This window comes from Brevibacterium sp. 239c, assembly GCF_900169365.1.
Classification (GTDB): domain Bacteria; phylum Actinomycetota; class Actinomycetes; order Actinomycetales; family Brevibacteriaceae; genus Brevibacterium.
Genome location: NZ_FXZH01000019.1, coordinates 1 through 85,673, shown reverse-complemented (window position 1 = coordinate 85,673; position 85,673 = coordinate 1). Strand labels below are relative to the sequence as shown.

The window sequence follows — 85,673 nt, the reverse complement described above, 5'->3', positions numbered from 1 at the left end:
ATCGAGCCTGGAACAACGGGTGAGCTATCCGGAGGTTCCTATTTGAGGCAACGACACCATGTTCCCGGAGGTTTTCATTTGAGGCAACGATGTTTCGTTCCCGGAGGTATTGCAATGAGGCAACAGGCCCGGAGTGAGACCGAGCAGATTCTTGGAGCGGGGCCGAGCAGGTTCTCAGAAAGGGGACTTCGATAGCGCCCGGTCCTGGTGATGCGGGTACGGACGTGGGCGGGTGCGGTTACGGATCCTGGTGCGACGGTTACGGACGCGGGAAACCCGGCATCGTCCGAGATGAGGTGCTGGACGCAAAACCGCGCAGCGGAGCCTAGCACGAGGAATCCGCAGCCTGAACGATTTCTGTGGCGCGCCTCATGGTAAACTGGAAGTCCGCGAAAGGGGTTTGAAGAGATTATGAGTTTCGAGGTCGGCGACACAGTTGTCTATCCACATCACGGTGCAGCGACAATCCAAGATATCAAAAAACGAACCATTAAAGGTGAGGAGAAACTGTACCTCAAGCTCCAGGTCGCCCATGGCGATCTAGTGATCGAGGTTCCTGCGGAGAACTGCGACCTCGTCGGTGTGCGAGATGTCGTCGGTGAAGAAGGTGTCGAGAAGGTCTTCAACGTCCTCCGCGCCGAATTCGTCGAGGAACCCACGAACTGGTCTCGCCGCTACAAGGCGAATCTTGAGAAGCTGCAGTCCGGTGACGTGATCAAGGTCGCCGAAGTCGTTCGTGACCTGTGGCGTCGCGAGCAGGACCGCGGCCTGTCGACTGGCGAGAAGCGCATGTTGTCCAAGGCTCGACAGATCCTCGTTTCCGAACTCGCATTGGCCGAGAAGAAAGAGGAATCCGAAGCCGAGGCCATCCTCGACGAAGTGCTCGCGTCCTGAGTACCTGCGTCATCGTTCCGGCCGCAGGGTCGGGATCACGCTTGGGCAGTGCAGAACCGAAGGCCCTCGTTCGGCTGAACGGGAAGAGCCTTCTGGCTCGCAGTCTTGAGACGATCATCTCCTCGGGAGTTGCTTCCACAATTGTGGTTGCCGCTCCCGAGGAGTTTTTAATGAGTGCCCGCAGAGAAATCGATTCCATTTCAGAATCGCGGCCCAAAAATGCGAAAAGCAGTGTTTCGGATATTCGAATCACGGCTGTAGCGGGTGGGAATGATCGAATAGAATCTGTGCAACTAGCCTTGAAATATTCAGGTGACGCAGACATTGTGCTGGTCCACGATGCCGCACGTGCTCTGACACCTCCCGATGTCTTCCGTCGTGTGGTCGCGGCTGTCCGTGCCGGTGCCGAGGCGGTCGTTCCCGTCCTGCCCATGGCCGACACCGTCCGTCGCGTGGAGACACGTCGGGCAGACGCAGACGGATGGCAAGTTCGGGTCGATTCCGGAGCCGAATTCGGCCAGAACCTGCCAACCGTTGAGGTTCTCCACGGTGATCTCGACCGCTCGATCCTGCGTCGAGTTCAAACCCCACAGGGTTTCGCCGCAGGCACCTTGCGTCGAGCACACGAGAAGTACGAAGACGATCGGGCTGCTGGAGGTCCTGGGTCGCCGGTGGCCACGGATGACGCGGGACTCGTCGAGCACCTCGGCGTCGATGTGGTCGCCGTTGATGGTGACGAGGAAGCACTGAAGATCACGTACCCGCTCGACCTCGTTCTCGGTGAGCACATTGCAAAGAAGCGCGACGAAGAGACCTGCGACGCTGCGAAGCGCGACGGGACAACGAGCGAAAGAGGGCAGCAACGATGACCATGGTGATTCCGCGCACCGGTATCGGAGTGGACGTACATGCGTACTCCGAGGACCCCACTCGCGAGCTCTGGGTTGCAGGACTGAAATGGCCTGGCGAACGCGGACTCGAGGGCCACTCCGATTCCGACGTAGCCGCCCATGCCTGCTGTGATGCGCTGTTCTCCGCCGCGGGCATCGGCGATCTGGGTCAGCATTTCGGCGTCGACCGGCCCGAGTTCGCCGGTGCCTCCGGGGCCGCTCTCCTCGCAGAGGCGGCACGTCAAGTCCGTGCCGCAGGTTTCGAGATCGGCAATATCTCCGTCCAAGTCCTCGGCAATCGTCCGAAGATCGGCACCAGGCGGAACGATGCCCAACGGGCGCTGTCGGAGGCAGCTGGCGCCGAGGTGTCTGTGTCCGGGACAACGACCGATGGTCTCGGTCTGACCGGACGCGGCGAGGGTGTCGCGGCCATCGCGAATGCTCTTGTCTATTCTGTCGCGCGCGCCGACGCGTCGACGGCAGCGCCGATGCACCGGTGACCTCAGAATGAAGGTCGTGTTCCAAGGCGCCGGAGCGATCGGCATCGCAGCCGCCGCACTGTTCGGCCACCGGCACGAAACGGTCGTTGTCTCACGGTCGGTGAGTTCGACCAGAGACACACTGCCGACTCGAGACACAGTGCCAACCCGAGACTCACTGCCGACCAGAGGCGCCGCATACCCTCGACGGGTGAGGTCCTTCGGGCGCGGGTCCGTGCGACGAGTCAGCGCCATTGACTGGGCCGTGGCGAGTTTGGAATCGTGGGACCTGATGGTGCTCACGACTCGGCCGGGTGACCTCGACGATTCGGTCGCCGCGTCGATCGTCGCTCTCAGCCCGCCTATCATCGCGCTCACCAGCCAGGTCGACGGTGACCGGGACATTGCCGCATCGATGTTCCCCGAGTCTGAGATTCTGATCTTCTCCCCAGCACTCCTGTCAGAACGGACCACGGGCCGAAACGTCCGTTACTGGCATCCGCCCGGAACACCGGTGTTCATGGCCAGCGGCCGACGGGAAACCGTGGCAGCACTGCGCCGCGAGCTCGGTGGCCTCATCGTCGGTGTTCCGGGCGTTATGATCTCGGCTTCGCCGGCAGTGTTCATTCCCTATGTCGCCGAACTGAGTGTTCGTGAGGGAAACTGGGCTGCGCTGGAATCGCACCTGCGTCGACCTACGCAGGCAGCCTCGGAAGCGGTGAATGCCGCCATCGGTATCCGGCTGCCGATGTCGGCACGAGCCGCCCGCCTCGTCCTCGACACTTTGGAACGATGTGTACCCATCGACGTCAGCCAGTACGCGGGCCGACACTTCGGACGCCACGAGGGCCAGACACTGGACATGCTCGAGGGGTGGATCAGACGAGCAGCGAGACGGGCTCCAACCTCGGCGAGGTCAGAGCACCCGGCCCTGCGTGAACCGGGGGCCGTGCGCGATATGGCGGCCCTGCGTGAACTGGCTCAGTCCTTGCGCTTGCGCGTGACCAAGTAGCCGATCCCGTAGAGCGCTGCCGTGAAGATCAGTGTGCCGAGTATCTGGATGCGCACGGATTCCACGGTCAGACCGAGGATGATGATCATGGCGATGCCCGCGAGCGTCACATATGACAGCCAGGGGAAGAGCCACATCTTCAAGGGCAGTTCCTCGCCGGCGGCTTCGGCACGGCGCCGGATGATGATCTGGGACACCAGCGTCACGACCCAGGTGACGATGAGCGTTGAACCGACGACGTTGAGGAGAACTCTGAGCACCTCGGCGGCCCAGAAGTAGTTCAGTCCCACTGCCACGAATCCGAACGCCGAGGTGGCCAGCACCGCTGCCATCGGAACGCCGCGTTTGGTCGCGCGCCCCAGTCCCGCCGGCAGCATCTTCCGATCGGACATGGAGAACGCCATTCTGGAAGCCCCGTAGATGTTGGCGTTCATCGAAGACAGCAGGGCGATGACGATGACTGCAGCCAGCAGCGAGGCGACGACGGGAAGACCTGCGGTGTCGAGGACCGCGACGAAGGGTGACTCGCTCAGCCGTTCGTCCTTCCAATTGAGGACGAGGACGATGATCGCCACAGAACCGATGTAGAGGAACAGGATGCGCCACACGATGGTTTTGATCGCCTGTGTCACGCTTCGGCTCGGGTTGGCGGTCTCGGCCGCAGCAACCGCTACGATTTCGATGCCGCCGAAGGCGAACGCCACGACGAGAAGTCCGGCTGCGACACCGGGCAGGCCGGTGGGCATGAATCCGTCGGTGAAGACCGCCGCCGGTGGGTCTGCAGGAGTCCAACCGAACACGTACGCGGCGCCGAGGACGAGGAACAGAGTCACGAAGGCGACCTTGATGAGGGAGAACCAGAACTCGAACTCTCCGAAGCTGCCCGAAGTGGTGAGGTTGACAGCGGTGAAGACGACCATAATGGCCAAGGCGATCACCCACTGTGGGATCGATGGCACGTAGCTGGCCGCGATCTGTGCTGCGGCCGTGGCCTCTGCGGCAACGACGAGGCAGAGTTGGACCCACCACAGGGCGCCGACGGCGAAGGCTGCCGCTGGGCCCATGGCTCGGCCGGCATAGTGGGAGAATGCGCCCGGATTCGGATCGGCGGCCACGAGCTCTCCGAGGGCGCGCATGACGAAGATGACGATGAGCCCGGCCACCACATAGGAGATGAGGACGGCGGGTCCGGCCGCCTGGACACCGGCTCCCGAGCCCACGAACAGGCCGGCTCCGATTGCCGACCCGAGGCTCATCATGACCAGGTGGCGGGGCTTCATTCCGACCTTGAGGCCAGAACCGCCCCGGGACGCTTTAGGTGTCAGCGCACCCGATGATGAGTCTGCGGGTACAGGGGACTGTGGTGATTGAGATTCAGGCACCAGATGAGTCTAGCGCCCGTGCTCGATCTCTCGACATTGCGGTGCGTTCTGAGTCCACAGCGGTGGAGACGAGGAGGGGCCGTGGTCGCAGATCTGCGACCACGGCCCCTCCTCACTCGAAGAATCTCACTCTCCGCGTTTGATCCAGTCTTCCAGCGATGGAGCTTCGGCCCCGATCGATGTCGGCTCACCGTGTCCGGTCAGGACGACCGTGGCATCGGGGAGCTTGAACAAGACGTTCTGGATCGATTCGATGATCGTCTCGAAGCTCGAATGCGAGCGACCGGTTGCTCCCGGTCCGCCGTGGAAGAGGGTGTCTCCTGAGAAGAGGACAGGTCCGACGGCACGTCCGGCTCCCGCCGAGGCTGGGATCGGCAGTCCGGTTTCGATGAAGAAGCAGGTCGAACCGGGGGAGTGGCCAGGGGTGTGCAGGGCTTTGACCCGCACTCCGGCCACGTTCCAGGTGTCGCCGTCGGAGATCTCCTCATCAGGCCGGTAACCCTCATAGGTCATGTCCCAGAGGACATAGTCCTCGGGATTCAGGTAGACGGGCGGATTGCCCACGCGGTGGGCGAAGTCGCGGACGACTCCGACATGATCATCGTGACCGTGGGTCAGCAGGATCGCCTTGACCTCACGCGAGCCGACTTTCTCCGCGATGGCGTCGACATCGTGCGCGGGGTCGATGACGATGACTTCGGAGTCATCGCCGATGATCCAGACGTTGTTGTCGACATCCCAGGTTCCGCCGTCGAGCGAGAACGTTCCGGACGTGACCAGATGCTCAATAGTTGTCATCAGAGTTCCACCACCGATCGCAGTACTTTGCCTTGGCTCATCTTTTCGAATGCTGATTCGACGTCGCCGAGCCCGATCCTCTCAGACACGAACTTCTCCAAGGGCAGGCGTCCCTGCTGGTAGAGATCGACGAGCATCGGGAAGTCCCGTTCGGGCAGGCAGTCGCCGTACCAGGAGGACTTGAGTCGGCCGCCGCGGCCGAAGACGTCGAGCAGCGGGACGCTCAGCTCCATCTCCGGAGTAGGCACGCCCACGAGCACCACGGTGCCCGCGAGGTCACGGCCGTAGAAGGCCTGACGCCAGGTTTCCGGACGTCCCACAGCATCGATGGCGACATCGACGCCGAAGCCTCCGGTCAGATCCTGGATCGCCTTCACGACTTCGTCTTCACTCTTGCCGCGGGTGTTGACCGTGTGGGTGGCTCCGAGATCCTTGGCCCACTCGAGCTTCGTGTCATCGATGTCGAGCGCAATGATCGTGCCGGCACCTGCCAGTGCAGAACCGGCGATGGCCGAGCAGCCGACGCCGCCGCATCCGATGACGGCCACAGACTTGCCGCGGGTGACTTCGCCGGTGTTGATGGCGGCACCGATACCGGCCATCACGCCGCAGCCCAGCAGGCCCACGACAGCGGGGTCAGCCTCGGGGACCTTCGTGCACTGTCCTGCCGCGACCAGGGTCTTCTCTGCGAAGGAGCCGATGCCCAGTGCAGCCTCGAGTTCGGTGCCGTCGGGCAGCGTCATCTTCTGTGAGGCGTTGTGAGTGTCGAAGCAGTACCAGGGTTCACCGCGTTTGCAGGCCCGGCATTCGCCGCAGATCGCGCGCCAGTTGAGGATGACGAAGTCGCCCACCTCGACGTCGGTGACGCCTTCGCCGATCTCCGAGACCGTGCCGGCCGATTCGTGACCGAGCAGGAACGGGTAGTCGTCGCTGATTCCGCCTTCGCGGTAGTGGAAGTCTGTGTGGCAGACGCCGCACGACTTCACATCGACGATGACCTCGCCTGGGCCCGGGTCGGGGATGACGATGTCGGTGAGCTCGACCGGCGCCCCCTTGCTGCGGGAGATGACACCTTTGACCGTCTGTGGCATTGCGTCTCCTAGTGCTCTTAGGCGTTGTGCTCTGTGCGCTGACAACGCATTGTCAACGGGTGAGTGCGCCCGACGATGAGTTCGTACAGCCCTACCCTAACCAGGCATTGCCCTCACGACCAGCGCGCTCACCGAATGGCAAGACAGTGCGATAGCAGACATTGAGACAGGCAATAGGCCAGGTCAGCCGACAGGCGATAAGACAGGGGATACGCCAGGTCAGACGCCAGATGATACGACGAAGGCGGTCCGACGCCTGTTGCCAGGTGTCGAACCGCCTTCGTCGGAACGGATCTCAGGTGTGGATCAGTGCCTGTCGGCGGTGACTACTCCTCGTCCGGGTGCTTGCGCAGGTGCATGATCGCGGCGCCGAGGCCGCCCCATACGGTGACGATGGCGATGATCATCATGACGATTGCCGAGGTACCCATGGTTCAGACTCCTTTGCTTTCTGTTTCGGTGGTGTTCGCAGCGACAGGGCTGTTGTCGGCGGCCTCTGGGTCGATGCCCGCTGCCTTGCGCTTGTTCTCCTCGAGGACGGAATCGGCGATTGCGCTTTCCGCGTTTTCGAGTGATTTCTTGGGCCATCTGACCAGTGTGAGCACGATGGCCAGCACGGCCAGCAGGCCGATCATTCCCCATCCGAAGATGCCCAGAAGGCCAGCGGGATAGTCCTCGTAGCCCTCGGTGGCGTAGGTGATGATCTGCTGGACGAGCATGTAGACCAGCAGCACCGGAGTGATCAGGCCGACGCATGCCATCCAGAACTTGTTGACCTTGAAGCTGGAGACCGCGTTGAGATGGTCGCGCAGGATCGGCAGCTTGCCCAGGTCGCCCCTGAGCACCCAACCGACGACGAGCAGTGCGACGACAGCAGCACCGACGATGCCGAGGTTGTTCGCCCAGGCGTCCATCGTGTCGAGGACGTAGAGGCCCGTGATCGTCGTCAGGAGCAGGATGGAGACAATGGCCATGGCGCCGCCGACGATGAGGACGGACAGCTTGTTGCCCCAGCCGAACTTCTCGCGCAGAGCCTGGATCGGCACCTGCACGATCGAGATCAGCGAGGTCAGACCGGCGAAGACGAGGCAGGCGAAGAACGCGAAGCCGAAGAGCGCACCACCGGGCATCTGCGAGATCAGAGTCGGGAAGGCGATGAAGGCCAGGCCGATGCCGCTGGAGGCGACATCGCCGACTGCCACGCCCTGCGCTGCAGCCATGAAGCCGAGCGCGGCGAAGACGCCGATGCCGGCCAGGATCTCGAACGCGGAGTTTGAGAAGCCCACGACCAGGCCCGAACCTGTGAGGTTGGTCCTCTTCTTCAGGTACGAGGCGTAGGTGATCATGATGCCGAAGCAGATCGAGAGTGAGAAGAAGATCTGACCATAGGCCGCGATCCACACCGCTGGATCAGTCAAGGACTTGAAATCAGGTGTGAACAGAGCATTCAGGCCCTCGGCAGCGCCCGGCAGGAACAGGGCGCGGACGACGATGATGAGGAAGACGACGACGAGCAGAGGAATGAAGATCTTCGAGAACCGGGCAATGCCGTTCTGGACGCCGAGGTAGAGGATGGCGATGGTGACGATCCAGACCAGGATGACCGGGATGAGCACACCAGGAACGAAGTCAAGTGAGACTCCGGGATCGCCGATGTGCAGGTAGTCGTTCATGAAGAAGCCCTCTGCGTCGTCTCCCCAGGCTTGGCTGAGGGAGAAGAACATGAAGCATCCGGCCCATGCGATGATCGCTGCGTAGTAGACACCGATGACGAAGGCGACGCCGGTCTTGAACCAGCCGATCGGCTCAGCAACTCGGCCGAGGGTGCGGTAGGCCAGCGGTGCAGAAGCCCGCGTCCGGTGGCCGAGTGCGTAGGTGAAGAACAGCAGCGGAATGCCGGCTGTCAGCAATGCGACCAGATATGGGATGAGGAACGCGCCGCCGCCGTTTTCGTAGGCGACGTAGGGGAAGCGCCAGATGTTGCCGAGGCCGACCGCCGACCCGATGGCGGCGAAGATGAACGCGCCGCGGGTGGCGAAGACCTCCCTCTGGGGGGCTTTGGTGGAAGACAATGGAATTCCTTTCTGTACAACCACAGTGTTGTGAGGCTGATGCCGGTGTGGCGGTCTGCTGTGACCGTGACGTCGGCAAGTTAGCGTACCGCTTCCAAGGGTTCTCCTTGTGGTGGAGAAGCGCGGTCTCGTTGACTTGATCCCCAGCATACTGGGAGTTTTCTGTGAAACGTGCCGTAAGTCACGTGAGCTGAGTAACAGTCTTGTATCAAATGTCGGACACCTCATAGTCCTCTCGGCGTCATGAAGCCCGCTCAGTCAGTGACACCACGCCTGTCCCCGGTAGACTTGTGTGCGTGACTATCGCTCTGTACAACACCGCCAGCCGCACCACCGACGAACTGCGCCCCGTCAACGCCGGGCACGTGGGCATCTACGTCTGTGGTGCCACGGTGCAGGGCGAGCCCCACATCGGCCACCTGCGCTCCGCCTCGGTCTTCGACCAGCTTCGCCGTTGGCTGCTCTACCGCGGCTACAGCGTCACCCTGGTCCGCAATGTCACGGACATCGACGACAAGATCCTGTCGAAATCCGCCGAGGTGGGCCGGCCTTGGTTCGCCCACGCCTTCAAATATGAGCGGGCCTTCACCCAGGCCTATGACGCCCTCGATGTGCTGCCTCCCAGCTACGAGCCTCGCGCTACGGGACACATCACCGAGATGATCGAACTCATCGATCGACTCATCGAAGCGGGATACGCCTACCCTGCCCTCGACGACAGCGGCGATGTCTACTTCGCGGCCACCATGTGGGCCGACTACGGCGAACTGACTAACCAGCGCCTCGATGACATGGAACCCGCGAACGATGCGGACATGCGGGGCAAGAAGGACGCCCGGGACTTCGCGCTGTGGAAAGCCCACAAGCCCGGCGAACCCGGCACCGCCTCGTGGCCGGCACCGTGGGGTCGAGGCCGACCGGGCTGGCACATCGAGTGCTCGGCCATGTCGACGAAGTACCTCGGCGAGAATTTCGACATCCACGGTGGCGGACTGGATCTGCGCTTCCCTCATCACGAGAACGAGCTGGCTCAGTCGCGTGCGGCCGGTGACCGGTTCGCCAATATCTGGATGCATTCGGGCCTGCTCAACGTGGGCGGGGACAAGATGTCGAAGTCACTGGGCAACTCCGTCTTCGCCTCCGAGCTCTTCCACCGCTATAGCCCGCTGGCCGTGCGCTACTTCCTCACCGGCGCCAGCTACCGGTCGATCCTCGAGTTCTCACCCGAGGCCATGGACCGGCAGACGGCTTCGCTGGACCGTTTGGCGAACTTCCTCCAGCGGGCCCGGCAGGCGCTCGGCGACGACGCGCCCGCACTGCCCGATGTCAGCGATGCCTACAGCAGTCGCAGCGTCGACGTGCCTGCGGACTTCGCTGCGGCACTCGACGACGACCTCGGCGTGCCCCGTGCACTGTCCGTGGTCTTCGCGAAGGTCACCGAGGGTGCGAAGCTCCTCGACTCCGGCAAGGACCGCGACGAACTCACGCAGATCGTCGCCGAGGTGAAGCTGATGCTCGATATCCTGGGAGTCAATCCCAGCGCCGAGGCATGGGCGCAGTCGGGAGCGGGCGCGAGCGTGGAATCGGCATTGGATTCCCTCGTCGATGCGCTCGCCGCTCAAAGGGCCGAGGCGAAGGCGCAGAAGGACTTCGCCACCGCCGACGCGATCCGCGACAACCTGGCCTCTGCCGGGATCGTCATCGAGGACACGGCCGACGGTTACCGCTACCACGTCAAAGTCAGCTGACCCGCTGCACTCTTCTCCAAAAATTTCTCCCGGTGACGAACCTCGGTTCGTGACCACCAACGATTCTTAAGGATTCACATGGTTTCCAACCCACGTGCCGGCGGCTCGAAGAAGGGCCCGACCAAGGGCTCCGGCGGCAAGAACAAGCGCAGCCTGCAGGGCCGCGGACCCACGCCCAAGGCCGAGGACCGTGTCTATCACAAGGCACATAAGGCATCGGCGAACAAGAAGGCCGCCAACGCTTCGGCGCAGGCCAAGCGACGCAAGAAGGAAAACGGGCCGAACATGGTCGCCGGGCGCAACTCGGTGCTCGAGGTCTTGCGTGAGGACGTTCCGGCATCCGCTTTGTACGTCGCCGGTCGGATCGATTCGGACGATCGCGTCCGAGAAGCCATCACCTTGGCCACCAAGCGCGGCATTTCGATGCTCGAGGCGAGCAAGCCCGACCTCGACCGACTCACCGACGACGCGATCCACCAGGGCATCGCCCTGCAGATCCCTCCCTACGATTACGCCGAGCCTCGTGATCTGCTTCAGGTTGCGGCCGACCAGGGCGAGGCGCCGCTGCTCGTCGCACTCGACGGCATCACAGATCCCAGGAACCTCGGTGCGATTGTGCGCTCCGCCGCTGCCTTCGGCGGTCACGGCGTCATCATCCCCGAGCGTCGTGCCGCGTCGATGACCGCTGCCGCGTGGAAGACCTCCGCCGGTGCCGCAGCCCGCATCAAGGTCGCCCAGGTCGTCAACCTGGCTCGTGCCATCGACGAGCTCAAGAAGCAGAACGTCTTCGTCGTCGGACTCGACATGGACGGAGACGTCGAGCTGCCGGAACTGACCTTCAGCCGCGACCCTGTGTGCATCGTCGTCGGTTCAGAGGGTAAGGGAATCTCGCGCCTCATCGCTGAGAAGTGCGACCAGATCGTCTCGATCCCGATCGCCGCGACCACGGAGTCCCTCAACGCGGGAATCGCTGCGGCCGTCTCCCTCTACGAAGTCGCCCGCACCCGCCGCGGCTGAAGGCGGCCTGCCCGCACTAAACCTCCCCGACGTCACTAATAACACCCGGCGCCGGGGAGGTTTTGTGACGTCGGGGAGGTTTAGCGAGCCGTACCGCCGCTCAGGCGTTGATGCTGGCGCGGTAGTCGCTGTCGCTGAGGGCGCCGACGCGGGAGTGGCGGCGGCTGTAGGTGAGGTAGACGACGAAGCCGACGAGCATCCACAGGCCGAAGACCAGCCAGGTGGTTCCGCCGAGGTTGATCATGAGGAACGCGCATGCCAGGGAGCCGAGGACCGGGATGATCGGTCCGAAGGGCACCTTGAATGAGCGCGGCAGGTCCGGACGTTTGACGCGCAGGTAGATGACGGCGATGTTGACGAGGCAGAAGGCGAAGAGTGTGCCGATGCTTGTGGCATTTGCGAGTTCGCCCAGCGGGATCAGTGCAGCGGTGATCGCGACGAGCACGCCGGTGACCAACGTGCCGACCAGAGGAGTGCCCGTGCGCGGGGAGACGATGCCGAAGACTCGTGGGACCATGCCGTCGCGGGACATGGAGAGCAGGATGCGTGACTGCCCGTAGAGGACGGTGATGACGACCGAGAAGATCGCGAGCACCGCGGCGACGGCGAAGATGAAGACCGCGAGGTTGGACTGTGTGAGCTGGTGGACGATCTGGACCAGGGGAGCGACGGTCGTCTTCAGCCTGAACCACTCCCATTCCCTGGCACCGATTGCGGCGACTGCCACCAGCACGTACATCGTGGTGACGATGACCATCGAGAGGATGATCGCCCGCGGCATGTCCCGCTTCGGGTTCTTCGCCTCCTCACCAGCAGTCGAGGCGGCATCGAAGCCGATGTAGGAGAAGAACACACTCGAGGCCGCTGCTGTGACTCCGGCGGCCCCCATGGGCAGCATCGGTGCGAAGTTCCCGGCCTGGAAGGCCGTGAACGCGACGATGGCGAAGAAGACGAGGATGCCGAGTTTGACGAACACGATGATCGTATTCACGATGGCCGACTCCTTGGCCCCGCGCATGAGCAGGACCGTGGCGAGGAGGACGACGATGAGCGCCGAGAGGTTGACGGCGCCGCCGGGGCTGTCAGCTACACCGGGGCCGGCGGTCAGACTTGGCGGCAGTGACAGACCGAAGATGCGCAGCGTCTCATTGACGTAGTCGGCGGCACCGACGGCCACTGCTGCCACGGAGACCGCGTACTCGAGGACGAGGCACCAGCCGCAGACCCAGGCCACGCCCTCGCCGAGGGTGGCGTAGGAATACGAATAGCTGGATCCGGAGACAGGGACCATGCCCGCCATCTCCGCATAGCTCACGGCCGAGAGCAGGGCGGTGATTCCGGCCAGGATGAAGGCGATCCAGATGCCGGGACCGGCGATGGGCACGGCCTCGCCGAGGATGACGAGGATGCCCGTGCCCAAGGTGGCGCCGACGCTGATCATCGTCAGTTGGAAGACGCCGAATGTTCTGCGCAGACGGCCCGTGGACGCAGCCTGTGTGTCCTCGACCATGCTGCTGATCGACTTGCGACGGACCAGCTGACTGGCCAGCCGAGGTCGGTCGGTCGCAGTCGGGGAGGTGGTGCTGTCTCGAGCGGTCATGCGAATATTCTTGCACGTGCAGCCACGACGGTCGCACTCGCCTGCCCCCTACGACCGCTCGCGCGATCGCCGCAACAACTGCGCTCGGCAGCGGAGCTTTACTCGGCAGCGGAGCTTTACAGCCGTGGTGAGAATCGGCCGTCCTGGGCCATCCAGCCGCCGTCGACGAGCTGTGAGTGACCGGTGACGAAGGTCGAGGCATCTGAGGCGAGGAACAGCACGGGTCCGGCGATTTCATGCAGGTTCCCCCAGCGGCCCAGAGCGGTCTTCTCCGCATACGCGTTCCACCACTCCTCATCGGCCTTGATCTGCTGGGTCAACGGGGTGTCGAAGGGCCCGGGCAGGATCGCGTTGACGCGCACACCCTGTGGCCCCAGCTCGCTGGCCAGCGTCTTCGTCAGCTGCACGACACCGGCTTTAGCCGCGGCGTAGATGCCCTGGCCCGGTTCGATCGCCAGAGCCCGGAACGAAGAGTAGGTGACGATGGAGCCGCGGCCGCGCTCGGCCATTTCGGCGCCGAAGCCGCGCATCAGACGATAGGTGCCTTTGAGGTTGATGTCGATGACCCGGTCGAATTCCTCATCGGTGGTCGACAGCAGTCGCTTGCGCACGTTCGCGCCCGGGGTGATGACGAGAACCTGGGCATCCGGGTGGGCCGCGACGAGGGCATTGACCGACTCGGTGTCGGTGATGTCGACGCGGGCGGTCTCGGCGCCCGGCGAGGAGGTGGCGCGGTGCCCGCCCTTGCCGCCGGCCCGTTCGGCTCCTTGGCGTTGGGAGATGATCCGCACCGTCTCCTCGGCACCTTCGAGGTTGAGGTCGGCGACGACGACATGAGCTCCGGCGTCGGCGAGGCCGATCGCGCTCGCCTGGCCCAGCCCGGACCCGGCTCCGACGACAACGGCAGTGCGGCCGCTGAGGTCGAAGAGGGACGGGATCGACGGATTGTCCTCATTCGACGGCATGGAGTTCTGGCTCGACGGCATTGAGTTCTGCGGGGTTTGCGACATCGGAGGTCCTTCCGGGGTTTCTCGTGGGGAGGGCGGCAACGACGGTGGTCGTCGTCGACCCGATTCTGATGTTCTCAAACATATGCCCGCCGAGGCGGCTCCGGGGTCCACGTTCCACGTGGTGGAATTCCAGCGCGAACCTGCTTAGCCAAAACCCGGCGCGCAGCTGCTGCGCGAAAGCTCTGGCCTCAGAACTTTCGGCTGTCGACGTAGAGGGCTTCGTCGGGGAGGTTCGCGAGGTAGTCGACGATGAAGTAGGCGATGGCCTCCATCGTCGGAATGTCGCGCTGCCTGGCTCGAGACATCACCCGCCGGTGCTCGACGAACTCGTAGAAGATCTGTCCGGGTTCCAGCTTGTGGGTGAGGTTCTCCGGGATGGCGGAGATCAGGGGCTTGTACACCTCGTCGAGCCAGTGGCGGGCAGCCTGGTCCTCATCGAGTTCGACGGGCAGCTCGCCGGAACCGTGTGCTCCGCCTGTGAATCCGGGCGCACTGCGGTGGGAGTCGAGGTCGTTGAGCATCGTCCGCGCCTGGTTCTCATTGGCGCCGATGCCGGTCAGTCGCAGGAGTCTGCGGGAATGGTGGTTGGGTTCGACGACCTTCGGCTCGACCAGCAGGCTGACTCCGTCGAGGTCGGTGGTCACGGTCAGCTCGCCCAGGTCGAAGCCCAGATCGTTGAGCCGGCGGATGCGTTCGTCGATGCGCCACCGTTCATTGACAGAGAACTCCTCGACCCGAGTCAGCTCGGTCCACAGTCCGTTATAGGCCTCGAACAGGCGTTCACCGGCCGCCAACGGGTCGACGGCAGGATCGATGAGACCCGCGGCCTGCAGGTCGAGGAAGTCACCGGCGATGTTCGTGCGCGCGATGCGCAGATCCATCTGCCGCTGACCGTTCGAAAGCTGGTCGTGGAGCTCACCGGTCTCCACGTCGACGACATAGGCCGCATAGGCGTCGGCATCACGCCGGAACAGGGTGTTCGACAGGGACACATCGCCCCAGTAGAAACCGACGAGGTGGAGTCGGGCGAGCAGGACCGCGAGGGCATCGACGAGGCGACCGGCCGTGTCCTCGGCCAGGGACCGGGAGAACAGGGCACGGTAGGGCAGCGAGAAGTCCAGATAGGCCGTGAGCAGTGCTCCAGGCAGTTCCGTCGCCGAGGTGGTGGATCGGTTGGTCACATAGGCGCGGGGTTCGACCGTGGGGACGGCCAGATTCCCCAGCACACCGAGGATGTCGAATTCGCGCAGGGCCCGACGGTCGTCGGTCTCCTTGATCGCGAGGACCTCCTCGTCGATCTCGACGAAGCGCACGACGTGCCGGGAGATTCCGCGGGGCAGTCCGCCGAGGAAGTCCTGGGGCCAGTCAGCGAGGGGTAAGTGCCAGGGGAGCCGCGCTATCGCAGCATGGTCGGCACTGTGGACCGCCTGGACCTGGGGTGCTGAGGTCTCGGGCACCGATCAGGAGTCCACGTCCGCGATCGAGGCGACGAGCGCCTCGGCGACTTCAGGTTTCTCCACCCCGATCAGGCGCCCATGGTCGAGGAAGGCGATGCGGTCGCCGAGGACCTTCGCGTCCTCGAGGTCGGCCGTGGCGTAGAGTGTGGTCAGCCCGAGTTCCTGCTGCAGGTCCTTGACCAGGCGCAAGGTGTCGGCCTGGTGCTCGGGGACGAGATTGACGACCGGTTCGTCCATGATCAGGACCTTCGGCTGACGGACCACGGCCCGGGCCAGGGCGATCGTCTGGCGTTGCAGAGCCGAAAGATCGCCGGGCACGGCATCGAGGATGTCGCGCAGTCCGATCTTCGCGGTCACGGACTCGACGCGCTCACGGATCTCCTCGGCGGGGAGGCCATCGACGCGCAGGGCGAAGCCGAGGTTGTCGCGCACGCTCATATGCGGATAGAGGGCGTAGCTTTCAAGGGCAAGGGTGACATCGCGATCGTTGACCGCGGCATGGGTGACATCGTTGCCGTCGATGAGGATCGTGCCCGACTTGGGGGCCTCGAGACCGTGGAGCATTCGCAGGATGGTCGACTTGCCGGAACCGGACGGGCCGTAGAGGACGACGAACTCGCCGTCGTCGATGAAGAGATTGAACGGATGCACTGAAGCGGACACGGTGTTCTCGTAGGCATGACTGAGGCCATTCAACGACACTGTTGACATGTTTCCTCCTAAAGTCTTCGTGAGCAGCCGGTCGTCTGTGACCTGGCGGGGATGCTCAGTTATGTTCATCCTAAGCCGTTGAATGCGCTCGGTGACAGTCTATTCGACAAAGCGTAGAGTGATTCTCAGCACTGTGCCAGCGCACGCCCGCACGCCTGGGCGGACGCTGTGCGAGAAACTGCGGATCATGCGATTGTTCAACACATCGTCGCACGCTGACCTTGACATCAGCATCGGGAGCGGAGTCGACACCGGCCCAAGCTGCTCGACCCCCGTGCTGCCCGCCCCTGAGCAGGCTGACCCCGATAGACTTCCCGGTATGAAGGTCAAGCTAGACGATGTCGCCGCCCGGGCGGGTGTGTCCCTGGCGACCGTCTCCCGCGTTCTCGGCAGGCGTGGTGCGGTGGCCGATGAGACTCGGAGCAGAGTGCTCGATGCGATGGAATCGCTGGGCTACTCTCGTTCCACCCTCCTACATGAGACGCCGAGGCGGCTGGTCGCTGTCAGCGCGCCTGGAAACCCCGAATACTGGCAGGTCCAAGTCTGCACTCGCGTGGCCGCTGCACTGCAGGAACACGGTCTGCTCATCACCCGACCGTCCGTCGAAACCGAGACCAGCCCGCTTGAGGTCGCCGTCGACGCCGGTGCCGTTGCCCTGGTGACTCCGACCATGACGAGTCTGCACACGGATATTCCGTGCATCCGCGTCGACGAACAGTCGGCGGTGGACTCCGACGATGCCAGCGGAGACATCATCGCCGCCCGCCTCGACCTCGGAGGGGGGATGACGACGGCCTTCGAGCACCTTCAGGCCATCGGTCACCGGCGCATCGGTCTGATCTGCAATGACAGCGGTGAGCTGGCGGTGCAGCTGATCAGACGCTTCCGCGCGGAGCACCCTGCACGCAATTTCGGGGTCAAGCTCGATGACTGGATCTCGCAGGTCCCGAAGTCCTTCTCCGGCGGTTCGCGTGCCGCACTCGACCTCAAAGATGCGACCTGCACCGCGGTGATCGTGCAATCGGCCCTGCAGCTGCACGGAGCTCTGCACGGTCTGCGCAACCGGCACCTGCAAGTCCCGCGTGACATGTCGATCGTGGGCTTCGGAGACTCACCGACGATGAAGTTCACCGGCCCACCGGCCACTGTGCTCGGCATCGACGTCGAGGGACTCTCAAAGGCACTCGTGGCTGCGACTCTGTCGACGCTGAAGATCTCCGGCGAGGAGCTCCAATCGGTTCCGCCGGTGTTCCGTCCCCGGCTCTTGGCCCGTGCCTCGACGACGGCGGCGAGACAATGAGCCCGACAGCTGACTCGAGTTCGGGTCCCGGCACGCCGACTGCCCCTGAACCCGGCGAACACAAACATGTCGGTCTCGGCGCCATCGCAGGTGCGGCTGGGGTATCGAAGGCGACGGCGTCGCGGGCTCTGCGCGACCCCGAATCGGTGTCTCCGGGCTCACTGGCCAAGGTCAGGCGGGCGCTGGCGATCCTCGGCGTGGACTCGGGCAGCCGAAACACACCCTCCAGGCAGATGGTGGCCCTGGTGCGGCCAGCCGTGCCGGCAGGCAACGTCGATCCCTATACGCGTCTGTTCGACCTTCTGACCAGCAAGATCTTTGCTCAGGGGATCGCGGCAGTGCACGTGGAGGCGGCCGCTTACCGGGCCGATGCCCTGGCCGAGTCGCTGCTCGGCTCTGAGGGAGGCGAGCCTCATGTTCAGGGCGCGATCGTCCTCGGCGGGGGAGCGGCCGGCGAGCTCGCCGCAAAGCTGGCCGAACGCAATCTGCCGCAGATCAGGGTCTCCAACGCCCGGCACTCCGACGGGATCGCACGCATCGTCCTCGATGCCACTGACGGCATCGCGACAGCGGTCCAGCACCTCGTGCATCTGGGGCATCGTCGCATCGGGCTGGCCGTGCTCCGCGACTCTGCCGCGGCCGGTCGCATCGCCGGGTTCCGCAAGTCCATGGCCCGGGTCCTTCACATACCCGCCACCCGTGATCAGGCGCCCGTGGTCGAAGCCGCGGGAGGCACCATGGCTGGGGTCGCCGCGGCCGAAGAGCTGCTCCACCTGCAGTGTTCGGCCGTCATCGCCTGTGCGCCGTCGCTGTCGTTCGGCATTCTCGAGGCCGCCGCCCGCGCTCGCCTCGACGTGCCGCGGGATCTCTCCCTGCTCACGGTCGGTGACATGCCCGATGCCGATGTGATCGCCCCGCCCCTGTCTCAGGTCAGCTACGACTGGGAGGCGATCGCCGTGTCCGCGCTGGGCGAGGTGAGGGCGATGATGGCCAATCCCGCCGAGGCGGTGGCCATCGATTATTCGGTGACCCCGGATCTCGTCCTGCGGGCCAGTGCGGTACCGCCGCAGCGACGCTGACGCAGCTGACCCAGCGGAGCCGAGGGTGCACGCGGCCCCAGCGATGCTGACTCAGCCTCCGCGGAGGCGCCTCAGGGGCGGGGCTGGTGTGCGCGGCGTTCGTTCACGATTCGGGTGAGGAGTTCGGCGACCGCGTTGGGGTCCGTGATCCGCCAGGGTGCGCGGGTCGGGGCCGGTCCGACCTTGATGCTCAGGCTCGTGCTCAGATCTTCGAGTTCGGCGAAGGCATCTTCGTCGGTGACATCGTCGCCGAGGTAGAGGACGGCTGTCGGTGATCCGACGGCGATGAGGGCCCGCAGGCCGTCGCCCTTCGTTGCCGTCTTGACCGCGAGTTCGGTGATGTCGTGGCCTTCGATGACCCGGATTCCGGGGTATTCGGTCTGTACAGCGATGACATGAGCATGCAGAGCGGACGCGAACTCCGCGTCGAGGCCGCGCGTATGCACAGTGCGAGAGAAAGGTTTGTATTCGACCCTGACCTCGGTGTCGGTGTCGGGGGCTGAGCCTGAGTCCGATGACAGGTCGAGTTCGAAGGATTCGATGTGGGCGTCTATCGCCGTGAGCATCTGCTGTTCCTCGGCGCTCACCTCGGGCTGCGTCACCGTCACCTCAGGTGATTGTGAGCCCAGGTCCACCTCGGCGCCGTGCGAACCGACCAGCCACACGTTAGGGGGTGGGTCGACCAGACGGCGCAGAGTTGCGACGTCGCGCCCGGAGACCAGGGCCACGCGAGTCGCGGGCAGGAGGCTGAGGGCGATGATCGCCTGTGCTGACTCCGGGAGCATCCGGGACAACTCGGGATTGTCCTGCAGCGGAGCGAGCACGCCGTCGAAGTCGAGGGCGATGAGGACCGACTCCGCCTTAGTGGCCTGTTCGAGGTCGAGGGCAGCTGCGGACGTGTAGCCGGGAGTCGAGCGTGGTGTCGGCACCACCTCAGATGACGGCGCCTGTTCAGGTTCGGTCCGCCCAGGCGGATTCTGCTCTGGGTGGGACTGTCCTGGACGGGTCTGGGAAGGCGGCATGGCATCCGGATCCGATGTCACTGACGATCCTCGTCGACGGTGGAGGTGATGCGATCGGACGCCGTTGTCGGCCGCTCGGGGAGGGCTGCGGGACGGTCGGGGATGATCGCCTCGGGGTTCTTATGGATGGCCTCGAGCTCGGCGAGGAACTTCTTCGACCAGATGCTCACCGTGTCCGTGGAGATCTTCTTGCGCATCTGCTTCATTCGTCGGGCCCGGGTCTTCTCATCCATCTGCACAGCGTCGAGGATGCCGGCCTTGAGATTGCCGATGTCGTGCGGATTGACCATCACTGCCGCCTTGAGCTGATCGGCGGCCCCGGTGAACTCGGAGAGCACGAGGGCACCGTCATCTCTTCTGCGGCAGGCCACGTACTCCTTGGCCACCAGGTTCATGCCATCACGCAAAGCGGTCACGAGCATGACGTCGGCGGCGAGGAAGAACGCGGTCATCTCATCGCGGGGGTAGGAATGGTGCAGGTAGTGCACGGCGATGGATCCGACTTCGGCCTGCTCGCCGTTGATCCGCCCGACGGCCAGTTCCACGTCGTGGCGGATGATCTTGTACTGCTCCAGGCGCTCCCTCGACGGGGTCGCGATCTGGATCAGGACGACATCCTCGACGTCGAGCTTCCCTTCGGCCAACAGCTCCCCGAAGGCCTTGAGGCGGTGCCGGATGCCCTTCGTGTAGTCCATCCGGTCCACACCGAGCATGACGACCTTCGGGTTGCCGATCTCTTCGCGGATCTGACGCGCGCGCTCGATGATCTGAGGATCACGCGCCAGCTCCTCAAGGTAGGGGGTGTCGATGGAGATGGGGAACGCTTCGGCCCGCACAGTGTGCGCCGACAGCAGCTCACCGTCGGGGACGGCGACCGTTGACCCCTTCGTCGTGAAGTTGAGGCGCCCGCGCACCGCACGTCGGAAGTTCGCGGCATCGGCCGGTCGCTGGAATCCGATGAGATCCGCGCCGAGGAGTCCGCGCAGAATCTCGTCGCGCCATGGCAGCTGGGCGAAGAGTTCGAACGGTGGGAACGGGATGTGATTGAAGAACCCGATCGCCAGGTCCGGTCGCATCCGGCGCACCAGCTGCGGGACCAACTGAAGCTGATAGTCATGGACCCAGACGGTGGCACCCTTGGCAGCCACCTCGGCGACCTTGGCCGCGAAGCGCTCATTGACCTGCACATACGAGTCCCACCAGGTGCGGTGGAACTCGGGCGGGACGATCACATCGTGGTAGAGGGGCCACAGAGTTGCGTTGGAGAATCCTTCATAATATCTGAGGACATCCTCACTGGTTAGGGTGACGGGAACCAGATGCATCCCGTCGATCGTGAAGGGGTCGAAATCGACGTCGGGAACCCCGGTCCAGCCGATCCATGCACCTTCTTGAGCCTTCATCACCGGCGCCACCGCAGTGACCAAACCCCCAGGTGAGGTACGCCATCCTTGGCTTTCCTCGGCAGGGTCCCGGTCCACGGGCAGACGGTTGGCAACGACAACGAAATCGCTGTCACCATACGTGGATGGGGTGGTCGTTTCGGCAGAGTTGACGGTGTTCATCTGCGCCTCCTCCTGAGTCGGTCCTTGGAACGAACTGTACTCGCTCGACTACGCTTGGCAGGGTGATGGGTCAGGATCTGGGAGGCTACCGCCTCATCGAGGAGCTCGGTGCGGGCGGTATGGGTGTTGTCTATCTCGGTGTCGACGGCGGAAACAACCCTGTCGCCGTGAAGGTTCTGCACCCGCACATCGCCAATGACGAGACCGCCCGAAAACGTCTCGGGCGCGAGGTCAGGACCCTGCGAAGGATCAAACATCCCCGAATCGCCGAGGTGCTCGACGCCGAACTCGAATCCGCACAGCCCTTCATCATCACCGAGTTCGTCGACGGCCAGACCCTGTCCGATGACGTGCGAGAGAATGGCCCCTTCGCCGAAGACGAACTCGTCCATTTCGGCCACGCTCTCCTCGACGCCCTCAACGCGGTCCACGAATCCGGTGTCATCCACCGTGACCTCAAACCCGCGAACGTCATGATCATGGACGGCGAACCGATGGTCATCGACTTCGGCATCGCCCAGGTCGCCGACGAGGTGCGGGTGACCGCGACCGGCCTCGTGATGGGTACACCCGGATACCTGTCTCCGGAGATCGCCGACGGCAAGACCTCGAGCGAGAAGACCGACTGGTGGGGATGGGCCGCGACCATGGCCTACGCCGCCACCGGCCGCAACCCCTACGGCTCCGGTCCTCTCGAAGCGGTGCTGGGGCGCGTGGCCATGGGTAAGTTCGACCTGGAGAACGCTCCCCGCAACTTCGTTCCCCTGATCGCAGCCTGCCTCGACCCGAAACCCGAGCGCAGGCCGAGTGGCCAGATGATCCTCGACGCTCTCGTCGACATCGAGTCCGGGCGTGCGCCGCAGCTGGGCTCCGGACCGGCCGCAGGCAGCTGGAACCAGGCCTCGCCGACCGGGACCGCGCGGATGCCCGCGGTCGACGGCAACGGGTCAGGCCACGGTGGGCCCGCGGCCCTCGGTGCTGCTGCAGGCGGTGCCGCGGCCTATGAAGGAGCCGGTGGTTATGGCGGAGCTGGCGGATACGATGTCTCGGGCTATGGCGCGACCGGACACGGATCGCCGCGCGGTGGCGCCCCAGGCTCGGCGCTGAACCCGAACGCTTCCACCCCCGGAGCTGCAGGCCCCGGTGGGACGAATCCGCAAGCATACCCACGGCAGGGCTTCTCCCCGCACGGCCAGATGCCAGGCAGGCAGGGAAGCCCGGCCGTGACGAACCGGGGCACCGCACCACCTGTGCGCAATCCCAACGGAAGCATCCAATCAGGTCCGGGCTCAGCGATGGCCGGGACCAACCTCGGCGGGTCAGGATATGGAGTTGCCGGACCTCCAGCCGGACGGGGTGGATCTCTGGCCGGTCCGGGCACCGCCCGACCCGATCCCAATGGCACCGGAGTCCCACAGGGGCAGCCAGGCCAACTGCGCCAGCCCGGTCAACAGGGGCAGCCAGGTCAACCCGACTACGGGTGGGGGCCGATGACCTACCGGACGATCCGGACCGGAGGATGGGTGGTCTTCGCCCTCATCCTGTTGGCCATCACGATCATGCCGCTGGGTCCCCTGCTCGTCACATTCTTCGTGTTCCTGTGGTCGATACTGGCGCGAACCGGCACCCGATTGGACCGCAAGGCACAGAAGCATCGGTTCGAACGTGGAACGAACGGCCGCGGATTCCTGCGTTCGCTCGCCTCGGCGCCGGGTGCGATCTTGGCCTCGGTGTTGACCTCGATCACAACACTCATCCTGCCGGCCATCGCGGGGGTCGCGATGCTCGTGCTCACCCGACTCGACATTGCCGAAATCGTGCCCAGCGGATACTCCGAACAGTGGTCGGTGTGGGCGGCCGGTGCTGCCGGTGGCCTCGTGCTGTGGCTGGGGCCCGGCGCGGGCAGCCTGCGACACGGGTCGCGGCTCATGGTCTCCGGGGCGACCCGTAACCGGCTGGGCAGGCTGATCGCACTGTCGGCGATCGCGCTCCTCATCATCGTTGCGATCATGGTCATCCAGTCGGACGCCGGCATGACCTGGTGGCCCCTGTCGACCAACCCATTCACCTATCTGCCGGGCCCGGTCTAGGAAGTTGCCGTGTCCGGCGCAGGCCGCTGACCGAACCCGGTGTCGGCGTCCGCGGGACCCGGCGCAGGCATCTGCTGGAGCCGGTGTCGGTGATCCTTGAATTTCACTGGGAGTCGGGGCACTACCCGTTTGGGTAAGGTGGGACGGTCGGGACACGTATATCGACCCGATTCCCCACGGTCCGAGGCTGGGCCGACGTCAGACAATCGCAACGTGAGGAACCATGGCGAAGAACAACTCCGGTGACAAGTCCGGTGACAATCGGCGGAACCAGGCCCGTGAGAACGCGCGCCGGATCGCGGAGGCTCAGAACAAGAAGGAGAGGACCGCCAAGACCATCCTCTATGTGGGGATCGGCGTTGTGGTGGTCGTCGTGGCCGCGATCGTCGGTGTTCTCATCTTCCAGCAGAGCAAGCCGGGGATCACGCCAGCCAACGTCGTCGCCGGCGGTGTCAGCATGGCCAAGGACGGCGAAGTGGTGCAGCCGAAGCAGATGCCCAAGGGCGAAGAGTCGGATCTGCCGAGCCCTGCCGACGCGGGCGTCAAGAAAGATGCCGCCACAGTGACCGTCTACCTCGACTTCCAGTGCCCCGGATGCAAGGCGTTCGAGGACGCCAACGCGCCGACGCTGGAGAAGCTCGCAGACGAAGGCTCGATCGTACTCGAATACAAACCGGTATCGATCCTCGACCGCATGTCCACCGGCAACGAGTACTCGACTAGATCTGCCAACCTGGCGGCCTGCGTCATCGACTCCCAGCCCGAAACCATCAGGGATTTCTTCCCCGCGATGTATGCTCAGCAGCCCGAAGAACAGGGCAACGGCCGCACCGATGAGCAGCTGCTCAAGGTCGCCGAGGATGCTGGTGTCGACACGTCGAAGAAGCTCAAGTCCGATCCCGAGCAGACCGTCAAGAGCTGCGTCACGGACCAGACGTTCAAGGACTACGTCAAGAAGACCTCCTCGGAGGCTCTGGACAACGGCGTGGAAGCCACTCCGTGGGTGCTCATCAACGGCAAGCACACCGACAAGACCAGCGATCCGCAGGCTCTGACCTTGGAGATCCTCAAGGCCACCGGCGAGATCAAGGGCTGACCGACTTCACGAGCAGCGGTCGACCAGCGCCGAGGTGGTGGTCGGCCGCTGCGCGATCGTGGCGTCCGTCCACCATCCGTTTTGTCGCGGCGAAGGTGAATGGACTACTATCGTGTAGGCGCAGACGGCATCGTTTCGCCGCCACGCCTCCCTAGCTCAGTTGGTAGAGCACCGCTCTTGTAAAGCGACTGCCACACCAAACTGACACCACCGTTTCACCCCGTCTCACCAGGGGTTAAACAAAATCGGGAGAACGGGAATCGCACGGTCGTTGACAAACCGTTGACAACCGATTCCACGGGGCACCACGGGTTTTGTCGCTCAGGGTGCTGGTGAGATAAAATTTCATACATGCCGCCTTAGCTCATCTGGTAGAGCAATGATCTTGTAAGTCATAGGTGATCGGTTCGAGTCCGATAGGCGGCTCAACAAAAAAGGCGCGATACCCAATGAACGGGTATCGCGCCTTTTCTGCATTCACGACAAGGCTGCAAGCACTGAGGCTTTCGGCGTCTCGGCAAGGTGCGCATAGCGTTGCGTGGTCTGTATGCTCACATGACCCATGAGGCGGCGGACTTCTTCGATTGGGACACCGGCCTGAATGAGCCATGACGCGTAGGTGTGCCTGAGATCGTGCACACGGAAACGCTCAATCTTCGCAACCTTCGCGGCATCGTCCAAAGCGCGCTGAAAGTTCCTATTGCCGGGGCGCGCGCCACGCGGTGACGGCAACAGCGGGTCAGTGGTCGGCAGGCTCTTTAGTACCCAATCGGGAACGGGCACTGGGCGGCGTTTCTTGCCCTTTGGGTACTTCTTCATTTGCTCGGTCTTCTGGTCCCATACCTCGGCCACTAGCAAGATGCCACGGGTACGGGATACGCGCCGTTCTGATAGTCCCACGGCTTCACCCCAGCGAAGCCCCGTGTAGGCAAGTAGGTTCGTGATGTTCTGCCACCTCGGGGATAGGTGTTCGCAGATGCGGCGCACCTCGGCTTTCGTCAGGTAGCGGTCATGCGTTTCTTCGCCGGTCTTGAGGCGGATACCTCGCGCCGGGTTCACGGTGATGTATTCACTATCTAGGGCTTGCTCAAGTGATGTGGACAGCAGCCCCGCGATTCGGTTGACGGTGCTCGCGGCGCGCTCAGGGTTATTGTCATCGTCAGGCATTCCGCGAAGCTCAGTAACCCATTCCTTAACGTCGGCGCGGGTAATGTCGGTCAGCTTCACGTCACCCCAGCGGGGCATCACATGGGAGTCAATGCGCTGCTTGTCGGTCTCGGCGGTGCCGGGGGCAATGTCGCGTTGCGGTATCCAAATTTTCGACCATTCGCGCCATGTCAGGGGGTTGTCTTTTTCGCGGGTGTGACGCGCCTCTTGTTCTTTGGCTTCGGCGGCGCGCTCTGCGGCCTTCTTGTGACGGTAGACGCCGGGGACAGTTTTACGTTTCCCGTGGGCGTCACGGTATGCGCCCTTATACGTGCCGTCTGCGAGTTGTCTAACCCATGCCATTAAGCGGCCTTCCTGATGAGTGTTTGCCACACCTCAGTGAGTTCACGTGTGACGTTGAGGTGTTGGGCGATTGCGCCGGGGTGGGGACCGTGCAGTGATTCGGCTTCGGCGTATTGCTGGGGCGCGATTAGAAATTGCGCGGCCCATTCGTCCGCTCGCCTCTCTTGCCATTCGTGCATTGGCTGGTCTAAGACGGCTTCGTCGCCGTAGTGGGCGTGTCCTAGTTCGTGGGCGAGTGTGGTTCGCTTCTGGGCGGTGTTGAGTAGAGACGATACAACGATGATCTTGACCTCTTTGACATAGAAGCCTCTGAAGGCACGAAGTTGCACCTCTTGCACTTTGATGCCTTTGGACTCAGCAAGTGCAAAAAGGTTTTTCACGGTTCCCCCTATGGATGATTTTCTTCTGTTTTTTCTTGTTCCGTGTCGGTATCGGCATCGGGATTGTGGGCGACTAGCGGGAATGGGTTTTCTCCGCCGTCGCGTGCCATGTCGATTGCCTGGGCGAGTGTTTCGCCTAGGTCCATGTCTAGGGCGCGTGCAAGTAGTGAAGCTTCATAGATGGTGATGGGTGAAGTGCCCTTGAGCTTTCGAGAGACTGACATCTGTGTCATGCCCGTGTACTCGGCAATTTTGGACTGTGACATTTGAACTACACCGCGACGCGCGCGGAACAGTTCAGCGAGTGCTCTGGTCTCTGGGCCTTGCGTGTCATCGTTCATGACTAAATATTCGCATGACACGCCAGAATAAGCAAGATCACAGAGAAATATTCGTCAAAGTTTAAAACAGTCATGACCTGCAAGGATGCAGGCCAAGCACGGCAAATCAGGGTCGTTTGAGCGAATCACACGATTGTAATTCGTAACATCAGTGTTTAAGCTAAACACCATGCACACCACCACATCACAGGAAAAGATCGCGGCGAATGTCCGCGAAGCTCTCGAAGAACAGAACCACTCACGACAGGAACTAGCTGCCCAGATCGGCGTCACTTATCAGCAAGCTTGCAAGCTTATCAAGGGCGATTCTCGAATCAGGTTTGACCACCTCAGCAAGATCGGCGCATGGCTCAAGATTGATCCTCGGAAGTTCCTAGGCTTGCCCGTGGCGGACGATGACACTTGGCTGACGATCAGGGAGTGTTCAGCCACAGTGAAGCGTCACCCCGACACGATTCGGAAGGCCGTGAGCGCGGGTGAGCTTGATTCGACGCAGAGGAAGCGGCAGGGAATGCACTTGATCAAGAAATCTGATCTTGACGCATGGATCGCGGGTGTTCGATGAGTGCCCCGCCTATCGCATACGCGACAAACGACTTGGCCGCTGTTATCTCGGCTCAGGTGAATCGGCAGTTTGGTTCGATCCGCGACTTTATCAACGCGATTGTTGACGCCTGCTATCAGCGCGGCATTCCTGCCGGGTATCGGCAAGTGTCGAGAATCTACTTTCGCTGGCAAAAAGAGGACGCACACCAGACCGACGTGAAGCACGGTCTCATTGACGGCAAGCGCGGCCAGGATCGCACGTTGGGGAATGACCCGACAGGTGAAGAGGCAGTGCGAAACGTCATGCGGGAATTTCTGACATGAAGAGAACAAGACTCATATTTGGCTTGGCCCTCGCAACGGCGGGGGCCTTTTTAGTCGCCCAATCAGCGGGAACGGTCAACGGCGGCTTCATCGTCGGCGCACCGCTTGCCGTCTGGGGCGTGTATCTGATGACAAAGGAAAGCAACAGTGAACGACAAGAAGAGAGAGGTTCCACCAGTGAGAACTAAAGCTGACAACAACAACCCGTTCAGTCTGCCGACACAGGTTAAGCGGCCACGGTCGGCGGTTAGGGAAGACAAGACTTCTCAACTGGGCATGAGCCTAGCTGATGGCCGGGTCAGACGGGATCATGAACCGTGGTTTTCAAACATGGTTCGCCGTTACGGAAGGTAGGCGCGTGGAGAGTCTATTTTTCGCCGGGGTGCTGTTAATCATCCTGGCAATCGTGTTGATGCTGAACGAATGGAAGTGAACTAATGCTGGAATTTGTGACAGGTCCGTCTTCTGAGGACCGCGAAGAGTGGATGGACTTCAGGAACGGCAAGACCACCGCCACCGACGCTGCGAAGCTCGCCGGGTCAAGCCTGAAAGGTTGGAAGGCGTTACGCGCTGAGAAGGACTCAGGCGAATCCAAGTTCAGAGGCAACAAGTACACGAAACACGGTTCAGAACGTGAGTCAACGATCAGTGACCACTTAGACACCATGCTCGGCATGAAGCACAACACGAATGTGCTTGTGTCCGTCAATGATGATGGGTTGGTCGCTACGCCGGACCTGATCGACGTTGAGGGGAATCGCGTCGGAGACATTAAGACGGCGAAGTGGGACGGCGAGAAATGGGCGAAAGTCCCTCAGGACTACTATGACCAGCTGCAATGGCAGATGTTCATCACGGGGGCGACTAGTGCCGTCCTCGCGGTCGAATATCACGAAGATTTCGTGCCTGTGTTCATGGACCCTCACCTGTTCTATGTGGACCGCGACGAACAGCGGATTGAGTATCTGTGTTACCTGCATGAGCGTTTCCAGCATTTTGACGAACTGACAGAGTTCGATGAACTGATCATTGAGCGGTCGCAGTGCCTTGAGGCGTTGCGCCCTGCTCAGGACGCGCTAGCCGACGTTGAGGCGAAGATTCGTGAGCATATCGGGGATCGCCCCTATTTCAAACACGTCTCATCTGTGGGTGCGGTCAATTGGGTTACCCCGGCACCGTCGCGCACGTTCGATAAGAAGGCTGTTCTGTCGAAGCTAGCGGCTGATCGCGGGATCGAACCGACACCGAAGAACCTGAAAGAGATTGAGGGCGAGTTCACGAAAACCGGGGCGACACCGAAACCGAAACTCACAATCACGATGCCAGAAGAGGAAGAGGCAAAATGACCACCATTCAGGAAGCCATTTCAAAGGTCATGGCTGAGGTTGGGGCCGTTGGTAAGGACGGGCGCAACAATCAGCAAAACTTCAACTTTCGCGGCATTGACGCCACGGTGAACGCCCTCAGTCCTGCCATGCGTAAGCACGGTGTGATTGCTCGGCCTTCTGCCGTTGAGTCGATCACTTATGAGCCGTTGCAGTTCAAGAGCGGTGGACGGGGCACACAGTGCCGCGTGGTCGTGTCCTACACGTTCAGAGGGCCGGACGGCGACGAGATTGTTTCCACGGTCGCGGCTGAGTCGATGGACTCGGGAGACAAAGCAACAGCTAAAGCAATGTCTGTCGCGTTCCGTACTTGCCTGTTGCAGACGTTCGTTCTGCCGACACAGGACGCAGACCCCGACATGGACGTGTACGAAACCGCCGCGCCTGAACCTCAGCGCGATTGGGCGGGGGAAGCTCAGAAGCTCGCCGGGAACGGAAGCGTTCAGGGGCTACGGGATTTGTGGAAGGAAGCTCAGGCAGCGGGGCAAGTCGGAGTGATGGACAACATTAACAAGCTCGTCGCAGAGGTTCAGGGGGCGTCATGACTGAGGAAGCATGGAAGCCCGTATTTGGGTACGAAGGCTTGTATGAGGTTTCGGACCTTGGCAACGTCAGGTCTCTTGACCGCGTGAAGCTGAACAGGTGGGGTGAGTATCTGAAGCGGGGCGCGGTGCTTCGCCCTGGCTTGGATGATAAGGGCTATCCGATGGTGGTGCTCACCAGAGACGGCAAGCCAAGGACGCGGCGTGTCCATGTCTTAGTCCTTGAGGCATTCGCTTCGCCCCGCCCTGCCGGGTTGCACGCTTGCCACGGCGACGGGGATTCCCAGAACAACCGTGTTGAGAACTTGCGCTGGGACACGCCTAACGAAAACACGTTTGACAAGGTTCGGCACGGTACGCACCTTCAAGCCGCGCAAACTCATTGCAAGAGGGGGCACCCGCTCGGCGGTCCTGATTCCGACGTTCAGATTCGGCCCAATGGTCGGCGTAGGTGCAGGCGGTGCGAGAGGGAGAATCAGCGCATGAGAAGGGCGGGTGTATGACGGAAATTGTTACGCCGGATCAGGTCATAAATGAGCTTGAGCAGGTGCGAAACGACGCGGCACGTGGGCCTCGGGAGCTTGAGAAGGCGGAACGGGCATATCTGGTTGCGAAGCGTCAGTTTGATCGAGAGTATGCGCTGGCCTATAAGCGTGCTGACGGGCCGGTTGAGGACCGGAAGCAACAGTCCACGATTGATGCTGATTCGTTTGCTCAGGCTATGGATGATGCTCAAATCATTCTCAACTATGTGAAGGCTCATTCGCGTTCGCTGGATTCGCAACAGTCGAATTTGCAGACTCAGGCGAAGCTTGTCGAAATCACTTACAAGCTCGCCGGTGTCGGTCAACGCTGACACCGATTGAAAGGAAACTCTAGCCACTCTTCGGGGTGGCTTTTTTGATGCCCGAAGGGGGTAAGCATGTTGGTTCTCATTGTGTTTTGGGTTGCGCTCATCGTGGGCGTTATCGGTTGGGCCGGTGCTGTCGCTGAGCGTGAGGGGCAGATCGCACGTCCGACTCTATGGATGTTCGTGCTCGCGTTCCTCGCGGCTGTTGTGGATGGTGCCGCATGGCTGTGACGGCAAAGGCCCGTCAGCTTGTGTTCGACCGTGACGGGCGCATGTGTGCGAATTGCGGCGTTGATGACATGTTGACGATTCAGCACCGCATGAATCGGGGCATGGGTGGCTCAAAGACGCGTGACGGGTACGAAAACCTGATGACGCTTTGCTATTGGTGCAACGGGCGTCTCGAATCGAATGCCGAATTTGCGGCTATAGGGATCGACAAGGGTTGGAAGCTTCGCAGCTGGGATGACCCGCTGAAGGTGCCTGTGTTCTTCGCGTTCGACGGCTGGTATTACCTCACCGCTGACGGCAGGCGGGGGAAGCGGTAATGGCGGCGAAGAAGAAGCCACAACCTGAACCGGCGAAGTTCGATCGGTGTCTTGAGTGTGGGGTTACCAAAATCGTTTGTCGGCTTATGGCGCGTCCTGATGAAAAGGGCGCGCCTTGTTGTGCCGAATGTGAACATAAAGGGATGAAATGAAGAAGAACCTGCCGGTTGCGGCGGCTCAACAGGTGATTGACCTACTCATTGACGGTGGTTACACCTACAGGGACATTCACCGTCAGACGAAGCTCGCCTTGCAGACGTTGAACAATATCAAGTTGGGCCGTTATCCAAACGTGAAAGCGGCCAACTATGAACGCCTTGTGGCAATGCTCGGCTACTACCCTGACGTTGTTCGGGAGACGGTAGAGATCGCGGTCCCGGTTGGGAAGGTGATCGAGTATCTTCATTCGAGTGACGGGCGGCGGTTCGTGGATAAGTGCCGTGACGGGGTGAACGCCGCGTGAGTGATTGGCTGATTGATCTTTACATTCCCGGCGAACCGAAGTCTCAAGGCTCAATGAAGCACGTAGGCAACGGGCGCATGGTCCACAACCCTGAAATGGTCAAATGGCGCGACTGGATGACCGAATCCCTACGGGCGTGGGTGGGGACGTATTTCGGCGCGTGGGAGCCACTGGACGAACCTGTGGAGGTGCACGCGAAGTTCTGGCTACCTCGCCCCGGCAAACCGCGCCTTGAGCACGCGGCGACGGGGCTTGATACAGACAAGCTTCAACGCTGCGCAGGGGACGCGTTAGAACAATCTGGGGTGCTCAAAAATGACGCACGGATCGTTCGATGGAACAACCCTGAAAAGGATTGGACACACGACTTCACCGGGGACGGCAGTACGCCCGGTGTACGAATCAAGGTTAGGAAAATGCAGTGAAGCGTATTGGTAAGAAGTTCTATTCGTGGGCGTCACAGGTCGATCAAGAAACGCTTGATCAGGTGGAACGCATTTCGTGGATGCCTTTTGTTGAACCTCACGTGGCCCTGATGCCTGACGCCCATTTGGGTAAGGGTGCGGCTGTTGGGTCTGTCATCCCGACGCGGGGCGCGGTCATCCCGTCTGCCGTGGGCGTCGATTTGGGGTGCGGCATGGTCGCGGTTCGCACTCAGTGGACTGAGGATGATTTGCGCGCTCGCGGTGACCTTCGGGAACTGCGTGAAGGCATTGAGGCGCGTGTGCCGATGAGCGCGGGAAAGTACACTGACGCGCTGACGATCACGGTCGAAGGGTTCGCTAATGAACTTTATGACGCGTGGGATTTTGGCCTTCAGAGCTGGTGGCCGGAAGATTTCGCGCCGACGTGGGAAAACCAGTTGGGCACGCTCGGCGGCGGCAATCACTTCATTGAGATTGTGGCTGACGAAGAGGGCCGCGTGTGGGCGTTCCTGCATTCGGGGTCACGGGGGATCGGCAATAAGATCGCTCAGCATTTCATGAACCTTGCGAATGAGCACTGTCGGCGGAACTTCATTGATGTTGACCGTGACCTTGCCTATCTGGTGGAGGGCACACGGGAATTTGACCAGTACATGAACGCGGTGAACTGGGCGCAACGGTTCGCGTATCTGAACCGTGAAGAGATGATGATTCAGACTCTCTATGCGCTTGAGGGCTTCATGGGTGGACCTGTGGAGAAGTCGGAAGAAGTGAACTGCCACCACAACTTCATGAAACGTGAACACCACCACGGACAGAACCTCGTCGTCACCCGCAAGGGCGCGATTGAGGCTAAGGCCGGTCAGCTTGGACTCATCCCCGGCTCAATGGGCACCGCCTCATACGTCGTTGAGGGTAAGGGCAATCCGTTGTCGTTCAACTCGGCACCGCATGGCGCGGGGCGCAACTTCTCACGCCGTAAGGCACGGGAAACGTTCACGCATGAGCAGCTGAGAGAGGCAATGCGCGGCATTGAGTACCGCGACAGTGACGCGTTCGTTGATGAGATTCCCGGCGCGTATAAGCCGATAGATCAGGTCATGGCTGACGCTGACGATCTGGTGGCAGTGGTTCACAAATTCAGACAGATAGTTAACTGCAAGGGCGACTAAAAGAGAGAGGTGGTTGTGCCGTGGCTTGGTTCAAAGTCGATGACCAACTAGCGTTCAATGCCAAAATCGTCGCGGCAGGCAATGAGGCTATGGGGCTTTGGGTTCGTGCCGGGTCATGGTCCGCCGCTCAACTGACTGATGGTTTCGTGCCAATTCATATGGCAAATGCTATGGCAAATGGCATGGCAAAAGAATGCGGTGCCGATGCGCTGGTCATGGCAGGGCTATGGGATGAAGTAGACGGCGGTTTTCAGTTTCATGACTGGTCAGAATTCCAGCCTGACGCGGAAACTGAGAAGGCGAAGCGTAAAAAACGTTCCCTTGCAGGTCAGAAGGGTGCGGCGGCTAGATGGGGTAGCAAATCGGATAGCAAACCGCATGGCAAATCGCATGGCAAACCTATGGCAAACGAATGCGATTGGGATGCCCCGACCCGACCCGACCCGACCCGACCTATTAATACATCGTCGGGTTTCGCTGAAGCTCACCCTGACGCCGCCGAACTGATCGAGTGGTTCAACGCTCAAGTGACCCAGAACGGCTTCAAGAAGCCTTCTGATACGAAGGCGAACCGTGATGCCGCTCGGCTGTTGTTGGGCCGTGACGGGATCAGCACAGAGCGCGCTAGAGAGGTTGCAGTGTGGGCTTTGGCTGATGAGTTCTGGCGAACGAATATCAGATCGTTTTCGAAGCTGCGTGACAAGTTCGAAACGCTTGAGGCTCAGATGCAACGCCCTCAGCGCGGTTCAGGACCGGCGACGTTCGATCAGCAGCGCATTCAGGCGAACAACGATCTGTTCATGCAGATTGCTGAGTCAACGGCAGGGGGTGAAATTTGGAACGGCGATTCATTGAACAGGCAAATCACGCAATGAGAATTCTCGTCTCGGCTGAGCGTCGGCAGTCGGATGAGTTCGAGATTCGAGTTCTGGCAATGGCAATGTCGAAATATCCTCAGTTCTCGTCGGCTGACTATGAGGCCGGGATAGTTGATTATCACTCTCAGCACCGTGACCGGAACATGAAGGCCGGTGATGTGATCGACGGGGCGAAGCGTGCTTATGCGAAACGGAATGAGACGCGCGCTGTTGAGTCGGGGAACGTGACTGACGCGGTGCCTCGCCCGTCGAATTATCGGCAGTTGCGGTTTCAGTTCAGGCAGATCGTGCAAGAGGCGAAGGCTCAGGGCATCTACTTGTCTACTGAGGATTTGCTGCATGAGCACGCAAGACGCGTGAGGGAATCAACCGGGGGATGAGTTGGAAGCGATAGAGGTTATCGCCTTGCTGAGATTTCGGCAGGGCATTGAGGGCGTGGCGGTTAATGCCGATGATGTGAGGGCTTGGAAGGAATGCCTTGATGGTGTGCCCTATGCGAAAGCTTATGCAGCAATGGTCAAGCACTATCGAGAGTCCACGAATCCATTGAGACCGGCGCACCTTATCGAACGGGCCTGACGGCTCACAGACGTAACCCCTTGCTAGTCGGCAGGGGGCTTTCTTATGCCCGAAAATCGGGCGAACGATTGGAGAGATGACTATGGCACTGCCAAATATTGACAACTTTTTCACGCTGACTGGTGACCCTGAAATGCGGTTCACCCCGAATGGTGCGGGTGTGTGTTCGTTCAATGTCGCGGCGAACAAGCCGAAGTTTGAAAACGGTCAGCCGGTGAAGGATGAGCGCGGCTACACGGTGAATGATCGAACGCTGTTTCTGCCGTGTGTGGCGTTTGGTCAGCTTGGCGAGATGATCGCGGAACAGGCGGGGCGCGGTTCGTCGGTTCGACTGGTGGGGGCACTTGAGACTCAACAGTGGGAAGACAAGAACACGGGCGAGAAGCGTTCAAAGACTCAACTGGTCGTTGATCTTGCTCGCGTGGTTCCTCGCAGGAATCAGAATCAGGGCGGACAGGCTCAGGGCAGCTATCAGGGTGGCGGTCAGCCGGTGAATGAACACCAGCCACAGGGCGGCGGCTGGGGTAACAATCCCGGTAATGATCCGTGGGCGAGTTCAAACCCTCAGATGCGGGATGAACCGCCGTTCTGACGAAGTGCAGGTGTAGAACCGTCCACGTTCTAGCCTGAATCAAACAGAACGCCGTCAAGGCGGCGTTTATAGCCCCGAACCGTGCATCTATCGGTTCGGGGCTTTGTTATCGCCTTAAACGGGCTTTTAGAGAGGTTTGGAATTGGGTTATCAAGAAAAAGTCGAACAGTTCATGCTCGCCGGAGACCAGGACGCGCCACTAACGCCCACGGTCCCAGACAGTCCTGCGGCATGGCTTCGCATGAACATGCTGCTGTCAGAGGTCAACGAATACAAGGAAGCCAAATCGGATTGCTATCAGGCGAAGTTGAACCTCGGCACCGACCAGACCACCACACAACAGGCCGCGCTTGTGAGCATGGCTGACGCGCTCGCGGACATGGTTTATGTCATCTACGGCACGGCGGCGACGTATGGGATCGACTTGGACAACGTTCTAGACATTGTTCATGACGCGAACATGCGCAAGCTGGTAGACGGCAAGGTCGTTAAGGATGAGCACGGGAAGATTCAGAAGCCTGCCGGGTGGACCCCGCCCGAACCTGAAATCAAGGCGGCAATGTTTGGGGGTGCCCGTGGTTGAGTTCACCGACAAAATCACAGTGAAGCTCATTGACACGATGGGGGATGACGCACGGATTGCTGAGGCGGCGCGGGTGTCCACGAAGGGCTTGGAAAACAAGTCTGACAAGATCAACGGCCTTGTGCGTGCGCTCATGCGTGAGGGGCACACCAGCCCGTTTGAACATTCGGTTATGACGGTCTCGGTCGATGTTCCGATATTCGTGGCCCGTGAGTGGATGAGGCACCGCACGCAGTCCTATTCGGAGATTTCGGCACGGTACACGCAACTTCAGCCCCGGTTCTATCTGCCGGGTGAGGATCGGCCACTGGTGCAGTCGGGTAAGGCTCTGGACTATCACCGCGAACCGGGCACGATCAGGCAGGAAGTCATCACTGATTATCGGCACCGCGACATTGCTCATGACGCGTGGGCGGCGTATCAGAAAATGCTCTCTGAAGGTGTGGCGAATGAGGTTGCTCGCAACGTCTTGCCGGTGTCCACCTACACGCAGTTTTGGGCGACGGCGAACCTCGGCAATTGGTTCAAGTTCCTGACGCTCAGAGACGCACCAAACGCGCTGCTTGAGATTCGGCAGGCCGCGCAGCAGGTAGACGCGCTGATCGCTGAGCTTTGGCCTGTAGCTCACAAAGCATTCCACGATTTCAAGAACTGAGAGAGGCAAAAAAATGAAGGTTGCAATTGTTGGTGATGACGGTTCGGTATCCATGTATGGAAATGCGCTCATAGGCGGTTACGAATGGAGTAGTGATCGCATGAGCATTGAGCTTGAGTGTGCCAAGGAGCAAGACGGCTATTTCGGGCAGACCTTCGCCGGGAAGCGTGCGAAAAACCACCTGATTGATTTCTTCGATCTGAGGGCCGTGAAGAAGGCCGAACGGATCGCACAGAGCGCAATTCGCAAGGGTGACCTGATTCGTCTTGTGGACCACTCAACACCCCTGCCGGGGGAACGGGATTACAAGACGATTGAGTACGTCGCCACGGCTGACGGTGACGGCGGCTATCAGTTCAACGCGGGTGAGAAATTCTATCTTCTGGACCGTCCGAAGCCCGTACTACCTACCGCGCCGGGGTCTGTCGTGAAGGTGCGCGTGAGAAACCACGGCGTGCAGAAGATCACCCTTGGCAAAGATGGAATGTGGCGCGGTCAGAACGTTCACGCTGACGCGGCAATGGTCAAAGACAACACAGAAATCTTGGAGGTGATCGCCTGATGGATAAGCCCAAATACCCTGACGTATCCGTGCCCCTGGTCGGTCAGGACGGAAACGCGTTCGCAATCCTTGGCCGCGTCACCCGCGCACTCAACAAAGCCGGGGTGAGCCAAGCGGAACGGGATGAGTTCTTCAATGAGGCGACTAGCGGGGACTATGACCACCTTTTGCGGACTGTCGTGGCGTGGGTGAACGCCGAATGAGTGGGGCTGAGCAATGGGCGTGAAATTCGATTGGCGGTATTTCCCGGTGAGGGGCCGGGGCGGATCGTATGGCTTTGAGGCTCGGCCCGTCATCCAAATGGTCTGTGACCTATGCGGGGCTGATGCCAAGTTTGGCGAAACACAAATGTGCCCCGCCTGCCGTCGCGCGTTCGCGGTGATCGCGGTACAGGCACGGCAGACGTTCGGGCGCGCTATCACGGCAAACGATATTCGAACTATGAAGAGCCGTCTCAATCCTCACGGGATCGACTACGGCAAACCCTGGCAACACCACCTGCCACCACACGAAAGGGCACACTATGGCTTGCACACCTAAACCCGTCAGGCGCGAACAGAAACGCACCTCTGCGCTCATGCGACGGCTATACAGGGCCGGAATGCGGATGGTGTCAGAACGTCACGGGAACATGGTTTACGTGAGATTCGAGTTCCCACATGAGACGGATTGAACGCCTTCTGTGGCTGTGGCCTGCCCACCTCGCCGCGCTAGTCATACGGTTCATACAAGCGATACCAACAGCAAGACTCAAGACCCTTCACCGGGTCTTTTTTAATGCCCGGAAACGGGCAGGAAGGACACCATGAACGGGATAACAAAAATCACGGTCGCGGTCATCGTCGGTCTCGGCGTGCTCATAGGCGGCGGTCTCGGCCTTCGCTACGTGCTCGCTGAACCTACAGGGCAAGTTGAGGCACGGGAGCAAACCCAATCAGGCTCAAACCGGATCGCCCAATATGAGCGGTTCTACGATCTGTGCACCTCAGCCAAGACCGCTCAAGACCAGATCACGAACCTTGAGCAAGAGCACGACGGCGGGGTGAGTGAATCCCGCGCCGGTCAGATCACGGCCTCAATCACCGCGCTACGCGGCAAGCGTGACGAGTCGGTGAACAAGTACAACTCACTTGCTCAGCGCGATTACACGGCGGGGCAATTCCGCGCGTCAAACCTTCCCTTTGAAATCGACGGTCAGGAGCCAATCAAATGCAACGTTGGATGAAAACCACGCTCGCCGGTCTCGGCATTTCAATGCTCGCGCTCGCCGGATGCACGCCCTCGGAAGACAACGCAGACCAGAAGAGCCGGGATGAGGCATATGAAAAGGTCATGAAAGCTCAGCCGGGTAAGCAACTCGAATACTCTCCCACACGGGAAACGATCAACTTTTGGGTCGATACGTGGAACGAACCGGGCAAGCTTTCATACGTCTATCTTCAGAACACGGGCGGTGATGTGATCGGCTATTACATTCTCAAGGGTCTGCCGGTCTCGTATTGCGCTAAGATCAGCCCACCGGATCGCCTGGACGGGCGGCGGGAAGGTGGGAACGATAGCACTGTGGTTAGGCAAGCCCCGGCCAATGACGGCGCATATTACGGCGACGGCAACTGCAACACGTTCTACGGGCAGGACGCCACAAGCGGCGCATATGTCGAGTACACGGCAGGCATGGGAATTAACGTTCTGTTGTTCGATGCACCGATGCCGAATCAGTCTGACGCTGAACCGCTCGGCCCTACGTCCGTTGATGACGTGAAGTAACCACACCACCATTCAGCCCCGGCCTTCCATCGTGAGGGCCGGGGCTTCTCTATGTCCGAAAGGGGCACCATGACACCGATTATCGAACTGACCGCCGCCCACGTCGGCAAACAGCTACGGATCACAGACCAACACCTCAGCATTGAGGGCACTCTGTCATCTGTTCGCTTCTGGTGTGAGCGCGAAGAGGTAATGAGATTTCTGAACGCTGAACCGCTCACACGCATGAGCGGCCTATTCGTGGAGGTCGAAGTGTTCGGGATCGACGGAACAACGCAGCTGACCACCAAAGCCGAATTTCAGGTGATCGAATGATGGACTACGCGGAAGCACTCAAGCAAGCCCCGTCGATGGTCGCTGAGCTACGGCGGCGGATCATGCCGGAGAAAGGCGAGAAGCCGGAAATCTCGGCACCGGCACAGAAGCCTTCAGCACCGCTCAGCATTCACGTCATGTCCGACTGTGACAGTATCTATTCGCTGCTGTACCGGCACGCTGAAAACGTCGCTGACTTGCTCGGGTCAAAACACCCCAGCGTCCCAATCGTGGGGGACTGGGAGCCTGTAGGACTGCCTGCCGGAACAACCCCAGAAGATGCCCACGGGCACGCGCTCAAGCTCGCACGATACCTGGAACACCAAACGCACATGGTGCCGATTGAGTGGGAACGCAAGATCAGCCGGGAAATCGTCAAAGTCATGGACAGACTGACGGAACGTTACCCCGCGCATGAACCGCCTGAGCGATTGAACGCCCGTTGCCGCGAATGCGAACGCCTCACCCTGTATCGGTATCTGCCGAAACGCTACGGGGCGGATGAGCGTTTCAAGTGCCAGTCATGCGGACTACACCACACCGCCGAAGAGGTGGCCGTGCAGCAACTCAAACGAGAGAAGGAAAACAAATGATTGAAAAGATGATGGTTGCAGACCTCGGCGCGGGTGACCATGCGACGGTCAATTCGCGTGGTGAGTTCTGCCTAACCCTGAACGGGCGAACGAACTTCATGAGCGAACGTGAAGCGCGGCGGCTCTGGTCGAACCTCGGCACACTGCTAAGGGAGTCGGCTAAGTGGAATGGATGACGCAAGATAAGGCAATGCGGTTTCACGGGGTAACAGATCAGACGCTTAGGAACTGGTGCCGAAAATACGAAGTTCGGACACGCAAACGTGATGGTCGAATTGAATATCATTCTGTCGATTTGGAGACGGCAGAATATCGCGGCAAACACCGTGGAACGCTGCCGCCGTGGAAACGCTAACTATTTTGGGGTACGTCTGATAGAGTCGGATCGTGCGGTTTTCTAGAAACCCTAGATAAGTAAATTCACTGCTTCGAACCGCACCAAACCCCTAAGCCCTGGTACAGCTTGAGGGGTTATTTTAATGCCCGTTTGTGATCTGGCGATTAGCAAACGGGCAAACGCCGGGGTAGCCCAAAGGCAGAGGCAACGGACTCAAAACCCATACAGTGCAAGTTCAAATCTTGCCCCCGGCACAGAGCGGATTAGCGGTATCCGGTCAGACCAAAACCGCTGCCCTCAGGGGCATGGCACTGTAGCTCAGTTGGTAGAGCGTCCGCCTGAAGAGCGGAAGGCCCTTGGTTCGAGTCCAAGCGTTGCCACGGTGCGGAGGTTCCGAGTCGGTACAAGGGCATGTCCCGTTGCGCGACTAGGTAGAGGAAAAGTCACAGGTAGCCTGGCAAGGTCTGCGGCTCTACGCCTACTTGGATACTTAAGAACGAGGCGTCGCTACACGCCTACTCCGCATTTTGTGATCGTGGGGTAATTGGTAACCCACCTCGTTTGGGATGAGGACGATGCAGGTTCGAGTCCTGCCGGTCGCACGATGCACCCCACGACTAGATGTTGTGCCTATTCGAGTGGGGTGCACTCAATTGTCCCCGTGACGCTTGCCTGAACTGGCGCGAACGGGGAATGTCCCGGCTCGTGTCTGTGGTGGTTCACGGGCCGGGGCAACCAACTACTACACGTGAAGATATGATGAGGTCATGAAGAAAACAATCACCACACTTGCCGCCGTTACCGCCCTGCTGCTCACAGGATGCGGGGGCACCGAAGAAAACGACGCAACAACTGAAGTTGCAGACGCCACAACAGACTCACCTCAAACCGAACAGGCCGAAGCCGAAGAGGTAGAGGGCACCGGCGACGAAGAGGGCATGAGCGACGATGACGTTATCAAGCTCGGTGACCAGTTCCGCGTCAATACGTTCGATGAGGACAGCACCATTTATCACTGGGACGTGAAAGTCACAGGCGTTGAGACAGTTGATGTCCTCAAAGATGCCGATGACAACGAAGCCTATTATTCCGGTGACGATATGGACGCACCTGAGAAGGTCGATGCCAAACCCGATGAAGGCAACGAGTTCGTTCACATCACCTATGAACAAACCAACTCGTCAGGTGTCCCAGAGTCGTTGACGCTTGAAAGTCAATTGGTGTTCTCTGACGGTGAAGTGTTCTCCGCGCTCGGTGATGATGGTGACTACTACACCCCGAACCTGACAGAAGCACATGACCAGCCTGCCGGTGAGACACAGAACAACAACACCACTGCTAAGGGTGATTGGGTGTTCGAAGTCCCGAAGGGTTCAGAGTTTGATGCAGTGATCGTCAATGAGTATTCGATTGACGCTGACGAAGAATATTGGGTCATGCTCAAGTAGCACCCCACGAACAGAAGCCCCCTTGACCCGCTGAGGTTGAGGGGGCTTTGTCATGCCCGAAAGGTAAGCCACCATGAACCGCTACATCATTGACGGACTGATAGCAGACCTCCACAACGGTAAGCGCATTGTCATTGTCGCCCCCACGGTGAGGCAGTCCTCATTCGCGTTCCGCACCATTGCCGACGCCATGAGTAACGATGAGGCGGTATCCAAGATCAGGCGCGCGAACGGGCAAGAGTCCATCACCACTCACACGGGCGGATACCTCACGTTCATTGCCGTGAGCATGTACGGCGGTAGAGGGTTCTACGCTGACACTGTTGTCGCCCTGAGTCCTGGGCAGATGACAGACAAACAGGTGCTAGCCCTACTCAGCTACACCAGAGTCACACAGGCTGAACTCATCCAAGCATGACAGGCGGTGAGGCATGAACATCACAGTAGGTAATGACACCGTTCACCTGGACACAGATGACGGCGACATACTCACAGACGTGATTGTGATAGGTGTCCTGCAAAGGCTTGACGGCAACGGGCAGGGCATCGTCATTGGCACCACCGAACACACAGGCATAGTCACACAGGTAGGCGCAACGAAGCACGCCCTAGACCAGATGATCTAACAGTCAAGGTGGTGAGGCATGGCAACCTCGCGCACCGGGACAGGCAAGTGGAGACGCCTCAGAGCCGAAGCCATTCGCAGAGCCTTAGCGAACGGGCAAACCAACTGCCCACACTGCCGAACACACCTGGACTATGACACACCCCAAAGACCCAACAGTGCAGAGGCAGACCACATCATCCCTTATGCACGCGGGGGCACAGACACCATAGACAACGTGCACATCATCTGCCGCCTATGCAATCAGACAAAGGGTGCAGGCAAGACACGCAAGAGGCGCACACCTAAGAGAGTGCAACCAACTACCCGCGTTCCTTGGTGACGAGAGGACAACATGCGACAGTTCATCATCAAGATAGTGACAGGCAAAGAGACAACCCTTGAGGAAGTCGAACACATGATCAACAGTGAGGCTAAACGCTTTGTCTACACACACGGCATCACCGCCTTTGAACGGGTCAGCCTACACAGGTCACCATTCGCCCTTGACACTGACGCAGTAACTCACGCGGCAACATTCCGCACAGTATCCCGCACCTGGTAATCCCACTTACACGGGTAACCGGGAACAGAGAGTGCGGTAATCCCACCGGGGTACAGACACACTCCCACGGGGGTACAGAAACACGGGTACGAACCGGGTAAGAAACCGGGGTACAAACTCGGGGTAAATCGAGGGTACAAAAACCGGGGTAAGAAATCGGGAGTCCCCAGGGGGTACCCGGTCCCCAACTCGCAGACTTCGCTCCCCCGGCATTGCGTTCTCTCCCTGAGTCTGTTTCCACATTATGGACAGTTTTTCCACATCTCAACGGCTCTCTAAGGGGGTGTCATGACGAAGAAAAAGGATCGTGTTGATTATGCGTCTATCTCGGCTGCTGTCGCTCATGGCGACCGCCTGGACGAGTTGAGGGCTATTCATCGTCGGTTGGCGAAGGTTATGGATGATCCGAAGACACTTGCGCGGGATATTGCGTCTGTGTCTCGGCGTCAGTTGGAAGTGTCGCGTGAAATCGCGGAAATGGTCGCTGAGCTAGACGCGGCTGAAGAGGTGGAGGTGAGCAACGACAATGTTGTCAACGCAGAGTCCACCTTCAGACCAGAAGCCATTTGATCGCAAGCTCTCTGAGGTCTCGAAACATCTTGTGATCCCTTCCGGTGTTGAGCGCACTGAATGGCCGTTGGTCGCGCGTCAGCTTGAAAAGATGGATTGGCCTTTTGACAAGTGGCAGAAGAACCTCTGCACGGTCGGTACGGGGCTTCGCGCTAACGGCATGTACGCGTGCGGTATCGGTGGCCTGGTGTTGTCGATTCCTCGGCAGGTCGGCAAGACGTACACAATCGGCGGTCTGGTGTTCGCGCTGTGCTTGGCTAAGCCGGGGCTGCTGGTCTTGTGGACCGCACACCGGGCTAGGACGCATAACGAGACGTTCCGCGATATGGCATCTAAGGCCGAATCCGCGTCAGTCAAGCCGTTCGTTAAGGGCGTTCGCCGGTCGAATGGTGAGCAGGAAGTCGAGTTCAAAAACGGTTCGCGCATTCTGTTCGGTGCCCGTGAAAACGGGTTTGGTCGTGGCTTCAAACAGGTGGACATTCTCGTGCTCGATGAGGCGCAGATCCTCACCCTCAAAGCTATGGAAGATATGGTGCCTGCCACAAACGCGGCACCGAATGGTCTTGTGCTGATGATGGGCACACCGCCTCGCCCTAATGATCCTGGTGAGGTTTTCACAGATCGACGTGAAGCGGCCTTGTCGGGTGAAGATGAGGACGTTCTCTATGTGGAGATGGGCGCAGACGAAGGCGCGAATCCGAACGACAGAGAGCAGTGGTCGAAGGCTAACCCGTCCTACCCGCACCGCACGACTGAGACGGCAATTCTGCGTATGCGCAAAATGCTTGGTTCTATTCAGTCGTTCATGCGTGAGGGTTTGGGCATCTGGGATAAGGCGTCGAAGGGCCGTAAAGCGTTCCTCGCTGCCTCTTGGGATGCGCGCGCTGCTGAACCGATCACAGACGGCATTGTCTCGTTCGGTGTGAAGTTCTCGGCAGACGGGGCTGAGGTTGGCCTGTCCGGTGCGATCAAGGCCGACGATGGGCGAATCCACATTGAGGGCATTCGACAAGCTCCAATGACTGACGGCACGCAATGGTTGGTCGACTTCCTGGTCGAACGCAAAGACCGCGCCGCGCAGATCGTCATCGACGGCAAGAGCGGTGTCGGTTATCTCGTGAACGCTCTACGGGCTGAGCGCGTCGGCGCGAAAGTCATCCTCGTCCCGACGCTGGATCAGGTCATCACCTATCACTCAATGATCGACCGCGCCGTCACTCAAGGGGAAGTCACTCATTCGGGTGATCCCGATTTTGATGCTCAAGCAAAGTCCGCTGTACGCCGCAAGATCGGCAGCAACGGCGGTTTCGGCTGGGAAGCCCCCACTGAGGACGGCTCAGTGATTCTTCTCGATTCAGCAACGCTCGCCTATGGCGGGGCGAAAACATCTAAGCGGCGTCCTGGTCGCAAACAATCTTTCCTTTAGGGGGTGCGCATGTCTTGGACAAGAGAGGACGTTTCAAACCTCACTGTGATGAACGCTTATCCCGCTGAGGTTCAGGCGATTCGATCACTGTTGGAGGAATGGCGGCGACGGTGGCCGAAGAATGTTCAACGGTCGCTGTATTACGACACTGAGCAAGCTTTCAAAGACCTTGGAATCGCTCTTCCACCTCAGTTGAAAAAGGCGAAATTTGTTCTCGGCTGGGGAACACAGGCTGTGAAGAAACCGGCCATGCGTTCCCAGTTCGAAGGGCTACGCCTGCCGGGGTCTGATGACCCGTTCGAACTGTCGCAGATTTTCACCCAGAACCGTTTCCCGTTGGAGTTCTCGCAGTCGGTTGTGTCTGCTGGCACTCATGGCATGTCGCTTGTGACGGTCGCTAAGGGCCGTGCCGGTGAAGCCCCTGTGCAGATTCAGGCGCATTCGGCTGAGTCGTGCGCGGCGTTGTGGGACAGGCGTAATCGTCGCCTCGGCGCGGCGTTGACGATTGGCAATCTCTCAGAGGATCGGCCCACGGAGTTTGTCGTGTACCTGCCTGACGTGGTGTTGGAATGCAGCTACACGAAGGGTTCGGGATGGCTGGCTAAACGTCACCCCAACACGATTGGGCGCGTGCTCGCGGTGCCGGTCACACACGATCCGCAGTTGCGCCGCCCGTTCGGCCGCTCGCGGTTGACTAACGCGGTCATGGCTCTAAACGACATGGCCGTGCGTGCCTACGTTCGCATGGAAGCTAACGCAGAGTTCTACTCAACACCTCAGATTGCGTTGCTCGGCGTCGATCCTGAAGCGTTCAGCGGCCAAATGTCGGAGTCAATGAAGTTCAAATTGGCTATGGATCGTCTGATCGCTTTGACGAAGGATCAAGACGGTGAGAAACCGGAACTGACGCAGTTGTCGCAAGCGTCTATGGCGCCGCATTCGGACATGTTGCGCACGGTAGCTATGGCGTTCAGTGGTGAGACGGGTATCCCGCCGTCATCGTTGGGCATCATCCACGATCAGCCGTCATCGGCTGAGGCGATCCGCGCGAACGAACACGACATGTTGGTGGACGTGACCTATCAGAACAAGTTCGTTCTGTCTGACGCGGTGCGTGAGATTGCGATTCTCACGGTCATGGTCCGCGACGGGCTGAGGGACGTTCCTGAAGAGGCTTGGAGCCTTTCATCTCGGTTCGTTGATCCTGAGTTTCAGTCGTTGTCGGCGCAGTCTGACGCGGTGCAGAAGCTCGCCTCTCAGATGCCGATCCTTGCGCAATATCCGGTTCTGTTGGAACAGATATTCGATGACAATCAGGTCGAACGTATCCGTTCAGATCAGCGGCGGTCTACGGTGTCTGAGTTCATGCGCGGCGTGCAGGAGCGGGGGCAGGTCACGCCGGAGGTTCAGGAAGCGGCGAACGCGGGTGTAGTTCGTCAGGTTGAACCGTGATCGAGTACTCCACAACGCTCGGATACGCGACACTTTTGGACCAACTGAGTGTTCATGCGCTGGCTGACTTAAACGCTCTGATTGGGTCCGTTTCGGATCAGTCGAAGGCTGTTCAGGTCGAAGCCCTCATGGACACCATGCCGGAACTGGGCAACATGTACGGTTCCGCGTCCTCAGAGGTGTCCGCGCAGTTCTTTGACGAACTGATGCACGCGCAAGAGGTCAAGCGGCCTATCTCGCCTGAATCGTTTGTTGAGATGCCCCCTTCTTACTGGCAATCGCTGGTCGGTTGGGGCACCTCAAACGGTTCGCTCGATTGGCCGATGCTCGCCGGTGGCCTGACTCGCCGTTTGACCGAAATGGCGGCTGACACGATGGTCGGCAACGCGGAGATGCAGGGCGGTCTTTCCGCTCAACGCGTGCCCCGCGTCGGCTGCTGTGCGTTCTGTTCCATGCTCGCGTCTCGCGGCGCGGTGTACTCGGCTGACTCGGCGGGTTCGGTCGTTGGGCGTGGATCGCCTATCGGCAAGCACAAACTGTCAGGCGGCATTCGTCCACGCGGCGCGCAACGGTCGGGAGAAGAGTTTCACGACAATTGCCGGTGTCGGGTGGTGACTGTGACCCGTAGCAACTCAGTGCAGTTGTCAAAAGAGGCCGATAAGCACTTTGACCTGTACGCGGAAGCGCGCGAAAAGGTTAACGCCGGTCTTGAACTGAACGTGATTACGTCCCGCGTCGATGGGCGACTCAAAAATGAGTACGAATGGATCAACGCAGCCGGTGACACTCGTTCGGCTAAAGACAAGACGAACGACATTGTCAAATTCATGCGCAACCAATTAGGCGCATAACACCAAAAGATTTCGAAGCCCCGCACGGGGCTTTTTTATGCCGCACGGCAGAAAGGCGGATGGTCATGGACTATGAAGCGGAATACAACAAACTCAAGGATCAATTCGAATCGCTGAAGTCTGATTCGCGTAAGTGGGAGGACCGGAGCAAATCAAATTATGACGATTTGCAGAAGGCCCAAGCTGATCTTGCGGAAAGAGACAAGGCAATCGAAGCGGCAAACACTCGCCTCTCTGAGTTTGAGGCCGCTAACTCGGACATGAAAACGAAGCTTGACGCAATCGACACCGAAAAGGCGCACGCCGAACTCGTTGCCGAAGTTGCAAAGCGCACCGAAGTTGATGCCGCTGCATTGCGTGGCACAACGAAGGAAGAGCTTGAGGCTCACGCCGAAACGCTGAAGGCCGTTTTTGCACCGTCCGCGCCTGTCATTGAAGGACAGGCAAACACGCCGGGTGAACAGCCCGTAGACGAGTTGCGCGAATTCACGCGCGGCCTGTTCTCAACTGAAGACTAAGGAGACAAGCTATGTCCGTTCTCAAAACCGGAGACCTGAAACTCCCAACTCAGGTATTTGAACCGTGGGTGAAGCGCATTCACGACGGTTCCGCAATTTCGACCCTCTCAGGCTCGGTGCCGATGAAGTTCGGTAAGGGTGAGGCATTCAGTTTCGACATTGGCGAAGCTGAGTATGTCGGTGAGGGTCAGCAGAAGGGTGCGTCTGACGTTACTAAGACCTCGCAGACCTATGAGCCTTTCAAGTTCCACAAGACCGTCCGTTGGACTGAAGAGGTTCAGTGGGCCGACGAAGATCACCAGCTTGGCGTTGTGCAGGAAATTCTGAATCTCATTCAGCCTGCCCTCTCTCGCGCACTCGATTTCGGTGTGATCCACGGTGTCAACCCCGTTAGCGGTCAGACTGTCGCCGCTATGACTCAGAAGCTCGTCAACACTAAGAACACTGTTGAGTTTGACGCTGACGCGTCTATGGTCGGGGACGTTGTTGATGAGGCTACCGCGCTGGTCCTTGACGGTAGTGGTGTTCCTGACGGTATCGCTGTTGATCCCGCATTCGCGGCGGCTATCTCGCGCACGCGTCTTGTTGACGCGAACGGTAACCGGGCACAGAAGATGTACCCCGAATTCTCGTTCCGCAACTCGGCTTCTCAGTTCGACGGGCTGAGCGCAGCCACGGCTCGCACTGTCGGCGCGGGTGGGGTCATTGATCCCGCTTCGGGCCTGCTCTCGGTCGTTGGCGATTTCTCTGCCGTTCGCTGGGGAATTCAGAAGTCTATCGGCCTTGAGGTCATCAAATACGGTGACCCGGACGGCCAGGGAGACCTCAAGCGCAACAACGAAATCGCGTTCCGCGCTGAGGTCGTTTACGGCTGGGGCATTGCGGAACTGAACCGCAACTTCGCAAAGATCATCAAAGCGGCTGATACCCCGGAAGACTGACGCCGGGTGACCACACGTTCCCCGGCGAACAGACTTTCCCGACTATTAACTGATCGCGTGCCCCGGCCTTAGTGCCGGGGCCGGTCAGGGGAAGGGGTGTTTATGGCTGATGTTCAGCCGTTTCCGTTCGCCACTTTGGACGAATTGAAGGCCCGATGGCCGGACTTTCCGCTCGGCGCGGATGACTACGCAGAAACACTTTTGGAGGACGGGTCACAGTTCATTTTGGACGTGTGCCCGTCCGCCGTGAGCGCGTCTGAATCGTCGCGGCGGCGGGTGTTGTGTGCCGTTGTGAAGCGGCGCATGGACTCGGAACAGTCGGACCTTGCGGGGCTGGCGTCCTCATCGTTGACTACCGGACCGTTTGGTGAGTCTCGCACACCTGCGAATCCTGACGGTGACTTCTTCCTGAAGAAGTCTGAACGTCGCTCGCTGGGTGAGGGGCAGCAGAAGGCGTTCGGCGTGCAAATCGCAGACACAGGCGGGTTGGATCACCGGCCTTGGTGTTCGGTCACGTTCGGCGCGCGGTGCTCTTGCGGGGCCAATCTGACGCTTGAGGGGCCGCTATGGGAAGCATGAGGCACCGGGGCGGCGAGACTGTCACCCTGCATCCACTCATAGACGGTGCTGAGGACGCACACGGCAACCCCATTGAGGAATGGGGGCCGGATGTTGAGCGCAAAAAGTGCGCGATTGAACCGCGCGTGCATGAGGTCGATACCGAACTAGGCCGCTCTGCGGTTATCTACGGTTTCAACGTCTATGACACGTTCGATTCGCCCGTTGCCGAAAAGGACGAGATGACCGTTCGCGGTGTCCGCTGCAAGGTTGACGGCGAGATTGCGCGTTGGCTCAACCCGTTCACGGGTCAGCCGAAAGGCTCGGTCATCACTCTAAAGAGGGTGGACGGATGAGCCGAAAACTCAAACTCAACAACGCCGGGTTTCGTGCCTTGCGCACTGATCCCGCCGTGAAGCGTGACCTCATGAAACGCGCTCAGCGTGTAGCTGAGGCGGCGGGGGACGGGTTCGAAGCCCACGAATCGCCTAGCAAGAATCGTGCTCGCGCCACGGTCGGCGCACGAACCGCAAAGGCACGCCGCAAACAGTCGAAGGACAACGTTTTACAGCGTGCCTTGAATGCCGGGAGGTGACATGGAAACTCTCGTGTTCCCTGACGGCAAAGCCATGCTGATTGCGTGGCTGAAAGAGCACACCGGCCTCACAGTCGCGTCGATGGTCCCTAACCCGCGCCCTGACGAATTCGTAACAGTGCAGGACGCGGGATCGAACCGGATCGATCGGCATATCCGGGAAGTGTCCTACACGCTCAATTTCTGGGCGAAATCAACACCTCGCGCCTACGGCATGGGGTCTGTTGTCCTCGCCTATTTCGAGATTGCGGATGACCTCGGCGGGGTGCCTATGTATCGCCCCCGCGACTGGGGGCCACCTGTTGAGTTGCCGGACGAATCGGGTCAAGCCCGGTACACGGCGACGGTCTCATTTCGACTCAAATCAAGCCCCCTCAGCGGGGCTTTTTTCATGCCCTGACACGGGCGATTTAAGGAGTAAAAAATGGCTGGTGAAACAGCAAGCATGAACGTTTCGGTTGGTAAGCCGAATCTGAAGGTGTCGGGCGGTATTCTTCGCGCCCCCCTCGGCACCGAACGCCCAACAGACCCCGATTCGGCCCTTGAGGCATTTTACAAGTCTGCCGGGTACATCGGTGAGGACGGCGTTTCGGAGTCCTCGGAACGGTCCACAGAGGACATTCGCGCATGGGGCGGTATCAAGGTTCGCACCGTGCAGACCGAATACGGCACAACTCTGTCGTTCACTTTCATTGAGTCGCGCCGCGCTCTCGTGCTGAAGTCCGTCTTTGGCGAAGAGAACGTGACCGTTGACCCGAAGGGCTTTATCAAGGTCCGACGCAACGAAGCCCCTCTTGGCTCGGCTCAGTGGGTCGTTGACATGAAGGACGGTGACCGGGGCGCGCGCCGTCTCGATATTGGTAATGGTCAGATCACTGAAGTTGGTGACATTTCGTATGTCGATGGTGAGGCCATTTCCTATGAGGTCACCATGTCCTGTGACCCGGACGAGAACGGCGACACCCTCATTGAGTACGTCACTGATCCTGACTTTGAGGCCGGAGACGGTGACGACTCGGGGGAAGCCTGACGCCGGGAGACACAACGTTTCCCGGCACGAACACATTTTCTAAGGATGGTGAATAGTCATGGCATTTGAGCCTGACAAGTGGGCGGATGGTGAGGACGGCGGAACGCCGATTACCGCCGCTGAACTGAATCGCATTGAGGCCGCTGGGCTGGCTAAGGCCGCTAAGGGCGACAAGGGCGACAAGGGCGATACCGGCGCGGCTGGTAAGGACGGCGCAAAGGGCGATACCGGCGCAAAGGGTGAACCTGGCACGCCTGGTAAGGACGGCGCAAAGGGCGCACCTGGTGCCGATGGTGCTGACGGCTTCGGTACTGAAGAGCAGTACAACGACATTATTTCTCGTCTCGAAGCACTCGAACCACCGGACGCCTAACAGCGTCCACCTATGGCCGGGGGCATGATGCCCCCGGCCACCACCAAATTTTCTTGAAAGGACACACCACACATGACCACCTCCACACCAGCAAAGAAGACAATGGGACCGAAGCGCAAGGGCAAGAAACAGTACGCACAGGTCACATTCCCGTTTGAGGGATTCGAAGGCGATTTCACCCTGCCGAAGATCAGCACAATTCCCATTGGCATCCTGGCGGGGCTTGATGAGGGCGAAATGGCGAAGTTCGGTAAGTTCCTGGACGAGTACGCGCCGGGAACGTCTGAAGCCTTCCTTGACCTGGACAGCGACGAACTGGGCGACTTCATGAAGGCGTGGAGTGAGGCAGGTGGGGATAACACCCCAAAATCTTCCAACTGATTGAGCTAGTCAAAGAGCACCCTCATGCGCTGAACGCGGACCTTCTGACGATTGGTTATAGGGTCCGCGACCTCTACGTTTTCGAGTCCGGTCTGACGGTCGGGGACATGCTCGATTTCGTGGAGCACGCGCATGAGGGTATGGCGATTTATCGGGTTCTTAATCCCAATTGGGAATGGACTCTGACGAATCAGCTTTTGGCGGAACAGTTGGACGCTCAAATCTTGTGGCGTTGGATCGACGGCGGGAAAAAGGGCAAGAAGCCGAAGCCAATCCCGCGTCCTGGCGTCACTGAAACCGACACGAAGCAATATCAAGTGTCGGAAACGTCAACGATGGACGAAATTGACGAATGGCTTAGGGGTCGTGTGAAAACCGACTAACCACCACCTCAAATCAACGATCAGGAAAAGGGGTGGTGGTTTGTGGCGGCTGTAGAGCTTGCAAATGCCTATGTGTCTTTGGCCGTGTCCTCAAAGGGGCTAGGCAAAGACGTAATCAAACAGTTCGGCGGTGTTGATAAACAGGCCGAAAAGACGGGCCGGTCAGCCGGTTCGAAGCTCATGGCCGGTCTCGGCAAGGCCGCAAAACGAACCGCTGTCGGTGCTGGTATCGCGGCGGGTGCAGCGGTCGGCGCGGCTGTTGTCAGCGGGTTCAAGAATGCTGTTGCACGCGACAACTCAGAACGTGTCATGCAGGGGCTTTACGGTAACGCGAAGCTCGCCACGCAAACGCTCAGTGATCTTCGCAAGGTTGCCGGAAAGTCACCGATTGACTATGTGGCCTATACGAAGGCTGCTGAGTCGCTGGCATACGCCGGGATCAAGGGTAAGGACGCTACGGGCGTTCTAGAGAACGTCGGCAAGGCGATTGTTGCCGCTGGCGGTGACTCAACGAAGCTTGATCAGGCTATGGGCGGCGTGATGAAGGCCGTCAACAATGGCGGTATCGCCATGATGGATTCGCTGAGCATGATTTCTGAGTCTGGTGTGCCGATCTTGTCCGGTTTGGGCGAGAAGTTCGGTGTTACCACTGACGAGGTTAAGAAAATGGCCTCTCAGGGCAAGATCAGCATTGAGGACGTTATGAGCGTCCTACAGAACGGCACCGGGCAGACGTTCGAAGACATGATCAAGGCCGGTGAATCGGCTTCTGAGTCGTTCGGCAACCAATGGAAAATGGCGAAAGACCAGATTTCCAATGCAGTCGGTGACGTGCTGCTGCCTCTGCTGAAAAAGCTTGCACCTGCGATCAAGCCTATGGCTGACGCGCTGGTCGCGGGTATCTCTGACCTTCCCGGAATCTTTCAGACTATCGCTGACGCTGGCGGCAAGGTTTGGGACGTACTCAAAGACTGGGCACCGATGATTGGTGCTATCGCTGGCGCGTTCGTCGCATGGAACGCAGTGCTAGTGATTAGCAACGCCCTGTCGTGGGCAAAGTATCTGATCGAACAACGGTCTCTACTGCTCGGAGCGGCGCGTATCGCTATCACAAACGGTATGGCGGCGGCTCAGGCCGCGCTCAACGCAGTGATCACGGCTAACCCTATCGGCCTCATTGTGGCCGGTCTGGTGCTGCTTGTCGGTGGCCTCATCATGGCTTACAAGAAAATCGGTTGGTTCCGCGATTTCGTGGATGCCGTTTGGGCTGGGATCAAGGTTGCGGCTCAGGCCGTGGGCGATTGGTTCATGAACACGCTGTGGCCGGGAATCAAGGCCGCTGTGGACGGAATCGGGGCCGGGTTCACATGGCTGTATGAGAACGCTATTAAACCGGCGTGGGACGGAATCAAGACCGCGATAGACGTTGTTGTCGGTTGGTTCACTGGCACTGTCGCGCCGGGGGTCAAGTCCACGACTGACGGAATCGGTAGCGTTTTCACTTGGCTGTATGAGTACATCATTAAGCCGGTTTTCGACGGTATTGGCTTCGTGATCGGCCTTTGGTGGTCGGGCGTCAAATTCTACTTTGGTCTGGTTCAGGCAATTATCAACAATGTTTTGGTGCCTGCATTCCAATTTATTTGGACCACAGTATCTTTCGTATTCAAGCTAATCGGTCAAATCATAAAGCTGGCTTGGAACGGAATTATCAAGCCAATTTTCACCGCAATCGTGAATTTCATCGTGAATCGTCTCGTCGCGCAATTCAACTTCCTGAAGGCTGTTGTCCAACTCGTGTGGACGGCAATCAAGACGGCAATTGGTGCGGTTTGGGCTTGGCTGAAGGTCAACGTATTTCAGCCAATCATGAATTGGATTCAGGCCAAGATCGTTACCCCGTTCCAGGTGATGCAGAAGAAGGTCCGCTATGTGTGGGACTTGGTGAAACAGCTTCTATCGGCTGGGTGGACTTGGCTTAAACAGAACGTCTTTTCACCAATCATGGATTGGGTGCAGAAGCGCGTCGTGAAATCGTTCACGAATATGAAAAATCTCGTGAACGGGATTTGGAGCGGCGTAAAGAATCTGCTGCGTGACGGCTGGGGATACATAAAGGATAAAGTCTTTACCCCGCTGATGAATTTCATCACGAAGGACGTTCCGAACGCCTTCGAAAAGGGCAAAGATGCGATTGGCAAGGCTTGGGACAAGGTTAAGGAAGTAGCCAAAAAGCCTATCAAGTTCGTCATCGAGACGGTGATTAACAAGGGCATTATTGACAAGTTCCGTGACGTTGGTTCGTTCTTCAAGATGAAGGACAAAGACTTGCCTAAGCATGTGGCTCTGCCGAAGGGCTTTGACACGGGCGGTTACACCGGGCCGGGGCGGAAGTATCAGCCTGCCGGTGTTGTCCACGCTGACGAATACGTTCTGAGGAAACAGGCTCAGCGCAAGCTCACGCGGCGTTATGGGCGCGGCACGTTGGACCACATGAACCGTTTCGGCACTATCCCCGGTTATGCCGGTGGTGGTGAGGTTCCCGGCTATGCCGGGGGCGGCATGGTGTGGAACAACCTGTGGGGAATCATTAAAGAGAAGTTCCCGTGGGCGCGCCTCACATCGTCCTATCGTCCTGGTGCTCGCACGGCGTCGGGTAATGGTTCGTATCACGCTCAGGGTAAGGCTGTTGACCTTGCTGGCCGTGGCTCAATGAACATGGGCGACATGATGAAGATATTCAACTTCATTCATTCGAACTATGGTCAATCGTCTGAGCTTATTCACTCGCCTGCTGGTGGCCGTCAGATCAAAAACGGTAACCATTACACGTATGGCGAACCTGTTAAGGGAATGCACTATAACCACGTGCACTGGGCTAACAACAGCAAATTCGGTGGTCCTACTGCCGGTGCTGGTGGTGGCACGGATAACGGCGGCGGCGGAATCAGTCTCGATTTCCTGACGGGTGCTTTCACGAAGATGAAAGACAAGCTCACAGGGCAATTCGAGAAGTTCGGTCCTGCCGGTCAGGTCGTTAAGTCGGCGGCATCGTGGGGTATTGATCGCCCTATCGAATGGATCAAGGACAACCTGCACAAAGTGACCGGCCTTGTGTCTGATGCATGGTCGGGCGCAAAGGAAATGGTTGTCAATGGCACGGCTAAGGCGCAGGGCCGGGTCTGGGCGGCGAAGAATGGTGTGACTGGCGAAAGCTGGAAGGCTCTCGACTACATCATTTCTCGTGAGTCTGGCTGGAATCCGAAGGCTCAAAACCCGCGCTCAACTGCTGCGGGTCTGCCTCAGTTCATTGCAGCTAATCAGCGTCATTATGGCGTGTATCCGATCCGTCAACAGTCGGTTTGGAAACAGCTTGACGCGTTCATGAAGTACGTGAATGAGCGTTATGGCGGCGTCACGAAGGCGCGTGACTATTGGAAGTCGCATAACCACTATGACACGGGCGGAATGGTCACCCCGACGCTCTTTGATAAGGGCGGGGTGCTTCAGCCTGGTACTCAGTTGGTTTCGAACCGTACTCGTAAGCCTGAATACATTCTGCCGTCGCGTGTCACTGACGCGCTCATGGGCGGAAATGTTGTGGGCGGCAGTAGCGGTGAAGAGCACTTCCATTTCCACGGTCCTGACCCTGACGCGGCTATGCGTTCATATGAGGCGACTCGTCGCCGTAGAGACCTTTTGGAGGTGCGTTAATTGAGGTTCATCCCGAAAGTGTCTTTGCATGGCTCGGGTGAGGTCGTGGAACTGTCTAACGGTTCGCACGCTGATTTCACATTGATGCAGGGGTCTTCCGGTTTGGGGATGCGGCCACAGGAAATTAGTACTGTGGCCCTCCCCTCTGGGGGGTCGTTGGTTCAGCATCGTCGTGGGTCGGAACATGAGGTGCAGCTGCCGATCCTGTTGGGCGGTTCTGAGCGGAAGCGTTGGGATTTGCGGCGCAAGTTGGAACAGCTTGCGCGTGGTCAGGTTGAGATTCGTGTGACTCGTTCGAATGGTGTTTATCGGTCCCGGTTCGGGTTTTACAAATCGGGGCTTGAGGGCATGTATGGGGCGGGTGAGGATTCTCCGAATGGGCAGAAGCTTGTTTTGGAGTTCTTGTGTCCTGGTGAGTATTGGAACGGTGAGGAACAGGGGCCGGATTTCCGTTTGACGGGTCTGCGTAAGCGGTTCCTGTCGGAGCGCGCGGATGAGCCGGGCGGGTATGAATCCCCTTTTCTGCCTATCGTCCTCGCGTCCTCCACAGTTCAGGGTGAGTTCGAAATCAACATTGGTGGAGATGCACCCGCATATCCAACATGGATCGTGGACGGGCCGGGATCAGACCTGATTATTGAGAACGACAAGGGCCAATCAATCAAGGTTCTGACTGAAATCGAAGATCAGGTGACGATCACAACGAACCCGCTCAGGCAAGACATTACTTCCCCAATGAAACCTGACGGCGAACTGTGGGAGCACGTGCCCACAACGTCAGTGTTCTTCGGCCTTGAGCCGGGAACGCAGACAGTCAAAATGTCGATGGTCGGCGCGAAACCGAACAGTCTTGTTCGGTGCCTGTACCGCGAAAACTATTGGTCGGGGTGGTGATCGTATGCCTATGAGCGCGTTCATGTTCACTCATGACTATGTGAAGCGTGGTGTCCTGCCGGTTATTGGTGGTTCGTGCAAGCTGCGCCGTAATGGTGTTCACACGTTCAGTCTGACGGTGGACGGCGGTTCTGCCTTGTGGCAGAGGTTCGATAAGGATTGGCGAGTCACGATCCATGATGAGGGGGAACGCCTGTTGTCGGGCGTTCCCCTGAAGATCGTTGAAACCGCTGAGGGCGGCGTGGTCACGTCTGAACTGACGGGCGAGTCTGACATGACTTGGCTGAAAGACATGATTACTCTACCTGACCCGTCGAAGGCTGCAAACGATCAGGGCGGGGAAGCGTACTGGAATCGGAAGGGTGCGGCGGGTGTCCTCATTCGTGATCTTGTGAACGCGAATGTTGGCCCGTCTGCCCGTTCTGAGTATCGCCGCCCCCTGGTCATTGGGGACGTTGCAAACGGTCCTGACGGGACAATCAACAGTCGTTTCAAACCTGTGCTTGATGAGGTCGCGGTGCTCGCTGAAACAGCGGGGTTGACGGTTGACATTGTGCAGGATGACAACCTGAAACGTTCGGTTCTCACAGTCGTTGAGGGCCGCGACTTCGCGCGCCGCGTCCGCTTGTCACATGGCAACGGCGGCATTGAGTCGCATTCGTTCACTCTCGAAGCCCCCACGGTCACGTCCGTGCTTGTGGCCGGTCAGGGCGAGGGGTCGGAACGCACCCTGAAACTGTCTCACGGGAATGAGAATTCGTGGGGCTTCAGGTCGTTGCAGTTCCAAGACCGCCGTGACACTGATGACCAAAAGGAATTGGACGCGGCAGGCACAGACACCCTCACAGAAGGGCAGGAACGCGCCTCAGTGTCGTTGACAGTCAACGACACGCCTGGGCGCATGTTCGGGCGTGACTACTGGCTTGGAGACACGGTGACAGTGCAGCTGTCCACGGGCGTGAACATCACTGACACGGTGCAAATGGCTGAAGTGTCGTGGGACGAGAACGGACGCACCGTCAAAGTGCAGGTTGGCCCTACTGCTGAGGATGAAGACCAGCCCCGCGACGTGAAAGAAATCAACAAACTTTGGAAGGCCGTTCGCGGTCTTCAGACACGATGAAAGGGGCGGTTATGGCTGATGCAACACCAGAGAGCAACCTTGCTCTGATTGAGGAACTGCAAGAGCTTGTCTCGGCAGAATACGCGGTGCCAGAAGGTCCGGAATATTCCTACCCTGCCGTAGGGCAGGCCGTGGATGATGAAATGTGGAAGTTCATCACGCTTGCGCTCGGATCGGGGATTCTAGATGACGGCGGGTGGCCGTATTGGTTGCGCAAGCTCGGAACTGACTCTGAAACGAATCAAGCAAATCAGATGAAGCTCACTGTCGCAACGACAACTGAAACCGCTCAGGCGGTGCTTCAGGGGTTCTATCACCGGCTTCTGAAAGATATGCGCCTTGACTTCCCGATGCCACTGTCTGACACCACGTATTACGTGGTGTTGGAGCTTAACCCGCTGAAGGCGCGTGACCCTGAAGGGCCAATTTCGGTCAAGGTGTACCCGAACGAATTGAACACTGAATCAGGGCGTGAGCACTTGCTTCTGTGGACTGTGGGCCGAAAGCCGAATCAGCTTCTCACTGATGCGACGATTACGCGCTACCGTCCACGTGTTGCGCCCACAATCACGGTGACGAGAGTTGGTGACCTGCCGGACCCCGCTACGGTCCTTTATGGCACGGTCGCAGTCGTTTACGACGAAAAAGACATCGTGATTGCTCGGGGCGCGAATAACGCGGAAGGCGGGGCAACGCGCTGGGAATCTCTCAATGATCCCGAAGTCGTCTATATTCGTCCCGACTCTGGCGTGTATCAGTGGGTTGGTCATGGTGCCAAGCCGGGGGCCGTGAAGATTGGGCAAGTCGTTTATCTTGAGGGGCGTCTAAAGCGCGCCGGTAAGTACGAGGGGCAGAATTTTAACGCTGGCACAGAGTACAACGTTATGAATCTACCCGCTGAGCTTCGCCCGAAATCGGAACGTAGGTTCCTGGTGAAAAATAGCGGCCTAAACGCTGAGCACACCTCTACAGTCACGATCTATCAGGACGGGCGTGTGGTGGTCACGCCCGGATACGCGAATGCGTGGATACCGTTTGACGGTTGCACCTACACGTTGACGCGGTGACCATGAACCGCACATCTAGATTTTTGCGTGCGCTCGGGTCAGTGCTGTTTCTGGCGTCGGGCCTGTTCTACGTTCTCGCGCCGCCTCACACAACAACATCGTTCTTTGACACACCATTTCCCGCTATCGCGTGGGGTTCGGTGTTCGTGTTTGGCGGGTTCGTGTCTCTGCTCGGCGTCATCACGGGATACGTCCACGTTGAACGTTTCGGCGTCTTCGCAATCGTCGTTGCTGGTTCGTGTCTGTCGATCGGTCAGGCGTTAGTCATGTTCGACGTGCCGATTACGTGGACCCGTGGCGGTGGTCTACTCGTCTATGTTGCTTTCACTCTGTTCTCATTTGAACGTTGGTACAGGCTAGGGGCTGAAGAGCAAGCGATAAACGCTATTGCGGATGAGGGGTGAGCATGGATTCAGAAATCATGAAGCTCATCCTCGGCGGTGGTGGTGTTGCTCTGCTCGGCGCGCTCGGCAAGCTCGCCTATGACTGGATTCAGGGGCGGGTGATGAAAGAGGAATCTGCCGTTACGCAGTGGCAGGGAATCGCCCGGTCTCGGCTTGACGAGATACATAGGCAGAAGGCTCGCCTTGCGTGGTTCGAAGCGAATTACGCGCTTCTGTGGCTCGCCTATGAGCGTCTGCCACCAAAGGAAAAACAGTCGTTCCCGTTCTCGCCGCCGTTGCCGCCTGACGAGTTCGCAGACGAATAACACTTGACCCGCTACGGCGGGTTTTTTCAATTCAAGGGCACCTCTTCGGGGGTGCCCTTACTCATGCCCGGAAAGGGGTAAACATGGCACGAAATTACACATTCGAGTCGAAGAGCTCTTCCAACAGTTCGACGCGCTCGCACTACGGTTACGGCACGAAGCCCACAGGCATCACGATTCATCACTGGGGTAGCACGGGGCAGAAGTTCGCTAACGTCGTGGGTTGGCTTCGCGGGGCCGCTGGTGGCACCTCTAACCGCAACTCGTCGGCGCACTATGTGACTGAGGCCGGACGGGTCACTCAGCTTGTCGGTGATTCTCGCGCGTCGTGGCACGCCGGTTCGACTGCTGGTAACGGTTCGACTATCGGCATTGAGTGCCGTCCTGAAATGTCTGATGGTGATTGGGCGACTCTCGTTCAGCTCTGTGCCGATATTGAGGAAGAGCACGGTTCGATGAAGTATTTCAAGCATTCGGACTGGAAGAGCACCGCGTGCCCTGGCAAGTACGGAAGCCGAATCAAACAGCTTGTTAAGGACGTGAACGCGGAGCACGCCGCGCGTAAGAAGGGCGGCACAACTTCGCCTAAGCCCGGTGGAGGGTCTACGCCTGCCCCGTCGAAGCCGAAGCCTACGGGCAAGGTTCCCGGCAAGTCCTACGCGTTCCCTTATGAGAGTGGCGGCTACATTGGCCCTCGCTCGGGGCCGAACCGCTCGCATTCGGGCATTGGTGGACGCAAGACAAAGGGCGTTGCTGATTCGACGTGGAACAAGCGTTTTGTGAATCAGCTTGTGGCGCGCGGGTGGAACGCGAAGAAGGGCGGCACCTACCTCAAGTCGTTCGGCAATGACGGCAAGTACGGCGCGGAGCTTGAGGCACTGATTCGCGCGTTCCAAAGGGATCAGGGGTTGCCGGTTGACGGTCTCGCCGGTCGCGCCACATGGGACGCGGCGTTTAAGAATCCCGTTACCTGATGAAACCTACAGCGGCCCTTGTGGGGGCCGTGCTCGCGCTGGGACTGCCTGCCTACATGTTTGGGTGGGCGGTCCTGGTGTTGAGCCTCATTGACCTGTTTTCGATCTGAGAGGACAACATGAACACATCTACACAGGTACAGCACCCCAACAGGGCGTCGGTGCGTACTTTCATTCAGACGCTCATTCCCGCGCTGGTGCTGGTATTCGTCGCGGTGCCGCCGTTCGTTGACATTGTGCTTGACGAAGTGGGCAAAGCTGGCGTTGAACTTCCCGAATGGCTCTATTTGGCCCTAACGGGTGCGTCTGTGGCCTGTGCCCTGGTCGCGGCGATTGTCGCCCGTGTAATGGCGATTCCGGGCGTTGAGAAGGTGCTTGAGCGTTTCGGAGTGGGCACGACACCGAAGGCGAAGCGGCTTGCCGAAGCCGAAGCGGACGCAACGCCGGTTCCTGACGATTACAAGCCAAAGCACTAAGGAGCACTGATGGATTTTAGTTTTCTGCCAAGTGACGAGATTCAGGACATGATCGACTCGGCACAGGGCGAGTTGGCGCGGCGTCAGACTCAGGACGCGTTCAACGCTGAGCTTGCCGAACTTCAGGGCAAATATCGTGACGCGCTCGCCATTGAGCCTATCGAATGGCGGATGTGGGAAGCCCCCGAATATGCGCTAGACGCGCCGGGTTTAGGTGACACGGTAGAACACGAAAGTAAGTTCTACCGTTCACTGTTGGCGTGTAATCAGCTTGTGCCCGGTGAGGCCGGTTATCGGCAGGTCTCGCGTCAGGGCGTCCCGATCCCGTGGCTTGAGCCTTCTCGTGAGCATGACGGCTACGCGAAGGGTGAACGCGCCATTCGCGGCGGTGTCACCTATGAGTCTCTGTGTGACAAGAATATGCAGATGCCTCACCCTGATTCTGAGTATTGGGCACAGGTTGAAGTGTCCGACGAGGAATGAAAATTGCCCCCACTGCCTTGATTGGCGGTGGGGGCGTTTTCTCGTTTCAGGCGATTGTCTCGCCGTAGCTGATCCACTTCTCAAGGCGAACCTTGAGGCGGTCAAGCTGTTCAGCGGCCTTTGGGCTGGTCTTGGCCTCTTCGATCTTGGCGTTGATCTGGTCTGTCCAGAGCTTGCGGTGAGTTTCCCAGGGGTTCACGGTTCCCCAGAGTCCCACGGTGTTCATGGGGGTCAGGGTGAGGATCGCGGCAAGCGCGGCCTTCCATGTGTCCATGATGCCCTTTTCAGCGAATTCTGCGATTGCGCCGGGGGTGATGACCTTGTTCATTATTAAGTTTCCAATCTGTGTTGCTTGCCTTGCTTATGTCTCAATAGTACACCACTAAATAGGGGTGTAGCAAATCGAGAGGGAACACAGAAATGCCCCCGTCGTGATCGACGGGGGCTGAGGCTCAGAGGCCGATTTCCCTGAGCCTCGCGGAAGCTCGCCCGGCTGCTCGCACGGCACCTTCAAACGTTCGCGGCCCGGTCTGCCCTGCCTGAATTTTGCTCAGCTTCACGGCGGCTTTGGCTAAGTGCAAGAGGATCGGCTTCACGCGTTCCTCATCCTGTCTGCCGTCATGGACCGCGCCTGATGCGTCCTGCATAGCCTGTTCGACCTCGGCGCGGAGAATGTGGGGGCGCTCAAAGTCGATGAAGGCAGCTAGGGCGACTGCTAGACGGGTGCTGGTGTGGTTCATGGTGGTTCCTTTCGGATCGGCTGGGCGTGTGCCCTGCTCGGGGTGCCGGGGGCTGTTCGCCCCCGGCTGGGGTGGTGCTGGTCAGGCTGGGGAAAGCTCTGAAATGCAGGTGGTGACTTCGCCGCTACTGAGGCGAACATCTGCCATGCCCTCAAGCTCGCCCGTATGAATGAGTGTCACGGTGCCGGGGTAGCCGCTCTTGAGTACAGCTGAACCGACGACTATCGGGGCGACCGAGTAGCCGCATTCGCAGCGGCTCAGGTCTGTGTTAGCGGGGGCGGAAGTCGCGTAGCCCACGCCGATTGGGGATGGGGTGCCGCACTTTTTGCAGATGTAGCCGGTGCTGATTTCGGTGTTCATGGTGGTTCCTTTCGGTGTGGCGGTGCGTTGCGCCCCGCTCATACCCATGACTATACACCACTATTTAGGGGTGCGCAAATCACTCGAACGCGTAGCGAATCGTTACGCGGTCAGCCACCGAACCGGCCACCGCGTGATAGAACGATGACGGCAAATCAGGATCACCGGGCACCGACTCACCCCATGAGGGTAGCTCAATCTCACCCGCGCTCAGGAACGACTCACGTACGCTCTTGGCCCTGCCCTCTAGGTTCTCAATCGCACGGGCTGTTTTCGGCGTCACAGGGGTCGTTCCGCCTGCCTGACGGCGCACCCCACGTAAGTCCATGCTGCCAATCTCGGAAAGCTGATTCAGACTCAGCCCTAGCGCAGTGGTGCGCGCCCTCATCTCGGCGGCGGTCATCTGTCGATCGTTCATTGTTCGTCCTTCCTTGAGTTGATATGAATGAGTGTCTGCACGGCCTCATTCGTTTGAGAGACCGCACGCGACAGGGCGAGAACCTGCCGTGACGTGTGCTGAATGCGCCGCTCTGGTGCCTGTGGCTTTGCGGTCGTGATCGTGCGCTCATGCGCCTTATAGAGAACGTCGGCGTAATCGAGTTCAATCGCAGCCTGCTCGCCGTCCGCCCCGCCGATACCTACAGCGAATGTTCGCGCCTTGGCGAGTGCGGTGTGAACGCCGACCGTGGCGTCACGGTCGATCTTCGGGGCCGCGACTGCCGCGTCAACGGCGTTCACGATTGCGGCGGCGTGGTCTTGTGCGTTCATGGTCTCCCTTCGGTGGCCGGGGCCGAAGCCCCGGCGCGGGTGATGGTGGGCTACTTCTGTTCTTCGATGACCCCGGCGATTTCAATCACGCGAACCGAGTTCCCGTGCTTGCGCCACGGTGCGCCGCTCTTCAGTGAGATAAGCTCACGAATCCCTGAGTCGCCGTCGCGCTCAATGAACGGGCGCAAGAGGTAGACCGCGCCGCGCGCGCCGTGCAGGTAGGTGTCTGTGGTTTCCCTGCCGTCGTTGAATGTGTGCGTCATGCGCTCAACGCTGAATGTGGTCCCGCGTAGTTCGACTGTGCCGTGGTCGGTGGTAGTGGTGTTGGTGACCTTGAGCATTTCGTATTCCTTTCGGTTTGGCGGTGCTTGAGTGCCCCGCTCATGAGTACAACTATACGCCACTATTTAGGGGTGCGCAACACGGCAAGGGCCGGGGGCATCACGCCCCCGGCACGGGGTGTTGGGGTCAGGCAGGGGTCACTATGTAGCGGCTTCGCCCTGACGGGCTACTGTCCACCTGAGACACGATGGACTCAACGCATTGAACGGCGCGCCGTGCGTCGCGGACTCGCATTGCATTCGAGAGGTCTAGGCGGTCTGTCTGCCCGTTCTCGCGGACGTTGCGAAGCTGGGCGTTTAGTTCTGCGGTGGTAAGTGGTGACATGTCATATTCCTTTCGGGGTGGCCGGGGCTTGCGCCCCGGCTCACGGGTTGGGTTGGTCAGTTCTTCATTGCCTTGATGATCGCCTCACGGTAGGTGAATCGAACCTCTAGTGGCGTGTTTTCGTAAATGTCCTCAAGCTTCGCGTCTAGCCCGTGACGCTCTGTGAGCACCTGGCAAATCGTGGCGTATGCCAGTCGCTCTTCTGGCTTCTTGTCGGCCTGTGGCGTCTGGTCCATGAACTTGAGCGCGGCCAAAAGGATCGGCGTTGACTGGGCGGCGGTGCGGTCGTTGAGCTTCTGCCGTGCGTTTGACTTACCGCAACGGGGGCAAAGTCCCTGCTCTGCGCCGTCGATGGTGTGTGTCATGTGCCCGTTGTCGCGGCAATAGTTGGTGTCGCCCTGCGTGACGGTCTCGCCGTTGAGTGCTGGTGTCCTGAGTGCGTAGTTCATGGTGATTCCCTTTCGGATCGGCTGGGCGGTGCGCCCTGCTCGTGACACTCACTCTACACCACTAATTAGGGGTGCGCAACACTGACAGGGCGTTGACAAACCATTGACAAACGCCTGCCCTGAGACACCCTGAGAAATGAGACTCAGCGGGTCGGTAATGAGCGTAGATGCAGGTCAAGCGGCTTATATCGCCTATGGCGTCTGGGAATGTCTGGGCCGTGTTTCGCTCTTGTAAAGCGAAGGTCATCGGTTCGAGTCCGATGGGGGGCTCCACTTGACCGGGTCAGACAGTGAACTGTCTGACCCGGTTCTTTTGCGCCATCTTGCGGGCCAGGGTGCGGCAGACACTGTCAGAGCCGGCGTCGAAGCATCGTCGCGAGGAATTGTGGCAGATCCGCTACACAGTGTGCTGTGATCGTCACCTGCTTCCGGGGTCGCCGACTATAGAGTCTTTCCTTGTCAGGGCCAATGAGTCGTCAATCGCACAGCTCATGCAGCGCCCATCATTTCGAAAGGGACACCGATGAACTGCACCGGACGACACTCAGCCCGATTCCTCACTCAGTCTTCAGCCCTGGCCGTTGCCGCCGTACTGGCATTGTCGGCCTGTGGCACTGACGACTCGGCCGCGGATGAAGCCCCCAGCGATGCAGCGCCCGGTCAAGGACAGGAAGAAGCTCTCGAAGCAGGAGAGGAAGCAGAGCAGACGCCGGAGGAGACAGCGGAGTCGGACAGCGCTGAGGGTGCCAGCGACAAGGCTGAGGGCGCTGAGGTCAAGGTTGGTGCGGAGTTCACCGATAAGGAGACCGGAGACGTTGTCACTGTCGTGTCTGCGGTCCGCGATAACCCCACTGAGTACTACGAAGCGACCGACAACCCAGATGGGGAAATGGTCTATATCGAAGTGAAGGTCGTGCCGGGGAAGAGCTATGGCGGCACCATCAGCGCTGCGGACTTCTACCTCGACAGTGCAGGCGAAGAGGCCAACTACGCGTCGAGCGCGAAAGACGAACTCGAAGAGGCAGGTTATGAGTACTTCGACCGCGCGCCACGCCGCGATGGAGACCACACGGGCTACATTCCGATCTACGTGAGTGAAACCGCAGACGAGCTCAAGGGGTCCTACATTCGTCCAGAGGCCAAGGTGCTCGGAGAGGACAAGAAGATACCGGAATTCACATCTGAGTTCGGAGTCCCCGCCTCCTAGGCTGTGAGACCGCGAGCGGTTCTAACCGTCGACACCGCGTTTGAACACGAGCATGAGTGAGCGCATGCTCAGGACGAAGCCGCCGAAGAGGAGGACGAAGCCGAAGAACGCGTAGAGGTGGATGCCCTCGGTGAGCAGAGGCCCCTCTTCGCTGGTGATGAGCATGATCGATCCGAGCACGGCGGCTCCGGCCAGGACAGCGACGATGAGCTGTTGGAACAGGCTGGTGAGGAACCGCCTATCGGAGGTGTTTTCGAGCACTCGCATGTTCATCGAGAAGCGCCCCTGCTCAAGGTCCTCGGTGATCTTGTTGATCCGCCGAGGCATGCGGTCGATCATCGGCAGGATCTGCATAGCACGTCGCTGCAATTCCTCGGTGATCTTCGTGGACTTCAGCTTGCTGCGCATGAGCCGGTTGCCCTCGTCGCGGGCGACGGCGACGACGTCGAAGCTCGGATCAATGACGAGGAGCGCACCCTCGACGGATGCCAGAGCCCGGAAGGCCGCGCTGATCGGGGCCGGGACGGAGAACCGGTGGGCCAGGACCAGGTTGAACAGATCGTCGAAGAGCTTCTGCCCGTTATAGGAGTGATTCCCGCCGCCGTAGCGGGTGAGCAGCTCACCGACCGCACGTTCCACGGCCCGATCATCGAGGCTCTCCGGTCGCCCGAGCAGTTCGATGAGGGAGTCCGTGGCTCCGGCGCTGTCGTTCTGGTCGATGGAGTAGAGCATGAGTCCCAGGGCCGTCTGCGTTCCGGGGTCGAGTCGGCCGACCGCACCGAAGTCCAGCAGCCCCAGGCCGCCGTCGGGCATGATGAAGATGTTGCCGGAGTGCAGGTCCGCGTGGAAGACGCCATCGGTGATGATCTGTTCGAGTGTCGCGCCGAGAAGTGTGGTGGCTAGGGCCTTGCGCTCCTTGTCTGACAGCTCGGCGAGGATCTTGCCCGCCGAGGACACCGGGCGCCCCGGGAGTCTGTCCATGATGAGGAGGCGTTCGCTCGAGAGCTCCGGATAGCCGTGGGGCACTGTTACGGAGAACTTGCCTGAGCGTCTCAGGGTGTCCTCGATGGTGCGCATATTGCCGAGTTCGATCCGATAGTCCAGCTCCTCCTCAAGAGAAGCGGCGAACCCTTTGGCCAGATTCTCGATACCCAAGTCCTGACCCCACACTGTTGTCTTGTTCAGCCAGCTGGCCAGACGCAGGATGATGTCGAGGTCCTGATTGACTTGGGTGAGAGCCTTCGGCCGCTGAACCTTGACGATGACATCGGTGCCGTCGAGGAGGGTGGCCTCATGGACCTGTGCCACGGAGGCCGCGGCCAGCGGTGTTGCGTCGATGCGGGAGAACACTTCGTTCAGAGGCCTGCCCATGCGCTCGACGATCGCCGGTTCGATGACCGACCATGATTCGGGGGAGACCTGCGATTGCAGCATCTCCAGCTCGTGGACGTAGGCGGGCGGCAGCACATCGCGACGCGTCGAGAGCATCTGGCCGAGCTTGACGAAGGTGACACCAGCCTCGGACAGTGAGTTCTTCAGTGCGCGGGCCGTCTTCGCCTCACGTCCCGGGGCCGCACCGCGACCGAAGCCGCGGATCTGTGAACCCAGGCCGTGACGGACGGCGATGGAGACGACCTCGGCGTAGCGTCGACCGCGTCGCCTGCGTGCCTTCCACCCGAAGAACAGGGACTGCGGGCCGGGCACCGATCCTGTCGGGAAGGCGGCCTCGATGACGACGAGAGCGCCGACTCCCAGCGCGAAGATCCACCCGGTGGCCAGGAGCAGGAGCATGAGTGCGACCCCTGGGGCCACATCGAGTCCGTTTGGGTTCTGTCCCGTTCCGGCGCGGTAGAGGTACTGCACGGTCAGCGCCATGACGGCGCTCATCACCAGGCCCACTCCGATGGTCCGCGGCCACCCTGTCGGGACGCCGACGACGCGTCGCACAACGGTCGCAGCCAGCCAGGATTGGAGGAAGAGGAACAACAGGGCGGCAATGCTCAGCAGCACGAAGGTTCCGAAATCGAGGGCGGCCATGTCCACCCCTCCTTCCAAGTGTCCAAATGTTCCCAGTGCCTGGGACCGTTCATCACCAGCCTAAACGGTGTGCTCGTGTTCGACCGGTGTGCTCGTGTTCGAAGGGCACAGATCGGTAGGCGCAGATCGGCGTGGCCGCGATCAACGGCGACGTCGGCTGGGCAGGCCGATCTTCTGGGACCAGATGAGCGCCCACACCGCACCGAGTACGGCGAAGAGTCCCGGGAAGAGGATCCCGACCCGCAGCGAGGCGACGGTGATGACTAAGGAGATGAGGGTCGGGCCCGCCAGTTTGCCGCCGTTGGAGAAGATCGCCCAGATCCCTAAGAAGCGGGCGCGTCCGATCGCCGGTGACAGATCTGCACCGATCGTCATGTTCACACCAGCTCCCAGCCCGTTGCCCAATGCCATGACCGAGGCCGCAGTGATCATTCCGACCAGGTCCGGACGCAGCACCATGACGATGAAGCCGGAGCCGAAGATCGTCAGACAGGCCACCAACGTCGCCGTCCGGCCAAGGTGATCCTTGATGTAGGCACCAAGGAACATGAAGCCCAGCTCGAGTCCGGCACCGAAGGCGATGAGCAGGGAGATCGAGGATTCGTGCATCCCGATCTCAACACCCCACAGCTGGATCACCACGGGCTGAGCCGACCGGGCCACGGTGAGGGCGATGATCGAGATCCCGATGAGGACCACGGCCTTCCACCTCACCTCCAGCGGAGGACGAGGGGGCTTGCGTGCGCTCGGTCGGGCCACCTCGGCGAGGGTGGGATCCATCGACGAACCGGTGCCCGAGGGCTCGCTGCCCCTCGAGCCGGTGCCCGAGGACCTGCCGGCCGACGAACCGGAACCGGCGTTCCCGCGGTCCGAGTAGCCGGGGATGTGGGCGATGGGCAGGGCCATGACGAGCATGGCGGCCATGGACGCGGCACCGGCGAAGACGAAGACCGACCACAGCGGGAAGACGAGCATGAGGCCGGCGCCGACGATGGGTCCGATGAGGTTGCCCACCCGCTGCGTGCCGCCCAGCGCGGTCATCGCCTTGGCCAGGTCCTTCGCCGGCATCACCTCGGCGACGACGGCCTGCCTGGCCAGGTTCCACACATCGGCGACCGGGGCGAAGAGCATGAGCGCGATCGTGTAGACGATCAGGGAGGCCGAGGAATCCCAGATGAATGCCGCGACGATGCCGGCGAGGACGATGATCGCTGTGATCGTGGCCACGAGCATCGCCCGGAAATCGCCGAGGCGGTCGATGAGGATTCCCGCTGGCACCGTTGCCACCAGAGATACCGCACCCATGATGCCGACGACGGCGGCAGCATACGAGGAACTCGACCCCAGGTCGAGCGCGCCGAGGACCACGATCGGAAGAATCGAGCCCAAACCCACGGCGAAGAGGAGTGAGGGCGCGAGGATCGGCCACAGGATCGGTTTGAGCACCTGACCAGTCTAGACGTGTGAGATGGCAGGGGTGGTTGCTGTCCGGCGTCTACACTGTCCCCAGCGAAAGTCCTCGGCCTCGTCCCGACTACGCTCCCAATCCCGCCCAACTCAGCCCCTATGCGAAAGTGATCGACATGACCAGTGCGGCGGCGCTTCCGTCCAGATTCCGTCTCGTCCCGATGCGGCCCCGTGACCCCGGTGAAGAAGGCCGTGCAGCGAGTTCGCTCGAACTCTTCTTCGACCTCGTGTTCGTTATCGCGGTGTCCATCGCCGCGTCTCACCTGCATGACACGGTCACGGCCGGCCACCTCGGCGAGGGCCTGGCTAAGTATCTGATGATCTTCTTCGCGATCTGGTGGGCGTGGATGAATTTCACGTGGTTCGCGACCTCGTTCGACACCGACGACTGGCTCTACCGGGTGATGACGATCGTGCAGATGGGCGGCGTGCTCATTCTGGCGGCGGGCATCGGGCCGGTCTTCGCCGACGAGAACTTCCTCATCCTGATCATCGGCTACATCCTCATGCGAGTGGTCATGATTGCGCAGTGGCTGCGGGCTTCACTGCATGCGGGTCGTGCCCGTCGCGCGACCGTTATCTACGCGTGCGGAATCGGCATCGTGCAGGTGCTGTGGGTGGCCTGGATGATCATCGACGATCGCATGATGTCGACGCTGGTCTTTCTCATTCTCGTCCTCGCTGAGGTTGCCATCCCCGTCATCGCGGAAGCGCGGGGAACGACGCCCTGGCATCCGGAGCACATCACCGAACGCTATGGCTGCTTCACGATCATCGTCCTCGGCGAATCCATGCTGGCCTCGGCGAACGCGGTCTTCGGGGCCTTCGAGGACAGTGAGGACATCGTCTCACTGGTGTCTCTGGGCGTGCTCAGCCTCATCGTCACCGCGGCCATGTGGTGGATCTACTTCTGGCCGCCTCACCACCGGGCCATCGGCGGTCTCGGCGGTTCGCTGGCCTACGGCTACGGCCACTACGCCATCTTTGCCGCTGCCGGAGCATTCTCCGCTGGCGTCGGCATCGAGGTCGACTCGCAGTTGGGCAACAGTGCCATCGATCCGGACCTCGCCACCTTCATGGTGTCTGTGCCGATCGCGGTCTTCGTCCTCGGCGTGTGGATGCTGGCGATCAGGCCCAGCGCCGGTGGGGTCGTGAATGCGATCGTGCCGATCTGTGCGGTCCTCGTGCTGTGCGATCCGCTCATCCCGATCCCGACGTTCCTCACGACCTTCTTCATGGTCATCATCGTCATCACGCTCGTCGGGGCGTCGCCCAAGGGGGACAAATCATCCACCGGCGCCGAGGTGAGGGCGTGAGTCCGGGAGTCTGAGCTCAGTACGGGAAACCAATGAAGTGCTTCATGTCGTGAGCCTTCGCGTCATCGACTCTGCGGGCGATCTCGTCGGCGCGGGCTGCTGTGGCGCTCGCCGTTCCAGCCGAGTGGTGGAGGGCATGCCTGCGGCCGAGGTTGATCAGCCACGCGCCGAGGCGGACCAGAGCGCGGTCGATTCCGTGGATGGGGTCATCGGAGACTTGTGACTGCGACTGCGTCTGGACCTGTGCGGGAGTCGGGTCGTCAAGGAAGATCTCGCGGGTGATGGTCGTCGTGCGTTCGACGATCCTGCCGGGCCCTCGCTGGAAGTCCGGTGGTCGGATCGGGGTGATGAGGGTGCTCATGATGGTGTTTCCTCTCCATCGGTCAAGGGGAAGGCGTTGAACTGGATCTGCACGGGACGGGATCCGGGATCGTTGCGGCCGCGGTACTTGTCGATGACCGTTGCGACCATGCGGTAGAACTCGTCGGTGATCTCCTTCAGCTGATCGGGCGTCAGACGCACATTGCTCGTGTGCACCTGCGAGACGTCAGCCCATTCGTCGCTCAGCTGATCATCCGTGGTGAGGACTTCGACGAAGTCCTCAAGCGTGCGGGTGCCGTTTCGAGCCCATTCGCGCAGAATGAAGCCAGCCGAGGCGCTCGCCGCCGGGTCTTCCTTCGACGATCGGCGCTGGATGTCGATGGCGCCAGGGGAGCGTTCCCACCACTTCTCGCGTCCGCCGGAGGAACTTTCGACCTGGCGGATCAGGTTGTGGCGGGCGAGCTGACGCAGGTGATAGCTGGTCGATCCCGTCGATTCGCCGAGCCTTTGTGCCAGACTCGTCGCGGTCTGCTTGCCGTGTTTCGTCAGTGCCTCATAGATCTCCACGCGCAGCGGATGGGCGAGCCCCTTGAGTGCTGAGGTTCCCAGGGTCCGAGGATTTGCTCCGGTGTTGATCTCGTTGCTCATAATGCAAAGATACACTTGCAAAGAAAGCTTTGCAAGGAAAAGTTTGCATGAATTTCTCATTCGATGCACGGGCGGAGGTGGCACCCTGGTCATATGAGTCTTCGACATGTCATTCCGCCCTACCTGCTCGATGCGATCGCCGAACGCGGAGGCGAGAAGTTCCCTCGAGCCGCCCGTGCCGCACGCAGTTGTCAGGTTTCCGACGAGTCGTGTCGCAGCCTGCGCGCTGAGGGGCTGCGCTATACGCCGGTGGCCAAGCTCGGTGAGGGAGCGCAGGGCTCCCAGGGTGCGATGCACTCTCAGGTCATCGGTGCCGGCGCTGGAGTCAACCGACTCGTCCACGACGCGCAGGGCACCGAGACCCTGCCCGGAGTCCTCGTTCGCAGCGAGGGGGAGGGGGCGGTGTCCGACGAGCCAGTCAATGAGGCCTATGACGGGCTCGGAGCCTCCTACTCGCTCTTCGCTGAGGCCTTTGAGCGCAACTCACTCGACGGCAAGGGGATGCCCCTCATCGCCAGCGTCCACTACGGCCAGGACTACGACAATGCCTTCTTCGACGGACGCCTCATGGTCTTCGGCGACGGCGACGACGAGGTCTTCGCCGGGTTTACCGGGTCGCTGTCGATCATCGGCCACGAACTCAGCCACGGCGTCATCAGCCACACCGCCGACCTCGAATACCGCGGGCAGCCCGGCGCGCTCAACGAGCACTGCGCCGATGTGTTCGGGGCGTTGACCGAACAACACGATTCCGGGCAGAACGCCGAGGATGCCACCTGGCTCATCGGTGCCGGCATCTTCACCCCCGAGGTCACCGGTAAGGCACTGCGTTCGATGCTCGAGCCCGGCACGGCCTACGACGACGATGTCCTCGGAAGGGATCCGCAGCCTGATCACATGGACCGTTACGTCACCACGGAGTCCGACAACGGCGGGGTCCACCTCAATTCCGGCATCCCCAACCGCGCCTTTGCGCTCGCCGCCACTGCCCTCGGTGGTCCAGCCTGGGAGACCGTGGGGCAGGTGTGGTTCGCAGTGTTGACCGGTCCCGATATCACCACCCGCACCGATTTCGCGGGCTTCGCAGCTCTGACCATCGCCGAGGCGGTTGCGGCCTTCGGCGAGGGTTCCGATGTTCACGACGCGCTCGTCCAAAGCTGGGGCGCGGTCGGGGTCACGCGGGGCGCGAATCGAGGAAACGTGGGGAGCAGCTGGTGAACGAGGACGGCTTGAGCGGCAGTAGCCAGCGTGGTGGTGATGGCGGGTATGGTCACCTCCTCGTCGAACGCAGCGGTGGAATCGGTGGACTCCTGCTCGTGTGGGATCTCGATATCGACTCAAGCGAGCACCGGGACCGGATCGGACCGCAGGTGGCAGAACTTCCGTGGCAGGGTGACTCGAGCTCACAGTCGGCGGCTGCGGGCGCGGAAGCCGGGTCCGGGGCGAGTCCTTCTAGTCAGGCCGACCGGTATGTCTATGCGATCGAAAGTCGCTTCGGCCTGGTGCGCTTCGGCGAGGCCGAGATGCCGGGGGAGTGGAAGAGCCTCGTCGAGCAGGTGCGCGAGATCGCCAATCCCGAACGGCGCCGGCCCGGAGCAGATTGATGTTGCAGGTTAAGTCCGTTCGGACGAATAATGCAATAAGATGATCGTCATGACTCATGATGACTCCACTGCTGCCAAGAACGAACGGGATCTTGAAGAGGGGATCCATACGGACCTGCGGTCGACGATGACCTACAGCTCCTACCTCAGCCTCGACCGCCTGCTGAGCTCCCAGCACCCCGTAAGCGAACCTGTCCACCACGACGAGCTGCTGTTCATCATTCAGCATCAGACCACGGAGCTGTGGTTCAAGCTCGTCATCCACGAACTCCTCGATGCCCGCAGGCTCATTGCCAACGATCAGCTGCAGTCGGCGCTGAAGCGCATCGCACGGGTCAAACACATTCAGAAGACCCTGACGGAGCAGTGGTCGGTTCTCGCGACTCTGACGCCGAGCGAATACGTCGGCTTCCGCGATGAACTCGGCCAATCGTCGGGTTTCCAGTCCTGGCAGTACCGGGCCGTGGAATTCCTCCTCGGTAACAAGAACGCCGGCATGCTCCAGGTCTTCGATGGTGAGCCCGAGGCCCGGGCGCAGCTCGAGACATATCTGCACGAGCCGAGCGTCTACGACGAGTTCCTGCGTGCACTCGCCCGCCGCGGTCTCCCGGTTCCGCAGCGGCTGCTCGACCGAGACGTGTCCGTGGCGCACACCTTCGACGAAGAGCTCCTCGATACCTTCCGGATCATCTACGAGAATCCGCAGGACTACTGGTTGGAATATGAGAGCTGTGAAGAGCTCGTGGACCTGGAGGAGAACTTCCAGTTCTGGCGCTACCGACACATGCGCACGGTGCTGCGGATCATCGGAATGAAGCGAGGCACCGGGGGATCGAGCGGTGTCGGGTTCCTGCAGAAGGCCCTCGACCTCACTTTCTTCCCCGAGCTCTTCGACATCCGCACCGGTATCGAGAACGGCCCCGGGACCGCGAATGGATCAGGAGCCGCGAATGGCTGTCCGGGGCTCTGAGTCCGATCGTCGTTCTCGATCACACTCCCGGCAACCCCACTTCTCTGCTGCGGACCTTCGTCGGACTCCACCTGCGTGACCTGGGCGGGTGGATCCGGGTTGGCGCTCTGCTTGAGCTCCTCGCCACCGCAGAGGTCTCGAACTCCTCTGTCCGCAGTGCCGTGTCGAGGCTCAAGGGCAAGGGCCTGCTCCTTCCCGAGAAGCGGGGAGCCGTGGCCGGTTATCGTTTGGACCCTGCCGCCGTGACTGACCTGGAGCGCGGCGATCGGCGCATCTTCACCTACCGCGGTCAGAGAGATGACGAACCCTGGTGCCTCGTGTCCTACTCCCTGCCCGAGGTGGATCGGCCCAAACGAGTTCAGCTGCGCCGAGAACTCACCGGCCTGGGCTTCGGAGCGGTCACCGACGGGCTGTGGATCGCGCCCGGACATCTGCAAGCTGAGGCTGAGGACGCCCTGGAGACCCTCGGCGTCCGAGAACGAGCGACGATCTTCATCACGCAGACACCGCTGACGGCCGAACCCTTCGCCCAAGCGGCCGCTAAATGGTGGGAACTGGACACCTTGGCCGCTCGACACGAAGAATTCCTCGACCGCTACGACCGCTACGACCGCTACGACGGCTACGACCGCTACGACCGCTACGACGGCTACGACGGCTCAGCACGGCAGTCGGCCTGCGGACCTTGGGAGGCGTTCGTCCTGTGGCTGCGCTGCGTCGATGACTGGAAGACGATCCCCTATGTCGATCCGGGCCTTCCGCCCAGCGCCCTACCCGCAGACTGGCCCGGCATGCGAAGCGTTGCACTCTTCGGACGTCTGCGTGCCGCGTACTCAGAACCTGCACGCGCTCACGTCAGGAATGTCGCCGCCGGCACCTGATGCGCACAGACCGGCTCAGCCCAACAGCGTCTCGACAACCAGCGGAAAGTAAGACGATTCGGGGTCGACGAGGTCCGCATGATCGGCGCCCTCGGCAACGGTGACGCGCGCCGGGAACGTCCGTGAGAATTTGATGTCAACCGTCTCATCCAGGTCCCCGTGGACGATGAGCAGATCCGCCCGAGAGGGAATGAGCAGCACCCGTGAGCGCGGGTCCTCACGCAGATACGGTGCCAGATCCGTCTCCGGCGGCGCACCCATGTAGTCGAGCACCGCGCCGTCACCCAAGCCGTGCGCAACCTCCCGGAACAGATCGGTGATCGGTGCCAGGGGCCGCAGCCGGAAATCGGGGCCGTCCTCGTTCAGATGGCTCGCCCAGGCCAGCACCAGGCAGCCACCGGCGGAGTGGCCGGTCACGACGAGGTTGCTCCGTGCCGCAGCGTTCACGCCCCACTCCTTCAGCGAGCCGCAGGCGAAGGAAATGGCGGCGGTGACGTCGTTAAGACAGTTGGGCTGCCCACCCGAGCGCCGGTATTCGATGAGCACGCACAGCACACCCGCCTCGGCGAGGGCAACGGCCATGGGCCGGGCATGGGCGAGATCGGTGCGCTCACGGAAGTATCCTCCGTGGATGAGGATCACCGTCGCCGAGGCGGTGCTCGGGTTGCCGTGAACCTCAAGGAACTGATCGGGCTCGGGTCCGTAGTCATGCCGGTTGGCGGTCCGCTTCGAACCCAGCTCGGCACCGGCTGCACCGAGAGCTGCGAAGCGTTCGTCCTGACTCATTCGGGTTTGCGCACGGGCGTCAGATCGGGAAGCTTCGCGTCGAGCTGGTCTCCAGAGGACTGACCGCGCAGGCGTCGACCCACCCAGGGGGCGAAGTGCTCACGAGCCCATTTCGACTCCTCGCTGACTGCGCTCCGGATCGGACGCGTCGGTCGCGCCGGCATCGCAAACCCTGTCACGGGCAGGGAGTGTCCGCTTTCCAGGGTGGCCAATGCCTGCTCGGCGACGAGGTCGTGGCCCGCGGGGGAGAGATGGATCCGGTCATCGGCCCAATTGTCGCCCGCGTAGAGCGGGCGCAGACCCCAGACGTCTATCATGTGGCAGCCGTGACGCTGCGCAATCGACCACAGGTGGGAGTTGTAGATACCCACGCGTGGACGCACCGCGCGGATCAGAGGTGAGCTGATCTCCGTGTCGAAGCCGTTGCACATGAGCACCTCGATGCCGGCTTCGCGGAAGGCGACGACGGCGCGTTCGAACTGATCGGCCAGATCATCGATATCGGCCGTCGGGCGCAGACAGTCGTTGCCGCCGGCGCAGAAGCTGACCAAGTCGGGTTTGAGATCGAGGGCCATGGGCACCTGCTCATCGATGATCCGATCGAGGAGTCGGCCGCGAATGGCAAGGTTGGCGTAGGTGAGCTCGGGGCTGCCGATAGGGGAGTCGACGAGTTTGCCGGCAAGACGATCAGCCCAACCCAAGTACCGGTTCTCTTGGTTGGGATCATGGTCCATCAGCCCTTCACTGAACGAATCGCCGATCGCGACATATGACGTGATGGTCTCGAGCATCGGTGTCCCTCTCTCATTGATTCTCTGACTCCGAACTATACTGAACCGGCCTCGTCGAGCTCAGGTGGGACCGCAGCAGATGTGGGCGGCCCTGCGTCGTGACCAGTGCTGATCGCCTGGCGTAGACTCGCATCGAGACGGATCTCGTCCTTGAAGGTCACTGCAAGAGGAGCACAATGTATCGTTCGGTTCCGGTTCCCGAGATCACCGATTTCGCTATCACCAATGCTCGGATTCTGCCCATCGCAGATGCCGACGGCAGACGTGTCGAACCGATCGAATCCGGTACGATCCTGGTCTCGAACGGCACGATCACCTCGGTGGCATCCGGCAACGATACAGCACAGAATCTGCCCACCGGAACGAAGATCATTGATGCTGAGGGACGCTGGGTGCTGCCCGGATTCATCGAAGCCCACGGCCACCTCGGCGTTCATGAAGATGGCGAAGGCTGGTCCGGTGACGACACGAACGAGATGACGAATCCCAACGGTGCCGGCGTGCGTGCCCTCGACGGCATCGACCCGAGCGACCTCGGCTTCAAGGACGCGCTGCGTGGAGGTGTCACCTCGGCGCTCATCAAGCCCGGATCTGGCAATCCGATCGGCGGACGCACCGCCTTCGTCAAAACCTGGGGGCGGATCGTCGACGAGATGCTCGTGACGCAGGACCTGTCCGTGAAGTCCGCACTGGGAGAGAACCCGAAGCGCGTCTACGGCGAGAAGAACGTCACCCCCTCCACACGCATGGGCACCGCGAAGATCTTCCGCGATGCCTTCGTCGATGCACAGAACTACCAGGCGAAACGGGCCCACGCCGAAGCCGAAGGCACACCCTTCGAACGTGACCTCGTGAAAGAGACCCTGGCGGATGTCCTCGACGGCAAGCTCGCCTTCGACCAGCACTGCCACCGCGCCGATGACATCGCCACAGCCATCCGCCTGTCCGAGGAGTTCGGCTACCGCCTTGTCATCAACCATGGCACCGAGGGCCACAAGATCGCTGACTACATTGCCGATAAGGGCATCGACGTCATCCTCGGGCCCCTCATGACCAGCCGGTCGAAGGTCGAGCTGCGCGACCGCACCCTGGCGACCGCGGGTGCACTGGCCAAGGCCGGGGTGCGCATCGCCCTGACCACCGACCACCCCGTCATCCCGATCAACTTCCTCATCCACGAAGCCTCCCTGGCAGTCAAGGAAGGCCTCGACCCTGTCATCGCGCTTGAGGCGCTGACCATCAACCCGGCCGCGATCTTCGGACTCGATGACCGTGTGGGCTCACTCGCCCCGGGCCGCGATGCCGACCTCGTCATCTGGTCCGGTGACCCACTGGACCTGAACTCCCGCGCCGATCAGGTGTTCGTATCCGGCCGCAAGGTCTTTGAATTCGACGCCGCAGCCGGTACTGCCGATGTGGCGGACCCATTCGGCCCGACTCTCATCAGTGAGCCGTGACGGACGACAACACAGAAGAAGCACCCACCGCCGAGGTACCGGTCGACGCCCAGTCGTCGTCCGGACCTGAGCATGGCTTGAACAAGCCAGAAGCCGGATCCGCGGCGCTGCAGGAACTGCTCGAACTCTCCCGTCAGCAGCGGCTCGAAGAGCTGCGTGAAGCACCGACAGGGGCGCTGCCGTCCGAGGGCCTCAGCCCCGCGGGCCCGAAGTCACCGAAGACGACGACGGCCAAGTCGAAGCCGAAGGCCGACCATAAGGGCGCCTCTCAGCGGGTTGCTCAGCGCGTAGCCAGACGCACCGTGGGCCGGCTCGTCTCGGGCACCTCGGTCAACACCCAGCCGGTGCCGATCGTCACGGCGCTCAAAGGCAGTCCGTACAAGGCGCCGGTGCAGGCCAGCGAACCTGGTGAGGAAGAAGCCAGGATGGTCCTCGACCTCGCGGCCGACATCGCTGCGATCATGATGCGCGCCGGCGCGGGCACCTCCGATATCGAGGTCTCCGTCATCGCGGCCTGTGCCGCGTTCGGGCTCACGACCGCCCAGGTGGACCTGACCTCGAACACTCTGACCGTGCACTATTCGACCTCCGATGGCCGTCTCATGACCGTCATGCGCGTCAATCGGGGCGAGTCCATCCACTTCGCGAAACTGGGTTCCGTGCACAAGCTCGTCACCGATCTGGTTGCAGGGAACCTGGGATTCAACGAGGCCAGGAGCCGTCTGGATGCCATCAGGTTCCAGCGTCGGCCCTATCAGGAATGGGTCGTCACCGGCGCCTGGGGAATGATGGTCGGCAGTCTCGTCGTGCTGTTGGGCGGTGGACCGATCGCCGCGGGCCTCGGAATCATCATGTCGATCATGATCAGTCAGGTCGGCAGACTCATCGGCCGCACCGCGTTGCCCAGCTTCTTCATCACCGCACTGCAGGCGGCGATCGCGACACTGGTGGCGATGGTGGCCGGTAACTTCGGCATCATCCAATCACCCCAATTTCTGGTCGCCGCCGGCATCGTCCTGCTCCTGCCCACACAATCCCTGTATTCCTCGGTTCAAGATGCCCTGACGAACTTCCCGCTCACCGCGGCCGGGCGCATGGTGGGCGTGGTCCTGACCCTGGCCGGCATTGTCTCGGGGCTGGCCTTGGGGGTTGTCACCGGCGAGGCGATCGGGCTCGACCCGATCGAAGTTCTGGTGCCGAAGACCAATGTCCACGTCATCTCAGCGATCGTGTCGATGGTGGCCGCGGCTGTCGTAGCCATGGCCGGCGTCATCGCCATGCAGTCGACGAGGCGGTTCATCCTCCCCGCCGCATTCGTCGGTCTCGCCTCCTACATCACGATGACGGCGCTGACGATCATCGCCATCGACAACGTTCTGGCCAGCCTGCTGGCCTCGACCGTGACAGGCTTCCTGGCGCGGCCGCTGTCGCTGCGCTTGGGTGCGCCCGCCATCGTGCTCATGATTCCCGCGATCTACACGCTGCTGCAAGGTCTCTCGATCTTCACCGCCGTCTATCAGATCGTCGCCGAATCGGCGACGACTTCCTTCGCGGTGGGACTGTCCGTGCTGTTCACTGCGATCCTGGCCAATGCGGCACTGGCCGTCGGCGCTGTGCTCGGCAGCTACCTGGCCCGGCCGCTGAAGAACCTCAAGGCAGATGCCGTAGAGAAGAAAGCCGAATCCGCGCGCTCGAACGAATCGACGATTGCCTTGGACACGGTCGAACCCCGCGACTGAGGCATCAGTTCTGGGGCGGGAGGCTCCAGTCGATGGGCGTCAGGCCCTTCTGTTCGAGCAGTTCGTTCGTGCGGGAGAACGGCCGGGATCCGAAGAAGCCTCTGCTGGCTGACAGCGGTGAGGGGTGTGCGGATTCGATGATCGCGACCTCGGAGCGACCTGCTTGCAGCATCGGGGCCAGACTCCGCGCGTCTCGACCCCAGAGAATCGCAACGACCGGCTGATCTCGGTCGACCAGTGCGGCAATCGCCTGTTCGGTGATGGCCTCCCAGCCGCGCTTGCGATGGGAGGCGGCTTCGCCCGGAGCGACGGTGAGCACCCTGTTGAGCAGCATGACTCCCTGCCGCGACCAGGCCTGCAGATCGCCATGGGCGGCAGGAGCGATGCCCAAGTCGGTGTTGAGTTCTTTGAAGATGTTCGTCAGAGACCGGGGGAGCGGACGCACCTCGGGATCGACGGCGAAGGACAAACCGATCGCATGTCCCGGGGTCGGATACGGATCCTGACCGACGATGAGCACCTTCACCTCGGCGAGGGGATCAGCAAAGGCACGGAACACCTTGTCTCCGCTGGGCAGATAACTGCGCCCGGCGGCGACCTCTTCCCGTAGGAAATCGCCCATGGCGTGGATCCGATCGGCCTGGCCGGACAGCGCCTCGGCCCAATCGGGGGACATGATCTTCGTCAGTTCAGCGGTGGACGTCATGGCCGCGATTCTACCGACGAGCGGTGCTTACCACGATCGATGCTTACCACGATCGATGGGCAGTGGCCGCCACGATCGATGGTTGGTGGCTGCCACGATGAGTGGTCGGTCAGGTGCCGATGTGCACATAACGCAGATGAGGTGTGCATCATCGCCTACCGTCCCGACGTTCTGTTCGGACGGGGGCAGGCGATATGCTCGATCAAAGGAGTTCATCGCAGAACTGAGTAGGTGAAAGGATCACAATGTCGCAATTTCCCGAGGCCACGAACTGGAAGATGTTCATCGGCGGAGAATGGGTCGAAGCTGCCGACGGTGACAGGAAAGACGTCATCACCCCCATTGATCGCAACGTTGTGATCGCCACTGTGGCCAATGGCAAGGAAGAAGATGCCGATCGGGCCGTCAAAGCCGCCCGAAAAGCATTCCCCGAATGGGCTGCGCTGCCGTTCAAGGAACGCCAGAAGATGCTCATCCGCTGCGCGGACGCACTGGACGCCGCCTCCGAGGAACTGGCCCAGCTGACCGCGATCGACACCGGCAACGCCATCCGTACCCAAGCGCGACCGGAGACGGTCATCCTGGCCGACCTGTTCCGCTACATGGGCGGAGTCGCCGGTGAGGTAAAGGGCAACACGCTGCCAGCCGGAGACGGACAGCTGCAGTACACGAAGCGTGTGCCGCTGGGCGTCGTCGCGGGAATCCTGCCGTGGAACTCACCGCTGATGATCGCCGCCTTCAAGACCCCGGCCGCGCTGGCCGCCGGCAACACGATCGTCCTCAAATGCGCCGAAGATGCACCGCTGACGATTCTGAAGATGGCCGAACTGCTCGCTGACATCCTTCCAGCGGGCGTCCTCAACGTCGTCACCGGCAAGGGTTCGGTCATCGGCGAGGCCCTCAACGTCCACCCCGACGTCGACAAGGTCTCGTTCACCGGCTCGACGAACGTCGGCCGTCACGTCGCTGAACTGGCAGGCGGCCGCCTCGCCCATTCTTCGATGGAACTCGGCGGCAAGAGCCCGAACATCGTCTTCCCCGACTCCAACGACGACGATACCCTCCAACAGGTGCTGCTCTCGACCCGTTTCGCACGCCAAGGCCAGTCCTGCACGATGGGCTCACGCCTGTTCCTGCACGAGGACATCTACGACGACTTCTTGTCCAAGCTCGTCAATGCTGTATCGAAGATGAAGGTCGGAGACCCTCGCAACGAAGACTCCGACATCGGCTGCATCATCAACGAGAAGCAGTTCAACCAGGTGTCTGACTACATCGAGATGGGCAAGTCGATGGACGGCGTTGAGATCGCCTACGACGGAACTGACTCACTCGAAGTCGGCGAACCCGGTTTCTACCACGCACCCGTCATCTTCTCCAAGGCCAAGAACGAATGGCAGACCAGCCAGGAAGAGATCTTCGGCCCCGTCCTCTCGGTCATTCCATGGAAGGACGTCGACGAGGTCATCGACATGGCCAACGACAGCGAATTCGGCCTCGCCGCGTTCGTCTTCACGAAGAACGTCGATGCCGCACTGACCATGGCCAACCGGATCGAATCCGGCTGGGTCCAGGTCAACCAGGGCGGCGGCCAGCTGGCCGGACAGTCCTACGGTGGGATGAAGACCTCCGGCTTCGGTCGTGAGGCCTCGCTCGAGGGCATGCTCGAAGGCTTTACCCAGATCAAGCAGGTCAACATCCGCATCCGCTGATCAGATCAGATTTGACAGGTGGTCCGCTGAGGACCGCCAGTCGGCACAGCTGACCCACTCTGCGATGGGTGGCTCACCCATTGGGGGAGAGCCACCTTCAGCAGAGTGGGTCAACTGGTTTCCTGCCGGAGTCGGGGGTCGGAGTTGCCAGTTGGGCCACGGATCGGAGTTGCCAGTTGGGCCGCGGATCGGTGCCGTCGGCCGGAGCCACGATCGACAACACCGGCAGTGGCTTTGTGTCGTGTTGTTAGAAGCGAGGAGCCTTGTCGGAAGAGGCAAGACGGCGCGCCGGGAATTTCAGTCCTGTCCTCCGGGCGATAATATAGAGGCAACGATTCTTTTCGAAGGAGCACAACCCCTATGCCGCAGAACCCAGGCACCCCCGAACTGAGCGAGCTCGAGGTGTCCGTTTTGGAGTTCGAGCGGCGGTGGTGGAAATACGGTGGAGCCAAGGACCATGCGATTCGCGAGCGGTTCGACATGTCTGCCACCAGCTACTTCCAGATCCTCAATTCCCTGCTCGACAACCCTGCCGCCCTTGCCAGTGACCCGATGCTGGTCAAACGCTTGCGTCGCATCCGCACCACGCGCCAGAGTGAGCGTGCACAAGCCCGCGTCTCGAGGTAGACATGACTGACGAATTCGACGAGATCGAAACAGGCCGGCGCAGCGGAGCCCATCGACTGGACTCCTCAGCGCAGTCGAATGTCGGTGCTATCGCACTGGTCATCATCCTCGCCCTTGTTGCCGTTCTGCTGGTCGTTGCGGCCATCAACATCATCACTTCGTCGATGAAGGACCCCGAGTCAAACGTCGGCGAATCCGGATCCGATAAGACCGCCTCGGCGAGTCCATCGCCAAGCGAGAGCGAAGTCAGCGTCGCCGATTCCTCATTGAAGGTCGATGTCCTCAACGGTTCCGGAGTCTCCGGAGTCGCGAAGAAGTTCTCCGAGGCAGTGGAGGAGAAGGGGTGGGGCATTGGCCAGGTCGGCAACTACTCGACCGGTTTGAACGTGTCCACGGTCTACTATTCGGACGAAGCGAACAAGGCTCAGGCGAAGATGGTCGCCGATGCGCTCGGCATCGAGGCCACGGAAGCGTCGACGGACTTCGATGCTGACATCACCGTCGTCATCTGCTCGGACATCGCTGAGCGCGGGCCCGAACCCAGCAAGAGCGGTTCGGGCGAAGGCGGCTCGGACGAGGACGGCGAAGAATCCGGCACAGCCGGTGTCACCGACAACAACTGATGCGGTCAGGCAACAGCTGAAGTGGTGGGGCCGGAATCAGCTCTCCTTGATAGCCGAGCGCTTTTCGCACGGCTTCGCGCCGGCCGTCGAAGCGCGGATTCGCGCGGAAGTGAACTCTTCCACGGCAGCTGTATAACGAATCGATAACAGTGTTGAGTGCTCGGGGGACCTGTCCGCCCCTGGGGTAGAGTTGCATCAGCTAGGCAAGCACTGCCCTTGTGTTCTATTCGTACTTCACCGAGATCATTCTCTAGAGGTCAATGAGAGAAATCGCGGGGTCGGTTGAGTTTTACTAGCTTCCGTTGTCCGCAGCGCGGCCAGACCGGTCGCAATGGGGTGACGGAATGTCAATGACACTGCACTGTATGGAGAAGTAATGGCACAAGGTACCGTCAAATGGTTCAACGCCGAAAAGGGCTATGGATTCATCACCCTGGAAGGTAACAACCAGGACGTGTTCGTTCACTGGAGCGCAATCCAGATGGACGGCTACCGCGCTCTCGAAGAGGGCCAGCAGGTTGAGTTCGAAGTTGGAGAAGGACAAAAGGGTCCTCAGGCGGAATCCGTCACCCTCCTCTGAGACTCACGTACGTAAAGTCTTTTGATCCGCTTCGGCGGGATCACGGCCAAGGCCCGAATCCCTCCGAGTGGGGAAAGCGTCAAGCAGGCAACTGCTTGGCGCTTTTCAGTTGTCTGGGGCCGATTGAGGCCCGTATGAGTCAGCGCCCGGGTTGATGCCGAGAGCTCGGGGCAACGGCGAGCATTGTCTCTACCGTCTGAGTCGGATTGAGTTGGTTTGCAACCAACTCAATCCGACTCAGAGTGTGCAATTGCCAGCGGACGAAGGCGCAAACAGAAGGCGCCTCTGCGGACGACCGCTCCTCTGCGGACGACCACTTCACGGACGCCCACCACACGCCCCGGCGGTTTCGCGCTGAGCCGAAACCGCGCCGGTACAGGGATCGGGGACGGTGAGCCACCTCGGCGAGTCCCTCAATATTTGCACTCGCATGGGGAGAGTGCTAAATCTAGTAGTGGTGAAAACCATGGGTTTCTCATCAGTCGTCTCGAGAGCGTTGTCCATATGTGGAATGGAACATGCGGGCATACTCTCTGCCGTCGCGGGCGTTGACGACTGCGCTGGATTCCCACTCCACTCCATCAGGGAGGATCTAAGCCACTATGGCAAAGATGATTGCATTCGACGAAGAAGCTCGTCGGGGACTCGAAGCGGGTCTCAACCAGCTTGCTGACGCGGTCAAGGTAACCCTTGGACCACGCGGCCGCAATGTCGTGCTCGAAAAGCAGTGGGGCGCACCCACCATCACGAACGATGGTGTCTCCATTGCCAAGGAGATCGAACTCGAGGATCCCTACGAGAAGATCGGCGCTGAGCTCGTCAAGGAAGTCGCCAAGAAGACTGACGACGTTGCAGGCGACGGCACCACCACCGCTACCGTTCTGGCTCAGGCTCTCGTTCGCGAAGGCCTGCGCAACGTGGCAGCCGGTGCTGATCCGCTCAGCCTCAAGCGTGGCATCGAGAAGGCTGTTGAAGCCGTCACCGGTGTCCTGCTCGAGAACGCCATCGACATCGAGACCAAGGAACAGATCGCCGCTACCGCCGGTATCTCCGCTGGAGATCCTGCTATCGGTGAACTGATCGCCGAGGCCATCGACAAGGTCGGCAAGGAAGGCGTCGTCACCGTCGAGGAGTCCAACACATTCGGACTCGAGCTCGAACTGACCGAGGGTATGCGCTTCGACAAGGGCTACATCTCCGGTTACTTCGTGACCGACACTGATCGCCAGGAAGCTGTCCTTGAGGATCCTTACATCCTCATCGTCAACTCCAAGATCTCGAACGTGAAGGATCTGCTGCCCGTCCTCGAGAAGGTTCAGCAGTCCAACAAGCCGCTGTTCATCATCGCCGAAGACGTTGAGGGCGAAGCTCTCGCGGTTCTCGTGCTGAACAAGATCCGTGGCACCTTCAAGTCCGTGGCCGTCAAGGCTCCTGGCTTCGGAGACCGCCGCAAGGCTCAGCTGGCCGACATCGCCATCCTCACCGGTGGTCAGGTCGTGTCCGAGGAAGTCGGGCTCAAGCTCGACAACGTGACAACCGAACTGCTGGGCACCGCCCGCAAGGTCGTCATCACCAAGGACGAGACCACCATCGTCGAAGGTGCGGGAGACGCCGAGGAGATTGCAGGCCGGGTCGCACAGATCCGTGCCGAGATCGAGAACTCGGATTCGGACTACGACCGTGAGAAGCTGCAGGAACGTCTGGCCAAACTGGCCGGCGGTGTTGCAGTCATCAAGGCCGGTGCTGCGACCGAGGTCGAGCTCAAGGAAACCAAGCACCGCATCGAAGATGCAGTGCGCAACGCCAAGGCTGCTGTAGAAGAGGGAATCGTCGCCGGTGGCGGCGTCTCGCTCATCCAGGCGGGCAAGACCGCCTTCGCCAACCTCTCACTCGAGGGTGACGAAGCAACCGGTGCCAACATCGTCAAGGTTGCCATCGAAGCTCCGCTGAAGCAGATCGCCACCAACGCCGGCCTCGAAGCCGGTGTGGTTGCCGATAAGGTCGCCAACCTCGAAGCCGGATTCGGCCTCAACGCCGCAACCGGTGAGTACGAGGACCTGTTGGCCGCTGGCATCAACGACCCGGTCAAGGTGACCCGCTCTGCCCTGCAGAACGCCGCCTCGATCGCCGGTCTGTTCCTGACCACCGAGTCGGTTGTCGCCGACAAGCCTGAGAAGGCTGCCGCAGGTGCTGACGCAGCTGCTGCCGGTATGGACGGAATGGGCGGCATGGGCTTCTGATCAGCCCTTTTCGCTCGAAGAGCCGTGCCGGTGCCCGAAAGGGTGCCGGCACGGCTCCCTGTTGCCTCATTGCAATACCTCCGGGAAAGAAACATCGTTGCCTCAGATGAAAACCTCCGGCAACACCGAGTCGTTGCCTCAAATAGGAACCTCCGGAAGGGTCACCCGTTGTTCCAGGCTCGGT

General features: G+C 60.5%; 101 protein-coding genes and 4 tRNA genes. 77 read left to right on the top strand and 28 right to left on the bottom strand.

Annotated elements, in window-relative coordinates:
* Nucleotides 1–411 precede the first annotated feature (411 nt).
* Genes BSP239C_RS16155 through BSP239C_RS16140 form a run of 4 tightly spaced genes read left to right on the top strand, consistent with a single transcriptional unit; the run spans nucleotide 412 to nucleotide 3,275 of the window.
* Complete coding sequence (locus BSP239C_RS16155) at nucleotides 412–894, top strand: CarD family transcriptional regulator (RefSeq protein WP_009883639.1); 483 nt, start codon at nucleotides 412–414, stop codon at nucleotides 892–894.
* On the top strand, nucleotides 831–1,763 hold the full coding sequence (locus BSP239C_RS16150) for a 2-C-methyl-D-erythritol 4-phosphate cytidylyltransferase (RefSeq protein ID WP_257930248.1): 933 nt from the start codon (nucleotides 831–833) through the stop codon (nucleotides 1,761–1,763). The genes BSP239C_RS16155 and BSP239C_RS16150 overlap by 64 nt, the downstream gene beginning before the upstream one ends.
* The gene (gene ispF, locus BSP239C_RS16145; protein WP_101574382.1) at nucleotides 1,760–2,284 is read left to right on the top strand and encodes a 2-C-methyl-D-erythritol 2,4-cyclodiphosphate synthase; all 525 of its coding nucleotides are present in this window, start codon (nucleotides 1,760–1,762) and stop codon (nucleotides 2,282–2,284) included. Before BSP239C_RS16150 ends, ispF begins: the two co-directional genes overlap by 4 nt.
* A 16-nt stretch (nucleotides 2,285–2,300) precedes the next feature.
* Complete coding sequence (locus BSP239C_RS16140; protein WP_101574381.1) at nucleotides 2,301–3,275, top strand: hypothetical protein; 975 nt, start codon at nucleotides 2,301–2,303, stop codon at nucleotides 3,273–3,275.
* Here the strand turns inward: BSP239C_RS16140 and BSP239C_RS16135 are convergent.
* The 5 genes from BSP239C_RS16135 to BSP239C_RS16115 all read right to left on the bottom strand — a co-directional run bounded on the left by BSP239C_RS16135 (nucleotide 3,245) and on the right by BSP239C_RS16115 (nucleotide 8,624).
* Nucleotides 3,245–4,657 (bottom strand): amino acid permease, encoded by a 1,413-nt coding sequence (locus tag BSP239C_RS16135; protein WP_257930246.1) that lies wholly within the window; start codon nucleotides 4,655–4,657, stop codon nucleotides 3,245–3,247. The two genes, BSP239C_RS16140 and BSP239C_RS16135, sit on opposite strands and share 31 nt — an antisense overlap.
* A 126-nt stretch (nucleotides 4,658–4,783) precedes the next feature.
* Nucleotides 4,784–5,455 (bottom strand): MBL fold metallo-hydrolase, encoded by a 672-nt coding sequence (locus BSP239C_RS16130; RefSeq protein ID WP_101574379.1) that lies wholly within the window; start codon nucleotides 5,453–5,455, stop codon nucleotides 4,784–4,786.
* Nucleotides 5,455–6,546, bottom strand: coding sequence for an S-(hydroxymethyl)mycothiol dehydrogenase (locus BSP239C_RS16125; protein ID WP_101574378.1), 1,092 nt, complete (start codon nucleotides 6,544–6,546; stop codon nucleotides 5,455–5,457). The genes BSP239C_RS16130 and BSP239C_RS16125 overlap by 1 nt, the downstream gene beginning before the upstream one ends.
* Before the next feature lie 326 nt (nucleotides 6,547–6,872).
* Nucleotides 6,873–6,977 carry a methionine/alanine import family NSS transporter small subunit gene (locus BSP239C_RS16120; RefSeq protein WP_101574377.1) on the bottom strand — a complete coding sequence of 35 codons (105 nt, stop codon included), beginning with the start codon at nucleotides 6,975–6,977 and terminating at the stop codon, nucleotides 6,873–6,875.
* A gap of 3 nt (nucleotides 6,978–6,980) precedes the next feature.
* Complete coding sequence (locus tag BSP239C_RS16115; RefSeq protein WP_374701041.1) at nucleotides 6,981–8,624, bottom strand: sodium-dependent transporter; 1,644 nt, start codon at nucleotides 8,622–8,624, stop codon at nucleotides 6,981–6,983.
* 290 nt (nucleotides 8,625–8,914) lie between these two features.
* On the opposite strand from BSP239C_RS16115, the gene cysS reads away from it, so the two are divergent.
* The gene (gene cysS / locus BSP239C_RS16110; RefSeq protein WP_101574375.1) at nucleotides 8,915–10,366 is read left to right on the top strand and encodes a cysteine--tRNA ligase; all 1,452 of its coding nucleotides are present in this window, start codon (nucleotides 8,915–8,917) and stop codon (nucleotides 10,364–10,366) included.
* A 78-nt stretch (nucleotides 10,367–10,444) separates the two neighbouring features.
* A complete protein-coding gene (gene rlmB, locus BSP239C_RS16105; protein WP_101574374.1) occupies nucleotides 10,445–11,383 on the top strand; it encodes a 23S rRNA (guanosine(2251)-2'-O)-methyltransferase RlmB in 939 nt (312 codons plus the stop codon).
* 100 nt (nucleotides 11,384–11,483) lie between these two features.
* On the opposite strand, the gene BSP239C_RS16100 is transcribed toward rlmB, so the two are convergent.
* The 4 genes from BSP239C_RS16100 to BSP239C_RS16085 all read right to left on the bottom strand — a co-directional run bounded on the left by BSP239C_RS16100 (nucleotide 11,484) and on the right by BSP239C_RS16085 (nucleotide 16,161).
* Entirely contained in the window at nucleotides 11,484–12,983 is a 1,500-nt protein-coding gene (locus BSP239C_RS16100) for an amino acid permease (protein ID WP_101574373.1), read from the bottom strand.
* Nucleotides 12,984–13,099: 116 nt separating this feature from the next.
* Nucleotides 13,100–13,993, bottom strand: coding sequence for an SDR family NAD(P)-dependent oxidoreductase (locus BSP239C_RS16095; RefSeq protein WP_226831155.1), 894 nt, complete (start codon nucleotides 13,991–13,993; stop codon nucleotides 13,100–13,102).
* A 188-nt stretch (nucleotides 13,994–14,181) separates the two neighbouring features.
* Nucleotides 14,182–15,450, bottom strand: a complete 1,269-nt coding sequence (locus tag BSP239C_RS16090; protein ID WP_101574371.1) for a DUF4032 domain-containing protein — start codon at nucleotides 15,448–15,450, stop codon at nucleotides 14,182–14,184.
* Between the two features lie 3 nt (nucleotides 15,451–15,453).
* Nucleotides 15,454–16,161: an ABC transporter ATP-binding protein gene (locus tag BSP239C_RS16085; protein ID WP_226831157.1), complete on the bottom strand. Its 708-nt coding sequence runs from the start codon at nucleotides 16,159–16,161 to the stop codon at nucleotides 15,454–15,456.
* Between the two features lie 319 nt (nucleotides 16,162–16,480).
* Here BSP239C_RS16085 and BSP239C_RS16080 point away from each other — a divergent pair, with 319 nt between their 5' ends.
* The gene (locus BSP239C_RS16080) at nucleotides 16,481–17,461 is read left to right on the top strand and encodes a LacI family DNA-binding transcriptional regulator (RefSeq protein WP_101574387.1); all 981 of its coding nucleotides are present in this window, start codon (nucleotides 16,481–16,483) and stop codon (nucleotides 17,459–17,461) included.
* Nucleotides 17,458–18,540, top strand: a complete 1,083-nt coding sequence (locus BSP239C_RS16075; RefSeq protein ID WP_101574370.1) for a LacI family DNA-binding transcriptional regulator — start codon at nucleotides 17,458–17,460, stop codon at nucleotides 18,538–18,540. The genes BSP239C_RS16080 and BSP239C_RS16075 overlap by 4 nt, the downstream gene beginning before the upstream one ends.
* A gap of 71 nt (nucleotides 18,541–18,611) precedes the next feature.
* Here the strand turns inward: BSP239C_RS16075 and otsB are convergent, their stop codons facing one another.
* Together otsB and BSP239C_RS16065 are read right to left on the bottom strand one after the other, a co-directional pair.
* Complete coding sequence (gene otsB, locus BSP239C_RS16070; protein ID WP_101574369.1) at nucleotides 18,612–19,583, bottom strand: trehalose-phosphatase; 972 nt, start codon at nucleotides 19,581–19,583, stop codon at nucleotides 18,612–18,614.
* A complete protein-coding gene (locus tag BSP239C_RS16065; RefSeq protein WP_101574368.1) occupies nucleotides 19,580–21,127 on the bottom strand; it encodes a trehalose-6-phosphate synthase in 1,548 nt (515 codons plus the stop codon). Before BSP239C_RS16065 ends, otsB begins: the two co-directional genes overlap by 4 nt.
* Nucleotides 21,128–21,192: 65 nt before the next feature.
* On the opposite strand from BSP239C_RS16065, the gene BSP239C_RS16060 reads away from it, so the two are divergent.
* The 3 genes from BSP239C_RS16060 (at nucleotide 21,193) to BSP239C_RS16050 (ending at nucleotide 24,739) form a co-directional block, all read left to right on the top strand.
* On the top strand, nucleotides 21,193–23,217 hold the full coding sequence (locus BSP239C_RS16060; RefSeq protein ID WP_101574367.1) for a serine/threonine-protein kinase: 2,025 nt from the start codon (nucleotides 21,193–21,195) through the stop codon (nucleotides 23,215–23,217).
* A gap of 223 nt (nucleotides 23,218–23,440) precedes the next feature.
* Nucleotides 23,441–24,313 carry a thioredoxin domain-containing protein gene (locus BSP239C_RS16055; RefSeq protein WP_101574366.1) on the top strand — a complete coding sequence of 291 codons (873 nt, stop codon included), beginning with the start codon at nucleotides 23,441–23,443 and terminating at the stop codon, nucleotides 24,311–24,313.
* Between the two features lie 353 nt (nucleotides 24,314–24,666).
* A tRNA-Thr gene (locus BSP239C_RS16050) sits at nucleotides 24,667–24,739 on the top strand.
* A gap of 51 nt (nucleotides 24,740–24,790) precedes the next feature.
* Here BSP239C_RS16050 and BSP239C_RS16045 read toward each other — a convergent pair.
* The 3 genes from BSP239C_RS16045 to BSP239C_RS16035 are packed head-to-tail and all read right to left on the bottom strand — an operon-like array spanning nucleotide 24,791 to nucleotide 26,543.
* Nucleotides 24,791–25,852, bottom strand: coding sequence for a site-specific integrase (locus BSP239C_RS16045; RefSeq protein WP_145997482.1), 1,062 nt, complete (start codon nucleotides 25,850–25,852; stop codon nucleotides 24,791–24,793).
* On the bottom strand, nucleotides 25,822–26,202 hold the full coding sequence (locus BSP239C_RS16040) for an ImmA/IrrE family metallo-endopeptidase (protein WP_180959070.1): 381 nt from the start codon (nucleotides 26,200–26,202) through the stop codon (nucleotides 25,822–25,824). The genes BSP239C_RS16045 and BSP239C_RS16040 overlap by 31 nt, the downstream gene beginning before the upstream one ends.
* A gap of 8 nt (nucleotides 26,203–26,210) precedes the next feature.
* Nucleotides 26,211–26,543 carry a helix-turn-helix transcriptional regulator gene (locus BSP239C_RS16035; RefSeq protein WP_145997481.1) on the bottom strand — a complete coding sequence of 111 codons (333 nt, stop codon included), beginning with the start codon at nucleotides 26,541–26,543 and terminating at the stop codon, nucleotides 26,211–26,213.
* A gap of 169 nt (nucleotides 26,544–26,712) precedes the next feature.
* Between BSP239C_RS16035 and BSP239C_RS16030 the strand changes: the two genes are divergently transcribed.
* From BSP239C_RS16030 to BSP239C_RS15755, 53 genes are all read left to right on the top strand, one after another.
* Nucleotides 26,713–27,108: a helix-turn-helix domain-containing protein gene (locus BSP239C_RS16030; protein WP_145997480.1), complete on the top strand. Its 396-nt coding sequence runs from the start codon at nucleotides 26,713–26,715 to the stop codon at nucleotides 27,106–27,108.
* A 32-nt stretch (nucleotides 27,109–27,140) separates the two neighbouring features.
* Nucleotides 27,141–27,413: a hypothetical protein gene (locus BSP239C_RS16025; RefSeq protein WP_145997479.1), complete on the top strand. Its 273-nt coding sequence runs from the start codon at nucleotides 27,141–27,143 to the stop codon at nucleotides 27,411–27,413.
* Between the two features lie 437 nt (nucleotides 27,414–27,850).
* A complete protein-coding gene (locus BSP239C_RS16015; protein WP_101574359.1) occupies nucleotides 27,851–28,759 on the top strand; it encodes a YqaJ viral recombinase family protein in 909 nt (302 codons plus the stop codon).
* Nucleotides 28,756–29,343 (top strand): ERF family protein, encoded by a 588-nt coding sequence (locus BSP239C_RS16010; protein ID WP_101574358.1) that lies wholly within the window; start codon nucleotides 28,756–28,758, stop codon nucleotides 29,341–29,343. The genes BSP239C_RS16015 and BSP239C_RS16010 overlap by 4 nt, the downstream gene beginning before the upstream one ends.
* Nucleotides 29,340–29,843 (top strand): NUMOD4 motif-containing HNH endonuclease, encoded by a 504-nt coding sequence (locus tag BSP239C_RS21390; protein ID WP_101574357.1) that lies wholly within the window; start codon nucleotides 29,340–29,342, stop codon nucleotides 29,841–29,843. Before BSP239C_RS16010 ends, BSP239C_RS21390 begins: the two co-directional genes overlap by 4 nt.
* Nucleotides 29,840–30,196 (top strand): hypothetical protein, encoded by a 357-nt coding sequence (locus BSP239C_RS16000; RefSeq protein ID WP_101574356.1) that lies wholly within the window; start codon nucleotides 29,840–29,842, stop codon nucleotides 30,194–30,196. Before BSP239C_RS21390 ends, BSP239C_RS16000 begins: the two co-directional genes overlap by 4 nt.
* A 66-nt stretch (nucleotides 30,197–30,262) precedes the next feature.
* Nucleotides 30,263–30,421 carry a hypothetical protein gene (locus BSP239C_RS20785; RefSeq protein ID WP_180959069.1) on the top strand — a complete coding sequence of 53 codons (159 nt, stop codon included), beginning with the start codon at nucleotides 30,263–30,265 and terminating at the stop codon, nucleotides 30,419–30,421.
* A complete protein-coding gene (locus BSP239C_RS15995; RefSeq protein ID WP_101574355.1) occupies nucleotides 30,412–30,738 on the top strand; it encodes an HNH endonuclease in 327 nt (108 codons plus the stop codon). Before BSP239C_RS20785 ends, BSP239C_RS15995 begins: the two co-directional genes overlap by 10 nt.
* A gap of 148 nt (nucleotides 30,739–30,886) precedes the next feature.
* Nucleotides 30,887–31,201: a hypothetical protein gene (locus BSP239C_RS15990; protein ID WP_101574354.1), complete on the top strand. Its 315-nt coding sequence runs from the start codon at nucleotides 30,887–30,889 to the stop codon at nucleotides 31,199–31,201.
* Nucleotides 31,198–31,626: a RusA family crossover junction endodeoxyribonuclease gene (locus BSP239C_RS15985; RefSeq protein ID WP_101574353.1), complete on the top strand. Its 429-nt coding sequence runs from the start codon at nucleotides 31,198–31,200 to the stop codon at nucleotides 31,624–31,626. Before BSP239C_RS15990 ends, BSP239C_RS15985 begins: the two co-directional genes overlap by 4 nt.
* Entirely contained in the window at nucleotides 31,623–32,798 is a 1,176-nt protein-coding gene (locus tag BSP239C_RS15980) for an RtcB family protein (protein WP_101574352.1), read from the top strand. The genes BSP239C_RS15985 and BSP239C_RS15980 overlap by 4 nt, the downstream gene beginning before the upstream one ends.
* A gap of 20 nt (nucleotides 32,799–32,818) precedes the next feature.
* On the top strand, nucleotides 32,819–33,673 hold the full coding sequence (locus BSP239C_RS15975; RefSeq protein ID WP_101574351.1) for a hypothetical protein: 855 nt from the start codon (nucleotides 32,819–32,821) through the stop codon (nucleotides 33,671–33,673).
* Nucleotides 33,670–34,056, top strand: coding sequence for a hypothetical protein (locus BSP239C_RS15970; RefSeq protein ID WP_101574350.1), 387 nt, complete (start codon nucleotides 33,670–33,672; stop codon nucleotides 34,054–34,056). The genes BSP239C_RS15975 and BSP239C_RS15970 overlap by 4 nt, the downstream gene beginning before the upstream one ends.
* A gap of 281 nt (nucleotides 34,057–34,337) precedes the next feature.
* Nucleotides 34,338–34,847, top strand: a complete 510-nt coding sequence (locus tag BSP239C_RS15960; RefSeq protein WP_180959068.1) for a single-stranded DNA-binding protein — start codon at nucleotides 34,338–34,340, stop codon at nucleotides 34,845–34,847.
* Between the two features lie 142 nt (nucleotides 34,848–34,989).
* Nucleotides 34,990–35,430, top strand: coding sequence for a hypothetical protein (locus tag BSP239C_RS15955; RefSeq protein ID WP_145997478.1), 441 nt, complete (start codon nucleotides 34,990–34,992; stop codon nucleotides 35,428–35,430).
* The gene (gene thyX, locus BSP239C_RS15950) at nucleotides 35,423–36,085 is read left to right on the top strand and encodes an FAD-dependent thymidylate synthase (protein WP_180959067.1); all 663 of its coding nucleotides are present in this window, start codon (nucleotides 35,423–35,425) and stop codon (nucleotides 36,083–36,085) included. Before BSP239C_RS15955 ends, thyX begins: the two co-directional genes overlap by 8 nt.
* 13 nt (nucleotides 36,086–36,098) lie before the next feature.
* Nucleotides 36,099–36,647, top strand: a complete 549-nt coding sequence (locus BSP239C_RS15945) for a hypothetical protein (RefSeq protein ID WP_145997477.1) — start codon at nucleotides 36,099–36,101, stop codon at nucleotides 36,645–36,647.
* Nucleotides 36,647–36,850, top strand: a complete 204-nt coding sequence (locus tag BSP239C_RS15940) for a hypothetical protein (RefSeq protein WP_101574345.1) — start codon at nucleotides 36,647–36,649, stop codon at nucleotides 36,848–36,850. The genes BSP239C_RS15945 and BSP239C_RS15940 overlap by 1 nt, the downstream gene beginning before the upstream one ends.
* 602 nt (nucleotides 36,851–37,452) lie before the next feature.
* Complete coding sequence (locus BSP239C_RS15930; protein ID WP_101574343.1) at nucleotides 37,453–37,872, top strand: hypothetical protein; 420 nt, start codon at nucleotides 37,453–37,455, stop codon at nucleotides 37,870–37,872.
* On the top strand, nucleotides 37,857–38,414 hold the full coding sequence (locus BSP239C_RS15925) for a hypothetical protein (RefSeq protein ID WP_145997476.1): 558 nt from the start codon (nucleotides 37,857–37,859) through the stop codon (nucleotides 38,412–38,414). The genes BSP239C_RS15930 and BSP239C_RS15925 overlap by 16 nt, the downstream gene beginning before the upstream one ends.
* 69 nt (nucleotides 38,415–38,483) lie before the next feature.
* The gene (locus BSP239C_RS15920) at nucleotides 38,484–38,729 is read left to right on the top strand and encodes a hypothetical protein (protein WP_101574341.1); all 246 of its coding nucleotides are present in this window, start codon (nucleotides 38,484–38,486) and stop codon (nucleotides 38,727–38,729) included.
* Nucleotides 38,726–39,322, top strand: coding sequence for a hypothetical protein (locus tag BSP239C_RS15915; RefSeq protein WP_101574340.1), 597 nt, complete (start codon nucleotides 38,726–38,728; stop codon nucleotides 39,320–39,322). The genes BSP239C_RS15920 and BSP239C_RS15915 overlap by 4 nt, the downstream gene beginning before the upstream one ends.
* Nucleotides 39,319–39,498, top strand: a complete 180-nt coding sequence (locus BSP239C_RS15910; RefSeq protein WP_101574339.1) for a hypothetical protein — start codon at nucleotides 39,319–39,321, stop codon at nucleotides 39,496–39,498. The genes BSP239C_RS15915 and BSP239C_RS15910 overlap by 4 nt, the downstream gene beginning before the upstream one ends.
* Before the next feature lie 342 nt (nucleotides 39,499–39,840).
* Nucleotides 39,841–39,913: transfer RNA gene (locus BSP239C_RS15905), tRNA-Leu, on the top strand.
* A gap of 53 nt (nucleotides 39,914–39,966) precedes the next feature.
* Nucleotides 39,967–40,039, top strand: a tRNA-Phe gene (locus BSP239C_RS15900).
* A 149-nt stretch (nucleotides 40,040–40,188) separates the two neighbouring features.
* Nucleotides 40,189–40,261 (top strand) — tRNA-Pro (locus BSP239C_RS15895).
* A 165-nt stretch (nucleotides 40,262–40,426) separates the two neighbouring features.
* Complete coding sequence (locus tag BSP239C_RS15890; protein ID WP_101574338.1) at nucleotides 40,427–41,107, top strand: hypothetical protein; 681 nt, start codon at nucleotides 40,427–40,429, stop codon at nucleotides 41,105–41,107.
* Between the two features lie 73 nt (nucleotides 41,108–41,180).
* Nucleotides 41,181–41,525 carry a hypothetical protein gene (locus tag BSP239C_RS15885; RefSeq protein ID WP_101574337.1) on the top strand — a complete coding sequence of 115 codons (345 nt, stop codon included), beginning with the start codon at nucleotides 41,181–41,183 and terminating at the stop codon, nucleotides 41,523–41,525.
* Nucleotides 41,526–41,538: 13 nt separating this feature from the next.
* Complete coding sequence (locus tag BSP239C_RS15880) at nucleotides 41,539–41,733, top strand: hypothetical protein (protein WP_101574336.1); 195 nt, start codon at nucleotides 41,539–41,541, stop codon at nucleotides 41,731–41,733.
* 18 nt (nucleotides 41,734–41,751) lie between these two features.
* Complete coding sequence (locus tag BSP239C_RS21385; protein WP_101574335.1) at nucleotides 41,752–42,054, top strand: HNH endonuclease; 303 nt, start codon at nucleotides 41,752–41,754, stop codon at nucleotides 42,052–42,054.
* 510 nt (nucleotides 42,055–42,564) lie between these two features.
* The gene (locus BSP239C_RS15865; RefSeq protein ID WP_101574333.1) at nucleotides 42,565–42,846 is read left to right on the top strand and encodes a hypothetical protein; all 282 of its coding nucleotides are present in this window, start codon (nucleotides 42,565–42,567) and stop codon (nucleotides 42,844–42,846) included.
* On the top strand, nucleotides 42,803–44,272 hold the full coding sequence (locus BSP239C_RS15860) for a hypothetical protein (RefSeq protein WP_219618914.1): 1,470 nt from the start codon (nucleotides 42,803–42,805) through the stop codon (nucleotides 44,270–44,272). Before BSP239C_RS15865 ends, BSP239C_RS15860 begins: the two co-directional genes overlap by 44 nt.
* A 48-nt stretch (nucleotides 44,273–44,320) precedes the next feature.
* On the top strand, nucleotides 44,321–45,724 hold the full coding sequence (locus BSP239C_RS15855; RefSeq protein ID WP_180959066.1) for a phage portal protein: 1,404 nt from the start codon (nucleotides 44,321–44,323) through the stop codon (nucleotides 45,722–45,724).
* The gene (locus BSP239C_RS15850; RefSeq protein WP_101574330.1) at nucleotides 45,721–46,575 is read left to right on the top strand and encodes a hypothetical protein; all 855 of its coding nucleotides are present in this window, start codon (nucleotides 45,721–45,723) and stop codon (nucleotides 46,573–46,575) included. Before BSP239C_RS15855 ends, BSP239C_RS15850 begins: the two co-directional genes overlap by 4 nt.
* Nucleotides 46,576–46,640: 65 nt before the next feature.
* Nucleotides 46,641–47,093 carry a hypothetical protein gene (locus BSP239C_RS15845; protein ID WP_145997475.1) on the top strand — a complete coding sequence of 151 codons (453 nt, stop codon included), beginning with the start codon at nucleotides 46,641–46,643 and terminating at the stop codon, nucleotides 47,091–47,093.
* 11 nt (nucleotides 47,094–47,104) lie between these two features.
* Complete coding sequence (locus BSP239C_RS15840; protein ID WP_101574328.1) at nucleotides 47,105–48,034, top strand: phage major capsid protein; 930 nt, start codon at nucleotides 47,105–47,107, stop codon at nucleotides 48,032–48,034.
* A 102-nt stretch (nucleotides 48,035–48,136) separates the two neighbouring features.
* On the top strand, nucleotides 48,137–48,613 hold the full coding sequence (locus BSP239C_RS15835) for a hypothetical protein (protein WP_101574327.1): 477 nt from the start codon (nucleotides 48,137–48,139) through the stop codon (nucleotides 48,611–48,613).
* Nucleotides 48,601–48,948, top strand: coding sequence for a hypothetical protein (locus tag BSP239C_RS15830; RefSeq protein WP_101574326.1), 348 nt, complete (start codon nucleotides 48,601–48,603; stop codon nucleotides 48,946–48,948). Before BSP239C_RS15835 ends, BSP239C_RS15830 begins: the two co-directional genes overlap by 13 nt.
* Entirely contained in the window at nucleotides 48,945–49,187 is a 243-nt protein-coding gene (locus BSP239C_RS15825) for a hypothetical protein (RefSeq protein ID WP_101574325.1), read from the top strand. Before BSP239C_RS15830 ends, BSP239C_RS15825 begins: the two co-directional genes overlap by 4 nt.
* Nucleotide 49,188: 1 nt before the next feature.
* Nucleotides 49,189–49,587, top strand: a complete 399-nt coding sequence (locus BSP239C_RS15820) for a hypothetical protein (protein ID WP_145997474.1) — start codon at nucleotides 49,189–49,191, stop codon at nucleotides 49,585–49,587.
* A gap of 24 nt (nucleotides 49,588–49,611) precedes the next feature.
* Nucleotides 49,612–50,217, top strand: coding sequence for a phage tail protein (locus BSP239C_RS15815; RefSeq protein ID WP_101574323.1), 606 nt, complete (start codon nucleotides 49,612–49,614; stop codon nucleotides 50,215–50,217).
* Nucleotides 50,218–50,275: 58 nt separating this feature from the next.
* Nucleotides 50,276–50,590, top strand: a complete 315-nt coding sequence (locus BSP239C_RS15810; protein ID WP_101574322.1) for a collagen-like protein — start codon at nucleotides 50,276–50,278, stop codon at nucleotides 50,588–50,590.
* Between the two features lie 72 nt (nucleotides 50,591–50,662).
* On the top strand, nucleotides 50,663–50,971 hold the full coding sequence (locus BSP239C_RS15805) for a hypothetical protein (RefSeq protein ID WP_101574321.1): 309 nt from the start codon (nucleotides 50,663–50,665) through the stop codon (nucleotides 50,969–50,971).
* A 107-nt stretch (nucleotides 50,972–51,078) separates the two neighbouring features.
* Complete coding sequence (locus BSP239C_RS15800) at nucleotides 51,079–51,354, top strand: hypothetical protein (protein ID WP_145997473.1); 276 nt, start codon at nucleotides 51,079–51,081, stop codon at nucleotides 51,352–51,354.
* A 42-nt stretch (nucleotides 51,355–51,396) separates the two neighbouring features.
* The gene (locus tag BSP239C_RS15795; RefSeq protein WP_101574319.1) at nucleotides 51,397–55,068 is read left to right on the top strand and encodes a tape measure protein; all 3,672 of its coding nucleotides are present in this window, start codon (nucleotides 51,397–51,399) and stop codon (nucleotides 55,066–55,068) included.
* Nucleotides 55,069–55,257: 189 nt separating this feature from the next.
* The gene (locus BSP239C_RS15790; protein ID WP_145997472.1) at nucleotides 55,258–55,962 is read left to right on the top strand and encodes a hypothetical protein; all 705 of its coding nucleotides are present in this window, start codon (nucleotides 55,258–55,260) and stop codon (nucleotides 55,960–55,962) included.
* Nucleotides 55,963–55,972: 10 nt separating this feature from the next.
* A complete protein-coding gene (locus BSP239C_RS15785; protein WP_180959065.1) occupies nucleotides 55,973–57,085 on the top strand; it encodes a siphovirus ReqiPepy6 Gp37-like family protein in 1,113 nt (370 codons plus the stop codon).
* A gap of 11 nt (nucleotides 57,086–57,096) precedes the next feature.
* On the top strand, nucleotides 57,097–58,152 hold the full coding sequence (locus BSP239C_RS15780; protein ID WP_145997471.1) for a hypothetical protein: 1,056 nt from the start codon (nucleotides 57,097–57,099) through the stop codon (nucleotides 58,150–58,152).
* A complete protein-coding gene (locus tag BSP239C_RS15775; protein WP_145997470.1) occupies nucleotides 58,149–58,556 on the top strand; it encodes a hypothetical protein in 408 nt (135 codons plus the stop codon). Before BSP239C_RS15780 ends, BSP239C_RS15775 begins: the two co-directional genes overlap by 4 nt.
* Before the next feature lie 2 nt (nucleotides 58,557–58,558).
* On the top strand, nucleotides 58,559–58,861 hold the full coding sequence (locus BSP239C_RS15770) for a hypothetical protein (RefSeq protein ID WP_101574314.1): 303 nt from the start codon (nucleotides 58,559–58,561) through the stop codon (nucleotides 58,859–58,861).
* 83 nt (nucleotides 58,862–58,944) lie between these two features.
* Nucleotides 58,945–59,835 (top strand): N-acetylmuramoyl-L-alanine amidase, encoded by an 891-nt coding sequence (locus tag BSP239C_RS15765; RefSeq protein WP_101574313.1) that lies wholly within the window; start codon nucleotides 58,945–58,947, stop codon nucleotides 59,833–59,835.
* Nucleotides 59,836–59,954: 119 nt separating this feature from the next.
* Complete coding sequence (locus BSP239C_RS15760; RefSeq protein ID WP_101574312.1) at nucleotides 59,955–60,311, top strand: hypothetical protein; 357 nt, start codon at nucleotides 59,955–59,957, stop codon at nucleotides 60,309–60,311.
* 9 nt (nucleotides 60,312–60,320) lie between these two features.
* On the top strand, nucleotides 60,321–60,794 hold the full coding sequence (locus BSP239C_RS15755; RefSeq protein ID WP_101574311.1) for a hypothetical protein: 474 nt from the start codon (nucleotides 60,321–60,323) through the stop codon (nucleotides 60,792–60,794).
* A gap of 46 nt (nucleotides 60,795–60,840) precedes the next feature.
* On the opposite strand, the gene BSP239C_RS15750 is transcribed toward BSP239C_RS15755, so the two are convergent.
* The 7 genes from BSP239C_RS15750 to BSP239C_RS15720 all read right to left on the bottom strand — a co-directional run bounded on the left by BSP239C_RS15750 (nucleotide 60,841) and on the right by BSP239C_RS15720 (nucleotide 63,777).
* On the bottom strand, nucleotides 60,841–61,122 hold the full coding sequence (locus BSP239C_RS15750) for a hypothetical protein (RefSeq protein WP_101574310.1): 282 nt from the start codon (nucleotides 61,120–61,122) through the stop codon (nucleotides 60,841–60,843).
* A gap of 124 nt (nucleotides 61,123–61,246) precedes the next feature.
* Nucleotides 61,247–61,534 carry a hypothetical protein gene (locus tag BSP239C_RS15745; protein WP_101574309.1) on the bottom strand — a complete coding sequence of 96 codons (288 nt, stop codon included), beginning with the start codon at nucleotides 61,532–61,534 and terminating at the stop codon, nucleotides 61,247–61,249.
* Between the two features lie 81 nt (nucleotides 61,535–61,615).
* Nucleotides 61,616–61,894: a hypothetical protein gene (locus tag BSP239C_RS15740; protein WP_101574308.1), complete on the bottom strand. Its 279-nt coding sequence runs from the start codon at nucleotides 61,892–61,894 to the stop codon at nucleotides 61,616–61,618.
* A 79-nt stretch (nucleotides 61,895–61,973) separates the two neighbouring features.
* Nucleotides 61,974–62,312, bottom strand: coding sequence for a hypothetical protein (locus tag BSP239C_RS15735; protein ID WP_101574307.1), 339 nt, complete (start codon nucleotides 62,310–62,312; stop codon nucleotides 61,974–61,976).
* On the bottom strand, nucleotides 62,309–62,662 hold the full coding sequence (locus BSP239C_RS15730; RefSeq protein ID WP_101574306.1) for a hypothetical protein: 354 nt from the start codon (nucleotides 62,660–62,662) through the stop codon (nucleotides 62,309–62,311). The genes BSP239C_RS15735 and BSP239C_RS15730 overlap by 4 nt, the downstream gene beginning before the upstream one ends.
* A gap of 50 nt (nucleotides 62,663–62,712) precedes the next feature.
* Nucleotides 62,713–63,003: a hypothetical protein gene (locus tag BSP239C_RS15725; RefSeq protein ID WP_101574305.1), complete on the bottom strand. Its 291-nt coding sequence runs from the start codon at nucleotides 63,001–63,003 to the stop codon at nucleotides 62,713–62,715.
* 381 nt (nucleotides 63,004–63,384) lie between these two features.
* Complete coding sequence (locus tag BSP239C_RS15720; protein ID WP_101574304.1) at nucleotides 63,385–63,777, bottom strand: hypothetical protein; 393 nt, start codon at nucleotides 63,775–63,777, stop codon at nucleotides 63,385–63,387.
* A 523-nt stretch (nucleotides 63,778–64,300) separates the two neighbouring features.
* Here BSP239C_RS15720 and BSP239C_RS15715 point away from each other — a divergent pair.
* On the top strand, nucleotides 64,301–64,984 hold the full coding sequence (locus BSP239C_RS15715; RefSeq protein WP_101574303.1) for a hypothetical protein: 684 nt from the start codon (nucleotides 64,301–64,303) through the stop codon (nucleotides 64,982–64,984).
* A gap of 21 nt (nucleotides 64,985–65,005) precedes the next feature.
* Here BSP239C_RS15715 and BSP239C_RS15710 read toward each other — a convergent pair whose 3' ends face one another.
* On the bottom strand, nucleotides 65,006–67,021 hold the full coding sequence (locus tag BSP239C_RS15710) for an AarF/ABC1/UbiB kinase family protein (protein WP_257930245.1): 2,016 nt from the start codon (nucleotides 67,019–67,021) through the stop codon (nucleotides 65,006–65,008).
* A gap of 141 nt (nucleotides 67,022–67,162) precedes the next feature.
* Nucleotides 67,163–68,467, bottom strand: a complete 1,305-nt coding sequence (locus BSP239C_RS15705; RefSeq protein WP_101574302.1) for an MFS transporter — start codon at nucleotides 68,465–68,467, stop codon at nucleotides 67,163–67,165.
* A gap of 17 nt (nucleotides 68,468–68,484) precedes the next feature.
* Between BSP239C_RS15705 and BSP239C_RS15700 the strand changes: the two genes are divergently transcribed.
* Nucleotides 68,485–69,804, top strand: a complete 1,320-nt coding sequence (locus BSP239C_RS15700) for a low temperature requirement protein A (RefSeq protein ID WP_257930244.1) — start codon at nucleotides 68,485–68,487, stop codon at nucleotides 69,802–69,804.
* A gap of 16 nt (nucleotides 69,805–69,820) precedes the next feature.
* Here the strand turns inward: BSP239C_RS15700 and BSP239C_RS15695 are convergent, their stop codons facing one another.
* Both BSP239C_RS15695 and BSP239C_RS15690 read right to left on the bottom strand, forming a co-directional pair.
* On the bottom strand, nucleotides 69,821–70,165 hold the full coding sequence (locus tag BSP239C_RS15695) for a hypothetical protein (protein WP_101574301.1): 345 nt from the start codon (nucleotides 70,163–70,165) through the stop codon (nucleotides 69,821–69,823).
* Complete coding sequence (locus tag BSP239C_RS15690; protein WP_180959064.1) at nucleotides 70,162–70,773, bottom strand: transcriptional regulator; 612 nt, start codon at nucleotides 70,771–70,773, stop codon at nucleotides 70,162–70,164. The genes BSP239C_RS15695 and BSP239C_RS15690 overlap by 4 nt, the downstream gene beginning before the upstream one ends.
* A gap of 93 nt (nucleotides 70,774–70,866) precedes the next feature.
* On the opposite strand from BSP239C_RS15690, the gene BSP239C_RS15685 reads away from it, so the two are divergent.
* From BSP239C_RS15685 to BSP239C_RS15670, 4 genes are read left to right on the top strand one after another with little or no spacing between them, the layout of a single operon-like run.
* Nucleotides 70,867–71,991 carry a M4 family metallopeptidase gene (locus tag BSP239C_RS15685; RefSeq protein WP_101574299.1) on the top strand — a complete coding sequence of 375 codons (1,125 nt, stop codon included), beginning with the start codon at nucleotides 70,867–70,869 and terminating at the stop codon, nucleotides 71,989–71,991.
* Nucleotides 71,988–72,377: a hypothetical protein gene (locus BSP239C_RS15680; RefSeq protein ID WP_101574298.1), complete on the top strand. Its 390-nt coding sequence runs from the start codon at nucleotides 71,988–71,990 to the stop codon at nucleotides 72,375–72,377. The genes BSP239C_RS15685 and BSP239C_RS15680 overlap by 4 nt, the downstream gene beginning before the upstream one ends.
* Before the next feature lie 49 nt (nucleotides 72,378–72,426).
* Nucleotides 72,427–73,347, top strand: a complete 921-nt coding sequence (locus BSP239C_RS15675; protein ID WP_101574383.1) for a tryptophan 2,3-dioxygenase — start codon at nucleotides 72,427–72,429, stop codon at nucleotides 73,345–73,347.
* Nucleotides 73,314–74,228, top strand: a complete 915-nt coding sequence (locus BSP239C_RS15670; RefSeq protein WP_308298074.1) for a PaaX family transcriptional regulator C-terminal domain-containing protein — start codon at nucleotides 73,314–73,316, stop codon at nucleotides 74,226–74,228. The genes BSP239C_RS15675 and BSP239C_RS15670 overlap by 34 nt, the downstream gene beginning before the upstream one ends.
* 15 nt (nucleotides 74,229–74,243) lie before the next feature.
* Here the strand turns inward: BSP239C_RS15670 and BSP239C_RS15665 are convergent, their stop codons facing one another.
* Both BSP239C_RS15665 and BSP239C_RS15660 read right to left on the bottom strand, forming a co-directional pair.
* Nucleotides 74,244–75,014 carry an alpha/beta hydrolase gene (locus BSP239C_RS15665; RefSeq protein ID WP_101574296.1) on the bottom strand — a complete coding sequence of 257 codons (771 nt, stop codon included), beginning with the start codon at nucleotides 75,012–75,014 and terminating at the stop codon, nucleotides 74,244–74,246.
* The gene (locus BSP239C_RS15660) at nucleotides 75,011–75,805 is read right to left on the bottom strand and encodes an SGNH/GDSL hydrolase family protein (protein ID WP_101574295.1); all 795 of its coding nucleotides are present in this window, start codon (nucleotides 75,803–75,805) and stop codon (nucleotides 75,011–75,013) included. Before BSP239C_RS15660 ends, BSP239C_RS15665 begins: the two co-directional genes overlap by 4 nt.
* Before the next feature lie 176 nt (nucleotides 75,806–75,981).
* Between BSP239C_RS15660 and BSP239C_RS15655 the strand changes: the two genes are divergently transcribed.
* The gene (locus tag BSP239C_RS15655; protein WP_101574294.1) at nucleotides 75,982–77,262 is read left to right on the top strand and encodes an amidohydrolase; all 1,281 of its coding nucleotides are present in this window, start codon (nucleotides 75,982–75,984) and stop codon (nucleotides 77,260–77,262) included.
* Nucleotides 77,259–79,001, top strand: a complete 1,743-nt coding sequence (locus BSP239C_RS15650; RefSeq protein WP_101574293.1) for a threonine/serine exporter ThrE family protein — start codon at nucleotides 77,259–77,261, stop codon at nucleotides 78,999–79,001. The genes BSP239C_RS15655 and BSP239C_RS15650 overlap by 4 nt, the downstream gene beginning before the upstream one ends.
* A 4-nt stretch (nucleotides 79,002–79,005) precedes the next feature.
* Here BSP239C_RS15650 and BSP239C_RS15645 read toward each other — a convergent pair whose 3' ends face one another.
* Nucleotides 79,006–79,707, bottom strand: coding sequence for a uracil-DNA glycosylase (locus tag BSP239C_RS15645; RefSeq protein ID WP_101574292.1), 702 nt, complete (start codon nucleotides 79,705–79,707; stop codon nucleotides 79,006–79,008).
* Between the two features lie 245 nt (nucleotides 79,708–79,952).
* Here BSP239C_RS15645 and BSP239C_RS15640 point away from each other — a divergent pair, with 245 nt between their 5' ends.
* The 5 genes from BSP239C_RS15640 (at nucleotide 79,953) to groL (ending at nucleotide 85,489) form a co-directional block, all read left to right on the top strand.
* Nucleotides 79,953–81,419, top strand: coding sequence for an aldehyde dehydrogenase family protein (locus BSP239C_RS15640; protein WP_101574291.1), 1,467 nt, complete (start codon nucleotides 79,953–79,955; stop codon nucleotides 81,417–81,419).
* A gap of 360 nt (nucleotides 81,420–81,779) precedes the next feature.
* Nucleotides 81,780–82,046 (top strand): DUF3263 domain-containing protein, encoded by a 267-nt coding sequence (locus BSP239C_RS15635; RefSeq protein ID WP_101574290.1) that lies wholly within the window; start codon nucleotides 81,780–81,782, stop codon nucleotides 82,044–82,046.
* 2 nt (nucleotides 82,047–82,048) lie between these two features.
* Complete coding sequence (locus tag BSP239C_RS15630) at nucleotides 82,049–82,669, top strand: LytR C-terminal domain-containing protein (RefSeq protein ID WP_101574289.1); 621 nt, start codon at nucleotides 82,049–82,051, stop codon at nucleotides 82,667–82,669.
* Between the two features lie 376 nt (nucleotides 82,670–83,045).
* Nucleotides 83,046–83,249 carry a cold-shock protein gene (locus BSP239C_RS15625; protein ID WP_009881874.1) on the top strand — a complete coding sequence of 68 codons (204 nt, stop codon included), beginning with the start codon at nucleotides 83,046–83,048 and terminating at the stop codon, nucleotides 83,247–83,249.
* Between the two features lie 602 nt (nucleotides 83,250–83,851).
* On the top strand, nucleotides 83,852–85,489 hold the full coding sequence (gene groL / locus BSP239C_RS15620; protein ID WP_101574288.1) for a chaperonin GroEL: 1,638 nt from the start codon (nucleotides 83,852–83,854) through the stop codon (nucleotides 85,487–85,489).
* The last annotated feature ends 184 nt before the right edge of the window (nucleotides 85,490–85,673 follow it).

What these genes read in the sequence shown, in the direction of transcription:
- BSP239C_RS16155 (WP_009883639.1), top strand. Translation starts at nt 412, where the DNA reads ATGAGTTTCGAGGTCGGCGACACAGTTGTCTATCCACATCACGGTGCA.
- ispF (WP_101574382.1), top strand. Translation starts at nt 1,760, where the DNA reads ATGACCATGGTGATTCCGCGCACCGGTATCGGAGTGGACGTACATGCG.
- BSP239C_RS16130 (WP_101574379.1), bottom strand. Translation starts at nt 5,455, where the DNA reads ATGACAACTATTGAGCATCTGGTCACGTCCGGAACGTTCTCGCTCGAC.
- BSP239C_RS16125 (WP_101574378.1), bottom strand. Translation starts at nt 6,546, where the DNA reads ATGCCACAGACGGTCAAAGGTGTCATCTCCCGCAGCAAGGGGGCGCCG.
- BSP239C_RS16120 (WP_101574377.1), bottom strand. Translation starts at nt 6,977, where the DNA reads ATGGGTACCTCGGCAATCGTCATGATGATCATCGCCATCGTCACCGTA.
- rlmB (WP_101574374.1), top strand. Translation starts at nt 10,445, where the DNA reads ATGGTTTCCAACCCACGTGCCGGCGGCTCGAAGAAGGGCCCGACCAAG.
- BSP239C_RS16100 (WP_101574373.1), bottom strand. Translation starts at nt 12,983, where the DNA reads ATGACCGCTCGAGACAGCACCACCTCCCCGACTGCGACCGACCGACCT.
- BSP239C_RS16095 (WP_226831155.1), bottom strand. Translation starts at nt 13,993, where the DNA reads ATGTCGCAAACCCCGCAGAACTCAATGCCGTCGAGCCAGAACTCCATG.
- BSP239C_RS16085 (WP_226831157.1), bottom strand. Translation starts at nt 16,161, where the DNA reads ATGTCAACAGTGTCGTTGAATGGCCTCAGTCATGCCTACGAGAACACC.
- BSP239C_RS16080 (WP_101574387.1), top strand. Translation starts at nt 16,481, where the DNA reads ATGAAGGTCAAGCTAGACGATGTCGCCGCCCGGGCGGGTGTGTCCCTG.
- BSP239C_RS16075 (WP_101574370.1), top strand. Translation starts at nt 17,458, where the DNA reads ATGAGCCCGACAGCTGACTCGAGTTCGGGTCCCGGCACGCCGACTGCC.
- BSP239C_RS16065 (WP_101574368.1), bottom strand. Translation starts at nt 21,127, where the DNA reads ATGAACACCGTCAACTCTGCCGAAACGACCACCCCATCCACGTATGGT.
- BSP239C_RS16060 (WP_101574367.1), top strand. Translation starts at nt 21,193, where the DNA reads ATGGGTCAGGATCTGGGAGGCTACCGCCTCATCGAGGAGCTCGGTGCG.
- BSP239C_RS16055 (WP_101574366.1), top strand. Translation starts at nt 23,441, where the DNA reads ATGGCGAAGAACAACTCCGGTGACAAGTCCGGTGACAATCGGCGGAAC.
- BSP239C_RS16035 (WP_145997481.1), bottom strand. Translation starts at nt 26,543, where the DNA reads ATGAACGATGACACGCAAGGCCCAGAGACCAGAGCACTCGCTGAACTG.
- BSP239C_RS16030 (WP_145997480.1), top strand. Translation starts at nt 26,713, where the DNA reads ATGCACACCACCACATCACAGGAAAAGATCGCGGCGAATGTCCGCGAA.
- BSP239C_RS16015 (WP_101574359.1), top strand. Translation starts at nt 27,851, where the DNA reads ATGCTGGAATTTGTGACAGGTCCGTCTTCTGAGGACCGCGAAGAGTGG.
- BSP239C_RS16010 (WP_101574358.1), top strand. Translation starts at nt 28,756, where the DNA reads ATGACCACCATTCAGGAAGCCATTTCAAAGGTCATGGCTGAGGTTGGG.
- BSP239C_RS21390 (WP_101574357.1), top strand. Translation starts at nt 29,340, where the DNA reads ATGACTGAGGAAGCATGGAAGCCCGTATTTGGGTACGAAGGCTTGTAT.
- BSP239C_RS16000 (WP_101574356.1), top strand. Translation starts at nt 29,840, where the DNA reads ATGACGGAAATTGTTACGCCGGATCAGGTCATAAATGAGCTTGAGCAG.
- BSP239C_RS20785 (WP_180959069.1), top strand. Translation starts at nt 30,263, where the DNA reads ATGTTGGTTCTCATTGTGTTTTGGGTTGCGCTCATCGTGGGCGTTATC.
- BSP239C_RS15995 (WP_101574355.1), top strand. Translation starts at nt 30,412, where the DNA reads ATGGCTGTGACGGCAAAGGCCCGTCAGCTTGTGTTCGACCGTGACGGG.
- BSP239C_RS15990 (WP_101574354.1), top strand. Translation starts at nt 30,887, where the DNA reads ATGAAGAAGAACCTGCCGGTTGCGGCGGCTCAACAGGTGATTGACCTA.
- BSP239C_RS15970 (WP_101574350.1), top strand. Translation starts at nt 33,670, where the DNA reads ATGAGAATTCTCGTCTCGGCTGAGCGTCGGCAGTCGGATGAGTTCGAG.
- BSP239C_RS15960 (WP_180959068.1), top strand. Translation starts at nt 34,338, where the DNA reads ATGGCACTGCCAAATATTGACAACTTTTTCACGCTGACTGGTGACCCT.
- BSP239C_RS15945 (WP_145997477.1), top strand. Translation starts at nt 36,099, where the DNA reads ATGAAGGTTGCAATTGTTGGTGATGACGGTTCGGTATCCATGTATGGA.
- BSP239C_RS15940 (WP_101574345.1), top strand. Translation starts at nt 36,647, where the DNA reads ATGGATAAGCCCAAATACCCTGACGTATCCGTGCCCCTGGTCGGTCAG.
- BSP239C_RS15930 (WP_101574343.1), top strand. Translation starts at nt 37,453, where the DNA reads ATGAACGGGATAACAAAAATCACGGTCGCGGTCATCGTCGGTCTCGGC.
- BSP239C_RS15925 (WP_145997476.1), top strand. Translation starts at nt 37,857, where the DNA reads ATGCAACGTTGGATGAAAACCACGCTCGCCGGTCTCGGCATTTCAATG.
- BSP239C_RS15920 (WP_101574341.1), top strand. Translation starts at nt 38,484, where the DNA reads ATGACACCGATTATCGAACTGACCGCCGCCCACGTCGGCAAACAGCTA.
- BSP239C_RS15915 (WP_101574340.1), top strand. Translation starts at nt 38,726, where the DNA reads ATGATGGACTACGCGGAAGCACTCAAGCAAGCCCCGTCGATGGTCGCT.
- BSP239C_RS15910 (WP_101574339.1), top strand. Translation starts at nt 39,319, where the DNA reads ATGATTGAAAAGATGATGGTTGCAGACCTCGGCGCGGGTGACCATGCG.
- BSP239C_RS15890 (WP_101574338.1), top strand. Translation starts at nt 40,427, where the DNA reads ATGAAGAAAACAATCACCACACTTGCCGCCGTTACCGCCCTGCTGCTC.
- BSP239C_RS15885 (WP_101574337.1), top strand. Translation starts at nt 41,181, where the DNA reads ATGAACCGCTACATCATTGACGGACTGATAGCAGACCTCCACAACGGT.
- BSP239C_RS15880 (WP_101574336.1), top strand. Translation starts at nt 41,539, where the DNA reads ATGAACATCACAGTAGGTAATGACACCGTTCACCTGGACACAGATGAC.
- BSP239C_RS21385 (WP_101574335.1), top strand. Translation starts at nt 41,752, where the DNA reads ATGGCAACCTCGCGCACCGGGACAGGCAAGTGGAGACGCCTCAGAGCC.
- BSP239C_RS15865 (WP_101574333.1), top strand. Translation starts at nt 42,565, where the DNA reads ATGACGAAGAAAAAGGATCGTGTTGATTATGCGTCTATCTCGGCTGCT.
- BSP239C_RS15860 (WP_219618914.1), top strand. Translation starts at nt 42,803, where the DNA reads ATGTTGTCAACGCAGAGTCCACCTTCAGACCAGAAGCCATTTGATCGC.
- BSP239C_RS15855 (WP_180959066.1), top strand. Translation starts at nt 44,321, where the DNA reads ATGAACGCTTATCCCGCTGAGGTTCAGGCGATTCGATCACTGTTGGAG.
- BSP239C_RS15845 (WP_145997475.1), top strand. Translation starts at nt 46,641, where the DNA reads ATGGACTATGAAGCGGAATACAACAAACTCAAGGATCAATTCGAATCG.
- BSP239C_RS15840 (WP_101574328.1), top strand. Translation starts at nt 47,105, where the DNA reads ATGTCCGTTCTCAAAACCGGAGACCTGAAACTCCCAACTCAGGTATTT.
- BSP239C_RS15835 (WP_101574327.1), top strand. Translation starts at nt 48,137, where the DNA reads ATGGCTGATGTTCAGCCGTTTCCGTTCGCCACTTTGGACGAATTGAAG.
- BSP239C_RS15830 (WP_101574326.1), top strand. Translation starts at nt 48,601, where the DNA reads ATGGGAAGCATGAGGCACCGGGGCGGCGAGACTGTCACCCTGCATCCA.
- BSP239C_RS15825 (WP_101574325.1), top strand. Translation starts at nt 48,945, where the DNA reads ATGAGCCGAAAACTCAAACTCAACAACGCCGGGTTTCGTGCCTTGCGC.
- BSP239C_RS15820 (WP_145997474.1), top strand. Translation starts at nt 49,189, where the DNA reads ATGGAAACTCTCGTGTTCCCTGACGGCAAAGCCATGCTGATTGCGTGG.
- BSP239C_RS15815 (WP_101574323.1), top strand. Translation starts at nt 49,612, where the DNA reads ATGGCTGGTGAAACAGCAAGCATGAACGTTTCGGTTGGTAAGCCGAAT.
- BSP239C_RS15810 (WP_101574322.1), top strand. Translation starts at nt 50,276, where the DNA reads ATGGCATTTGAGCCTGACAAGTGGGCGGATGGTGAGGACGGCGGAACG.
- BSP239C_RS15805 (WP_101574321.1), top strand. Translation starts at nt 50,663, where the DNA reads ATGACCACCTCCACACCAGCAAAGAAGACAATGGGACCGAAGCGCAAG.
- BSP239C_RS15800 (WP_145997473.1), top strand. Translation starts at nt 51,079, where the DNA reads ATGCTCGATTTCGTGGAGCACGCGCATGAGGGTATGGCGATTTATCGG.
- BSP239C_RS15785 (WP_180959065.1), top strand. Translation starts at nt 55,973, where the DNA reads ATGAGCGCGTTCATGTTCACTCATGACTATGTGAAGCGTGGTGTCCTG.
- BSP239C_RS15780 (WP_145997471.1), top strand. Translation starts at nt 57,097, where the DNA reads ATGGCTGATGCAACACCAGAGAGCAACCTTGCTCTGATTGAGGAACTG.
- BSP239C_RS15770 (WP_101574314.1), top strand. Translation starts at nt 58,559, where the DNA reads ATGGATTCAGAAATCATGAAGCTCATCCTCGGCGGTGGTGGTGTTGCT.
- BSP239C_RS15765 (WP_101574313.1), top strand. Translation starts at nt 58,945, where the DNA reads ATGGCACGAAATTACACATTCGAGTCGAAGAGCTCTTCCAACAGTTCG.
- BSP239C_RS15760 (WP_101574312.1), top strand. Translation starts at nt 59,955, where the DNA reads ATGAACACATCTACACAGGTACAGCACCCCAACAGGGCGTCGGTGCGT.
- BSP239C_RS15755 (WP_101574311.1), top strand. Translation starts at nt 60,321, where the DNA reads ATGGATTTTAGTTTTCTGCCAAGTGACGAGATTCAGGACATGATCGAC.
- BSP239C_RS15750 (WP_101574310.1), bottom strand. Translation starts at nt 61,122, where the DNA reads ATGAACAAGGTCATCACCCCCGGCGCAATCGCAGAATTCGCTGAAAAG.
- BSP239C_RS15745 (WP_101574309.1), bottom strand. Translation starts at nt 61,534, where the DNA reads ATGAACCACACCAGCACCCGTCTAGCAGTCGCCCTAGCTGCCTTCATC.
- BSP239C_RS15740 (WP_101574308.1), bottom strand. Translation starts at nt 61,894, where the DNA reads ATGAACACCGAAATCAGCACCGGCTACATCTGCAAAAAGTGCGGCACC.
- BSP239C_RS15735 (WP_101574307.1), bottom strand. Translation starts at nt 62,312, where the DNA reads ATGAACGATCGACAGATGACCGCCGCCGAGATGAGGGCGCGCACCACT.
- BSP239C_RS15730 (WP_101574306.1), bottom strand. Translation starts at nt 62,662, where the DNA reads ATGAACGCACAAGACCACGCCGCCGCAATCGTGAACGCCGTTGACGCG.
- BSP239C_RS15725 (WP_101574305.1), bottom strand. Translation starts at nt 63,003, where the DNA reads ATGCTCAAGGTCACCAACACCACTACCACCGACCACGGCACAGTCGAA.
- BSP239C_RS15720 (WP_101574304.1), bottom strand. Translation starts at nt 63,777, where the DNA reads ATGAACTACGCACTCAGGACACCAGCACTCAACGGCGAGACCGTCACG.
- BSP239C_RS15715 (WP_101574303.1), top strand. Translation starts at nt 64,301, where the DNA reads ATGAACTGCACCGGACGACACTCAGCCCGATTCCTCACTCAGTCTTCA.
- BSP239C_RS15710 (WP_257930245.1), bottom strand. Translation starts at nt 67,021, where the DNA reads ATGGCCGCCCTCGATTTCGGAACCTTCGTGCTGCTGAGCATTGCCGCC.
- BSP239C_RS15695 (WP_101574301.1), bottom strand. Translation starts at nt 70,165, where the DNA reads ATGAGCACCCTCATCACCCCGATCCGACCACCGGACTTCCAGCGAGGG.
- BSP239C_RS15690 (WP_180959064.1), bottom strand. Translation starts at nt 70,773, where the DNA reads ATGAGCAACGAGATCAACACCGGAGCAAATCCTCGGACCCTGGGAACC.
- BSP239C_RS15685 (WP_101574299.1), top strand. Translation starts at nt 70,867, where the DNA reads ATGAGTCTTCGACATGTCATTCCGCCCTACCTGCTCGATGCGATCGCC.
- BSP239C_RS15675 (WP_101574383.1), top strand. Translation starts at nt 72,427, where the DNA reads ATGACTCATGATGACTCCACTGCTGCCAAGAACGAACGGGATCTTGAA.
- BSP239C_RS15665 (WP_101574296.1), bottom strand. Translation starts at nt 75,014, where the DNA reads ATGAGTCAGGACGAACGCTTCGCAGCTCTCGGTGCAGCCGGTGCCGAG.
- BSP239C_RS15660 (WP_101574295.1), bottom strand. Translation starts at nt 75,805, where the DNA reads ATGCTCGAGACCATCACGTCATATGTCGCGATCGGCGATTCGTTCAGT.
- BSP239C_RS15655 (WP_101574294.1), top strand. Translation starts at nt 75,982, where the DNA reads ATGTATCGTTCGGTTCCGGTTCCCGAGATCACCGATTTCGCTATCACC.
- BSP239C_RS15645 (WP_101574292.1), bottom strand. Translation starts at nt 79,707, where the DNA reads ATGACGTCCACCGCTGAACTGACGAAGATCATGTCCCCCGATTGGGCC.
- BSP239C_RS15640 (WP_101574291.1), top strand. Translation starts at nt 79,953, where the DNA reads ATGTCGCAATTTCCCGAGGCCACGAACTGGAAGATGTTCATCGGCGGA.
- BSP239C_RS15635 (WP_101574290.1), top strand. Translation starts at nt 81,780, where the DNA reads ATGCCGCAGAACCCAGGCACCCCCGAACTGAGCGAGCTCGAGGTGTCC.
- BSP239C_RS15630 (WP_101574289.1), top strand. Translation starts at nt 82,049, where the DNA reads ATGACTGACGAATTCGACGAGATCGAAACAGGCCGGCGCAGCGGAGCC.
- BSP239C_RS15625 (WP_009881874.1), top strand. Translation starts at nt 83,046, where the DNA reads ATGGCACAAGGTACCGTCAAATGGTTCAACGCCGAAAAGGGCTATGGA.
- groL (WP_101574288.1), top strand. Translation starts at nt 83,852, where the DNA reads ATGGCAAAGATGATTGCATTCGACGAAGAAGCTCGTCGGGGACTCGAA.